This window comes from Cellulosimicrobium funkei (genome assembly GCF_900155925.1).
Taxonomy (GTDB): Bacteria; Actinomycetota; Actinomycetes; order Actinomycetales; family Cellulomonadaceae; genus Cellulosimicrobium; species Cellulosimicrobium funkei.
The window spans coordinates 1-114,548 of sequence record NZ_FTMI01000008.1 but is presented as its reverse complement, the minus strand read 5'-3'; the positions used below and the strand labels follow the sequence as shown (position 1 = coordinate 114,548).

Genomic DNA, 114,548 nt, shown 5'->3' with positions numbered 1-114,548 from the left:
AGCGCCGCGCGAGGTAGCCGTCGAGGCGGTCCGACGTGGCGGCGAGGACGAAGATGCCCGTCGCGACGAGGCGCCACGTGACGGACTCCCCGCCGTCGACGAGGAGCGCCCACGCGAAGAACGGGACGAGCAGGATCCTCGCCATGGTGACGAGGTTCGCGGAGTTCCACGGCGAGGGGACGGCGTTGACCACGTCACCAGCCTAGGGGGTCGTCCGGGGTGCGCCGACCGTCGGCGGCACCACCGGGTGCCCGGGTCACCGCCAGCCCGACTCCACGTCGGCGCCGTCGTGGTACTCCGTCGCGGCCGGGGGCATGTGCCCGTCGGTGCCCTCGCCGTAGTCGTGGCCGCCCCCTGCGGCCGACGGCGCGGGGGCCGCGGCGGGCGCCTGGCCGTCGAAGACGTCCTGCGCGGGCTCGCCCCGGATGAGGGCGAGCGCCGACGGCAGCTCCTCGGGCGTCACGAGCACCTCGCGGGCCTTGGACCCCTCGGACGGGCCGACGATCTCGCGCGACTCCAAGAGGTCCATGAGGCGACCCGCCTTGGCGAAGCCGACGCGCAGCTTGCGCTGAAGCATCGACGTCGAGCCGAACTGCGACGTCACGACGAGCTCGGCCGCCTGGAGCAGCAGGTCGAGGTCGTCGCCGATGTCCTCGTCGATCTGCTTCTTCGTGGCCGCCTGCGTGACGTCCTCGCGGTACACGGGCTTGAGCTGGCTCTTCACGTGCTCGACGACGGCGTGCACCTCGGACTCCGAGACCCACGCGCCCTGCACGCGCATGGGCTTGGCTGCGCCCATGGGCAGGAACAGGGCGTCGCCCTGGCCGATGAGCTTCTCCGCGCCCGGCTGGTCGAGCACGACGCGCGAGTCCGCGAGGGACGACGTCGCGAACGCGAGCCGCGACGGCACGTTCGCCTTGATGAGGCCCGTCACGACGTCGACCGACGGTCGCTGCGTCGCGAGCACCAGGTGGATGCCTGCCGCACGCGCGAGCTGCGTGATGCGCTGGATCGAGGCCTCGACGTCGCGCGGGGCGACCATCATGAGGTCGGCGAGCTCGTCGACGACGACCAGCAGGTACGGGTACGTCGCGATCTTGCGCTCGGAGCCGGGCAGCGGCTTGACCTTGCCGGCGCGGACGGCGGCGTTGAAGTCGTCGATGTGCTTGAACCCGAACGCGGCGAGGTCGTCGTAGCGGGCGTCCATCTCGCGGACGACCCAGTCGAGGGCCTCCGCGGCCTTCTTCGGGTTCGTGATGATGGGCGTGATGAGGTGCGGGATGCCCTCGTAGATCGTCAGCTCGACGCGCTTGGGGTCCACGAGCACGAGCCGCACCTGCTCCGGCGTCGAGCGCATGAGGATCGACGTGATCATGGAGTTGATGAAGCTCGACTTGCCCGCGCCCGTCGCGCCCGCGACGAGGATGTGCGGCATCTTCGCGAGGTTCGCGACGACGTAGCCGCCCTCGACGTCCTTGCCCACGCCCATGACCATGGGGTGCTCGGTGCGCCGCGCGGCCGACGACCGCAGGACGTCGCCGAGCACGACCGTCTCGCGGTCCGTGTTGGGGATCTCGATGCCGATGGCCGACTTGCCGGGGATCGGCGCGAGGATGCGCACGTCGGCGCTGGCCACCGCGTACGCGATGTTGTTGGACAGCGACGTGATGCGCTCGACCTTGACCTTGGGCCCGACCTCGACCTCGTAGCGCGTGACCGTCGGGCCGCGCGTGAACCCGGTGACCTTCGCGTCGACCTCGAACTGCTCGAACGTCTGCGTGAGCGCCTCGACCACGCGGTCGTTCGCGGCGGAGCGCACCTTGTGCGGCGCGCCCTTGACGAGCGCGTCCTCGTCCGGGAGCAGGTAGACCGTGTCGCCCTCGAGCATGGGCTGCACGCCCCGTGGCATCGGGCCGGGCGGGGGCGGCGGCACGCTGCCGACGCCGTCCTCCGGGGAGGGCGCGACCGCGCCCATCGCGGCCGCCGCCGTGTCCTGCGCGGCCCCCTGCCCGACGGCGGGGACCACCTCCGTGGCAGCGGTACCGGCGGCCGGCTCCTCCGCGCGACGCTTCTTCCCCCGACCGCGCGGCACGTCGTCCTCGTAGTCGAGGAACGCGGCCGTCTCGAAGGCCTCGTCGCCCGAGAAGCCGCCCTCGGGCTTCTCGATCTCGGCCGCCTCCGCCGCGCGCTGCGCCTTGGTGCGCCGCGGCTTGCGCGGTCGGCGACCCGTCGGCGGCTCGCTGCCGTCGTGGCGCGAGACGCCCTCCGCGAGCGGGAGCCCGTCCTCGTCGAGCGCGTCGTCCTCGGTGCGGTGGTTGCCGGTCAGCACGTCGTAGAGGCCGCGCAGCCGGCTCGGGATGCGGTGCACGGGCGTCGCGGTGACGACGAGCAGCCCGAAGAACCCGAGCAGCAGGAAGATCGGCACGGCGAACCACGGTGTCAGCCCGGCGGTCACGGGTGTCGCCGCCAGGTAGCCGACGATGCCCCCCGCGTCCTGCACCGCCGCGAAGCCGTCGCGCGGCGCGGGCAGGTCCTCCGAGATGTGCACGAGGGAGCACACGGACACGACGATGAGCGTGAGCCCGATCGCGACGCGCGAGTTCGCCTGGGCGCGCTCGGGGTGCCGCATGATGCGCACCGCGAGCCAGAGCAGCAGGACCGGGACCGCGACGCCGGCGAGACCGAACGTCCCCGCGACGACGCCGTGGACGACCTTGCCGAACGTGCCCTGGATGCCCCACCACTCGCGGGCCGCGACGACGACCGCGAGGGCGATGAGGGTGAACGCGACGCCGTCGCGCCGGTGTGCCGGGTCCAGCTCTCTTGCTCCTCTTCCGATGGTGCGCACGAGCGATCCCACGCCGTGCGCGGCGCCGAGCCAGACCCCCCGCACCGCCCGGACGGGCCACGGCGGCCCTGCCGCCGGGCGACGCGCCGGGCGGCGCGCGCTGGACGAGGAGGACCGTCCGCGACCGGTTCCGGCGCGCGACGTGCCGCGGGCCGTGGACGAACCGCCGCGCGCCGCGGTGCGGGGCGCTGGTGTGCGGTTGCTCGCGGTCCGACGTGCCTGCGGGGACGTGCGGGTCGCCATAGTGGTCCTAACCTACCTGCGGGGGACGACGGCGCCCGGGACCCCGGGGCGCGTGTCCCCGGCGGACCGGGGTTCGGGCACGGGCCCGCGACCCGGTCCCGCGAGGACGAGCGGAGGACCGATGGACGATCACGCGGGCGTGCGGCGCAGCACCGCCGACGCGACCACGGACGGCGAGCAGGCGCACGCGCGCGACCTCGTGGAGGTCCGCCCGGGGGTCTGGGTGGCCACCGCGACGATCTGGGCCACCACGTCGACGGTCGTGGTCGCGCCCGACGGCGCGGCGCTCGTCGTCGACCCCGCGGTCACGGTCGAGGAGGTCGAGGCGCTGGCAGCCGCCATCCACGGCCGCGGCTGGCGCGTGACGGCCGGGTTCGCGACCCATCCGCACTGGGACCACGTGCTGTGGTCCCGCTCCTTGGGCGACGCCCCACGCTACGCCACGGCCCGCGGCGCCGACGCCGTCCGGGCGCGGGGAGCGGACCTGGTCACCGCGACCGACGCCGCCGCGCCCGGCCACGACCCGACGCTCGTCGGCGCGCTCACGCCGCTCCCCCGCGGCGCACGACACCTGCCGTGGCCGACAGCACCGGACCCCGGGCAGGCCGAGGAGCGAGCCGACGCGCAGGCCGACGGGAAGACCGACGTCGTCGTGGTCGAGCACGACGCCCACGCGCCGGGCCACGCGGCGCTCGTCGTGCGGGGCGTGCTGCTCGCGGGCGACATGCTCTCGGACGTGGAGGTGCCGCTCGTCGACACCGGGTCGCGCGACCCGGTGCGCACGTACCGCGGGGCGCTCGACGCGCTCGAGCTCGCGGCGCGCGACGTCGACGCGCTCGTCCCGGGCCACGGGAGCCCGGCCGTCGGCCGTGCCGCCGTCGCCGCGCGCTTCGCGGCCGACCGCGCCTACCTCGACGCGCTGGAGCACGCGGTCGTGCACACGGACGCCGTGGTGGCCGACGACCGGCTCACCGGCTACGTCGCGACGTGGCACGACGAGCAGCTCGCCGCGCTGCGCGCGCGCTGAGGCCGCCCGAGCGGTCGTGCCCGGATCGCGGAGCGGCGTCCGACGACACGAGGCCTCCTGGACCCGCCGCGCTCCGCGCTCAGTCGTCGAGGCCGAGCTCGACCGACCGGGCGAGCGCGGCGTCGAGGGCCTGCTCGTCGGTGACGAGGCGGTGCAGGTGCCGCGCCGCGACGTGCAGGGCGTCAAGGTCGGAGCCGTAGACGCTCACCATGCCGCCCTCGGGGTCGAACCCGACGGCCCCCAGCACGTCCGGCTCGTGGTCGGTCAGCGTGGCCTGGAGCGCGCCGGAGAAGTCGTAGCCCGAGCCCTCGACGCCGTGCCGCTCGAGCGCACCCTGGTGGTGGTGCCACTCCGGCCCGCCGGGCGAGTAGACGATGCTCCACCCCTGGGCCAGCGTGACGAGACGGACGGGGTCGAGCGGGACGAAGTCCTCGGCGGTGGTCATGCCGGAACCGTAGCGGGCAGCACCCACGGCGCAGTCCCGCGGTCAGCCGAGGAAGAGGCCGACGGCGAGCGTCACGACGCCCGCCGCGAGGACGACGGCCCCCGCGGGCAGCAGTGCGACGGCCCGGTTCGGCGTCTCGCGACCGGGGCCGACGGCCGACAGGAAGAAGCCGGCCGGGAGCAGGATCGCCGCGACGAGCACGCCGGTCGCCGCGAGCCAGCGCCAGGGGCCGGCGAGGCCCGTGGCCTCCGTGAGGAGTAGGCACACCAGACCGAGGATGACGAGAACCCCCGCGTGCGCGTGCCCGGCGCGAAAGAACGACGTCTGGAACGCGGTGGCCGGGACCCGCCGTGTCACGACCCGGACGAGGAAGGCCCCGCCGGACTCGATGCCGACGACGGTGAGAAGGACGATGCCGGCGGTGAGGCGGGCGGCGTCGGTGAGCTCGAGCACGGGGACCTCCGAGGGAGCGGCGCGAGAGCTCGCGCACCGGTTTGCGAACACTGTTATAGAACATCGTTCGCGAACGCTCGTCAAGGCCCCTAGACTCGGCGCGTGGCACGACCCCGACTGCACGACGACGCCCTGCGCGACCGCCTCCTCGACGTGGCGTCGCGCGCCGTCTCCACGCACGGGGAGGCCGCGGTGACGGTCCGGTCGGTCGCGACCGAGGCCGGGACGAGCGCGTCGGCCGTCTACGCGCTCTTCGGCAGCCGCGACGAGCTCGTCGCCGCCGTCTCCGCGGAGGGCTTCCGGCGCTTCGCCGCACACCTCGCCACGGTCCCCCGCACCGACGACCCCGGTGCCGACCTGGCGGCCCTCGGTCGCGCGTACCGCGACTTCGCGCTGGCCGACCCGCACTTCTACGCCGTGATGTTCGCGCGCGGCGTCCGGCCGGGGCCGGACCGGCCCGAGGCGGTCGAGGAGCCCACGTTCCGCGTGCTGCGCGACGCCGTCGCGCGCCTCGTCCCCGAGGACGCGGGTGCCGCCGACGTCGCGCTCGGCCTCTGGGGGCTCGTGCACGGCCTGGTCTCGCTCGAGCTCGCGGGCCTCGTGCCCGGCGGTGACGACGCCCGTGCGGCCCGCTATGCCGCGACGCTCGCCGCCGTCGGTCCCGGGCTCGTGCGACGCGACGCCGACACCTAGGCCGGGAGCAGCAGGCCCGTCCGCCGGCCCACGGCGAGCGCACGCGCGGTCACCGGGCGTCGACTCCCGTGACGGCGCGCTGGCCCGCGGTGATCTCGCGGACCGTGCGCACCCACAGGACGAGCGCGAGGACGAGGCCCGCGGTGCCCACCGTCTCCGCGACGGGCAGCAGCGCGAAGGTCCCGGCCGCACCGGCCGAGGAGAGCGTCGTCAGCTGCGTGGCGACGTTCGTCGCGACGCTCCACAGGAGCCACCCGGCCCACCACCACCCGAGGCCGCGGCGCGGGGCGACGACGGTCGCGGCGCGCACGTCGCGCACGACCTGGTACGGGAACCACAACGCGACGACCGGCACGATCCACCCGAGCCAGACCCACACCCGGCTGCGCGCGTGCCCGTGCGCGGGCGACACGGCCTCGGCGAGCACGCGGCTCTGCCACAGCCACAGGCACGTCACGATCGCTGCGGCGAGCTGGACGGGAAGGAGCAGCAGGCCCACGGCGTCGTACCCGGTGAGGACCTCGGCGCTCGGGGTGCCGGCGCGGGCGGCGCGCTCGAACTCCTCGGCCGCGCCGAACGACGTGACCCAGGCCAGCACCTGCACGGCGGTGACCGCGACCGCGAGCGCGATCGTCCCCGTCGCGAGGCCCCCGGGGACGGGCGGTCGCGGGACGTAGCCGTACCCGCCGCCGTACGCGCCGTACGCCGGGGCCGTCGGCTGCCCGTACACGGGTGCCGAGGGCGGCGTCAGCGCGGAGGAGCCCGCGGGCGGGGGCGCCGCCCGCCCGTACGCGGGCACGGGCGCGGTGCCGTACGCGCCGTACTGCGGTACCGGCCGGCCGGACGCCGAAGGCTGACCGGGGACGGGGCCGCCGGACTGTCCGTAGGGCGGGACCCCGGAGGGGTCGTGATGCGTCAAAGGGTGCCTCCTGCGCTGGTCGGGGCGCCAGCATACTGGCGCCCCGACCTGGGCGGAGACCGGTCCGACGCGGGTCGCGGAGGCTACGCCTCGACGACGACCGGGACGATCATCGGACGACGGCGCAGGCGGTTGGAGACCCACCGGCCGATGACGCGGCGCATGACCTGCTGGAGCTGGTGCGTGTCCGTCGCGCCGCCGGCGATCGCGTCCTCGAGCGCCTTGACGACCTCGGGCTGGATGTCCTGGAACACCTTGTCGTCCTCGGCGAACCCGCGCGCGAGGATCTGCGGCCCCGCGAGGACCTTGCCCGTCGCGGAGTCGACGACGGCGAACACGGAGACGAAGCCCTCCTCGCCGAGGATGCGGCGGTCCTTGAGCTCGGCGTCCGTGATCTCGCCGACGCTCGACCCGTCGACGTACACGTACCCGCACGGCACGGCACCCACGACGGACGCGCGCCCGTCGACGAGGTCGACGACGACGCCGTCCTCGGCGAGCACGACGCGGTCGGCCGGCACGCCCGTGCGGACCGCGAGCGCCCCGTTGGCGACGAGGTGGCGGACCTCGCCGTGCACCGGCATGACGTTCTTGGGCTTGAGCACGTTGTAGCAGTAGAGGAGCTCGCCCGCGCTCGCGTGGCCGGACACGTGCACCTTGGCGTTGCCGCCGTGCACGACGCGCGCGCCGAGGCGCGTGAGGCCGTTGATGATGCGGAAGACGGCGTTCTCGTTGCCCGGGATGAGCGACGACGCGAGGATGACGGTGTCGCCGTGGCCGACCTGGACCTTGTGGTCGCCGTTCGCCATGCGCGACAGGGCGGCCATCGGCTCGCCCTGCGACCCCGTGCACATGAGCACGATCTCGTCGTCGCGCAGCGAGTCGACCTTCTTGAGGTCGATGAGCACGCCCTCGGGCACGTGGAGGTACCCGAGCTCGGACGCGATCGTCATGTTGCGGACCATCGAGCGCCCGACGAGCGCGACGCGGCGGCCGTGGTGGTGCGCGGCGTTGAGGACCTGCTGCACGCGGTGCACGTGCGACGAGAACGACGCGACGATGATGCGCTTCTCGGAGGCGGCGAAGACGTTGTCGAGCACCGGGCCGATCTCGACCTCGGGCGTGACGAACCCGGGCACCTCGGCGTTGGTCGAGTCGACCATGAACAGGTCGACGCCCTGCTCGCCCAGGCGCGCGAACGCCCGCAGGTCGGTGATGCGCCCGTCGAGCGGGAGCTGGTCCATCTTGAAGTCGCCCGTGTGCAGCACGGTCCCGGCGCCGGTCGTCACCGCGACCGCGAGCGCGTCGGGGATCGAGTGGTTCACGGCGACGAACTCGCAGCGGAACACGCCGAGCTGCTCGACCTGCCCCTCCTTGACCGCGAGGGTCACGGGCGAGATGCGGTGCTCCTTGAGCTTCGCCTCGACGAATGCGAGCGTGAGCTGCGACCCGACGAGCGGGATGTCGCGGCGCAGGCGCAGCAGGTACGGCACGGCGCCGATGTGGTCCTCGTGGCCGTGCGTGAGGACGATCGCCTCGATGTCGTCCAGCCGGTCCGCGATGTAGTCGAAGTCCGGGAGGATGAGGTCGACGCCGGGCTGGTTGTCCTCGGGGAAGAGGACGCCGCAGTCGATGACGAGCAGGCGCCCGTCGTACTCGAGGACGGCCATGTTGCGGCCGACCTCACCGAGACCGCCGAGGGCGACGATGCGCAGCCCTCCGGCGGGGAGCTCGGGAGGCAGGGAGAGTTCGGGGTGGGGATGGCTCACGGGGCCTCCTGTCGTGGCTGAGCCGGGGGTTTCGAGGGCTCCTGCCCTCGCTAGTTCGTGGGTGCGGCAGCGCCTGCCGCGGTGGTCGCGCCCGCGAGCACGCCCGCGGCGGCGAGGGCGTCGCGCACGAGCGCGACGTCGTCCTCGGTCGCCGCGACGTTCGGCAGGCGCAGGAGACGGTTGTCGGTGACGCCGAGCAGCTCGACGGCGGCCTTGGCCATGACGGCCTGGAAGCCGGCACCGTTGAGCGCGTCGATGACGGGCGTCGTGGTGAGGAAGACCTCGAGCGCGCCCGCCGGGTCGCCGGCGTCGAAGCGGCGCACGACCTCCGCGAACTGCGGCGCGACGGCGTGCGCCGACACGGAGACGATACCCGCGGCGCCGTGCGCGAGGAACGGGAGCAGCAGCCCGTCGTCGCCGCTGTAGAAGGCGAGGCCCGTCGATGCCGCGAGCTTCGCGGCGGCGTAGACGTCGCCCGTCGCGTCCTTGGTCGCCACGACCCGCTCGTGCGCCGCGAGGCGCGCGTACGTGTCGGGGGCGATGCGCACCCCGGTGCGGCCGGGGACGTCGTACAGCATGACGGGGAGGTCGGCCGCCTCGGCGATCGCGACGACGTGGCGGTAGACGCCCTCCTGGCCGGGGCGCGAGTAGTACGGGGTGACGACGAGGAGCCCGTCCGCCCCCGCCTCGGCGGCCTGCTCGGCCATGCGCAGCGCGTGGTCGGTGTCGTTGGACCCGGCGCCCGCGAGGACCGCCGCGCGGTCGCCGACCGCCTCGACGACGGCGCGCACGAGGTCCTGCTTCTCGGGGGCGTGGGTCGTGGGCGACTCGCCCGTCGTGCCGCTCAGCACGAGGCCGTCGTTCCCGTCGTCCACCAGGCGCTTCGCGAGCCGGGCCGCCGCCTCGAGGTCGACGGCGCCGTCGGGCGTCATCGGGGTGACCATGGCCGTGAGGACGGCACCGAACGGGCGCGCGGGGGTGGCGGGAAGGACCATGTGCACAAACTACCGTGCGGCGGGTCGTCGCACCGCGCCCGTCCGGCAGCGACAGGGCGGCGCCCGGGGCACGGGCACGGCGCCCCGCACCGCTCGCCCGGGTGCGTCCCCGCGACCCCCAGGGCGATACTCGGAGCATGTCCCGCCCCGCCTCGACGTCGAACCTCTCCCCCGCCCTCGTCGCCCACGTGCCCACCGGGCTGCTCGTGGACGGCCACTGGGGTCCTGCCGAGGGCGGGCGGACCTTCGAGGTCGAGGACCCGGCGACCGAGGAGTCGCTGTTCGACGTCGCGGACGCGAGCCCGACGGACGCGCTGCGCGCGCTCGACGCCGCGCACCGTGCGGCGCCCGCGTGGCGCGCGACGCCCCCGCGCGAGCGGGGCGAGGTGCTGCGCGCCGTCTACGACCGGGTCGTCGCGCGGGCCGACGACGTGGCCGCGCTCATCACGGCCGAGTGCGGCAAGCCGCTCGCCGAGGCGCGCGCCGAGGTGCTCTACGGCGCCGACTTCCTGCGCTGGTACGCGGAGCAGGCGGTCCGCGCCGACGGGCTCGCGCGGACCGCGCCCGCGGGCGGCAACCGCCAGCTCGTCTTCCGCCGGCCCGTGGGGCCCGCGCTGCTCGTCACGCCGTGGAACTTCCCGATCGCCATGGCGACGCGCAAGATCGGCCCGGCGCTGGCCGCCGGGTGCACGGTCGTCGTCAAGCCCGCGCGGCTCACCCCGCTCACGACGGCGCTCGTGGCCGAGGTGATCCGCTCCGAGCTCGCCGACCGCGGCCTGCCGACGGGCGTCGTCAACGTCGTCCCGTCGTCGCGCGCCGCCGACGTCACCGAGCCGCTCCTCGCGGACGAGCGCCTGCGCAAGCTGTCGTTCACCGGCTCGACGCCCGTCGGGCGCACGCTGCTCGAGAAGGCGTCCGCCCAGGTGCTCCGCACCTCGATGGAGCTCGGCGGCAACGCCCCGTTCCTCGTGTTCGCGGACGCCGACCTCGACGCGGCGGTCGAGGGCGCCGTGATCGCGAAGCTCCGCAACGCCGGGCAGTCGTGCGTGGCGGCGAACCGCTTCCTCGTGCACGACGCCGTCGCGCGCGAGTTCTCCCAGCGCCTCGCCGCCGCGTTCGCGGACCTGCGGGTCGGGCCGGGCGCCCAGGACGGGACGCAGGTCGGGCCGCTCATCGAGGCGAAGGCCGTCGACAAGGTCGCCGAGCTCGTCGGCGCGGCCGTCGACGGCGGGGCCCAGGTGCTCACCGGCGCGGAGCGGCCCCGCTCCCCCGGGTACTTCTACTCCCCCACCGTCCTGTCGGGCGTCGACCCGGACGCGCGCGTCGTCACCGAGGAGATCTTCGGCCCGGTGGCGCCCGTCGTCGCGTTCGGCGACGACGACGAGGGCATCGCGCTCGCGAACGCGACCGAGTACGGGCTCGCCGCCTACGCGTACACGACGTCGCTCGACCGGGCCGTACGCGTCTCCGAGGAGGTCGAGGCCGGCATGATCGGCGTCAACCGCGGCCTCGTGTCCGACGCGAGCGCCCCGTTCGGCGGGCTCAAGCAGTCCGGCCTCGGCCGCGAGGGCGGCGAGGCCGGCCTCGAGGAGTACCTGGAGACGGTCTACGTCGCCCTCTGACGTCGCCCCCCTTCTCTCTCTCCCCCCGCGGCCCCCCGCCGCCGCCGAGCACGGGGTCACGGACCGGGATCCGACGATCCCGGTCGCGGTCTCCGTGCTCGACGGGCGGCCGGGCCGTCCTCGTCTCCGGCAGCGCGGGCGGGCCTGCGGGGCCCTCACGCGGCGTTGGTACCCTGACGCCCCGGTGACGACCGGTGACCGGTGCCCCGCGCGCCGGACGGTCGTCGCCGTCCGCCGCCACCGACTCCCGGAGAGCCCACGCCCGTGCCCTCGACGCCCGCGTTGACCACCAGCCCGAACGTCCCCTCGCCCAGCGCCCGCGTCACCACCGTCGGGTACATGATCTTCGCGTCGCGCTGGCTCCAGGCGCCGCTGTACTTCGGCCTCATCGTGGCCCAGGTGGTCTACGTGTGGCAGTTCCTCAAGGAGCTGTGGCTGCTCGTCGTAGGCGGCTTCACGGGCCGCGCGACGGACCACGCGACGCACGAGGTGGTCAGCTTCGGCGCCGAGGAGATCATGCTCGCGGTGCTCGGGCTCGTTGACGTCGTCATGATCTCCAACCTGCTCATCATGGTCATCGTGGGCGGCTACGAGACGTTCGTCTCGCGCATCCGGCTCGAGGGCCACCCCGACCAGCCCGAGTGGCTGAGCCACGTCAACGCGAACGTGCTCAAGACGAAGCTCGCGATGTCCATCGTCGGCATCTCGTCGATCCACCTGCTGCGCACGTTCATCGACAGCAGCCGCTACACGCCGACGCAGCTCATGTGGCAGACGCTCATCCACCTCGCGTTCGTCCTCTCGGCGCTCGCCCTCGCGCTCATCGACCGCATGTCCCTCACCGCGCACCAGCGCGCGGCGAACGCCGCCGCCGCGGGCGAGGGCCCGGCCGACCCGCACGCATGAGCCGGCCCGACGACGTCCCCCGCCCCCGCGCCGACCCCGCGCCCGACGTGGCGCGGGCGGCCGCCGCGGACGTGCCGGACGTCGTCGGCGTGCCGGACGCCGAAGAGGTTCCGGACGTCGTCGAGCACGTGGCCGAGCGGGCCGTCGAGGACGAGGTCCGCGCCGCGGTCCGCCAGGCCGTGTCCGTCTCCGTCGCGACGGGCCTGTACGGCATCTCCTTCGGCGCCCTGTCGGTCGTCGCGGGCCTCGACGTCGCGCAGACCATGGCTCTGAGCCTGCTCATGTTCTCGGGCGGCTCGCAGTTCGCGCTCATCGGCGTGGTGGGCGCCGGGGGCGCGCCGGTCGCCGCGATCACCACGGCGGGCTTCCTCGGCGTCCGCAACGCGCTCTACGGCGCGCAGCTCGGCCCGCTGCTCGCGCTGCGCTCGTGGCACAAGGTCGTCGCGGCCCAGTTCACGATCGACGAGTCGACCGCCGTCGCGACCGCGCAACGGTCCCGGCGCGCCGTCCGGGCCGGTTTCTGGTGGACGGGCGTCGGCATCTTCGTCCTCTGGAACGCGATGACGCTCGTCGGGGCGCTCGCGGGCGACGCGCTGGGCGACCCGCGCGCGTGGGGGCTCGACGCCGCCGCGGCGGCCGCGTTCCTCGGCCTGCTGTGGCCGCGGCTCGCGACGCGCGCGATGCAGCTCACCGCGGCCGCGGCGGTGGTCGTCGCCGCGGCGCTCGTCCCGGTCGCACCGGGCGGCGTGCCGGTGCTCGCGGCGGCCGCGGTCGCCGTCGTCATCGGTCAGGTCGACGCGCGGCGCCGACGGGCCGCCGACCGTGCGGGGACCGCGGCCGGTCCCCGCGGAGAGGAGCCCTCGTGACCTCAGCGACCGTCTGGGTCGTCGTGCTCACCGCGTCCGCGGTGTGCTTCGCGCTCAAGCTCGCCGGCCACCTCGTGCCCGAGCACTGGCTCGCCGACGAGCGCGTCGCGCGCACCGCCGCGCTCGTCACCGCCGCGCTCCTCGCGGCGCTCGTCACGGTGCAGACCGTCGGCGACGGGCAGGCCCTCGTCGTCGACGCGCGCCTGCCCGCGCTGGGCGTCGCGGCCGTCGCGCTCGCGCTGCGAGCGCCGTTCATCGTCGTCGTGGTCCTCGCCGCGGTCACGGCCGCGGGCCTGCGCGCGCTCGGCTGGGGCTGAGGCCGTCCCGGCGCCCGGCCGGGTCTCGTAGGGTGAACCCGTGAGCCTCTTCCGCGAGACCGCCGACGTCTCCGTCCGCCCTGCCGTGCCCGGCGACGACGTCGCGATGACCGCGATCCAGGTCGGGGCGTGGCGCTCCTCGCACGCCGACGTGCTCGGTGACGACGTCCTCGACGCGCTCGACACCGTGCGGATGCGCGAGCAGTGGGCCGCCGCGATCTCCTCGCCGCCCGGTCCCGGCTTCGCGGTGCTCGTCGCGTGCGCGGGGGCGGACGTCGTGGGGTTCGCCGCGGTCGCGCCCGGTCAGGTCCTCGCGCTCGAGGTCGAACCGCGCCACCAGCGCGGCGGGCACGGGTCGCGCCTGCTGGCGGCGGCCGTCGACCGGCTGCGGCGCGACGGCGCGGACGAGGTCGTCACGTGGGTCCTCGACGGCGACGCCGCGCGCGAGGCGTTCCTCGCCGGGTCCGGGCTCGGTCCCGACGGGCGCACCCGGACGCTCGCGACCGGGCTCCGGGACGTCGTCGAGCGGCGCTGGACGGCCGAGATCTGACGACTGCGGGACCCCGCGTCACGCAGCCGTGACACGCCCGTGACCCGCTCGTCCCCGTGACCTGCGAGGATCGTCCGCCATGGGCATCCTCACCGACTACTTCGCCGCACCGGACGACGCACGGGCCGCGCTCGCCGCCCAGGCGGGACCGGCCTCCCCCGACCCGCTGACCACGCAGCCGGGCTTCGCGACCGTGGAGCTCAAGGGCATCGACCCGTTCGTCGTCCTCGGCACCCTGGCGAGCCTGCTCACCGACCGCCCGTACGCCGAGGTCACGGCGGACGCCCGCCACGGCTCGCTCGTCGCGACCGGAGGTGACGAGGGGCCGTGGGTGGTCTCCGTGACGGACGTGCTCGTCGGGGCGCTCGCCTCCGCGGCGCCCGCCGCGCTCGACGAGCTCGCCGTGCGGTGGGCGGCGACGGAGGAGCTCGAGGGGTCGGACCCCGCGGGCCTCGCCGACGCGCTGCACCGGCTCGCGGCGCTGTGCGTCCGCGCCGACGACGCGGGGCACCGGCTCTACTGCTGGACGAGCCTGTGACGCGCGTGCCCGGGCGCCGTCAGGCCCGGCGCCGCGCGCGGTAGAGCGCCGCGGCCTTGCGCAGCGCCTCCCGCGCGCGGCGGCGGTCGCGCGCCGCGTCGTAGGCGAACGCGAGGTGGTACCACGCCTCCCAGCTCGTCGGGTCGGCGTCGACCGCGTCCCGGTACGGGCCGAAGGCCGCGTCGGCGGCGTCGCGGTCGATCCGGCCGCCCGGCGAGCGCGGCAGGTCGTCGACGGGCAGGCGGCCGCGGTCCGCGAGGTCGTCGGCCATGCGCTGCACGGTCCCGGCGAGCAGGAACTCGCGCCCGACCAGGCCGACGACGAGCAGCGGCAGCACGAGCACGCCGGCCCCGATCGCCATGGCCACGGGCTCGCCCGTGCCGATGAGGGCCGCGGACCGTCCCGCGACCTGCCACACGTAGAGCGCGAGCAGGACCGTGACGAGGACCGCCCCGACGATCGCCTTCCACGGGCGCCCGGCGCGCGACCGGCCGCGCGAGCCGCCGTCCCCGGGCCCGGGGCCGTCCGGGCCGGTCGACCCGCCGGGCAGGCTCACGCGAGGTCCAGCACGTTCTCGAGGCCGACGGTCAGCCCGGGCCGGCCCACGACCTCGCGCACCGCGAGCAGGACGCCCGGCATGAACGAGACCCGGTCGAACGAGTCCTGCCGGATGACCAGCTGCTCGCCCGTGTTGCCGAACAGGATCTCCTCGTGCGCGACGAGGCCGCGCAGACGGACGGCGTGCACGCGCACGCCGTCGACGTCGGCGCCGCGCGCCTCCCAGCCCGTCTCGGTCGCGTCCGGGCCCGTCCCGAGACCGGCGTCGGCCCGTGCGGCGGCGATCGCCGCGGCGGTGTGCCGCGCGGTGCCGGACGGCGCGTCGACCTTGTCCGGGTGGTGGAGCTCGATCACCTCGGCCGACTCGAAGTACCGCGCGGCCTTGGCGGCGAACGTCATCGCGAGGACGGCGGACAGCCCGAAGTTGGGTGCGATGAGCACGCCGAGCCCCGGCGCGCCCGCCGCGGCAGCACGACCGAGGTGCGCGACGACGCGACCGCGGCTCTCCTCCGTCCAGCCCGTGGTCCCGACGACGGCGTGCACGCCCGCGTCGATCAGCGCGTGGACGTTCGCCTCGGTCGCGGCCGGGACCGTGAAGTCGACGGCGACGTCCGCGCCGCCGAGCGTCGCGGCGGCGACCTCGTCGCCCGCGTCGAGGCGCGCGACGAGCTCGAGGTCCGCCGCGCCCTCGACGGCGGCGCAGACGGTCGCGCCCATGCGTCCGGCGGCGCCCAGGACGGCGACCCGCAGCGGGCGACCGGGCTCCCTGCCGGGGGCGGTCGGTGCGGGATCGGGCGCGGGGGTGCTCTGCTCGCTCACGCCCGTCACCCTATCGCCGCAGCGCGCGTCGACCGGTGCCTCGTCCGCCGCACCGGGCAGTGGGTCTGCCCACAGCACGACGGCGGCCGCCCTCCGCGAGGAGGACGGCCGCCGCGAGACGCCGTGGAGGCGGGGTCAGTCGCCGAACGGCCCGACGCGCACCACGGAGCGCGGGCGCGACGCGAGGTCGTCGGCGAGCTTCTGCACGTCGTCGGCCGTGACGGATCGGATCGCGTCGAGCGACTCCTCGACGCTCAGGAGCTCGCCGTAGACGAGCTCGGCCTTGCCGAGCCGGCTCATGCGCGAGCCGGAGTCCTCGAGGCCGAGGACCATGCCGCCCGAGAGCTGGCCGATGCTGCGGTCGAGCTCCGCGCCGGTGATGCCGTCGGCCGCGAGGCGGTCGAGCTCGCTGTGCAGCAGCGCGGTCACCTCGTCCACCTTCGACGGCGCGCACCCGGCGTAGAGGCCGAACGTGCCGATGCCGCCGTGGCCGGACGCGAACGAGTAGGTCGAGTACGCGAGGCCGCGCCGCTCGCGGATCTCCTGGAAGAGCCGCGAGCTCATGCCACCGCCGAGGACGGCGCTGAGCACGGAGAGCGTGAAGCGGCGGTCGTCCGTCGCGGCGAGTCCGGTGCCGCCGATGACGACGTTCGCCTGCTCGACCGCACGGTGGACCGACAGCTCGACGCTCGCGGCCCCGACGCCCACCAGGGCGGGGTCCGCGGGGTCGCGCCGCGCGCGGGGTGCGCCGGACGCGTCGAGCGTCCAGCCGCCGTCGCGCAGCGCCGTGCCCACCTGGTCGACCAGCGTGTCGTGGTCGACGCCGCCCGCCGCCGCGACGACGAGCGTCTCGGGGCGGTAGTGCCAGCGGTAGTGCTCCCACACAGCGTCCCGGGGCACGGCGTTGATCGTGTCCGGGGTGCCGCCGATGGGCCGCCCGAGCGGATGTCCGCCGAGGACCGCCGCGGCGAACTCCTCGTGCACGACGTCCGAGGGGTCGTCGTCGTTCATCGCGAGCTCTTCGAGGATCACGCCGCGCTCGGTCTCGAGCTCGTCGGGGTCCAGGCGCGCTGAGGTCACCATGTCGGTGATGACGTCGACCGCCATGGGGAGGTCGGCGTCGAGCACGCGCGCGTAGTAGCACGTGTGCTCCTTGCCGGTCGCCGCGTTGGCCTCGCCGCCGACGGCGTCGAACGCCTCGGCGATGTCCATCGCGGAGCGGCGGGCCGTGCCCTTGAACAGCAGGTGCTCGAGGAAGTGCGTCGACCCGAAGTGGCCGTCGGTCTCGTCGCGCGAGCCGACGCCGACCCACGCGCCCACCGTCGCCGAGCGCAGGCCCGGCATCGACTCGGTGAGCACGCGGACCCCGCCGGGCAGGACGGAGCGACGGATCGTCGCGCCGTCCTGCCCGGCGGTCAGCTCGGCCCCGGCGTCACCCGCCGGGACGAGCGGAAGGTCCCACGGCACGTCAGGCGTCCGCGTCCTCGGTCGCGGGAGCGTCGGCCGGAGCCTCGTCCTCGACCACGGCGTGCAGCGAGAGCTTGCCGCGCGGGTCGATCTCGCCGATCTCGACCTGGACCTTCTGGCCGATGGACAGCACGTCCTCGACGTTCTCGACGCGCTTGCCGCCCACGAGCTTGCGGATCTGGCTGATGTGCAGCAGACCGTCCTTGCCCGGGGAGAGCGAGATGAACGCGCCGAACGACGTCGTCTTGACGACCGTGCCGACGAAGCGCTCGCCGATCTCCGGGACGTGCGGGTTGGCGATCGCGTTGATCGCCGCGCGGGCGGCCTCGGCCGACGGGCCGTCGACGGCGCCGATGTACACGGTGCCGTCGTCCTCGATGGAGATGTCCGCGCCCGTCTCCTCCTGGATCTGGTTGATCATCTTGCCCTTGGGGCCGATGACCTCGCCGATCTTGTCGACCGGCACCTTCACGGAGATGACGCGCGGGGCGTTCGGGGACATCTCGTCGGGCACGTCGATGGCCTCGGCGAGCACGTCGAGGATCGTCAGGCGCGCGTCGCGCGCCTGGGTCAGCGCACCGGCGAGCACCGAGGCGGGGATGCCGTCGAGCTTGGTGTCGAGCTGGATGGCCGTGACGAACTCACGCGTGCCGGCGACCTTGAAGTCCATGTCGCCGAACGCGTCCTCGGCACCGAGGATGTCGGTGAGCGCCGCGTAGCGGGTCTCACCGTCCACCGTGTCGGAGATGAGGCCCATCGCGATGCCCGCGACGGGGGCGCGCAGCGGCACGCCCGCGTTGAGGAGCGAGAGCGTCGAGGCGCACACGGAGCCCATGGACGTCGAGCCGTTGGAGCCGAGGGCCTCGGACACCTGGCGGATCGCGTAGGGGAACTCCTCGCGGCTCGGCAGCACCGGCACGAGCGCACGCTCGGCGAGCGCGCCGTGGCCGATCTCGCGGCGCTTCGGGCTGCCCACGCGGCCGGTCTCGCCGGTCGAGTAGGGCGGGAAGTTGTAGTTGTGCATGTAGCGCTTGCGCGTCTCCGGACCGAGCGAGTCGATCTGCTGCTCCATGCGGAGCATGTTCAGCGTGGTGACGCCCATGATCTGGGTCTCGCCACGCTCGAAGAGCGCGGAGCCGTGCACGCGCGGCAGCACCTCGACCTCGGCCGACAGGGTGCGGATGTCCGCGAGCCCACGACCGTCGATGCGCACGCCGTCGGTGAGCACGCGCTGGCGCACGAGCTTCTTCTGGAGCGCGCGGTACGCGGCGGAGAGCTCCTTCTCGCGGCCGTCGAACCCGGCCTGGAGCTTGCCCACCATCTCGTTCTTGATCTCGTCGAGACGGTTCTCGCGGTCCTGCTTGTCCGCGATGGCGAGCGCCTCGCGCAGGTCCGTCGCGACCTCGGCCTCGACCGCGGCGAACGCGTCGTCCTGGTAGTCCAGGAAGACCGGGTACTCCTTGACGGGCTTCGCGGCCTGCGCGGCGAGCGCCGACTGCGCGTCGCACAGCGCCTTGATGAACGGCTTGGCCGCCTCGATGCCCTCGGCGACGACCTCCTCGGTCGGCGCCGCCACGCCCTCGTCCTTGACGAGGCCCCAGGCGCCGTCGGTCGCCTCGGCCTCGATCATCGCGATCGCGACGTCGTCGCCGACGACGCGGCCGGCCACGACCATGTCGAAGACCGCGCGCTCCTTGTCGGAGTACTTGGGGAACGCGACCCACTGGCCGTCGACCAGCGCGATGCGGACCGCGCCGACCGGGCCGGAGAACGGCAGACCGGAGATCTGGGTCGACGCCGAGGCGGCGTTGATCGCGAGCGTGTCGTACGCGTCGTCCGGGTGGAGCGCGAGGACCGTGATGACGACCTGGACCTCGTTGCGCAGGCCCTTGACGAAGAGCGGGCGCAGCGGGCGGTCGATGAGGCGGCACGCGAGGATCGCGTCCGTCGAGGGACGGCCCTCGCGGCGGAAGAACGAGCCGGGGATGCGGCCCGCGGCGTACATGCGCTCCTCGACGTCCACCGTCAGCGGGAAGAAGTCGAACTGCTCCTTGGGGTGCTTGCCGGCCGTCGTGGCCGACAGGAGCATGGTCTCGTCGTCGAGGTACGCGGCGACGGAGCCTGCGGCCTGACGGGCGAGGCGCCCGGTCTCGAACCGGACGGTGCGGGTGCCGAAGCGACCGTTGTCGATCGTGGCCTCGGCGAACTGGATCTCGGGACCCTCCACGGGTGCCCTCCCTTTCTCGAAGCGCCGCCCGGGTAGCCCTGTCGAGGGTTCCGGTCCGCGCCCCGGCGCGTGGCGCAGGGGCTCCGGTCGCACTCGACGCTCGGCGGTCTTCGATCGAGGTCCACGGCAGTTCCCGCACCGCTCCGTCCGAGGACGGTGCCGTGGGGGTCCGTGAGCCACTACCGAGGACCGAACGAGAGGCCGGCGGCGCGGTGGGTGGTGTGCGGCTGGGTGGTGCTCAGCCGGGGTGTGACGGGTACATCACACCAGACCAGCCCGGTCCCCGCAGGGACCGGGCTGGCGGTGTCGTGTCAGCGACGCAGACCGAGGCGCTCGATGAGGCTCCGGTAGCGGTTGATGTCGACCTTCTGCAGGTAGCCGAGCAGGCGACGGCGCTGGCCGACGAGGAGGAGCAGACCACGACGGCTGTGGTGGTCGTGCTTGTGCTCCTTGAGGTGCTCGGTGAGGTCCTTGATGCGCTGCGTGAGGAGCGCGACCTGGACCTCGGGCGAACCGGTGTCGCCCTCGCTCGTCGCGTACTCGGTCATGATGCGCTGCTTCGTGGCAGTGTCGAGCGGCACGGTTCTCCTTCGGGTTCGTTGCGCGGTGCGCCGGGACGGATCTCCCGGGCTCTCTCTGTCCGCGGCCGGTCAGACGGCGCATCCACCCTACCAAACGGACGCGCCGTCGCCGGCCGCGGCCCCGCCCGCCCGGCCGGACCGCGCGTCGTGCCTCAGGGGGCGCCGTCGTGCCCGGCCGTGCCGTCACCGCGGAACCGGCCCGCGGCGTCGGGCAGCACCCCGGCGAACCGGAGGAGGTCCGGCAGCGTGAGGACGAGCGACCCGTCCTCGAAGTGCACGCCCTGCGCGGGCGTCCAGTGGTTGCTCGTGCGCACGTACGACGTGTCGTCCTGCCGCAGCAGGTACACGAACGTCTCCGCGAGCACGCGGCTGCCGACCTCGCCGAGGAAGCTGCCGTCGCCCTGGAGCTCGGCCTCCTTGAGGACGTAGTACCACAGCGGGGTGCCGCCGTGGTCGCCGTCCCGCAGGGCCGCGAGCGCCTGCTTCACGTCGTCCCCCGCCCGGTCCTCGAGCTGTCCCGGGGTGAGCGGGACGACGCCGAAGGCCGCCGCGACGGCCTCGCCCGTGGGCAGCGCGAGCATGTAGCCGCGCAGCAGGTTGCGCTGCGCGAGCTGCTTCTGGAGCGCGCTCGCGACGAGCTGGGCGGGCGTGTGCGCGGGAGGCTCGGGCGGCAGGTTCCCCTCCTTGACCATCGTGCCCAGGCTCGGCGCGAGGAACGTGTCGATCTTCTCGGCCGCCCGGAACGTCCGCGGGTCGCCCTTGTCGACGAACCGCGCCCACTCGATCGGCCAGTTGGACGGCAGGACCGGGGTGCCCTGCGGTCCCGGACGCAGGCTGCCGCCGTTCCCCGTGAACTGGAAGAGCTGCGTCAGGCTCGCGTTCGCGGGCGGCGGGCCCGTGAAGTTGACGTTGAAGTCGTAGGAGTCGCGGATCATCGAGTGCCCGAACCGGAACGCCGCGACCGCGAACTCGAGCGGCATGGAGATCGGGTACCGGGGCCGGAAGAACGACGTGTCGCGCAGGAGCGTCGCGTCGAGCACGCCCGGCTTGGTGAGGGTGCGCAGGTAGTCGTTGACCACGAGCCACTGGTAGTGCCACCGCACGAGCTGGCTCGCGCGCTCGAACACGCCGCGCTCCCCGCCCGTGAGCCGGGTCCAGGGCTCGACGTCGTCCACCCAGTCCACGACGGCGTTGTGGAACCGGATCATCGCGAGGTGGAGCTGGGCGACCACGAGGTTCTCGTCGTTGCGCCCGTCCGGGATCAGCGGCGCGCCGCCGTCGTCGCGCGGCAGGTCGCGCTGCGCGTCGTCGCCGGGCGCCACGAGCGAGAACGACGGACCGCCCGGGATGACGAGCGGCTCGGTGGAGATGCGGCCGAGCCGCAGCTTCGCCGAGCCCGGCACGTACGACGCCTCGCTGCGCGTCGTGCGGTACCCACGCTCGCCCTCGAACCGCGGCCCGCTGCCGTACAGGGAGTCGAGGTTGAGCGCCGGGTGGCGCCCGTTGTGGAGCGAGCGCACCACGACCCACGGCGCGAAGACCCGGAAGGGCACCGCGTCGACGTCGCCGAGCGCCTGGTCCCCGTCGCGGCCCGTCGTCGTGTCGGGGCCGTTGGTGTTGAGCGTGATGTCGTGGTCGATGAACTGGCCCCAGTACGTGTACACGGCCGGAACGTGCGAGTCGAGGCTGCGCGGCGGCTGCCCGGGCGGGGTGACGGGCCGGGCGACCATCGCCGCCCCGAGCGTCTTCAGCGCGGCGACGGTCGCGGCCGTCGCGCCGTTCCCGACCGGGAGGTGGAACCGCGGGAAGCGCTCCGCGAGCTGCGGGAACAGGTAGTCGAACGCGGTCGTGGAGTCGTACCGGTGGTGCTCGAGGTCCCGCGCCACCGCGGCCTCGGCCGCGGGCAGGAGCGGTGCGTCCGACTCCGCCGGGTCCACGTCCGCGTCGGTCGCGACCTCGTCGGGGACGACGGCCGACCCGTGCCCGACGCTGCGGACGGTCCGGCCGACCGGGGTGGACGCCTGGTCGACGGCGTCGGGTGCGACGTCGTCGACGACGGTCTCGGCGACGGGAGCCGCCGGTTGCTGCTGAGCCTCCATGGCTCTGCCCTCTCTGTCGGAGGTCTTCGTGCGGCCCGCGCGGCGGGCCGCCGGCGCCCCCGCGGGCGTGCGCGCGCGGGGACGGGTGCGACCGCCCCCGGGCCGCAGCCCGAGGACCGCGCGGCCGCCTGGGCGCCGTGCACGACGGCGCCGCTCACCCGGAGGGAGGGACCTGCGCCGGTGTCGTGACACGGCCGGGCAGCGCCCGCAGGACGGTGCGGTGACGGAGTCGAGGGCCGTCCTGGCGACGCCCGCACGACGTCTCGGGCGAGGACCCCGCGGACACGCCGCGACGGCCCGGCCGGGCTCAGCCCCGCAGGAGGCCGCGGCGCCGGGCCTCGGCGACGGCGGCCGTGCGCGACGGCGCGCCGAGCTTGTCGTAGACGTGCACGAGGTGCGTCTTCACGGTCGCGCGCGAGAGGAACAGCTCGTGCGCGATCTCGTCGTTCGTGCGCCCCTCGGCGACGAGCGCGAGCACCTCGAGCTCGCGCGCCGTGAGCGCCGTGCCCGGGCTGCGCAGCCGGCCGAGCAGCCGCCGCTGCACCGCCGGGCCGAGGGCGACCTCGCCCGCCGCGGCCGCGCGCACGGCGGCGACGAGCTCGTCGGTCGGCGCGTCCTTGAGCAGGTATCCGCGAGCGCCCGCCTCGACCGCGGCGAGGATGTCGGCGTCCGCGTCGTAGGTCGTGACGACGAGCACGGGCGGACCGTCCGTCGCGACGATCTCGCGGACCGCGTCCACGCCCCCGAGGCGGCCGGGGCCGAACTGCAGGTCGAGCAGCACGACGTCGGCCCGCAGCCCGCCGCGCAGCCGCGCGAGCAGCTCCTCGGCGGAGCCGACCTCGGCGACGACCCGCACGTCCGGCTCGGCCTCCAGCACGGCGCGCAGGCCGGTCCGCACGACGGGGTGGTCGTCCGCGAGGACGACGTCCACGGCGGTCCCGGTCATCGCTCCTCCTCGGTGCAGGCGTCGGTCTCGGTCCGGGTGTCGGCCGGGCGGTCGGCGGGGCGGTCGGCCGGGTCGTCGGCCGGGTCGTCGGCCCGGTGGTCGGCAGCCGCGCCCGACCGGGTCCCGGTGGTCGCCGCGAGCGGCACCCACGCGGCCACCGCCGTGCCCGCCCCCGGCGCGGACTCCACGGACAGCGTGCCCCCGAGGTCCGCGACCCGCGCGCGCATGGCGCCGAGGCCGAAGCCGCCGGGCCGGTCCGCCGCCGGCGCGGGGAGGGCGTCCGGGTCGAAGCCGCGCCCGTCGTCGACCACGTCGAGCGCGACCGCGTCGTCCCCCGGCCCGGTGCCCGCGAGGAAGCTCACGGTGACGGCGGCCCGCGTCGCACCGGCGTGCCGTTCGACGTTGGCGAGCGCGGACTGCGCCACGCGCAGCAGGGCGGCCTCGACCTCGGTCGGCAGCGGGACGGGCTCGCCGCTCACCCGCACGACGACGCGCGGCCCGCCCTCGGCGGCGCGTCCGGACGCCCGGTCCGCGACGCGGCGCAGGGCCCCGACGAGGTTCGACGACGCGAGGTCGGCCGGCGCCAGCGCGCGCACGACGCGGCGCGCCTCGGCGAGGTTGTGCCGGGCGACCTCGCGCGTCTGCTCGACGTACCCGCGCGCGGTCTCCGCGTCGCCGGCGTCGAGCGCGGTCCGGGCCGCGCGCAGGAGCAGCTCGGCGGACGAGAACCCCTGGGCGAGCGTGTCGTGGATCTCGCGCGCCAGGCGCTCGCGCTCGGCCGCCACCGCCCGCTCCCGCTCCGACGCCGCGAGCTCGTCGCGGGTGCGCACGAGCTCGTCGAGCGTGCGCTGGCGCTCCTGGGACTCCCGCACGACCGCTTCCAGCGCGAGGACGACGACGACCGCGACGGCCCCGCCGATGGCCGGCCCGAGCACGAACGGCAGCGCGACGCGCGCGGTCCACGCGGCCATGACGCCCACGACGAGCACGACGACCACCGCGACCGCGACCGGGCCCCGGCGCGGGCCGAGGACGTGCATCGCCACGAACATCAGGGGGAACGCGACCCAGACGGCGGTCGTCGTGACGAGCGACAGCCCGACCCAGAGGGCCACGAGACCGGTCACCCACGCGCCCGCGGGCCACCACGCACCGCGCGGCGCGCGCACGTCGACGGGCACGGGGACGCGACGACGGCCCACCACGTACAGCGCGAGCAGGGCCGCGCCGAGCAGCACGGCGCCCACGCCCCGCGCCGTCGACGTGACGAGCGCGCCCGCGACCGCGAGCGCGACCAGCCCGACGAGCAGCACGTCCAGGCCGCGCCGCAGCCACCGCGTCGCGGCCGGCACGACCGGCGCGACGCGACCGGCCGCCGACGTCGCACGGTCGACCGATGCACGGCCCGACGACGCACGGCCCGTCGGCGCAGCACGGCCCGCGAGCGCGGCAGGCTCGGCGGGCTCGGGTCCGGGCGGGGTCACGCCGTCACCCTAGCCACGGCGCCGCGGCCCGGCATCGTCCGAACGGTCGATCCCGGGCTCGTCCCTGCGGCGCCCCAGGACCGGTCGGACCGGTGATCCGCGGCGCGCCCTGACGCGGGACGGTGGACGGGACGTCGGGACGAGTCCTGCGACGCACGACCGCTCGTGCTCGCCGGAGCGCGTCCCCGCCCCCGCACTCTGTCCCACTCGCTGCCCTCGAACCCCGGAGGTCTCCCCCGTGTTCCTCGCCCTGCGCGACCTGCGCCACGCGCGCGGTCGCTTCGCGCTCATGACGGTCGTCGTCGCGCTCATCACGTTCCTCGTCGCGTTCCTCGCGGCGCTCACCGCGGGCCTCGGCCGCGCGAGCACCTCGGCGGTCACCGACCTGCCGGTCGACCGCGTCGTCTTCTCGCCCCCGGAGGAGGGTGCGTCCCCCTCCTTTACCGAGTCCGAGGTGACCGCCGCGCAGACGGACGCCTGGGCCGCCGTTCCCGGGGTCGACGCCGCGGAGCCGCTCGGCGTCGCGACCGTGCGCGCGTCCGGCGACGCGACGGCCGCCGTCACCGCGTTCGGCGTGCGGCCCGGTTCGGGGCTCGTGCCCGGCACCGACGACGGCGGCGCCGACGTCTCCCCCGGCGCCGTCGTGCTCTCCCGCGGCGCGGCCGACGCGCTCGGCGCCGACGTGGGCGACCCGGTGGACGCCGGACCGCTCGACCTGACGGTCTCCGCCGTCGCGGACGTCGAGGCGGACTACGCGCACACGCCGGTCGTCTGGGTGTCCCTCGACGACTGGCAGGCCGTCGGAGCGCGCGGCGGCGCCTCGTCCGACGACGCGGCAGCCGGGCAGGTGGCCACCGTCGTCACCCTGCGGTTCGGCGACGACCCGCCGACCGCGGACGTGCGCGCCGCCACGGACGCGCGCCTCGGCACCGTGACCGCGACGCCGCGCGAGGCGCGCTCGGCCATCTCGTCGTTCACCGCCGAGAACCTCTCCCTGACCCTCATGCAGGTCTTCCTCCTCGCGATCTCGGCGCTCGTCGTCGGCGCGTTCTTCACCGTCTGGACCATCCAGCGCGCGGGCGACGTCGCCGTGCTGCGCGCGCTCGGTGCCTCGACGCGCTACCTGCTGCGCGACGCGATCGGCCAGGCCGGCGTCGTGCTGGGCGTGGGCGTCGGCGTCGGCACGGCCCTCGCGGCCGGCGCGGGACTGCTCGCGTCCCAGGTCATGCCGGTCGTCGTCGACCTCTCGACGACCCTCGTGCCCGCCGTCGTGCTCGTCGTGCTCGGCGGACTCGGCGCGGTCCTCGCCGTGACGCGCGTCGCGCGCGTCGACCCGCACGCGGCGCTCGCGGCCCGCTGACCCTTCTCCCTCTCGTCCGTACCGACCCTCAGGAGCTCCCCGTGGACCTCGTCCTCGACCGTGTCCGTCTCACCTACCCCGACGGCGACGGCGTCCTCGTCGCCGTCGACGACGTCTCCCTCACCGTGCCCTCGGGCACCACGACAGCGCTGCTCGGCCCGTCCGGCGCCGGCAAGTCCAGCCTGCTCGCCGTCGCGGCGACGCTCACGCCGCCGACGTCGGGCGTCGTGCGGGTTGGTCCCGACGTCGTCAGCGCACCGCTCGACCCCGGCACCGAGCCCGGGGACGCGGCCGGACGGCGCGGCCGGCGGCGCGCGCGGCGCGCGGCGGACCGGGCGGCGGCGCTGCGCCGCGAGCGCATCGGGCTCGTGTTCCAGCAGCCGCAGCTCGTCGCGTCGCTCACCGTGCTCGAGCAGCTCGAGCTCATGAGCCACCTGCAGGGGCGCTCCCCCGCGTCGCGCCGCGCGCACGCCCTCGCGCTGCTCGACGCGGTCGGGCTCGCCGACCGCGCGGATCGCCGGCCCGAGCACCTCTCGGGCGGGCAGCGCCAGCGCGTCGCGATCGCCCGCGCGCTCATGAACGACCCCGAGGTGCTCCTCGTGGACGAGCCGACGTCGGCGCTCGACCACGAGCGAGGCGTGCAGGTGGTGGAGCTGGTCGTGCGGCTCGCGCGCGAGCTCGACGCGGCGACCCTCCTCGTCTCGCACGACGAGGCGACGCTCGACCCGGTCGACGCGCGGGTCCACCTCGCGGACGGCCGCCTCGTCCCGGCGCCCGCGGCGGCCTGAGGACGCGCTCGGGCCGCCGTCGGGTCAGCGGACCGCGCGCACGTGGGTCGCGACCGCGACCGCCACGACGGCGGCCAGCGCCTGGGCCACCACGACGCCCCACCCGGGCGTACCGACGAGCAGCGCGACCCCGAGCGGGACCGCGCCGAGCACCGCGACGTCGGGCCCCTTGCGCAGCACGGCCGCGGCGCCCGTCGGCAGGCCGCCCGAGGGTGTCGCGAGCAGCGGCCCGCCCCAGTCCGGCGGCTCGCGGTAGGCGCTGCGCACGGCGGCGGCGCCCTGGACGACCGCCGCGAGCACCGCGACCCCGAGCCAGCGTGCGTCCCCCGTCCCGAGCGCGAGCGGGGCCGCGCCCGCGACGAGGCAGGCCGTCGCGGTGAGCGTCGGGACGACGCCGCGCGCGAGCCGCGTCCAGCGCGCGCGGAGGGGCACGAGCGCGTCGACGACCGGGGCCATCTCGGCCGTGCGCGCCCCCTCCGCGCCGAGCACCGCCGCGCCGAGGCCCGCCACGACGAGCAGGGCGAAGAGACCGAAGCCGGAGCTCAGGCCGGGCACCTGCTGCGCGACGACCGTGAGGGCGGCGAGACCGACGAGCTGGGCGAGCGCCGACGGGCTGCGGCCCAGCAGCACGAGGTCGGCCGCGGCCACCGCGCCGACGGGACCGCGCACCGCGGCGAACCGGCGCGGCCGGCGGACCCGGACCCGGGCGGCGCCGGCACGGCGCAGGGCCCGGCCGAGGTCCCGCGTGTCGAAGGACAGCACGGCGCCACCCACCTGGTCCGCGACCGCGCTCTGCGCGCGCAGCACCGTCGCGCCGAGGGACTCCAGCCCGCGCCACCACCGCAGCACGAGCAGCGCCGAGACGGCGAGCAGACCGAGCACGACGACGAGCGGCGCACCGAGCGGCGGGAGACCCGGGCGCCCGGCGACGACGAGCGCGAGGCCCGCGACCGGCACGGCCGCGACCGCGACGTCGCACGTCCGCGCGAGCAGCCCGGCGGCGTGGGCCGACGGCTGGGCGAGTCCCGCGACCGCGACGAGGAGTAGGCCGAGGGCGCCGCCGGTCGCACCGGCCCGCAGCGCGGGCACCGCGTCCAGACCGGCCGCGACCGCGACGACGGCGCTCCCCAGCGCACCGAGCCCGGCACCCAGCACGACGGCGCGCGCGAAGGACGGCGACACGAGACCCCGCCGGTCGGCGGGCGTCGGCACCCACCACCGCACCCCGCCCCCGCCGGCGCCGACCGGGCCCAGGCGCACGGCGGTGCCCGTGAGGAACGCGAGCAGCGCCGTCGTGCCGAGCGCCTGGACGGCCCCCGGTCCCAGCACGGGCGGCCCGCCCGCCGGCGCGGCGGTCGCGAGCGTCGAGCGCAGCATCGAGGCGAGCCCGACGACCCAGCCCGTCGCGAGCGCGACGGACACCACGGCGTAGGCGACGTCGACGACGATCTCGCCCGGCCCGGCGTCGGCCCGCGCGGCCGCGGCACGGGCGGTGAGACGGCGCAGCTCGCGGCCCGTCAGCAGCTCGTCCGGGTCGGAGCGCAGCGCGCTCGCTCCGTGCGGCACGGTCAGCGCACCGCCAGGAGCGCCGCATGGACGTCGGCCGGTGCGAGCGGGACGCACCGGTCGTCGCCGACGAGCAGCCCTCGCGCGCCCGTGCGCGCCACGAGCTCGGGGTCGTGCGTGGCGAGGACCACGGCCACGCCGCTGCGCGCGTCCTCGACGAGCAGCGCGGCGAGGCGCTCGCGCATCCCCGGGTCGAGCCGCTGCTCGGGCTCGTCGAGGACGAGCAGCTCGCGGGGCCGCACGAAGCCCGAGGCGAGCAGGAAGCGTCGCCGCTGGCCGGAGGAGAGCGCCGACGGGAGCGACCGACCCTGTTCGGCGATCCCGAACCGGTCGAGCAGCTCGTCCACGACGGACCCGGCCCCCGGCACGCCGTGCCCCCGCGCGACGAGGACGAGGTGCTCGCGGACCGTGAGCGCCGGGAAGAACGCGTCGTCGTCGAGCACGCCCGCGACGCGCGCCCGGAAGTCGCGCTCGCGCTCGTCCACGTCGCGCCCGAACGCGCGCACGGCACCGCCGAGCGGCGCCTGGAGACCGAGCAGCGTGCGCAGGAGCGTCGACTTGCCGCTCCCGTTGGCGCCGATCACCACGACCAGCTCGCCCGGCGCCACGGCGAGGTCGACGGGCGCGCACACCGCGACGTCCGCGTAGCCGACGCGCAGCGCGCGCGCCTCGAGCACGGGTGCCGGGGCGGCCACGGTCAGGCGCCCGGCGTCGTCGCGGCCGGCTCCCCGCCCGGGGCGGCGAGGATCTGGCGGGCGCGCGCGACGTCGTCGTGCATCTGCGCCACGAGCGGCTCGATGCCGTCGAAGCGCAGCGTCGGGCGCAGCCGCTCGACCAGCTCGAGGACCACGTCCTCGTCGTACAGGTCGAGGTCCGCGCGGTCGAGGACGTACGCCTCGACCCGGCGCTCGACGCCGTCGAACGTCGGGTTGGTGCCGATCGAGATCGCCGCCGGCAGGCGCACGTCCGCGTGGCGGGGGTCGGCGCCCGCGAGCTGCGGTCGCTCGAGCCAGCCCGCGTAGACGCCGTCGGCGGGGACCATGCCGCTGATCGAGCCGAGGTTGGCCGTCGGGAAGCCGAGCTCGCGCCCCCGCGCGTCGCCGTGCACGACGGTGCCGCGCACGCGGTGGGACCGGCCGAGGATGCGGGCCGCCTCGCGCACGTCGCCCGCCGCGAGCAGCGCGCGCACGCCCGTCGAGGACCAGCGCACCTGCGAGTCGCCCGGCGTCTCCTCGTCGGTGACCGGCACGCCCTGGTGCTGGCCGACGTCGTCGATCGCCACCACGTCGAAGCCGTACCGCGCGCCGAGCGCGACCATCGTCTCCATGGTGCCCGCGTTGTCGCGGCCGAAGCGGACGTCGTGCCCGACGACGACCGCCCCCGCGTGCAGGCCGTCGACGAGGTAGGTGCGCACGAACTCCTCCGGCGTCTGCCGCGCGAACTCGAGCGTGTACTCCACGAGCAGGACCGCGTCCAGGCCCGTCGCGGCGAGCAGCTCGACCCGGTCCGCGATGCCCGAGATGAGCTCGGGCGCGCTCTGGGGGCGGTGCACGGCCGACGGGTGCGGGTGGAACGTCACGGCCACGGCGCGGGCGTCGCGCTCGCGCGCCAGGTCGACGATGCGCCCGAGCACCTGGGCGTGCCCGCGGTGGACGCCGTCGAAGTTGCCGATCGTCACGACCGACGGGCCGAAACCCGGGGGAACCTGGCTCAGGTCCGTCCACAGGTGCACGCGAGAACTCCTCAGGTGAGCAGGAAGGCCGCGGGTGCCGCCCGGGGCGGCCGCCCGTGCCGACGGGGGGCGGCGGACCGGACGGGGAGGCACCGGGACCGCGCTGGACAAGACTGCCACGCCCCGGGCACGACGCCGAACCGGACGCGTCAGGCGGGAGCGAGCACGAGGACCGGCCGAGCGAGGTCCTTGCCGCCGCGGCGGGTGTCCTCCACGAGCGCCACGAGCTCGCCCGCCGGGGACATCGCCGCCGTCGTGCCGGGCGTCCCGCTCGCGTCGACCCACTGCCCGTACGACAGCGCGGTCGCCTGCTCCGAGGTCAGCTCCCGCACGGGGAACGTCGCACGGGCCGCCTGCGCGAGCGGCAGGGTCGCGAGCACGCCGTCGCGGTCCGCCTGGGCCTCGAGCTCCTCGAGCGTCGAGGCGACGTCGAGCCCGTACCCGCCCACCCGGGTGCGCCGCAGCGCCGTGAGGTGGCCGCCGACGCCGAGCGCCGACCCGAGGTCGCGCGCGAGTGCGCGCACGTACGTCCCGGACGACACGGTCACGGTGACGTCGACGTCGAGCGCGGGCGGCGCATCGTCGGGGAGGCCCTGCTCCCCCGGCGCCACGGGCCGCACCGCGAGCACGTCGAAGCGCGAGACGACGACGGGCCGCGCCGCCAGCGCGACCTCCTCGCCCGCACGGGCGCGCGCGTACGCGCGCTGCCCGTCGACCTTGATCGCGCTCACCGTGCTCGGCACCTGGAGGATCTCGCCGGTGAGACCGGCGATCCCCGCGTCGAGGTCGGCCCGCACGACGGCGGACGCGTCCGCCCGCGAGAGCACCTCGCCCTCCGCGTCGTCGGTCGTGGTCGCCGCACCGAGGCGGATCGTCGCGTCGTAGTCCTTGTCGGCGCCGACGACGTACGTCAGCAGCTTCGTCGCGCGCCCGACGCCGAGCACGAGCACGCCCGTGGCCATGGGGTCGAGCGTGCCCGCGTGGCCGACCTTGCGCGTGCCGGCGAGGCGTCGGCCACGGCCGACGACGTCGTGGCTCGTCCAGCCCGCGGGCTTGTCGACGACGACGAGACCGTCGGGAGCGACGGGGCGTCGCTCCCGACGGTCGGTCGCGGACGGGCGTGCGCCCACGCGGTCAGGCCCGGTCGTCGTCGGCGACGGCGTCCGCGTCCTCCGACGTGCGGTACGGGTCGGCGTCCCCGGCGAAGGGCTTGCCCTCGCGCAGGGCGGCGAGCTCGGCGTCGCGCCGGCGGGCCTCGACGAGCGCGGCGTCGAGGTGCGCCGCCGTCTCGGGCACCGCGTCGAGGTGGAACTCGATCGCCGGCGTGAGGCGGATGCCGGTCTGCTTGCCGACCTCCGACCGGATGAGGCCCTTCGCGCTCTCCAGCGCGGCGGCCGTCCCGGCCCGCTCCTCGTCCGTCCCGTAGACGGTGTAGAACACCGAGGCGTTCTGCAGGTCGCCCGTGACACGGACGTCCGTCACGGTGACGAACCCGAGGCGCGGGTCCTTGATCCGCGTGTCGAGCATCTGCGCGACGATCTCCTTGATGCGGTCGGCGAGCTTCCTCGCCCGGGGGTGGTCGACCATGTCTTCTTCCTTTCGTGCCGAGCCTTCCGGCGACGGTCCCGACGACCGTACGTCGAACGGCGCCCACCGGCCGGGTGGGTGACCGCGGTGGGGTGCTGACTGACGACTGCGGGTGATGACGACCGCGGGGTGACGAACGCCCGGGGGCGGCCACGATGACCGTGACCGCCCCCGGGCGTGACGAGCGTCAGGAGCGCGGCTTCTCGCGCATCTCGAACGTCTCGATGGTGTCGCCGACCTGGAGGTCGTTGAACGAGCCCAGACCGATACCGCACTCGAAGCCCTCGCGGACCTCGGTGGCGTCGTCCTTGAACCGCTTGAGCGACTCGACCGTGAGGTTGTCCCCCACGACCTTGCCGTCGCGCAGGACGCGCGCCTTGGCGTTGCGGCGGATCTCGCCCGACCGGACGATCGAGCCGGCGATGTTGCCGAACTTGGAGGAGCGGAAGATCTCGCGGATCTCCGCCGTGCCCAGCTGGGCCTCCTCGTACTCCGGCTTGAGCATGCCCTTGAGCGCGGCCTCCACGTCCTCGATCGCCTGGTAGATGATCGAGTAGAAGCGGACGTCGACGCCCTCGCGCTCGGCCAGGTCCTCGACGCGCTCGCCGTACTTCACGTTGAAGCCGATGATGATCGCGTTGTCGACCGTCGCGAGGTTGACGTCGTTCTGCGTGATCGCACCGACACCGCGGTGGATGACGCGCAGCTCGACCTCGTCGCCCACGTCGATCTTGAGCAGCGCGTCCTCGAGGGCCTCGACGGCACCGGACACGTCGCCCTTGAGGACGAGGTTGAGGGTCTCGACCTTGCCCTGCTGGAGAGCCTGCGTGAAGTCCTCGAGGCTGATGCGCTTGCGGCGCTTGGCCAGGAGGGCGGCGCGCTCGGCGGCCTCGCGCTTCTCGGCGATCTGGCGGGCCGTGCGCTCGTCGGGCGCCACGAGGAACGTGTCGCCCGCGCTCGGCACGGACGCGAGACCCAGCACGAGGACCGGACGGGCGGGGCCCGCCTCGGTCACGGCGTTGCCGTGCTCGTCGAACATCGCGCGGACACGGCCGTGGGCCGTGCCGGCGACGATCGCGTCACCGACGTGCAGCGTGCCGGACTGGACGAGGACGGTCGCGACGGCGCCGCGGCCCTTGTCCAGGTTCGCCTCGATGGCGACGCCGCGCGCGTCCTTGTCGGGGTTCGCACGCAGGTCGAGCGAGGCGTCGGCCGTGAGCAGGACGGCCTCGAGGAGGTCGTCGATGCCCATGTTCTGCTTCGCGGACACGTCGACGAACATCGTGTCGCCGCCGTACTCCTCGGCCACCAGGTTGTACTCGGTGAGCTGCTGGCGGATCTTGGCCGGGTTCGCCGACTCCTTGTCCACCTTGTTCACCGCGACCACGATCGGCACGTTCGCCGCCTGGGCGTGGTTGAGCGCCTCGATGGTCTGCGGCATCACGCCGTCGTCCGCGGCCACGACGAGGATCGCGATGTCCGTCACCTGGGCACCACGGGCACGCATGGCGGTGAACGCCTCGTGACCCGGGGTGTCGATGAAGGTGATGGCGCGGTCGACGCCCTCGTGCTCGTGACGCACCTGGTACGCACCGATGTGCTGGGTGATGCCGCCGGCCTCGCCCGCGACGACGTCCGTCTGGCGGATGGCGTCGAGGAGCTTCGTCTTTCCGTGGTCGACGTGCCCCATGACGGTGACGACCGGCGGGCGGGCGGCGAGCTCGTCGTCGCCCTCGGCCTCGAGCTCCGCGTCCAGGTCGATGTCGAACGACCCGAGCAGCTCGCGGTCCTCCTCCTCGGCCGAGACCATCTCGATGACGTAGCCGAGCTCGGACGCGAGGGCACCGAACGTGTCCTCGTCGAGCGACTGCGTCGCCGTGGCCATCTCACCGAGGTGGAACAGCACGGTCACGAGGCTCGCGGGGTTCGCGTCGATCTTGTCGGCGAAGTCGTTGAGCGACGAGCCGTGACGCAGCCGCACGACGGTCGAGCCGTTCCCGCGGGGAACCTGCACGCCGCCGAGCGACGGCGCCTGCATCTGCTCGAACTCCTGGCGCTTCGCGCGCTTCGACTTCCGCCCACGGACCGGGCGACCGCCGGCGCGCCCGAAGGCGCCCTGCGTCGAGCCACGACCGGCGCCACCGCGGCCACCGCCACCGGGACGGCCGGCGAAGCCGCCGCCACCGCCGGGAGCGCCACCACCACCGGGACGACCGCCGAAGCCGCCGCCACGACCGCCGCCACCGCCACCGGGACGACCACCGGGAGCAGGACGCTCACCGGGACGGCCGATCGAGGTGCGGCCGGGCATCATGCCCGGGTTGGGGCGCGGGCCGCCGGGACGCGGCGCGGGACGCGGGCCGCCCGGGCGAGGACCGCCCGAGCGCTCGCCGGACGCCGCCGCCGCACCCTCGGTGCGCTCGGGGTGCGACCCGGGCCGGGGCATGCCCTGGCTCGGGGCGAACGGGTTGTTCCCCGGGCGCGGGGCGCCCGGACGCGGGCCGCCCTGCCGGGGCATGCCCTGGCTGGTCGCGAACGGGTTGTTCCCCGGACGCGGTGCGCCGGGACGCCCGCCCGAGCCACCGGGGCGCGGGGCGGACGCGTTCGTGCCGCCGCCCGGCTTGGGCGAAGCGGTGGGCTTCTGCGCGGGCGCGGGCGTCGGACGCTGCGCCGCGGGAGCCTGGGGTGCCGGAGCCTTCGGGGCCGGCGCCGCGGGCGCGGCGGGTGCCGGAGCCTTCGGGGCCGGCGCGGCCGGCTCGGCGGGGGCCGCGGCCTGCGGAGCCTGCGGAGCCGGCGCGGCCTTGACCTCCGGCTTCGGGGCCGGCTTCGGCGCGGCCGGACGCGCGGCGGGTGCCGCGGGCTTGCTCGCGCCGCCGCCTCCGGCGGGGAAGGCGTCGCGCAGCTTGCGGACCACCGGTGGCTCGATGGTCGAGGATGCCGAGCGGACGAACTCACCGAGCTCCGTCAGCTTGGTCATGATGGTCTTGCTTTCCACCCCGAGCTCCTTCGCGAGCTCGTAGACGCGGACCTTTGCCACAACTCTCCTGTCTCGGCCCGCCCCGGACAGGGAGGACCGTCGTTAGTGCTGGGTGCTCATCGCTGGGTACTCATCGGGTGCCCATCGGCTTCTAACCCGCTTCCTTGTCGACGTGTCGTGCTGGCGGCCCCGTACGGACGGGGCCGTGACGCATGGCTCAGAGGTGCTCTCCCGGACGGGCCTCGATCGCGGCGCGGACCGCGGCGAGGTCGAGGGGCCCGGCGACACGCAGGGCCCGCGGGACGGCCCGCCGGCGTTCCGCCGTCTCGAGGCACCGGGTCGACGCGTGGAGCCACGCACCGCGACCCGGCAGCGACCGCCCGGCGTCCACCACGAGCCGTGGCTCGTCGGTGCCCGCGCCGGACCGGTCGAGGACCAGACGGAGAAGAGCTGACCGCAGGTCGCGCTGCCTGCACCCGACGCACGTGCGGACCGGACCCGATCCCGTGGGAACGGGGTGGGTCGTGGAGTCCGGGGGCATGGTCGAGGTGCGGGCTCGCGGCCCGGTCGATGACAGTCTACCGCGCCGGTCCGTCATCCGTGACCGTCCCACGCCCCGCGGCTACCGGTCGGCAGCGCGAGGACCTGCGGGAGCGGCACCGTCCGACCCCTCCGCCGGGGCGCCGCCCTCGTCCGAACGGATGTCGATGCGCCACCCCGTGAGCTTCGCGGCCAGGCGGGCGTTCTGCCCCTCCTTGCCGATCGCGAGGGAGAGCTGGAAGTCCGGGACGACGACGCGCGCGGCGCGCGCCACCTCGTCGACCACCGTGACCGACGACACACGCGCCGGGGACAGCGCGTTGGCCACGAACTGGGCCGGGTCGTCGCTGTGGTCGACGATGTCGATCTTCTCGCCGTGGAGCTCCGCCATGACCGCGCGCACGCGCGAGCCCATGGGCCCGATGCACGCGCCCTTGGCTCCGAGACCAGGGACGCGCGAGCGGACGGCGACCTTGGTGCGGTGCCCCGCCTCGCGCGCGATGGCCGTGATCTCCACCGAGCCGTCGGCGACCTCGGGGACCTCGAGCTCGAAGAGCTTGCGGACGAGGTTCGGGTGCGTGCGGCTCAACGTGATCTGCGCGCCCTTCATTCCCCGGGCGACCTCGAGCACGTAGGCGCGCAGGCGCTCGCCGTGCACGTACTCCTCCGTCGGGACCTGCTCGTGCGGCGGGAGCACGGCCTCCGTGCCGCCCACGTCCACGAGCACGACGCGCGGGTCGCGGCCCTGCTGGATGACGCCCGCGAGGACCTCGCCCTCCTTGCCGCGGAACGTGCCGAGGATCTGGTCGTCCTCCGCGTCGCGCAGGCGCTGGACGATGACCTGGCGTGCGGTCGAGGTCGCGATGCGCCCGAAGTCGGCGGGCGTGTGATCGAACTCGGGGCCGTACTCGACGGGGCCGCGCGGGGCGTCCTCGTCGTCGGTCTCGGGAGCCGGCAGCTCCTCGCGCGCCCACACCGTCACGTGGCCCGTCTTGCGGTCGAGCTCGACGCGTGCACGGGTGTACGCGTCGGGGGTGCGGTGGTACGCCGAGAGCAGGGCCTGCTCGATCGCGGCGACGAGCACGTCGAGGCTGATGTCCCGCTCGCGCTCCAGCAGGCGCAGCGCGCTCATGTCCACGTCCATCGTCAGGCCTCCTCGTCGTGGTCGGTCGTCTCGTCGGCGGCGCCGTCGAGCTCGGGCAGGTCCGCCTCGAGGGCGCGCTTGAGCTCGACCTGCACCTCGCCGCGCACGACGTCGGCGAGCGGCACCACGCGCTCCGTCACCGCGCCGCGCGCGCCGGGGACGTCGAGGACCAGCTCGGTCTCGACCGCAGAACCGGAGCGCAGGCGCCCCTCGAGCGTGCCGCCGTCGGTCAGGACGAGCCGCACGAGACGGCCGCGGGCGCGCCGGAAGTGGCGCGGCTCGGTGAGCGGACGGTCCGTGCCCGGCGTCGAGACCTCGAGCGTGTACGCGCCGTGGAGCGGGTCCACCGTGTCCAGCGCCGCGGAGATCGGGCGCGTGGCCTCGGCCACCGCGTCCAGGTCGAGGCTGCCCTCGACGTCGTCGGGGAGGTCCAGCACGACGCGCACCACCGAACGGGCACCCGCGCGCGACACCGTGACGTCCTCGAGGTGGAGCCCGGCGTCGCGGACCGCGGGCTCGACCGCCTCGCGGACGCTCTCCCGGAGCGCGTGCGCCGCCGCGTCGCCTCCGGACCCTCTGCCGGACTGACCGCCCGCCTGCCCTGCCATGACTCAGCTCCTGTCCGTGTCCCACGCCGGGTACGCCAGACGACCGGTGTGTTGTTGTCTCGGGTGCTCCGACCCCCGCTCGCGGGACGTCGGAACGGGGACCAGCCTAACGACTCGCGGGCCCCGGACGTGACATCATCGCCCCCGATGACTCCCCACGCGACCGCGGCCGACGCCGCCCCCCGAGCCCGGCGGACCCGTCCCGCGGCCCGTGCCCGCCGTCTGCTCGCGGTGGTCACGGTGCTCGCGACGGGCGTCCTGGCGGCCGGGTGCGGCGTCCGGCTGGACACGCCGCCGCCCACGGAGCCCTCCCCCGACACGGTCGAGGTGCTCCGCTCCGGGGCCGTCGACGACGCGCTCGCGGTCGCCGCGCTGGTGGCGGACGTCACGCCCCGCGTGATCGACCCGACCGCGCTCGCGGTGCTCGGCGAGGCCGCCACGTTCGCCGAGCAGCACGTCGACGCGCTCGGCGGGGTCTACGACTCCGGCCTCGAGGACCCCGCGGAGCCGGAGGGCGACGTCGCGGGCGACGCCGAGACCGGCACCGCGGGGACCGACGCCCCGGGGACGGGCACGGACGCGGCGGGCACGCCCGCCCCCGGCACCGCGACGACGGACGACGTCGTCACCGCGCTCGTGGGCGCGGCCGAGCGCACGGGCGCGGCGGCGGACGCCTCGCCGGACGCGCGGCTCGCGCGGCTCCTCGCGTCGGTCGCCGCCTCGGAGCACGTCTCGGCGCAGCGGCTCGCCGCGGCCACGGGCTCGACGGCCGCGGCGGGCCTCGCCGAGCAGCCGCCCGTCGACGACGCGCCCGGCGGCGTCGGCGCCGCGGACCTCGCGACGCTCGTCGAGGCGGAGGACGCCGCCGGGTACGGCTACGAGGTGCGTGCCGCGCAGTCGGAGGGCGACGTGCGCACCGCCGCGGTCGCGCGCGCCGCCCAGCACCGCGCCCGCGCGCAGGGCTGGGCCCTCGCCGCGGGCACCGACGGGACGCCGCAGGACCCGCGTCGCGTCGCCTACGCGCTGCCCGACGGCACGGACGCGGCCGCGCTCGCGCGCCAGGTCGAGTCGGGGCTCGCGCAGACGTACGCGAGCCTCGTCGCCGCGGCGGCGCCGACGTCCCGGGCCGAGGCCGTCGCGCTCCTCGCGGACGCGTGGGCGAGCGCCGTCGCGTGGGGCGAGGCGCCCGTCGCGTTCCCGGGCCTGCCGGAGCAGACGGCAGGCTGAGCGCGCCCGGCTCGCACGCACGGGCGCGACGCCGACTCCCGCGGGCGGCCTGGTGCACCGACGACCCCGCGCAGCGCGCACCCGGAGCGCCACACCGCACGGCCGTGAGCGCAGCAGAGCGCCCCGGCCCGGAGGTCCGGACCGGGGCGCCCGAGGCTGCGCGGACGGTCAGCCGAGGAGCTCGGCGACCCGGCCCGCGACGTGCTCGACGGCGTCCTCGACGGTGACCTGCGCCGCCTCGCCCGCGCGCGGGCGGACCTCGACGACGCCGTCGGCCAGGCCGCGGCCCACGACGAGCAGGAGCGGCACGCCGAGGAGCTCGGCGTCCTTGAACTTCACGCCGGGCGAGACCTTGGGCCGGTCGTCGTAGATCACCTCGACGCCTCGACCTGAGAGCTCGGTCGCGAGGCGCTCGGCCTCCTCGAACACGCTCGCGTCCTTGCCCGTCGCGACGACGTGCACCTGCGCGGGCGCGACGTGCGCGGGCCACGCGAGCCCGGCGTCGTCGTGGTTCGCCTCCGCGAGCGCCGCGAGGACGCGCGTGACGCCGATCCCGTAGGAGCCCATCGTCACGACGACCTGCTTGCCGTTCTCGTCGAGCACCGTGAGGCCGAGGGCCTGAGCGTACTTGCGGCCGAGCGCGAAGATGTGGCCGATCTCGATGCCGCGCGCGAGCTCGAGCGGGCCCGAGCCGTCGGGCGCGAGGTCGCCCGCGCGCACCTCCGCGGCCTCGACCGTGCCGTCGGCGGCGAAGTCGCGCTCGGCGACGAGGTCGAACACGTGGCGGCCGGGCGCGTTCGCGCCGGTGATCCAGCGCGTGCCGGCGACGACGCGCGGGTCGAGGAGGTAGCGCACCGAGTGCCGCTCGGGGGTCTCCCCCGCCGGCGCGTCGGACGCGCCGTCCGCGGGCGCCTCGCGGCGCGCGTTCGGGCCGAGCACCTGCGGGCCGATGTAGCCCTTGACGAGCTCGGGGTGGGCGGCGAAGTCGGCGTCCGTGGCCGGCTCGACCTCGGCGGGCTCGAACGCCGCGCCGACGCGCTTGAGGTCGACCTCGCGGTCGCCCGGCAGCCCGACGACGACGACCTCGCGGCGGCCGTCCGGGTGCGTCAGCGCGAGCACGACGTTCTTCAGCGTGTCGGCCGCCGTCCACGCGCGGTCCTCGCGGGGGTAGCGCGCGTTCGCGAGCTCGACGAGCGAGGCGATGGTCGGGGTGTCGGGCGTGTCCTCGACGTGCGCGGCCGGGGCGTCGGCGTAGTCGACCGCCTCGGGCACCGGCGTGACCACGGCCTCGACGTTCGCGGCGTAGCCCCCGGGCGAGCGCACGAACGTGTCCTCGCCGATCGCGGTCGGGGTGAGGAACTCCTCGGAGCGCGATCCGCCCATCGCGCCGGACGTGGCGGCGACGATGACGTACTCGAGCCCGAGCCGGTCGAAGATGCGCCGGTACGCCGCGCGCTGCGCCTCGTACGAGCGCTCGAGGCCCTCGTCCGTCGTGTCGAACGAGTACGCGTCCTTCATGACGAACTCGCGCCCGCGGATGAGGCCCGCGCGGGGACGCGCCTCGTCGCGGTACTTCGTCTGGATCTGGTAGATCGTCAGCGGCAGGTCCTTGTACGACGAGTACAGGTCCTTGACGAGGAGCGTGAACATCTCCTCGTGGGTGGGCGCGAGGAGGTAGTCGCCGTCCTTGCGGTCCTTGAGGCGGAAGATGTTCGGCCCGTACTCCGTCCAGCGGCCCGTCGCCTCGTACGGCTCCTTGGGCAGCAGCGCCGGGAAGTGCACCTCCTGCGCGCCCGCGGCCGCCATCTCCTCGCGGACCACGTCCTCGACCTTGCGCAGCACGCGCAGGCCGAGCGGGAGCCAGGTGTAGATGCCGGGGGCGGCGCGACGGATGTAGCCCGCCCGCACGAGGAGCCGGTGGCTCGCGACCTCGGCGTCGGCCGGGTCCTCGCGCAGCGTCCGGACGAACAGGGTGGACAGGCGCAGGAGGTCGGCGCCCCGGACGCGGGTGGAGGCCGCGGCGGGCGCGCCGGACGTGACGGAAGACATGCGCCCCACCCTACCGGCGGGGAGGATGTCCCCATGCCCGAGCTGCCCGAGGTCGAGGCCCTCGTCCGGTTCCTCGACGACCGCGCGACCGGCCGAACGGTCGTGGCCGCGGACGTCGCGCAGATCGCCGCGCTCAAGACGTTCGACCCGCCGATCTCGGCCCTGGTGGGGCGGGTCGTCACGGGCGCCCGACGGCACGGCAAGTGGCTCGACCTCGTGCTCGCCGAGGCCGCCGACGGGACCGGTGCGCCCGGGCCCGACGCCGAGGTCCACCTCGTGTTCCACCTCGCCCGGGGCGGGTGGCTGCGCTGGTCCGAGAAGGCCCCGACGACGCCCGTCCGCCCGCGCCTCGGCGGCAGCGGCGGCGGGAAGGCCGCGGTGCTCGCGCTGCGCGTGCGGTTCGACGACGGCTCCGGGTTCGACCTCACGGAGGCCGGGACGCGCAAACGGCTCGCGGTGCACGTCGTGCGGCACCCGGAGGAGGTCCGGGCGATCGACACGCTGGGCGTGGAGCCGCTCGACCCGGCCTTCACGCCCGAGGCGCTCGGGGCGCTCATGGCGGCGCGCAACCAGCAGGTGAAGGGGCTGCTGCGCGACCAGTCGTCGATCGCCGGGATCGGGAACGCCTACTCCGACGACATCCTGCACGCGGCGCGCACGAGCCCGTTCAAGCTCACGCGCTCGTTCACGCCCGACGAGGTCGCGCGCGTGCACGCCGCCGTGGGCGAGGTGCTCGCCGAGGCCGTGGCGGCGGCGTCGGGCAAGCCGGCCGCCGAGCTCAAGGACGCGAAGCGCGCGGGGATGCGCGTGCACGGGCGTACGGGCCTGCCCTGCCCCGTGTGCGGCGACACCGTGCGCGAGGTGAGCTTCGCCGACCGCAGCCTCCAGTACTGCCCGACGTGCCAGACCGGGGGCCAGGTCCTCGCCGACCGGCGGATGTCGCGCCTGCTCAAGTGAGGACCCGCCGGGCGGGGCACGCGCTCCGGGGCGGGCGTCGTCAGAACAGCACGGTCGCGTAGGTCCCGACCTGCTCGAACCCGACCCGGCGGTACGTCGCGAGCGCGGCCGCGTTGTAGTCGTTGACGTACAGCGACACCACGGGAGGCGCCGCACCGCGCGCCGCGTCCGCGGGCCCGGGCTCGCGCGCGAGACGCACGACGGCGGCCATCCCCGGAGCGGCGATCCCCTGCCCGCGGTACCGCGGGTCGACCCACACGCCCTGCACCTGCGCGACGCGCGGAGTGACCGCGCCGAGCTCCGCCTTGAAGACCACGTGCGGCGAGCGGCCGGGCTCCGCGGCCATGCGGACGAAGGACCGGCCCGCGAGCACGAGCGAACGGACGCGCTCCTCGTACGCGCGGCCCCCTCCCTCGACCGGCGAGTAACCGACCTCCTCGGTGAACATGCGCACGCACGCGGGCAGCACCACGGGGACCTCCGCCGGGACGGAGCGGCGCACGTGCGGGTCGGGCTCGACGTCCGGGTCGCGGTCGATCGCGAGCGACGGCTGGTTGGCCCGGATCTCGCGCGGCGCCGGCCAGTGCGGGGCGAGCAGGTCCCACAGGGCCAGGACGGCGTCGCGCTCGCCCACGACCGACGACGACCGCCGCCCCGCGTGCCGTGCGAGCGCGGCGAACGCGGCGACCGCCGTGCGGGCGCGGTCGGCATCGAGCGACGCCGGGACGACCGGCACGAGGTTCGCCCCGGCCCAGCACACCGCCTCGAGCGGACCGACGGCGGGGAAGCCCCAGGCCTGGCCGCCCGCGGCGTGCAGGCCGGCGTGCTGCGCGACGGCGAGCCGCGCCGCCGCGAGCGTCGACGCGACCGGGTCGCCCGCGCACACCGCGAGCGCCTCGGGGACGTCCGCGTCGGAGAGCACGCGGGCCCGCTCGGCCGCGTCGTCGCCCGACCCGGCGCGCGCCCGTGGCCGCAGTGCCGGGACGGACGGGCGCCAGCGGCTCACGAGGGCGTCAGCCGACCGTGACGACCGGCGGACCGGCCTGCGCGTCGTTCTCCGGCGTCATGGTCTCCGCGATGCGCAGCGCCTCCTCGATGAGGGTCTCGACGATGAGCGACTCGGGGACCGTCTTGACGACCTCGCCCTTGACGAAGATCTGCCCCTTGCCGTTGCCCGACGCGACGCCGAGGTCCGCCTCGCGCGCCTCGCCCGGGCCGTTGACGACGCAGCCCATGACGGCGACGCGCAGGGGCACCTCCATGCCCTCGAGCCCGGCCGTGACCTTCTCCGCGAGCGTGTACACGTCCACCTGGGCGCGGCCGCACGACGGGCAGGAGACGATCTCGAGCTTGCGGGGGCGCAGGTTGAGCGCCTGGAGGATCTGGTTGCCGACCTTGACCTCCTCGACCGGGGGCGCGGACAGCGAGACGCGGATCGTGTCGCCGATGCCCTTGCTCAGCAGCGCGCCGAACGCCGTGGCCGACTTGATCGTGCCCTGGAACGCGGGGCCGGCCTCGGTCACGCCGAGGTGCAGCGGCCAGTCCCCCGCCTCCGCGAGCAGCTCGTACGCGCGCACCATGACGACCGGGTCGTTGTGCTTCACCGAGATCTTGAAGTCGTGGAAGCCGTGCTCCTCGAACAGCGACGCCTCCCACACGGCCGACTCGACCAGCGCCTCGGGCGTCGCCTTGCCGTACTTCGCGAGCAGGCGCGGGTCGAGGGAGCCGGCGTTCACGCCGATGCGCAGGGACACGCCCGCGTCGGACGCCGCCTTCGCGATCTCCTTGACCTGGTCGTCGAACTTGCGGATGTTGCCCGGGTTCACGCGCACCGCGGCGCAGCCCGCGTCGATCGCGGCGAACACGTACTTGGGCTGGAAGTGGATGTCGGCGATCACCGGGATCTGCGACTTCTTCGCGATCGCCGGCAGCGCGAGCGCGTCGTCCGCGCTCGGCACCGCGACGCGCACGATGTCGCAGCCCGACGCCGTGAGCTCCGCGATCTGCTGGAGGGTGGCGTTGATGTCCGTCGTCGGCGTCGTCGTCATGGACTGGACGCTGATCGGCGCGTCGCCGCCGACGTCCACCTTGCCGACCTTGATCTTGCGGCTCTTGCGGCGCGGCGCGAGGACCGGCGGCGGCGCGGCAGGCATTCCGAGACTGATGGGTACGCTCACGCCCCTAGTATCCCCCGACGACCGTCCGACGCCGCACGTCGGACCTGTCCGGGTCGTCACCTTCCCGCTCGGTCCAGCACATCTTCGCGGCCCCTCCACGCGCGCCACGCCGAGGTAGGGCCAGCGGTCGCGAGAGAGAGCCCGCCGCACGCTACGTCGCGACCGGGGATTCCCCCTCTCGGACGGCTCGCGGACTACGTCAGGCGGACGGGGTCGACGATGTCGGCGAGGATGAGGAGAGCGCCGACGCCGACGAGGACGACGAACATGACGTACGCGACGGGCATCATGCGCGCGAGGTCCGCCGGGCCGGGGCGCGGGAGCCCGCGGACGCGCGCCACCGTGCGCTTGGCCCCCTCGTAGAGGGCGTTGACGACGTGACCGCCGTCGAGCGGCAGGAGCGGGATGAGGTTGAAGACGAACAGCGCGACGTTGAGCGCCCCGAGCAGGAGCAGCATCTGGACGAGGCGGTCAAGGACCGGGTTGTCCGCGCCCGCGACGTCGACCGCGACACGCCCGACGCCGACGACGCTCATGACCGAGTCCTGCTCGCGCGGGGCGTCGGTGAACGCGGCCTCCGCGGCCTCGTAGACCTTGACGGGCAGGGTCGCGATGATCCCCACCGTGCCGCTGACCTGCTGCCACGTGGCATCGAGAGCGTTCCCCACGGTGCCTCGCGCGCGCTCCTGCACGGGGACGAAGCCGACGGCCCCCGCCGGCTCGGTCACCGGCCGGCCCTCGTCGTCGACCACGGGGGCGCCGTCGTCGCCGATGACCTGGCGCTGCACCTCGGCGGGCGTGATCGTCAGATCGACACGCTCACCGTCGCGCTCGACGACCATCGGGACCGTCTCGTCGGCCGACCCACGGATGAGGCCTGAGAGCTGCTCCCACGAGGTCACGTCCTGGCCGTCGTATGCGACGACCGTGTCGCCGGCCTCGAGCCCGGCGGCGAGCGCGGGGGACGCGTCCGCGCCCTCGGCGCACTGCGTCTCCTCGGTGGTGATGCTCGTGGCGAGGCAGGGGTTGACGCTCGCGACCGTCGTCGTGACGGCGCCGCCGGGCAGGCCGATGCCGACGAACACGACGAGGAAGAGCACGGCCGCGATGACGAGGTTCATGAAGGGGCCGCCGAGCATGACGACGACCTTCTTGGGCGCGGAGAGGTTGTAGAACGCGCGGTGCTCCTCGCCCGGCCGGATCTCCTCCGTGCTGGCGTCCCGCGCGTCGGCCACGACCTGGGAGAAGAACCCGCTGCCGCGGGGGCGGGCGCCCGCGGGCGCGGGCGGGTACATGCCCACGAGGCGCACGTAGCCGCCGAGCGGGATCGCCTTGAGGCCGTACTCGGTCTCGCCCTTGGTGCGCGACCACAGGGTCGGACCGAAGCCGACCATGTACTGGCTCACGCGGACGCCGAACTTCTTCGCGGGCACCATGTGCCCGACCTCGTGCAGCGCGATCGAGACGACGATCCCGACCACGATCACCAGGATGCCGATCAGCGTGGCCATCGTTCCCTCTGCTCCCTCTCGACGTCAAGGGCGGTCGTCCCGCCCCGACGGTTGCTCGTCACCGGCGGTCCAGCAGCTCGTGGGCTCGCGCGCGCGCCCAGGTCTCCGCCTCCGCCAGGTGCTCCAACGTCAGCGCGTCCGCGGGGGTTCCGTCGTGCGCCGCGAGCACGCGCTCGACCGTCGCCACGATGTCACCGAAACCTGCGCGTCCGCTGAGGAACGCCGCGACGGCCTCCTCGTTCGCCGCGTTGTACACCGCCGGGTGCGTGGCGCTCGCCGCCACGGCCGCGCGCGCGAGCCTCACCGCGGGGAACGCCGCGTCGTCGAGCGGCTCGAACGTCCACGACGTCGCGGCGGACCAGTCGCACGGCGGCGTCACGGGGTCGAGCCGGTCGGGCCACGACAGCCCGAGCGCGATGGGCAGGCGCATGTCCGGCGGCGACGCCTGCGCGATCGTCGAGCCGTCGACGAACTCGACCATGGAGTGCACGACGGACTGCGGGTGCACGACGACCGTGATGTCGTCGGCCGGGACGTCGAAGAGCAGGTGCGCCTCGATGAGCTCGAGACCCTTGTTCATGAGGCTCGCGGAGTTCACGGTGACGACCGGACCCATGGCCCAGGTGGGGTGCGCGAGCGCCTGGTCGACGGTCGCGGCCTTGACCGCGTCGGCCGCCCAGCCGCGGAACGGGCCGCCCGAGGCGGTGAGGATCAGCCGGCGCACCTCCGGTCGCGTCCCGGACCGCAGGCACTGGGCGATGGCCGAGTGCTCGGAGTCCACCGGGACGATCTGGTCCGGGCGCTGCTGGGCCGCGTGGACGAGCGCTCCCCCGGCGACGAGCGACTCCTTGTTCGCGAGGGCGAGCGTCGACCCGGCGCGCAGCGCGGCGAGCGTCGGGCCGAGGCCCACCGACCCCGTGACCCCGTTGAGGACGACGTCGCTCCCCCGCGCCGCGAGCTCGGCCGCGGCGTCGGGTCCGGCGAGCACCTCGGGGACGTCCGCACGGCCGGCGCAGGCCGCCGACAGCGCCTCGGCCAGGTCCGCCGCGCGGGTCGCGTCCGCCACGCCGACCGCGCGCACGCCCAGGTCGGCGGCCTGGCGCGCCAGCAGGTCCACGTCGCTCCCGCCTGCCGAGAGCGCCTCGACCCGGAACCGGTCGGGGTGGGCCCGGACGACGTCGATCGCCTGCGTGCCGATCGACCCGGTCGAGCCGAGGATCGTCACGGTGCGCGGGGTGGGTGCAGGTCCGTCGGGCATGGTTCCCATCCTTCCAGGCCGCGGGCGGTGCACCGCACCGGGACGTCGTGCGGTCAGCGCGGCGCCGTCCACTCGAGCGTGCACCGGAAGAACAGCCGACGGCGCACGCGCGCGCCCGGCAGCAGCGCCCGGGCCGCGCGGGCGACCTCGTCCACGGTGTGCCGCGGGTCCCGGACGGGCATGCCCGGCGCGTCGGGCCCGGGGTCGTCGGGTCGGGCGCGGCGCGGGTGCTTCACGAGGCCCACGAGCGGGTTGAGGAGCGCGGACGCGACGTCGACGGCGAGGTCCCGGGGCGTGGCGACGCGGGCGAGCCCCACGACCAGCAGACAGCCGCCCGGCGCGAGGAGGTCCCGCGCGTGCCGGAGCGCCTCGTCGAGCTCGAGATGGTGCAGCACCGCGACCATCGTCACCGCGTCGTACCCGCGGTGCTCCGGGGAACCGGTCCCCGGCCCGGGCGTCCCGCCCGGCGAGCGGACGTCGTCGGGCGAGCGGACGTCGCCGAACCGGAGCCGGCGCACCGTCACGGCGGGGTCGGCAGCGTGCAGCGCCCGGGCCTGCGCGACCATGCCCGCGTCGGCGTCGATCCCGTGCACCTCGGCGGCCCGGGCCCGCAGCCGGCCCAGGAGCACGCCGGCGCCGCAGCCGACGTCGAGCACGACGCGGGCGTCGTGCGGCACGCGCCGCACGACCCAGCCGTGGAAGTGCTCGTTGTGGTTCCAGGGGTGGCGGGCGTTGAACGTCGCGAGCGACGCGACCGCGCGCCGCAGCGGACGGATCGGCGTCGCCCGGGGGTCGAGGCTCACGCGCGGCGGGGCGTCGTCACTCGACGCCGAGCAGCACCTCGATGGCGCGCGCGAAGAACGCGTCGACCGGACCCTCCGCGTAGCCGTCGCGCCCGCGCGCCCGGCCGAACGTCGCGGACCGGATCTCGGCCGCCGTGATCGGGACCTGGCGGTCGAAGTAGGCGACGAGCCGGTCGCACAGGTCGTCGACGTCGTCGATGTCGTAGGCCGGCTTGCCGCGCTCCGCGAGCGCGAACTTCTCGCCGTCGGGACGACCGAGGCGCCCGTAGAGCGTCCGCGCGCGCTCGGCGAGCGCGTTCATCCACGCCTGCTGCCCGTGCGCCGCGACGTACTCGGCCCGCTGGCGCGCGATGAACGCGCCCTCGAGCCGGTCGAGGGCGGCGTCGACCTCGTGCGTGTCGTAGCCGCCACGGACCAGGTCGAAGACCGACGCCTGGATCTCGGTGCTCGTGAGCCGCTCCGACACCCGGCCCTCGTAGACGTCACGAGCGTGCTCGAAGAAGTCGTCGACCTCCTCGGGGTCGTACCCGTTCCGGGTCTTCGACACCGTGGTGAACAGCGAACTCACTCGTCCTCCTCTGCAGCGAGCTGCCCGCAGGCGCCGTCGATGTCGCTGCCGCGGGTGTCACGGATCGTCGTCGGGATCCCGTGACCGCGCAATCGTGCCACGAACTCCGCCTCGACGGCAGGGTCGCTGGCCGTCCAGATCGATCCGGGCGTCGGGTTGAGCGGGATCGGGTTGACGTGGACCCAGCCGCGGCCGCGCGCGTTGAGCTTCTCGCCCAGGAGGTCGGCGCGCCACGCGTGGTCGTTCATGTCCTTGATGAGCGCGTACTCGATGCTCACGCGGCGGCCCGTAACCTCGAAGTAGTGCCGGGCCGCGTCGAGCGTCTCGTCGACGCTCCACCGGGTGTTGATCGGCACGAGCTCGCTGCGCAGGTCGTCGTCCGGGGCGTGCAGCGACAGCGCGAGGGTCACCGGGATCCCCTCGTCGGCGAGCTTGCGCATCGCGGGCACGAGCCCGACCGTCGACACCGTGATGTTGCGAGCGGACATCCCGAGCCCGTCGGGCGCGGGGGCGACCAGACGGCGCACCGTGCCCATGACGGCCTTGTAGTTCGCGAGCGGCTCGCCCATGCCCATGAACACGAGGTTGTTGAGGCGCGCCGGGCCGCCCGGGATCTCGCCGTCCGCGAGCGACCGGGCCGCGGAGCGCACCTGCTCGACGATCTCCGCGACCGAGAGGTTGCGCGTCAGGCCGAGCTGCCCCGTCGCGCAGAACGGGCACGCCATGCCGCAGCCCGCCTGGCTCGACACGCACAGGGTCGAGCGCTGCGGGTAGCGCATGAGGACCGACTCGACCTTCGCGCCGTCGAAGAGGTGCCACAGCGTCTTCACGGTCGTGCCGCCGTCGGCCTCCATGCGCCGCGCCGCCGTGAGCAGCGGCGGGAAGAGCGCCTCGGCGAGCACGTCGCGGGTCGCCTTCGGCAGGTCCGTCATCGCCTCGGGGTCGCGCGTGAGGTGCGCGTAGTAGTGCGTCGCGAGCTGCTTGGCGCGGAACGGCTTCTCGCCGAGCTCGACGACGACGTCCCGCACCTCCTCGGGCGCGAGGTCGGCGAAGTGGCGCGGCGGCTTGCCGCGGCGCGGGGCCGACATGACCAGCGGCAGCGGCTTCGACTCCGCGGACGGGCGGACGGAACGGACGGTCATGAGGAGGTCCAAGCGTGGGGGGCGGTGCGGACGGGTGCGCCGCGCCGTGAGCCGGGCCGTCAGGCGGCCAGGGCGAGCAGCACGTACACGAACGGGGCGGTGAGGAGCATGGAGTCGAGCCGGTCGAGGATGCCTCCGTGGCCGGGCAGGAGCGACCCCATGTCCTTCAATTCTAGGTCCCGCTTGATCATGGACTCGGCGAGGTCGCCGATCGTCGCCGTGAGCGGCGCCAGGACGCCCAGCGCGACGCCGAGCAGCGGGCTCGCGCCGAGCCCCACCACCGCGCCGACGACCCCGACGGCGGTCGCCAGCACGAACGACCCGGCGAGCCCCTCCCACGACTTCTTGGGGCTGACGGACGGGGCGAGCGGGTGCCGTCCGAACAGGACGCCCGCGACGTACCCGCCGACGTCGTTCGCCACCGCCAGCAGGATGAAGAGCAGGACCCGCACGCGCCCGTCCGGTGCGGCGAGCATGAGCATGACGAATCCCGCCATGAACGGCAGGTACGCCGCCGCGAAGGTCGCGGCGGCGGCGTCGCGCACGGCGGCCGTGCCCGACCCGTCGATCACGCGCCAGACCACCGCCCCCGCCACGGTGAGCATGAAAGAGACGAGCAGCGCCTCGGGCCCCGAGTAGTACGAGGAGACGAGGATGCCGACCGTGCCCACGAGGAGCGGGAGCAGCGGGAGGTGCAGGTCGCGGCGCCGGAACGCCTGGGCGAGCTCCCACAGCGCCGCGCCCACCGCGACGGTCGCGAGCAGCACGAAGAGCTCGGGCCGGAAGGCGAGGCTGACCGCGACGAGCGCGAGCAGGCCGAGGCCCACCGCGATCGCCACGGGGAGGTTGCGGCCCGCCTTGGGTGCGCGCGCCGCGGTCGTGCCTTCGCCTGCGGACGTCGAGGAGGTGTCGGTCATCGGTGCGTGGAGGAGCTCGCCGGACGAGGTGCTCAGACCTCGAGCAGCTCGCTCTCCTTGCCCGCGAGCAGCGCGTCGACCTGGTCGACGTGCGCCTTCGTGAGGACCTCGAGCTCCTTCTCGGCGCGCGCGACCTCGTCCTCGCCGGCCTCGCCGTCGCGCGCGATACGGTCCAGCTCCTCCTTCGCCCGACGGCGGACGTTGCGGATCGCGACGCGTGAGTCCTCCGCCTTCGACTTCGCGAGCTTCACGAAGTCACGACGACGCTCCTCCGTGAGGGCGGGCAGGACGACCCGGACGACGTTGCCGTCGTTCGAGGGGTTCACCCCGAGGTCGGAGTCGCGCAGCGCCTTCTCGACCGCGGTCATCGAGCTCTTGTCGAACGGCGAGACGAGGATCGTGCGCGCCTCGGTCACCGTGAACGACGCGAGCTGCTGCAGCGGGGTCGGGGCGCCGTAGTAGTCGACCGTGATCTTGTTGAACATCGCGGCGTTCGCACGGCCCGTGCGGATCGCGGCGAAGTCCTCCTTGGCCACCTCGACGGCCTTGTCCATCTTCTCCTCGGCCTCGAGGAGGGTCTCGTCGATCACCAGTGCTCCTTCGTCGTTCGTCGTGGGTCGGTCCGTGCGGTCGTGGCCGGGGTCACCGGCCTGGTCGCACCGGTGTCAGTCGGTCGTGACCAGTGTGCCAATATTCTCGCCGACCAGGGCGCGCGTGACGTTCCCCGGCTCGCTCATGCCGAACACGCGCATGCGCACGTCGTTGTCCCGGCACAGGCTCAGCGCCGTCGCGTCCATGACCCCGAGGTCGTTGACGAGCGCGTCGGTGTACGTGAGGTGGTCGAGCTTGGTGGCCGACGGGTCCGTGCGCGGGTCCGCCGTGTAGACGCCGTCCACGCCGTTCTTGCCCATGAGGACCTCCTGGCAGTGCGTCTCGAGGGCGCGCTGCACGGAGACCGTGTCGGTCGAGAAGTACGGCATCCCGGCGCCGGCGCCGAAGATGACGACGCGGCCCTTCTCGAGGTGCCGGATCGCGCGCAGCGGGATGTACGGCTCGGCGACCTGGCCCATCGCGATGGCGGTCTGCACGCGCGTCTTCACCCCGGCCTGCTCGAGGAAGTCCTGGAGCGCGAGGCAGTTCATGACCGTGCCCAGCATGCCCATGTAGTCGGCACGCGCGCGGTCGAGCCCGCGCTGGGAGAGCTCCGCCCCGCGGAAGAAGTTGCCGCCACCGACCACGATGGCGACCTGGACGCCCTGCTCGACCGCGGCCGCGATCTCCTGGGAGACGCGCTGGACGACGTCGGGCGCGAGGCCGATCTGCCCGCCGCCGAACGTCTCGCCCGACAGCTTGAGGAGCACCCGCCGGTGCTCGGTCCCCGTCCGGGGCTCGGTCTGCTCGCCTGCCGTCACTGTCGACACCTGTCCTTCGTCCTGGCCCGGTGGGGCGGGGTGGTCCTGCTCCGCCGTCGTCCACCTGATGGTGCGGCACGTCGGCGGTCGTCGCGCGCCCGGGCCTGGCCCGGGTGCGCGGTCGGCCCGGACCCGCCGTCCACGAGACGACGGGGCCGGGCCGACGGGGGCGTCAGGCGCCGACGCGGTAGCGCACGAACTCCGTGATGGTGCCGCCGGCCTCGGAGACGACCTGGCCGACCGTCTTCTTCGGGTCCTTCGCGAGCGGCTGGTCGACGAGGACGACGTCCTTGAAGAAGCCGTTGAGGCGACCCTCGACGATCTTCGGCAGCGCGGCCTCGGGCTTGCCCTCGTTGCGCGAGGTCTCCTCGGCGATGCGGCGCTCGTTCTCGACCGTCTCGGCCGGGACCTCGTCGCGCGAGAGGTACGTCGGGGACATCGCGGCGACGTGCTGCGCGACGTCCTTCGCGACGGCCTCGCCCGCGGCGTCCGTGGCGACGACGACGCCGATCGACGGCGGCAGGTCGCGCGCGGTGCGGTGGAGGTACGCGGTGACGCGCTCGCCCGCGACGCGGGTCACGCGGCGCAGGACGATCTTCTCGCCGAGCGTCGCGGCCTGGTTGTCGATGACCTGCTGGACGGTCTCGCCGTCCGCGTCCGCGGCGAGCGCCGCGTCCGCGTCGCGCGCACCGGCCTCGGCCGCGGCCTTGAGCACGCGGTCCGCGAGGGAGATGAACGTGTCGTTCTTCGCGACGAAGTCCGTCTCGGAGTTGAGCTCGATGAGCGTCGCGACCTGGCCACCCTCGGTGTCGCGGATGTCGACGGCGACGAGGCCCTCGGAGGTCGAGCGGCCCTCGCGCTTGGCGACGCCCTTCAGACCCTTCACACGGATGATCTCGAGCGCCTTGTCCGCGTCGCCGCCCGCCTCGTCGAGAGCCTTCTTGACGTCGAGCATGCCGGCGCCGGTGCGCTCGCGCAGGGCCTTGATGTCAGCGGCGGTGTAGTTCGCCATGGTGGTTCCTCACTCGTGGTTCGTCACGGGTACTTCGTCACAAGCGACGTGCTGGCGGCACCGCGTGGGTGCCCGGTACGCCGGTGGTACGGCACGGGGTGCGCGACGGTCGCCCGTCGCGCACCCCGGGACGTCACTTGGTCTCGTCGGCCTCGGCGTCGGCGACCACGGCCTCGGCGTCCGCGACGACGGCAGCCTCGGCGGCGGCCTCCTCGACGACCTCGGCGGTGGCGTCACCCGGCTCCTCGGCGGCGACCTCGGCGGCAGCCTCGGCCACGCCCTCGGCCGCGGCGGCCTCGACGTTCGCCTCGGCGGCCTTCTCGTCCGCCTCGAGCTGCTGCTCGGCGCCGGCGAGGAGCTCGCGCTCCCACTCGGCCAGCGGCTCGGCGGAGGCGCCCGCCTCGGCCTCGGCGCCCGAACGGCCCGAGTGACGCTGGAGCAGACCCTCGGCGACGGCGTCCGCGATGACCCGCGTGAGCAGCGTCACGGAGCGGATCGCGTCGTCGTTGCCCGGGATCTTGTAGTCCACGACGTCCGGGTCGCAGTTCGTGTCGAGGATCGCGACGATCGGGATGTGGAGCTTGCGCGCCTCGTCGACCGCGAGGTGCTCCTTGTTCGTGTCGACGATCCACACGGCGGAGGGGACCTTCGCCATGTCGCGGATGCCGCCGAGCGTGCGGGCGAGCTTGTCCTTCTCGCGACGCAGGACGAGGAGCTCCTTCTTCGTGAGCGCCGAGCCGGCGACGTCGTCGAAGTCGATCTCCTCGAGCTCCTTGAGGCGCTGGAGACGCTTGTGCACCGTGGTGAAGTTGGTGAGCATGCCGCCGAGCCAGCGGTGGTTCACGTAGGGCATCCCGACGCGCGCGGCCTGCTCGGCCACGGGCTCCTGGGCCTGCTTCTTGGTGCCGACGAAGAGGATGGAGCCGCCGTGCGCGACGGTCTCCTTGACGAACTCGTACGCGCGGTCGATGTACGACAGCGACTGCTGGAGGTCGACGATGTAGATGCCGTTGCGCTCGGTGAAGATGAAGCGCTTCATCTTCGGGTTCCAACGGCGGGTCTGGTGCCCGAAGTGGACACCGCTCTCGAGGAGCTGGCGCATGGTCACGACGGCCATGACACGTCCTTTCGCCGTGCGGCCCGGGATCCACCCGGTGCGCGCACGCTTCTGGCGGTCCCTCCCGTGGGACGGACCGCGGTGCGGTTGTCGGTGACGACCCTGGTGGTCGCACCCCTGGCGCCACCCGTGCCGACGCCTGCGACGCACCGTGGACGGTGCGAGCAGGACCGACGCCGGACGCGGCCCCACCCCGACCCGGACGAACCGGGAGACGAGGGCGAGGACGTGACGCGCGAAGTCGACCGGCTCCGTCCTCGGCCGAGGTGGTCCCTCGGGCCGGGCACGGCGAACGCGCCGGTCGCAGCGGCAAGTCTACCCGACGGCAGGGCCGACCACAGCCGCCGTCGTGCGCCGTCGCGCGGGCCGCTCGTCCACAGCCGAGCCCGACGCGTCCGCGCCCGTCGGCGTGACTCCGGCACCCTGACCCCGTGACCCTCGACCGCGCTCGACTCCCGTCCGCTCACCCGCCCGCCCGCCGTGCGGTCCGTCTCGCCGACGGGCCGTCCGGCCGCACGACCGATCACCTGCCCGGGCACCCGGCCGTCGGGCAGTCTGGCGGCACGACCACGCGTCCTGCCCGGTTCCGCGGAGCCGTCCTCGTGCTCGGCGCGCTCGTGGTCCTCGCCGCACCCGTGGCAGGAGCGGCGTCGACTCCCGGGCCTGGGCAGGGAGCCGCGTCGCGCGGGTGGGTTCCCCCGCTCGACCGGGAGGTCGCCGACCTGGACGTGCTCGCGCCGTTCGACCCGCCGGAGCACGACTGGCTGCCGGGGCACCGGGGCGTCGACCTCGCGGCCGCCCCCGCGGAGACCGTCCGCTCCCCCGCCCCTGGCGTGGTCTCGTTCACCGGGCCCGTCGCGGGGCGCGACGTGGTCGTCGTCCTGCACGACGACGGGCTGCGCACCTCCCTCGAGCCCGTGACGGCGTCGGTCGGGCGCGGCGAGCGCGTGACGTCCGGGTCTGTGCTCGGCACGGTGCAGGCCGCGGAGAGCGCCGCGGGAAGCCACTGCGCCGCCACGTGCGTGCACTGGGGCGTGCGACGCGGCGAGCGCTACCTCGACCCGCTGGCTCTCCTCGGCGACCGGCCGCCGATCGTGCTGCTTCCCCTCGGGGAGGGCTGACCGCGCGGGCCGCGGCGGGTCACGGCGGATCACGGCGGACCACGGCGGACCACGGCGGACCACGGCGGACCACGGCGGACCACGGCCAGCGTCAGGCGCGCGGGAACGCCTGCTCGAACGAGGTGCGCAGCCGCTCCGCGGTCACGTGCGTGTAGCGCTGCGTCGTCGCGAGCGAGGAGTGCCCGAGGATCTCCTGCACGCTGCGCAGGTCCGAGCCCCCGGCGAGGAGGTGCGTCGCGGCGCTGTGCCGCAGGTCGTGAGGGGCGACGTCGTCGACGCCCGCCGCCGCGGCGAGGCGGTGCACCGCCTCGCGGACCTGCCGCTGCCCCCAGCGTCCCCCGCGGTCGCCTAGCAGGAGCGCGGGGCCCGAGCGCGCGGTGACGAGGGCGGGCCGGCCCACGTCGAGCCAGCGGGTCACCGCCCGCGCCGCCGGCACGCCGAACGGCACGACGCGCTCCTTGTCGCCCTTCCCGAGCACGCGCACCACGCGCTGCGCGAGGTCCACGTCGTCGACGTCGACCCCCGCGAGCTCGCCGACTCGGATCCCTGCCCCGTAGAGGAGCTCGACGGCGGCCCACTCGCGCAACCGGGCCGGCTCACCCTCGACGGCGGCCTCGCGCGCGTCGTCGAGCAGGCGCGCCGCCGCGTCGACCGCGAGGACGGTCGGCAGGGTGCGGGGCACGCGCGGGCTCGCGAGCCGCGCCGCCGGGTCGGAGTCGACACGCCCCGTACGCCGCGCCCAGTCGAAGAACGCCCGCGCCGCCGCGCCGCGCCGGGCGAGGGTCGCCCGGGCCAGCCCGCGCTCCGACTGCGTGGTGAGCCACGCACGCAGCGCGGCGAGGTCGACGTCGCGCGGTGCCGCCGCGCCGTGGCGGACGGCGTGCCGCAGCAACGACTCGACGTCGCCGGTGTAGGCGCGGACCGTGTGCGCCGACGTCCCCTGCGCCACCTCGAGGTGCACCGCGAAGTCCGCGAGCGCCGCACGCATCGCCTCGGGCAGCGCGACGGCGGGTTCCGCGACGCGCTCGTCCGCGGGGTGCTCCTCGGAGGTGTCTGCTCGTGTCACGCCCCCAGTCTCGCGCGCGGCGAGCCCTGGCCCGGGGAGGCGCTCCGCTCTGCTCGCCGCTCAGGGCCCACGCACGCTCAGCGCACCTCGCACGGCCCATGACTCATGGCTCACGCACGCGCCGCCAGCCGACGGGCGACCGCTCGGCGAGCCCCCGGGCCTCGAGCCTCCCCAGCGCACCGACCACGTCCGCCACGGCAAGACCCGCGGCGCGGGCCATCGCCTCGGTCGAGGCTCCCGCACGCAGCGGGAGCGCGTCCCACGTGCGCGTCTCGACGGGGTCCAGGTCGTCGTACGGGGCGTCGTGGGGTGCTCGCCACGAGGTCGCGGCGGGAGCGGCGGGCGCCGCGTCGCGCGCGAGGTCGCCCGCGAGCTCGACGACCTCGTCCGCGTCGGTGACGCACACCGCCACGCCGTCGCGCAGGAGCCGGTGGCACCCGGTCGACGCCATCGACGTCACGGGGCCCGGCACGGCACCGACCGGCCGGGAGAGCTCCGCGGCGCGCGACGCCGTGCTCAGCGAGCCCGAGCGCCAGGCCGCCTCGACGACGACCGTCGCCCGCGCGAACGCCGCGATGAGCCGGTTGCGCAACAGGAACCGCACCCGGCTCGGGACGGACCCGGGCGGGACCTCCGAGACGACCGCGCCGCCCGACTCGACGACCGAGCGGAGCAGCTCGACGTTCCCGGCCGGGTAGAACCGGTCCACGCCCCCCGCGAGGAACGCGACCGTCGGTCCGCCCGAGAGGATCGCCGCCCGGTGCGCCGCCGCGTCGATCCCGTACGCGCCTCCGGACACGACGGTGAACCCTCGCGCCGCGAGGCCCGCTGCGATCTCGCCCGTCACGCGGCGGCCGTAGTCGGTGCAGGCGCGGGCGCCGACCACCGCGACCGAGCGCGCCGCGAGGTCCTGCACCGCTGCGCTCCCCCGCACCCACAACGCGAGCGGGCGGACGGGCCCGAGGTCGTCGAGGCCGGACGGCCACCGGTCGTCGCCCGGCACGACGAGCGTGCCGCCGAGGCGCTCGAGCACGCGCAGCTCACGGCGCGGGTCCAGCCCGTCGAGGCGGGGAGCCCAGCGCCCGACGGCCCGCAGGAGCCGCGCCACCGACCGGGCGCGCGGGTCGTGGTCCGTCACGCGTGCGTCGGTCGCCCGTCCCACCGCGTCGCGCTCGGCCGCGCGCCGGCCGGTGGACCGTGCCGCCGGGTCGGGCTCGTCCTCGCGTGTGCCAGAAGAGCGACCGACCACGGGAACGCTCGTCGGACCTTCCCGCGCCGGAGGGGCACCGCCCGGCGCGCCGTCGTCGGCGAGACGGACCAGCGCGCGGCGCGCACCGGCCGGGTCACGCGCCGCCTCGTGGAGCCACTCGAGCGCCGGACCGGCGCCGAGCTGGTCGACGAGCGCGACCGCGACCTGGTCCCCCGGTTCCGCGACGCGCGACCACGCCGCGCGCGCGAGGCGTTCGTCGAGGACGTCGAACACGGGGCGCCCGTCCCCGGACCCGCGCTCAGGCACGGTAGCCCCGCGTGCGCAGCGCGAGCCCGGTCCCGACGTCCGCCCTCGTGGGCGCGGCGCGCCCGGCGAGGTCGGCGACGGTCCAGGCGAGGCGCAGGACGCGGTCCGCGCCGCGCAGGCTGAGCGTGCCGCGGTCGAGCGCGCGGTCCACGTCGGCCAGGAGGCCCGCGTCGGGGCCGAGCCGCTCGCGCAGCCACGTGCCGGGCACCTCGCCGTTCGTGCGCCACGGCGTGCCGGCGAGCCGGGACGCGGCCGCCTCCCGGGCCGCGGCGACCCGGGCCGCGACGACCGCGCTCGGCTCCGGGGCGGCGGCCCTCGCGCGCTCGACCCGCGTCACCGGCCGGACCTCGACCTGCACGTCCACCCGGTCGAGGAGCGGGCCGGAGAGCCGACCGAAGTACCGTCGCTGCGCCACCGACGAGCACGAGCACTCGAGCCCCTTGCCGACGCCCTGGCCGCACGGGCACGGGTTGGCGGCGAGCACGAGCTGGAACCGGGCGGGGTAGCGCGCCGTCCCGCCCGCCCGGTGGATGACGAGCTCGCCGTGCTCGAGCGGCTGGCGCAGCGTCTGGAGCACGCGCGCGCCGAACTCGGGCGCCTCGTCGAGGAAGAGCACGCCCCGGTGCGCCCGCGACGCGGCCCCGGGCCGGGGCAGGCCGCTGCCCCCGCCGACGATGGCGGCGGGCGTCGCGGTGTGGTGCGGGTCCTCGTAGGGCGGGCGGTGGACCAGTCCCGCGCCCGGGTCGAACACCCCGGCCACGGAGTGGACGGCGGTGACCTCGACCGCCTCGCTCTCCGTGAGGTCCGGCAGGATCCCGGGGAGCCGTGAGGCGAGCATCGTCTTGCCCGCGCCCGGAGCCCCGACGAGGAGCAGGTGGTGGCCGCCCGCGGCGGCCACCTCGAGCGCGTGCCGCGCCTCGTCCTGCCCGACGACCTCCGCGAGGTCCCCGGGGCGGGCCACGGGCACGACGGGGCGCGGGACCACGACCGGCGCGGCCGCCTCGTCAGCGCCCTCGAGCGACGCGCCGTGGAGCCGCGCGACGTCCGCGAGGCTCGCCGCCCCGACCACCCGGGCCCCGGGCACGAGGCGCGCCTCCGCCACGTCGGCCGCCGGCACCACGACGTCCGGGAACCCCGCCGCGACCGCGGCCGCCACGGCCGGCAGGACGCCGCGCACGGGCTGGAGCCGACCGTCGAGGCCCAGCTCGCCGAGGTGCACGACGCCGTCCGCCGCGCCCGCGGGCAGCACCTGGGCACCGGCGAGCAGCGCGACGGCGATCGCGACGTCGAAACCCGTCCCGGACTTGGGCAGCGCCGCCGGCGAGAGGTTGATCGTGACCTTGCGCTGGGGCCACGCGATGCCCGACGACGTCACGGCCGCGCGCACACGGTCGCGCGACTCGCTGAGCGCGGTGTCCGGCAGCCCGACGAGGACGAAGCCCGGGACGGACGCCGCGAGGTGGGCCTGCACCTCGACGACGTGACCGGAGAGCCCGACGAGCGCGACGGCGCGCGTGGTCCCGAGCCCCATCAGGCGCTCACCCCGACGAGATGCTCGACCCGTGCCGCACCGGCGCGCGCCACGAGGACCGCGACGACGTCGATGCGGACCGACCGGGCGCGGACGTCGTGCGTCGCGAGCCACTCCCCCGTGAGCCGGCGCAGACGGCCGAGCTTCGCGGGCGTGACGGCCTGCGCCGGGTGCCCGAACCCCGTGCCGCGCCGGGTCTTGACCTCGACGGCCACGAGCACGTCGCCGTCGAGCGCGACGACGTCGAGCTCGCCGCGCGTCCCGCGCCAGTTGCGGTCGAGGAGCGTCCAGCCCGCCTCGACCAGGTGGGCCGCGGCCACCCTCTCCCCGTACCGCCCGACGGCGTCGTTCGCTCCCATGGGCTCACCTCCGCGGCCCACCGTGGGGCACGGCGCGGGAGCGGCACCAGGGGCGCCGGGCGGCCTGTGGGACCGCCGTCAGGCAGCGGTCCTGTGCACGGCCACGAAGGGCGTCAGAGCTGGAGCTCGGCCTTCGCGAGCTCCTCGACGTTGACGTCCTTGAACGTCACGACGCGCACCGACTTCACGAACCGCGCGGAGCGGTACACGTCCCAGACCCACGCGTCGGCGAGCCGCAGCTCGAAGTAGACCTCACCGGCGGCGGAACGCACCTGGAGGTCGACCTGGTTCGCCAGGTAGAAGCGGCGTTCGGTCTCGACGACGTACGAGAACAGGCCCACCACGTCGCGGTACTCGCGGTACAGCGCGAGCTCCATCTCGGTCTCGTAGTTCTCCAGGTCTTCGGCGCTCACGGCTCCATCATGGACCATCGGCGGCCGCCGGACCGGACGGAGGACCCCGGTCAGCTCGTCGGCAGCCCGGCCTCGGGGTCGAGCTCGAGCACGTCGACCGGGTCGCCGTACGCCGGGACGCCGATGCCCTCGTCACCGCGCTCGGGCAGTCGCCAGGACCGCCGGTGCTGCGGCGTCGGGCCGTGCTCGCGCAGGGCCTCGACGTGCGCCGCCGCCCCGTAGCCCTTGTTCTGGTCCCACCCGAAGGCGGGGTACTGGCGCGCCAGGCTCGTCATGAGGCCGTCGCGCTCCGTCTTCGCGAGCACGCTCGCGGCGGCGACCGACGCGCACTGCAGGTCCGCCTTGACGAGCGTGCGCACGCGCGGGTCGACGAGACGGACGTCGTCGTGCGGGTCCAGGTCGAACGCCTCGAAGAGATCCACCGCCGAGGGGCGGCTCAGCCAGTCGTGCTTGCCGTCGAGCAGGACCGCGTCGACGTCGCCGACCGTCCGGCGCACCTGGGCGAGCGCACGGCGGCCCGCGAGCCGCAGCGCGCCCACGATCCCGTGCGCGTCGATCTCGGCCGGGCCGGCGTGGCCCACCGCCCACGCGACGCACCACGAGCGCGCGAGGGGCACGAGCGCCTCGCGCGCCGCCGCGGTGAGGAGCTTGGAGTCCGTGAGCCCGGGCGGGCACGGCTTCGTCGCGAGGTCGACGACCACGACCCCGACCGAGACCGGCCCGGCGAGCGCGCCGCGACCGACCTCGTCCATCCCGGCGACGAGGCGGGCGCCGTCGCGCAGCATGGCGCGCTCCTGGCGCAGGTCGGGCCGCCGACGCGCGGGTGCCCGGCGCGCCGGTGCCCGCGCGGGCTCCGGACGCGCGACGGCGTCGAGCGTCACGGCTCCACCTCGGGGACGTCGGCGAACACGTCGCCGGGGTTGCGCAGCAGACCGACGTGCGACAGCGGCCACACCTTGACGAACGCCGTCCCCACGACGTTGCTCATCGGCACGAACCCGCCTCCGGGCTTGCCCTGGTTGTAGCGAGAGTCCGCGGAGTTCTGCCGGTTGTCGCCCATGACGAACAGCATGTCGGCGGGGACCGTGCGGTCGAACGCGTCCTGGCTGGGGATCGACCCCGGCTTGATGTACGTCTCGTCGATCGGCACGCCGTTGACGCTCACGCGGCCCTCCGCGTCGCAGCACACGACGTGGTCGCCCGGCACGCCGATGACGCGCTTGATGAGGTGCTCCCCCGTGTCCTGCGGCAGCAGGCCGACGAACGTCAGCGCCGCACGGACCGCCTCGGACACCGGGCTCTCGTCCTGGGGCTCCTGCGGCGGCAGCCAGCCGCCCGGGTCCTTGAACACGACGATGTCGCCCCGGTGCACGTCGAACGCGCCGGGCACGAGACGGGACACCATCACGCGGTCGCCTTCGACGAGCGTGTCCTCCATCGAGGCGCTCGGGATGAAGAACGCCTGGACGAGGAACGTCTTGATGAGCAGGGACAGCACGAGCGCGCTGACCACGATGATCGCGGTCTCGCGCAGCAGCGACGACCTGCGCGGGCGCTCGCGCGGGGCGACCTCGTCCCCTTCGGCCGCGAGGTGCTGGCCGTGCGGGGGGCGCCCGTCGTCCTCGGGGCCGAGCGCCGCGCGCTCGGTGCCGGCGTCGGGGTGCGGGCCGCGGGGCGGGGCGCTGTCGGTCACGCGTTCACAATGCCACCTCGGGAGGCGATCCGGGAAACGGAACCGGCCCGCGGACAGCGGCCCCGGGTACGCCGACGGCGGCCGCCCCGGGAGGGACGGCCGCCGTCGGAACGAGCGGAGCGGCGGTGTCGCCGACAGCCGATCAGCGGTTGGGCGCGGTCTCGCGCTTCTCCTTGATCTTCGCCTTCTTGCCGCGCAGCGCGCGCAGGTAGTACAGCTTGGCGCGACGCACGTCACCGCGCGTCACGACCTCGACGGACTCGATGGACGGCGAGTGCACGGGGAACGTGCGCTCGACACCCACGCCGAAGCTGATCTTGCGGACCGTGAACGTCTCGCGGACGCCGCTGCCCTGACGGGCGATGACGACACCCTGGAACGCCTGGACGCGGGAGCGGGTGCCCTCGACGACCTTGACGTTGACCTTGAGCGTGTCACCGGGGCGGAACTCCGGGACGTCGCTGCGCAGCGATGCTGCGTCGACGCTGTCCAGCGTGTGCATGGTGCTTCTCCTCGCCCGCCACAGGTCGGACGCGTGCTCGTGGCCCGGGCAGACCGGGCCGTCGTCGTATCGGTGGGGTGTGCCGTGCTGGGCGTGGACGGTCGTCGACCTCGCGGTCGTCGGGTCCGTCGTGCCAGTCCGCCCGAGGATCGGGCGCGGGCTCCCCTGTGGCAGAGATCCGGGGCGGCACACACCGATCGACCATTCTGCCACACCCGTCGACCCCGGCGGCAGCCCTCGCGGGTCACGGGCGCGCGCCGGGAGGGTCCCCGCTCAGCCGTCGGCAGGCTCGGTGCGCTCCAGGTGGCCGTCGACGACGCCCCAGCCGGCCCCCGCGAGGACCTCCAGGTCGTGCCGGTCGAGGGCGGCGACGTCGAGCGCGCGCACCATGTCCGGGCGGCGGCGGGCGGTACGACGCAGGGCCTGGTCCCGGCGCCAGCGCCGGATCCGGGCGTGGTGCCCGGACAGCAGGACGTCGGGCACCTCGAGGTCGCCCCACACGGGCGGCTTCGTGTAGACCGGGTACTCCAGGAGCCCCGCGGCCCCGTGCGACTCCTCGACGAGCGACTCCGGGTTGCCCACGACGCCCGGCAGCAGGCGCCCGACAGCCTCGATCATCACGAGCGCCGCGACCTCGCCGCCGTTGAGCACGTAGTCGCCGATCGAGAGCTCGCTGACGCGCATCCCGGCGGCACGGTAGTGCTCCGCCACGCGCGCGTCGATGCCCTCGTAGCGTCCGCAGGCGACGACGAGGTGCTCCTCCGTCGCGAGCTCCTCGGCGGTGCGCTGGGTGAAGGTCGCGCCCGACGGCGTCGGCACGACCAGGTGCACCGCGCTCGCCTCTCCCGCGACCGCGTCGGTCGACAGGCCGGACACGTCGTCGATCGCCCGCCCCCACACGTCGGGGCGCATGACCATGCCCGCGCCGCCGCCGAACGGCGTGTCGTCGACCGTGCGGTGCCGGTCCGTCGTCCAGTCGCGCAGGTCGTGGACGCGCAGGTCGAGGATCCCGGCCGTGCGGGCCTTGCCGACGAGCGACAGGTCGAGCGCGGCGAGGTAGTCGGGGAAGATCGTGACGACGTCGATCCGCACGTCAGGCCTCGCCGTCGGCGGAGGCGTCCTGCGACCCGGGCTCGGCCGCCGCGTCGCCGGCGCTCGGCGCCGCGACCTCCAGGTGCTCCGCGTCCGACGCGAGCAGCCCGCCGGGCGGGTCGAGCACGACCCGGCCGCCGGCCACGTCGACGACCGGCACGATCTGCCGGACGAAGGGCACGAGCGTGCGGGCGCCGTCCGGCTCGCGCAGCACGAGGACGTCGTGCGCGGGCAGGTGCTCGAGGCCCTCGACGCGGCCCAGCACGCGACCGTCCGTGCCCTCGGCGCGCAGCCCGGCGAGCTCGTGCGGGTACCACGCGTCCTCCTCGTCGGACGCCTCGGCCTCGACGACGAGCTCGACGCCGCGCAGCGCCTCGGCGCCCGTGCGGTCGCGCACGCCCTCGAACCCGACGAGCCAGCGGCCCTGGTGGACGCGCACGGTGGCGACGGTCAGGGGGCCGGCGTCGGCGGGCCGCGTCTCCAGACGCTCGCCCACCGCGAGGCGTTCCTCGGGGTCGTCGGTGCGCAGGTCGAGGGCGACCTCGCCCCGCAGCCCGTGCGCCTTGCCGACGCGCGCGACGGTCAGCTCCATCGTCGTGACTCCTCGTGTGGTGCTGGATGGGACGGTGCGCGCCGGTCCTCCGGCGACGGACGCAGGAAGGCCCGGCCCGCCGGTGGCGGGCCGGGCCTTGCCCGTCGCCCCTCGCGGGGCGTCGTCGTGCGGGCCTCAGCGGCGGTCGACGTCCACGACGTCGACACGGACCGGCCCGTCGGTCGCGAGCGCGCCGATGACCGTGCGCAGGGCACGGGCGGTGCGCCCGCCGCGACCGATGACGCGGCCGAGGTCCTCCGGGTGCACCCGGACCTCGAGCAGGTCACCGCGACGCAGCGTCTTCGTGGCCACGCGGACGTCGTCCGGGTTGTCCACGATGCCGCGCACGAGGTGCTCGAGGGCCTCGGCGATCATCAGGCCTGCTCGTCGGCAGCGGCCTCGTCGGCCGCGTCGGCGGTCTCCTCGGCCGGAGCCTCGGTCTTATTCTCGGCAGCCTTGGCCTTGACCTTCTCGGCGTCCGCGGCGGCGGCCTCGATAGCGGCGGTCGGGTCGACCTTCTCGCCCTTGACCTTGAGCGTGCCCTCGGCGCCGGGCAGGCCCTTGAACTTCTGCCAGTCGCCGGTGACCTTGAGGAGCGCGAGCACCTGCTCCGTCGGCTGCGCGCCGACGCCGAGCCAGTACTGGGCGCGGTCCGAGGTGATCTCGATGAACGAGGGCTCCTCGGTGGGGTGGTACTTGCCGATCTCCTCGATCACACGACCGTCGCGCTTGGTGCGCGAGTCGGCGACGACGACACGGTAGTACGGCGCACGGATCTTGCCGAGACGCTTCAGACGAATCTTGACGGCCACAGTGGTGGTCTCTCCTGGTTCTGTTTCGGGCGAACCCGCGATCGTCCCGTGGGGACAGGACGAGGAAGGGGTTCAGGACACGGCACGCGCCGGAGAGAGGGGCCGGGGCACGCCGAGTACCGGGACATTGTGCCAGACCCTCCGGGCGCTGACCAACATCGCCCGCTCCCGCACGTCCGACCACGGTGTAGAGTCCCGCCTCACGTGGCCACCGCCGCGGGGCGCCGGGGCCGGTCCCGGACCGTCAGAAGGAACCGCATGGCCGAGCCCCACGGCGCACCGCAGCGCCCGTACCACCGTACCGTCGTCGACGGTGTCCCCGTCCTCTGGGCGGACCTCGCCACGGACCCGACCGTGACCCTCCTCTTCGGGGTCGGCCTCCAGGACATGGACCCCCGGACGGTGGGCATCACCCACCTCGTGGAGCACCTCGTCATGCGCCGCGTGGGTCGCGTCGACATCCCCCACAACGCGGAGTCGACCCTGCGTTCCACCTCGTTCTACGCGACCGGCCGGCCTGACCAGCTCGTCGACTTCGTCGACCGCGTGTGCCGCGCGGTCCGAGAGCTCAGCACGGTGACGCCGGAGGAGGTCGACCTCGAACGGCGGACCGTGCTCGCCGAGGTCGGGCGCGAGAGCCTGTATGCGGCGCACGACGCGTTCACGGTCCGCTACGGACCCTCCGGCACCGGGGTCGCCGCGCTCTCGCACACGCGGCTCATGGACTGGACGATCGACGAGGTGCGGGAGGCCGCCGCACGGTGGTTCCACCGGGACAACGCCGTGCTCGTGAGCACCGCCCCCCTGCCGGCGGGCCTGCGCCTGGACCTTCCCTCGGGGCCGCCGGTCGCCCGGCTCCCGCACCCTCCGTCGGTGCTCCCGGGCCCCTCGTGGGCCGAGCACAGCAGCGACGAGCTCGTGCTGTCCGGCGAGTGCTCGACGGAGCACGACGACGCCACCCGCATCCTCGCGACCGCCGTGCTCACCGAGGCCCTCAACGCGACGCTGCGGACGGCTCAGGGAGACGTCTACACGGTCCAGTCGATGGCGGTCCAGGTCGACGACGCGCGCGAGGTCCTGACGGTCGCGGCCGACCCCGGACCCGAGCGGGTGTGCGACGTCCTCGTGGCCACCCTGGACGTCCTCGAACGTCTCGCGGTCTCCGGGCCAGGTCCCGACGAGCTGGAGCGCGCCCGGGCCGTGCTCGCGAACGAGCTCGGCCTCGTGGCCTCCCACGCCTGGTGGCTCGACCTCGCGGCGTCCTACGAGCTGCGCGGATTCACGGCCTCCTCGCCGGCCGAGGTGAGCGCCCGGCTGCCCGAGGTGTCCGGCCAGGCCGTCGCCGCCGTGCTCACGGAGCTCCGCAGCACCCTCCTCGTCTGCTTCCCCGCGGGGCACGTCCCGCACGACGAGGCGCTGGCGCGGCTGGCGAAGGACCGCCTCGGCGCGGTGTCGCTCCTCGACGACACGTCGCCGGTCCCGCGCCGCGGGGGCTCCCGCCACAAGGCGCGGTTCTTCTCGCCCGCCCGGGGATCCAGCGTCCGGCTCCTCGAGGACCGGTTCGTCCTGACCGACCCCGGTGCGACGTACACGATCCGCCACCAGGAGGTCCTCCTCGCCGGGGTCGACGAGGACGGCGACGTCGAGCTGGTCACGGCACGCGGCGCCAGCGTCGTCCTCGTGCCGGCCCTCTTCCGGAACCTCGCCGCCCCGCTCGCCCGCACGGTCGACCGGCTCGGGCCCACGGTGCGCTACGTCAAGTCCACCGCCGCGGGGACGACGGGCGACCCGGCACCGGTCCCCGCCCGCTGACCTCTCGTCGCGCGGTCAGCCTGCAGGCGCCACGATCTCGCCGCGCAGCACGACGGCGGTCGGGGCGCGCAGGACCCCGACGTCCTGGCGCGGGTCCTGCGGGTAGACGACGAAGTCGGCCGACGCGCCCTCGACGAGCGACGTGTAGCCGAGGTACTCGCGACCCTGCCAGCTCGCGGCCGCGACGACGGCGGCGTCGGGGATGCCCGCGGCGACGAGCTCGGCGCACTCGTCGGCGAGGCGGCCGTGCCCGATCGTCCCGCCCGCGTCCGTGCCGACGAGGATCTGGATGCCGGACTCGTACAGCGCCCGGGCCTGCTCGTACCGGCGCTCGTGCAGGCGCCGCATGCGCGCCGCGAACACCGGGTACCGGGCGTCCGCCTGGCGCGCGATGTTCTCGAACTGCCCGATCTGGAGCAGCGTCGGGGTGACCGCGACGCCGCGCTCGGAGATCTCGTACATGAGGTCGGGGTGGATCCCCGTCCCGTGCTCGATGCCGTCGACGCCCGCGGCGAGGAGCGACGGGATCACCTCGTCGGAGAACGCGTGAACGGTCACACGGGCGGCCTCGGCGTGCGCGGCCGCGACCGCCTCGGCGAGGACGTCGTCGGGCCACAGCGGCCGCAGGTCGCCCTGGGCACCGAGGTCACGGTCGATCCAGTCCCCCACGATCTTGACCCACCCGTCGCCCTGGCGCGCCTCGCGGCGCACGGCCTCGGGGAGCTGGGCGACGTCGTCGAGCTCGAGCCCGTAGTGGCGCAGGTAGCGCTTGGGCCGGGCGAGGTGGCGCCCCGCCCGCACGAGGCGCGGCAGGTCGCGACGGCCGTGCACCCACCGGGTGTCGAGCGGGGAGCCGGCGTCGCGCACCAGGAGCACCCCGCTGTCCCGGTCCGTCAGCGCCTGCTCCTGCGCGGTCGTCGCGTCGACGGCGCCCTGGGCGCCCAGCCCGACGTGGCAGTGCACGTCGACGAGGCCCGGCAGGGCCCAGCCCTCGAGCTCGACCATGTTGGTGCCCTGCGCCGACGGCCGGGTGAGGCTGATCCGCCCGTCCTTGACCCACAGGTCGCCCACCTCGCGGTCGTCGCCGACGATGACGTGGCCGCGGACGTGCAGCGTGGGGCCTTCCAGCGCGGACATGCGGCTCCTGGGTGGGGACGGACGGGACGGGGAGACGGCCCGGTCGGGGGCGCGGTGCGGCACCGGGCGGTGCCACGGACATAACCTAGCGCCCGGGCGGCTGCGGGTCGCACCCGGGCTCGAGGACGGCCGTCCGGGACGGCCGCTGCTCAGCGGCCGCCGAGCAGCTTCTCGAAGCCGGGCGGGAGCTGGAGGTCGTCCGGCGTCGGGGAGGACGGCGCGTCCGTGCCCCGCACGCCGAACGCGGAGCCCGACGGCGCCGCGGGACCGGTGAGCTCGCCCGCCGCGCGCGCGGCGGCCGCGCGCTCCTGCGCGGCCCGCTTCGCCGGGTTGCCCGACTTGCCCTTGACCTTGCGCTGCGGCGCCTGGCGGCCCCGCGCCTTCTTGCCGCCCATGCCCGGGAGGCTGCCCATCCCCGGCATCCCCGGCATGCCGCCGCCACGGCTCATCTGCCGCATCATCTTCTGCGCGCCCGCGAAGCGCTCGAGGAGCTGGTTCACGTCGCTCGTCGTCACGCCGGAGCCGCGGGCGATGCGCGCGCGCCGCGAGCCGTTGATGATCTTCGGGTTGTCCCGCTCCGCGGGCGTCATCGACCGGATGATGGCCTCGATGCGGTCGACCTCGCGCTCGTCGAAGTTCTCGATGGCCTCGCGCATCTGGCCCATGCCCGGCAGCATGCCGAGCATCTTCTTCATCGAGCCCATGTTCTTCATCTGCTGCATCTGCACCAGGAAGTCCGCGAGCGTGAAGTCCTGCCCCGTGGCGACCTTCTCGGCCATCCTCGCGGCCTGCTCGGCGTCGAACGCCTTCTCGGCCTGCTCGATGAGCGTGAGGACGTCACCCATGTCGAGGATGCGCGACGCCATCCGGTCCGGGTGGAACGCCTCGAAGTCGGTGAGCTTCTCGCCCGTGGACGCGAAGAGGATCGGGCGACCGGTGACCCCGCGGACCGAGAGCGCGGCACCGCCGCGCGCGTCGCCGTCGAGCTTCGTGAGCACGACGCCCGTGAAGTCGACACCCTCCTCGAAGGCCTTCGCGGTCGCGACGGCGTCCTGACCGATCATCGCGTCGATGACGAACAGGACCTCGTCGGGCTGCACGGCGTCGCGGATGTCCGACGCCTGCTGCATGAGGACGGCGTCCAGGCCGAGGCGGCCCGCGGTGTCGACGATGACGACGTCGTGCTGGCGCTGCCGCGCCGTCTCGACGCCCTCGCGTGCGACGGCGACCGGGTCGCCGATCACGTCGTCGACCTCGACGCCGCTCTGGTTGCCGGGGTGCGGCGCGAACACGGGGACGCCGGCCCGCTCGGCGACGACCGAGAGCTGGGTGACGGCGTTCGGGCGCTGCAGGTCGGCGGCGACGAGGAGCGGCGTGTGCCCCTGCTCGCGCAGGTGCAGCGCGAGCTTGCCCGCGAGCGTCGTCTTGCCCGCGCCCTGGAGGCCCGCGAGCATGATGACGGTCGGGGGCGTCTTGGAGAAGCGCAGCCCGCGGCTCTCGCCGCCGAGGATGCCGACGAGCTCCTCGTTGACGATCTTGACGACCTGCTGCGCCGGGTTGAGCGCCCCCGAGACCTCGGCCGAGAGCGCGCGCTCGCGCACGGTCGCGCTGAACTCGCGCACGACGGGCACCGCGACGTCGGCGTCGAGCAGCGCACGCCGGATCTCCCGGATCGTCGCGTCGATGTCCGCCTCGGACAGCCGGCCCTTCGCACGCAGGTTCTTGAAGGTCGAAGTCAGTCGGTCCGACAGCGTGTTGAACACCGCGTCATCCTCACCAGTCGTCGGAAGTCTCGTGCGCGTCGGCCCTCCGTCGTCCTCGCTCCCCGGCAGACGTGGAGCGGGCACGGGACGGGCCGTCCGCGAGGGTCCAGCCTACCCGGCGGCGCCCGGTCCCCCCGGCACGGCGCCCAGCGCACGGAGCGTCTCGCCCACGAGGTCGTCCACGAGGCGCGCGCGCCACGCCGTCCACGCGCTCGGGCCGAGCGACGACGCGTCCGCCTCCGTGAGCGCGCGGAGCACCACGAGCAGGTCGGCGCGGTGGTCGACGGCGTCCGCGAGCTCCGCGACCGTCGCCGGGTCGTCGGGGTCCTCGCTCACGGCGAGGCGCGAGAGGGTGAGGTGGTGGCGCACGAGGCGCTCGACGTCGGCCACGACGTCCGGCTCGAAGCCCATGCGGCCGAGGATCGCGGGCACGAGCCGTGCGCCCTCGACGGAGTGGTCGGTGGCGCCGGCCCGCTTGCCGATGTCGTGCAGCACCGCGGAGAGCAGCAGCAGGTCGCTGCGCTCGACCTCCTTGCGGGCGCGCGCGGCGCGCGCCACGACCTCGACGAGGTGCCGGTCGACGGTGTGCCGGTGCACGGCCGCGCGCTGCGGCCGGTTGCGCACGCCCGCCCACTCGGGGATCCACGTCGTGACGACGCCCGCGAGGTCGAGCGCCTCCCACACCGCGACCTGCGCCTGGCCGGACCCGAGCAGGGCGAGGAACGCGGCCCGCGCGGCGCGCGGCCACGGCTCCGGCAGGGCGGGGCAGCGCGCGAGGCTGGCGACGGACACGGGCGAGAGCGTCAGGCCCGTGCGCGCCGCGGTCGCCGCGGCGCGCAACGACAGGAGCGGGTCGGACTCGGGGTGGGCGTCCACGGCGAGCACGAGCTCGCCGTCGTGCTCGACGAGGCCGTCGCCGACCGGCCGCAGCCGTGGCGCCGCGCGGCGTCCCCGCACGAGCACCGGGCGCCGGGCGACCGACGGCCGCTGGAGCGCCTGGCGGGCCCGGCGGACCGTGGTGTCGAGCGCGTAGGAGATCTCCCGGCCCGCCGCGGCGAGGCTCGCGAGGAGCTCGTCGGGGTCGTCGTACCCGGACAGCGCGGCGACCTCGTCGAGGTCGGCGAGCAGGAGGCGGCTCGTGTGCCGGCCCGTGACGACCTGGAGCGTGTCGCGGACGTCGAGCAGGTGGGCGTGCGCGCGGTCGACCGACCCGTGCGGGCGGTCGGTGAGCCACGTCGCCGCGAGCGCCGAGAGCACGACCGCGTCCCGGATGCCGCCGCGCGACTCCTTGAGGTCGGGCTCGATGAGGTAGGCGAGCTCGCCGGACCGCTCGGCGCGCTCGCGCGTCGAGGAGAGCAGGTCGGGCAGGCGGCGGCGCGACGCGGAGCGCCAGTCGGTGAGCACCGCGGACGAGGCGCGGTGCACGACGAGCGCGTCCCCCGCGACCGCCCGCACGTCGAGCCACCCGACGGCGGCGGGGACGTCCTTCGACGCCACCTGGCGGCACTGCGAGAGGGAGCGCACCGCGTGGTCGAGGTCGACGCCCGCGTCCCACAGCGGGTACCAGAGCCGCTCGGCGACGCGCGCGACGTCGTCGGCGGTGTGGGTGCGGCCGTCGTGGACGAGGACGAGGTCGAGGTCGCTCGCGGGGCCCATGTCGCCCCGCCCGAGGCTGCCGACCGCGGCGAGCGCGAGCCCCTCGGGCGCGACGCCGTCGGTCGCGTCGAGCCAGAGGCCCGCGAGCGAGGAGGTAACCAGGTCGACGACGGCGGCGCGGCGCGCGACCCCGCTGCGGCCCGGTCCGCTCATGGACCGTGCGACGTCGAGCATCCGCGCACGCAGGTCCCGCACCCCTTCGGGGTGCGGGACCTGCGTGCCGTGCTCTCCCGGCCCTGCCGGGCGCCCCGCCGATCCCCCTGCGACCCCGCCCGTGGTCGGGGTGTCGGCGTGGTGGGTCATCCGAGGGTCCGTCTCCTCACAGGGCGCCGGGGCCGTGCTCGCCCGTGCGCACCCGGGCGACGTCGTCCACGGTCACCGTCCAGACCTTGCCGTCGCCGATCTTGCCGGTCTGCGCCGCCTTGACGATCACCTCGGTGACCGCGGTGGCGTCGGCGTCGTCGACGAGGACCTCGATGCGGACCTTGGGGACCAGGTCCACCGTGTACTCGGCGCCGCGGTAGACCTCGGTGTGGCCCTTCTGGCGGCCGTACCCGCTGGCCTCGCTGACCGTCATGCCCCGCACGCCCGCGGCCTCGAGCGCCGACTTCACGTCGTCGAGCCGGTGCGGCTGGATGATTCCCGTGACGAGCTTCATGCCCGCACCTCCCTGATGACGCTGCCCTGCTGGATGGACTCGTACGCCGTCTCGCCGTGGACCGCGAGGTCGATGCCGCCGACCTCCGCGTCCTCGCTCACGCGCCAGCCCATCGTGACCTTGAGGATCAGGCCGATGACCGTCGTCGTGATCGCGGTGAAGACGATCGCGACCAGCGCGATGAGCACCTGGACGACGAGCTGCTGCGCGCCGCCCCCGAAGAAGAGGCCCGTGTCGGTCGCGAGGAAGCCGATCGCGACGGTACCCCAGAGGCCGGAGACGAGGTGGACGCCGACGACGTCGAGCGAGTCGTCGTAGCCGAAGCGGTACTTCAGGCCGACCGCGAGCGCGGAGAGCGCGCCGGCGACGAGGCCCAGGACGATCGACGTGACCGGGTTGAGCGCGCCGGCGGCGGGCGTGATCGCCACGAGGCCCGCGACGACGCCGGACGCGGCACCGAGCGACGTGGCGTGACCGTCGCGGATCTTCTCCGTCACGAGCCAGCCGATGATGCCGGCCGCCGTGGCGCTCGTGGTGTTGATCCAGGCGAGGCCGGCCGTCTCGTTCGCGCCGAACGCGGAGCCCGCGTTGAAGCCGAACCAGCCGAACCACAGCAGCGCCGCGCCCAGCATGACGAACGGCAGGTTGTGCGGGCGCATCGGCTCGGTGCCGAAGCCCTTGCGCTTGCCGATGAGGAGCGCGAGCACGAGCGCCGCGACACCGGCGTTGATGTGGACGACGGTGCCGCCCGCGAAGTCGATCGGCGCGACCGTGGCGGCGCCGTCGGTCACCCCGAACACCTTCGCGGCGAGACCGTTCTCGTTGGCCGAGAGGAAGCCGCCGCCCCACACCATGTGGGCGAGCGGGAAGTACGTGACCGTGACCCAGATCGCCGTGAACGCCAGCCACGTGCCGAACTTGACGCGGTCGGCGAGCGCACCCGAGATGAGCGCGACCGTGATGATCGCGAACGTCACCTGGAACGCGATGTCGACCACGTTCGGGTAGTTGCCGAGCGTGCTCGCGACGGCGCTGCCGTCGGCGTCCGTGATCGCCCCCGAGAGACCGAACTGCGCGAACGGGTTGGCGAACAGGCCACCCGTCCCGGCCTCGCCGTAGGACATCGACCAGCCCCACAGCACGTAGACGACGCCCACGACGGCCATCGCGCCGAAGGACATCATCATCATGTTCAGCACGGACTTGGCGCGGACCATGCCGCCGTAGAAGAACGCCAGTCCGGGCGTCATCAGGAGCACGAGGGATGCTGAGGTCAGCATCCACGCGGTCGCCCCGGTGTCCCACTCCATCGGATCATCTCCCCTCGCCGGCCGGGCGGCCGGTCGGGGACTACGGTGGTGCGGGCGGGTTTCCCCGGCGGTGTCGCCGCGTTACGCCGGCGTGACAAGGGCGGCCCGGACGTAAACGTTCGGTTTCGCCGCACCGCGCGGGCGCCCGGAGCCCGGCGCAGCGACCGGGCCGTGATCGCGCCGTGACACGACCGTGACCCGCCGGGCGACCCGGACCGGCACCCGGCCGGGCACCCTGCCGGGCACTGCGGCCGGGCGTCGCACCCGGCCGCGCCCGTGCCTCAGGCGCCGAGGAGCCCGTCGACGAACTGCTCGGGGTCGAACGGGGCGAGGTCGTCGGGCCCCTCCCCCAGGCCGACGAGCTTGACGGGCACGCCCAGCTCGCGCTGGACCGCGACGACGATGCCGCCGCGCGCGGTGCCGTCGAGCTTCGTCAGGACGATGCCCGTGACGCCCGCGACCTCGCCGAAGACGCGTGCCTGGTTGAGGCCGTTCTGCCCCGTCGTCGCGTCGAGCACGAGGAGCACCTCCGACAGCGGGGCCTCCTTGGTGATGACGCGCCGGATCTTGCCCAGCTCGTCCATGAGGCCCTGCTTGTTCTGCAGGCGCCCGGCGGTGTCGACGAGCACGACGTCCGCGCCCTCGGTGCGGCCGCGGCGCACCGCGTCGAACGCGACCGCCGCCGGGTCGGCGCCGTCGCGGTCGGACCGCACGGTCGGGACCCCGACGCGCGAGCCCCAGGTCTCGAGCTGGTCGGCGGCCGCGGCGCGGAACGTGTCGGCCGCGCCCAGCACGACGCTGCGGTCCTCGGCGACGAGCACGCGCGCGAGCTTGCCGACGGTCGTCGTCTTGCCGGTGCCGTTCACGCCGACGACCAGTACGACGGCGGGCACCGTGGACCCGTCCTCGGCGGTGCGCGGGGACGTCGCGAGCGAGCGGTCGAGCGTCGGGTCGACGAGCGCGACGAGCTCGGTGCGCAGGAGGTCGCGCACGCTCGCGGCGTCGCGCACCCCGAGGACGCGGACCTTGGTGCGCAGCGCGTCGATGAGCTCGCCGGCCGGCCCGGCGCCGACGTCCGCGAGGAGGAGGGTCTCCTCGAGCTCGTCCCAGTCGTCCTCGGTGAGGTGGTCCCGCGAGAGGACGGACAGCAGGCGGGCGCCGAGCGGCGACCCGGAGCGCGCGAGGCGCTCCCGCAGCCGGACGAGCCGACCACCGACCGGCTCCGGGCGCTCGAGCGCGGGCGGGGCGGCGACGTCGGGCTCCGGCGGTGCCTCCACGGTCGCCGTGCCGGGCGGCGCCTCCACGACGTCCGGCGCGGTCGCGGGGGGCGCGGCAGTGGCCGAGGGCGGAGGTTCGACGCGGTCGCGGCGACCGCGGCGACGGGCCGACACGGTCCCGGCGGTGACGAGGCCGACGACCAGGAGGACGCCGAGGACGATCCAGAGCGGGAGGAGGTCGTTCACCCCGGAAGTCTCTCAGACCGACGCGGTGCTCACGCCTCGGGAGGGCGCTCCCCCGGGTGCAGCGGGCGCACGCGCTCGCGCGCGCGGTGCAGGACGTCGGTGAGCTCCTCGGCGTCGACGTACGCGTTGGACGACACCTGCGTGGCCGTGAAGAAGTCGTCGATGCTCGTGTCCACCGGCCGCGGCATGCGCACGGTCGCGACGTGCTGGCCCGGGTTGTCGCCGCGGCGGCGACGCCGCCGCAGCCCCGAGCGGAAGTCCCGCCAGAAGGCGCGCATCCCCTGCTCGCCGTCCCGTCGGTCACCCGCCGCACCGGTCGACTGCGCCTCGGCGCGCGCGACGACGCTCGCGAACAGGAACACGACGGCGGCGACGCCGAGCGTGAGCCCCAGCCACACGAACATCCAGACCATGCCCTCCAGTATCCGGGCGCCCGTACGCGTCGCGACCGCAGCCACGCCGGGGCTCGGCGATCAGCACCACATCTTCACAAGGCCCGGAATTGCAACGATCCTGGAGGTTCCGCCCAGGTGCGGACGAGGCGGACGGACCGCCCCGCGCGGCTTACGCGGGGACCTCCTCGCGCGCCTCGGACATGCGCTGGCTGATGACCGTCGTGACGCCGTCGCCGCGCATCGTCACGCCGTAGAGCGCGTCGGCGATCTCCATGGTGCGCTTCTGGTGCGTGATGACGATGAGCTGCGAGTCCTCCTGGAGCTCGCGGAAGATCTCGAGCAGGCGGCCGAGGTTCACGTCGTCCAGGGCGGCCTCGACCTCGTCCATGACGTAGAACGGCGAGGGCCGCGCCTTGAAGATCGCGACGAGGAGCGCGACCGCCGTGAGCGAGCGCTCGCCGCCGGACAGCAGGGACAGGCGCTTGACCTTCTTCCCCGCGGGGCGGGCCTCGACCTCGATGCCCGTGGTCAGCATGTCGTCCGGGTCGGTGAGGACCAGGCGCCCCTCGCCGCCCGGGAACATGCGCGCGAACACGCGCTCGAACTGCTCGGCGGTGTCGCGGTACGCGTCCGAGAACACCCGCTCGACGCGCTCGTCGATCTCCTTGACGATCTCCAGCAGGTCGGCGCGCGACTTCTTGAGGTCGGCCAGCTGGTCGGCGAGGAACTTGTGCCGCTCCTCGAGCGCGGCGAACTCCTCGAGCGCGAGCGGGTTCACCTTGCCGAGGCGGCCCAGGTCGCGCTCCGCGGCGCGCAGCCGCTTCTCCTGCTGGGCGCGGTCGTACGGGACCGTGCGGGGCTCGCCGTCGTCGGAGGGGACGGGGACCTCGCGGTGCGGGCCGAGCTCCTCGACCAGGACGGCCGGGTCGAGCCCGAGCTCGTCGACGCTGCGCGCCTGGAGCTGCTCGATGCGCAGCTGCTGCTGCGCGCGCGCCACCTCGTCGCGGTGCGCGACGTCGGTCAGCTCGCGCAGGCGCGCCGCCAGGTCGTCGACCTCGCGGCGCGCAGCGGTCACCGCGGTGTCGCGCTCGGCCCGCGCCGCCTCCGCGGCGTCCCGCTCCGCGCCCGCCCGGGCCAGCGACCGGTCGATCGCGGCGAGGGCGAGCGTCGCGCCGTCGCGCACCGCGGACGCGCGGCCCGCCTGCCGCACCCGCGCCGCCTCGCGCCGCGCGGCCCGCTCGCGCGCGTCGCGCTCCGCGGCGGCAGCCCGGGCCAGCGACTGGGCCCGGCCCGCGACCGCCCGCGACCGCTCCTCGCTCGTGCGCAGGGCGAGCCGTGCCTCGGTCTCGGCCGTGCGCGCCGCCGAGGCACGTGCGAGGAGGCGGTCGCGCTCGGCGCTCGCCTCCGCCACCGCGTCCTCGGACTGCTCCGGCGCCGCCTCCGCGACCTCGAGCCGCTCGACGAGCCCGGCGAGCGTCTCGCGTGCGTCGTCGAGACCCTGGGACGCCCGCTCCAGCGACGCGCGCACGCGCTCGGCCTCCGCGGCGGCCGAGCGCGCGGTCGCCCCCAGGTGCCCGAGCTGCTCCGCGACCGCGGCGAGCTGCGCGTCGGACTCGTTGAGCCGGTCTAGCGTGTCCTCGTACCGGGCGCGCGCCTCCTGCGCCGCCTCGCCCGCGCCCACGAGGGCGAACCGGGCGCGCTCGGCGCGGGCCGTCGCGTCGGCGTGCGCCGTGCGCGCCTCGTCGAGCGCCGACTGCAGGTGCAGCACGCTCGGCGCCGACGCCGACCCGCCCCACGCGCGCGTCGTCGCCAGGAGGTCCCCGCCCCGCGTCACGACGGCGACGTCCGGGTGCCGCGCCACGAGCGCTCGCGCCTGGCCCAGGTCGTCGACGACGGCCACGCCCGCGAGCAGGGACCGCACCGCCTCGCCGACGCCGCCGGCGGCGGTGACGACGTCGACGGCCCAGCGTGCGCCGTCGGGCAGGTCGACGGCGGCGGGGCCCGGGCCGGGCTCCGCGGTCGCCACGACGAGGCCCGCGCGCCCGGCGTCCTCCGTGCGCAGGTACCGCAGCGCGTCGACCGCGGCGTCGACCGACTCGACCGCGACCGCGTCGGCGGCCGGGCCCAGCGCTGCGGCGACCGCGTCCTCGTATCCCGCCTCGACGCCGAGCAGGGCCGCGAGCGACCCCACGACGCCGACGCCGTCCGCCGCGAGGAGCGCGCCCGCGCCGTCCTTGCGGTCGAGGCTCAGCTCGAGCGCCTCGATGCGCGCGCTCCACGTCGCGCGCTCCTGGTCCGCGGCGGACGCGTCCGCCTCCAGGCCCGTCACGGCGGCGGTCGTGCGCTCGACCGCGTCCGCCGCGGCCTCGTGCTCGGCGTCGAGGCCCTCCTCCCCCTCCTCGGCACCGACCACCTGGGTCTCGAGCACCGCGAACTCGGTGCGCGCCTGCGTGCCCCGGTGCTCGGCCTCCGCGAGCGACTCGCGCAGCCGTCCGATCTCGGCCTCCGCCGCCTCGACGCGCGTGCGCTGCGCCGCGACCTGCCCGGCGAGCCGCGCGAGACCCTCGCGGCGGTCCGCGGCACCGCGCAGCAGCGTCGCGACGGCCCGCTCCGCCTCCCCCGCGGTCTGCTCGGCGTCCTCCCGGTCGGTGACCGCGGCAGCGAGCACGTCGCGCGCGCGGGCGACCTCCGCCTCGAGCTCCGCCTCGGTCGCGCGCACGCGCTCGGCCTGCGCCTCGAGCTCGTCCGGGTCCTGCCCGCGGGGCGCCGCCTCGGGGCGCCCGAGGAGACGCACGCGCTCCTCGGCGAGCGTGCGCGTGCCGCGCAGCCGCTCGCGCAGCGACGAGAGCCGGAACCAGACGTCGGTCGCGGCCCCGAGGGCGGGCGCGGCCTCCGCGGCCTCGCGCTCGAGCCGGCCGAGCGTGTCGCGCGCCGTCGCGAGCGCGCGCTCGACCTCCGCCTGCTGCGTGCGCAGGGCCGCCTCGTCGGCCATCTCCTGCTCGAGCGTCGCGGTGAGCTGGGCGAGGTCGTCGGCGAGGAGGCGGGCCCGCGCGTCGCGCAGGTCGGCCTGGATCGTGGCGGCCTTGCGCGCGATCTCCGCCTGCCGCCCCAGCGGGCCGAGCTGGCGCCGGATCTCCGTCGTGAGGTCCGCGAGCCGCGTGAGGTTGGCCTGCATCGCGTCGAGCTTGCGGAGCGCCTTCTCCTTGCGCTTGCGGTGCTTGAGGACGCCCGCGGCCTCCTCGACGAAGCCGCGGCGGTCCTCGGGCGTCGCGCGCAGGACGGCGTCGAGCTGTCCCTGGCCGACGATCACGTGCATCTCCCGGCCGAGGCCCGAGTCGGAGAGGAGGTCCTGGATGTCGAGCAGGCGGCACGCGCTGCCGTTGATCGCGTACTCGGACCCGCCGCTGCGGAACAGCGTGCGGGAGATCGTCACCTCGGTGTAGTCGATCGGCAGGGCGCCGTCGGTGTTGTCGATCGTCAGGGACACCTCGGCGCGCCCGAGCGGGGGCCGGCCGGAGGTGCCGGCGAAGATGACGTCCTCCATCTTGCCGCCGCGCAGGGTCTTGGCGCCCTGCTCCCCCATCACCCACGCGAGCGCGTCGACGACGTTCGACTTGCCCGAGCCGTTCGGCCCGACGACGCACGTCACGCCGGGCTCGAAGCTCAGCGTCGTCGCGGACGCGAACGACTTGAAGCCGCGCAGCGTCAGGGTCTTGAGGTGCACGGACCCGAGCCTAGTGCGGCGCTCCCACGATCCTGCGGACGTCCGCGACCGGCCGTGGCGGACCGCGCACACCGCGGCGGGCACGCGAACGCCCCGCCCCGGAGGCCCGGGACGGGGCGGACGTGCGCGTGCGGGTCAGCCGAGCTCGGGGAACCAGAGCGCGATCTCGCGCGCGGCGGACTCGAGCGAGTCCGACCCGTGCACGAGGTTCTGCTGGACCTTGAGGCCCCAGTCGCGGCCGAGGTCGCCGCGGATCGTGCCGGGCAGCGCCTCGGTCGGGTTGGTCGCGCCGGCGAGCGAGCGGAAGCCGGGGACGACGCCCTGGCCCTCGGCCACGACCGCGAGGATCTTGCCCGAGAGCATGAAGTCGACGAGCGGCTGGAAGAACGGCTTGCCCTCGTGCTCGGCGTAGTGGGCGGCGAGCAGCTCGGGCGTCGCGTCGAGCAGGCGCACGGCGGCGAGCGTGTAGCCCTTGGCCTCGACGCGCCGGAGGATCTCGCCGGACAGGCCGCGGCGGACGCCGTCGGGCTTGACGAGGATGAGGGTGCGCTCGATGGTCTCGGTCAGTGCGGGTGCGACGTCGGTCATGGTCGCCGAGCCTACCGGCCGTCGGACCGTGCGCCGCGCCCCGCGGGTGGCCGCCCGGCCGCGTGCGCGCCGTGCCGTCAGCCGGCGTTGGGCGCGGTCTCGGGGTGCTCGGCGTCGTAGGCCGCGCGCTCGCGGTCGATGCGCCCGCCGAGGCGGATCGAGACGATCCACAGGACGACGAAGAGGCCGCCCACGAGGAACATCATGGGCACGACCAGCCCGAGCGCGAGCACGGGCACCTGCACCACGGACCCGGCGACGTACCCGCCGGGCGTGCCCACCATGCGCGACAGCACGACGAGCACGACGGCGAGCACCCCGCCCACGACCCAGATCGACGTCGCGGACGGCAGCTCGAGCGGGCCGCGCGAGTACGGCACGTCGCGCAGGCCGTAGGCCACGAGCGTCGCGAACACGACGAGGAACGCCTCGAGCAGGAGCGTGGTCGACGCGAACTGGACCTTCGCGGGCTTCTTGGGCTTGATGCGGTCGCCCGGGGACGGGCGCACCGGGCCCGCCGCGCGGCCGTGGCGGGACGGCTGCGCGGCGGGCTGCGACGGCGAGATGCTCACCCGGTCAGGATACCGGCGCGCCGTCGCGCTCCCGGCTCCCGGGGCGCTCGTCGTCCGGTCCACCGCCGCCCGCGGGCACGACGACCGCGGCACCGTCGACCTGGCCCGTCACGGGGGCGTCCTCGCGCAGGTCGCCGTGGTCCGCGACGGCCTCGCCGCGCGCGACCATCCCGGCGACGTCGGACAGCTTGACCTCGCGCAGGAACAGCGCGAGCACGAACCCGACGAGGACGAGCGGGACCAGGTACCAGAACGCGGGGGCGAGCGCATCGGTGAACGCGTCGACGACGCCCGTGTGGATCGGCTCCGGGAGCTGCTGCACCAGCTCGGGCGTGAGCGAGGAGCCCTCCGCGCCGGCGGGGGCCGCACCGCCCGGCACGCCCGCGAAGACGCCCTCGAGGTTGTCGGCGAGCCGCGACGTGAAGATGGTGCTGAACAGCGCCGTCCCGACGGCCGCGCCGATCTCGCGGAAGAAGTTGTTCGCGCTCGTGGCGGTCCCGATCTCGTGCGGGTCGACCGAGTTCTGCACGGCGAGCACGATCGTCTGCATGACGAGGCCCATCCCGGCGCCCATGACGAAGATCATCGCGCCGAAGAGCCACATCGACATGTCGCCCGTGATGCGCGTGAGCCAGACCATCCCGGCCGCGGTGATCGCGAGCCCCACCACCGGGTAGATCTTGTACCGCCCGGTCTTGGTGATGGCGATACCGGACCCGATGGCCGTGATCATGACGCCGACCATCATCGGGAGCATGAGGAACCCGGACTCGGTGACCCCGGCGCCCGTGGACATCTGCAGGAACGTCGGGAGGAACGCGAGCGCCGAGAACATGCCCATGCCGAGCACGAGGCCGATGAGCGTCGCGATGGTGAAGGTCCGGTTCTTGAAGAGGTGCAGCGGGAGCAGCGGCTCCTCGGCGCGGTTCTCGACGAGGACGAACGCGACGACCGACACCACGACGGCCGCGACGAGGCCGAGCAGCCACGGGTCGGACCAGTCGTAGCCCGACGACGTCGTCAGGGACTCCCAGCTCGTCACCAGGACGATGCCGGACGTCGCGACGACGAGGAAGAAGATGCCCGCGACGTCGATCTTGCGGCCCGCGCGGTGCGAGGGGAGCTTGAGCGCGACCCACGCCACGACGAACGCGGCGACGCCGATGGGCACGTTGATCCAGAACGCCCAGCGCCAGCCCGGGCCCTCGGTGAACCAGCCGCCGAGGAGCGGCCCGATGACCGCGGCGATGCCGAAGAGCGCGCCCATGGGCCCCATGTACTTGCCGCGGTCCTTGGCGGGGACGATGTCGGCGATGATCGCCTGCGACAGGATCATCAGGCCGCCGCCGCCGAGGCCCTGGACGCCGCGCCAGGCGACGAGCTCGGGGAACGACTGCGCGAACCCGGCGCCGGCCGACGCGACCGTGAAGAGGCCGATCGCGACGAGGAACGGCCAGCGGCGGCCCCAGAGGTCGCCGAACTTGCCGTAGAGCGGCATGACGATGGCGATCGCCAGGATGTAGGCCGTGATGACCCAGCCCTGGTGCTCGACGCCGTGGAGCTCGCCGACGATCGTCGGCATCGCGGTGCCGACGATCGACTGGTCGAGCGAGGACAGGAACATCGACGCCATGAGCGCGCCGAAGATCACCCACACGGTGCGCGGGGTGAGCACGACGAGCGGCTTGCCGCCGTCGACGGGTGGTGCTGCGGTGGAGGAGGCCATGAGGATCCGGTTCGGTCGGGACGGACGGGCGCACGCCGACGGGCGCGGCCCGTCGTCGGGTGGGGGCTGGTGAGGTGCGGGAGGTCGGGTGGGAGACCCGAGCGGTGGTGTCCTCGCGCGGGGCGAGGGGCTGCGGTCAGGGGGCCGCGGGATCAGGGGCGCGCGTGTCGCGGAGCAGCGCGCGGAGCTGGTCGACGACGCCCGGCAGGTGGTCCACCGGCTCGCCCTCGCGGCCCCGCTGCTGCCACTCGACCGTGCTCGCCCGCAGGAGGCTCATGACGACGAGCGCCAGGAGCTCGGGGTCCGGGACGAACGGCCGGACCGCGCGACGTGCGACGAGCATCTCGACGAGCTCCGCGCGGTGGCCCTCGACCCACGCGACGTGACGCGCGACGAGGTGCGGCTCGCGCTGCACGAGCTCGAGCGTGCGCGCCATGCGCTCGGGGGCGACGACCTCGTGCGCGAGCACGTCGGCCACCACGACCTCGAGGTCGTCGAGGAGCGCGCCCGTCGGACCGCCGGAGACGAAGGCCGCGACGACGTCCGGTCGGACCGAGAACTCCTCGAGGCCGAGCACGGCGTCGTCCTTCGCGGGGAAGTAGTTGAAGAACGTGCGGGGCGAGACGCCGACGGCCGCGCAGATGTCCTCGACCGTCACGGCGTCGAGGCCGCGGTCGAGGACGAGGGTCTGCGCGGCGTCGACGAGGGCCTCGCGGCGCGCGCGCTTCTTGCGCTCCCGCAGCCCGCCGGGCGACGGCACGAGGCATGCCGCGGCCCGCTCGGCCACGGAGGGGCGAGCGGGCACGTCAGGCGGAGTCGTCGGCACGAGGAGCATTCTTGCATCCTCTGCAATTTTGCATCAACTGCAATATCGAGTGACGGAGGTCACACCTCCGCGGCGTCAGACCTCGCCGAACCCGCCCTCCACCGCCTCGACCACCGCGCGCACGGCGTCCGCGGCCTGCGGGCCCTCCCCCGTGACCGTGAGCTCCTGCCCGCCGGTCGCGCCGAGCTTCATGAGCTCGAGGACGCTCGCCCCGTTGACGCCGTCGATCGCGACGCTCGCGTCGAACCCGGCGACCAGGCGGGCGAGCACGGCGGCGGGCCGGGCGTGCAGGCCGAGCGGGTTGCGCAACGTCACGACGGCGCGGGCCTCCCCCGCCGGCGGGGCGCCGTCCGCAGGGTTCTCCTCCCCCGCCTCCGGTGCCGCAGCGGGGACGGCGAACGTGCCGCCCGCGTGCTCCGCGGACGCGAGGACCTCGGCCACGTCGCCGCCGCCGTGCGCGGTGACGGCCGCCGCGACGGCGCCCTCGACGAACGGCGCGTCCGCGAGCAGCACGCGCCCGTCGAAGCCGTCCTCCAGGTCCAGCACCGACTCGACCGTCATCACGGCCGAGCCCAGGTCCGCGAGCACGACGACGCCGTCCGCGACGCGCAGCGCCTCGTCGATCGCGCCGGAGACGCGGTCGTAGCTCGTGCCGAGGCCGCCGTCGTCCGTCCCGCCCGCCGCGAGCAGCAGGACGCCGGGCGCCATCTGCGCGGACAGCTCGACGGCCCCCTGCGCGAGGCGCTGCGAGTGGGACACGAGGACGAGCGCGACCCGGGCCCGCGTGCCGACCGGTCCGGCCACGCCGCTCACGCCGCCGCCGCGTCGCGCGCGGCCTCGAGCAGGATCGCGGTCGACGTCGCGCCCGGGTCCTGGTGGCCCGCGCTGCGCTCGCCGAGGTAGCTCGCCCGGCCCTTCGTCGCCACGAGCGGCGCGGTCGCCTCGGCGCCCTCGCGCGCGGCCCGGGCGGCGGCCGCGAGGACGTCGGCCGTCGAGCCGCCCGCGTCGGCCGCGGCCTCCGCCGCGTCGACCGCGGGCTGCCAGGCGTCGACCATCGTCTTCTCGCCGACCTGCGCCTTGCCGCGCGCGGAGATGCCCTCGAGCGCTCCCTCGAGCAGCGCGACGACGCCGTGCGCGTCGAGCTCCGCGAGGCCGGTCACCTTCGCGGCGCGCAGGTAGGCGGTCCCGTAGAGCGGGCCCGAGGCGCCGCCGACGGACGACATGAGCGTCGTGGCCACGAGCTTGAGCACGTCGCCGATCTGGCCCGGCGGCTGCTCGCCGTCGGCCGCCCCGTCGAGCTTGGCGACCACCGCGCGGAAACCCCGGTCGAGGTTCTCGCCGTGGTCGCCGTCACCGATCTGGCGGTCCAGCTCCGTCAGCTCGTCCCGCGCCGCCGCGATCCGCTCCGCGCTCAGCCGGGTCCATCGCTCGGCCCAGGCCACGTCCAGCGTCATGCCCCACCTCTCCTCGCCGTCGAGCCGGCGGTGCGCCGGCTCCAGGAGACTGCACGAAAGGGCACCCGCTCACCAGCGCAGCGCGGCCGTGTGGACGGGAGCGTCCCACAGGGCGGTGAGCTCGTCGTCCAGGCGCAGCACGGTGACCGACGCACCCTGCATCTCCAGCGACGTGACGTAGTTGCCGACGAGCGAGCGCGTCACGCGTACGCCGCGCCCTTCGAGCAGCCTCCTCGCCTGACGATAGACGACGTACAGCTCGGACAGCGGGGTACCGCCCATTCCGTTAACGAACAGCAACACGTCCTCGCCGTCGGCGAGGCCCAGGTCGTCGGCCACGGGATCGACCAGCCGCTGCGTGATCTCGTCCGCCGACGCGAGCGGGATCCGGTGCCGCCCGGGCTCGCCGTGGATCCCGATGCCGATCTCGACCTCGTCGTCGCCGAGGTCGAAGCTCGGCCTGCCCACGTGCGGCACGGTGCACGCCGTGAGGGCGACGCCCATCGAGCGCACGTTCGCCACGACGCGCCCGGCGATCTCCGTCACGGTGCCGAGGTCGTCGCCGCGCTCGGCCGCCGCGCCCGCGATCTTCTCGACCGCGACCGTCCCCGCGACGCCGCGCCGACCCGCGGTGTAGAGCGAGTCCTCGACCGCGACGTCGTCGTTGACGAGGATGCTCGTGACCTCGGTGCCCTCGGCCTCGACGAGCTCGACCGCCGTCTCGAAGTTCAGCACGTCGCCCGTGTAGTTCTTGACGATCGCGAGCACGCCGGCGCCCGAGTCGGCGCCGAGGATCGCCGGGACGATCTGGTCGGGCGTCGGCGAGGTGAACACCGCGCCCGGCACCGCGGCGTCGAGCATCCCCGGCCCGACGAAGCCCGCGTGCAGCGGCTCGTGGCCCGAGCCGCCGCCCGAGACCAGCCCGACCTTGCCGGCCACCGCGCCGCCGGCGCGCGACACGTACGGGGGCGCGAGGTGCACCTGCACGAGGTCGGCGTGCGCCTGGCCGAAGCCCTCGAGGGACTCCGTCACCGCGTCCTGGGGATCGTTGAGCAGCTTCTTCACCGGTCATCCCTCCATCGGTCCGTGCGCCCGGTGCTCCGGGCGCCGACAGCCCCCGCGACGTCGGCAGGCCGCGCCCGGCGTGCCCGCCGCCGTCGTCGCCTCCATCAAACACCCGGCCGCCGCGCGCCGCGCGGCGTCCGGGCGTCAGCCGCGACCGAGCAGGACGCGCGCGTCGGCCACCGTCACGACCGAGCCCGTGACCAGGACGCCCGTGCCCGTGCCGACGCCCACGGCGTCGTCGCGCTCGACGAGGTCGACCGCCACCTGGAGCGCCTCGTCGAGGCGCTCGGTGCTGTGCACGCGGTCCTCGCCGAAGACGTCGGCCGCGAGCTCGGCGAGCTCCGTCGGGTCGGCCGAGCGCTCCGAGCTGTTGCGCGTCACGACGATCTCCGCGAGCACCGGCTCGAGCGCCGCGAGGAGCGGCTCGGCGTCCTTGTCGGCCATGATCGCGACGACGCCGACGAGGTGGCGCAGGTCGAACGCCTCGCCGAGCGCCGTCGCGAGCGCCTCGGCCCCTGCGGCGTTGTGCGCCGCGTCAACGAGGACGGTCGGGCTGGACCGCACGACCTCGAGCCGTCCCGGCGACGTGACGTCCGCGAAAGCCGCCTCGACGAGCGTGCCGTCGAGCGCCCGGCCGCCGAGGAACGCCTCCACCGCGCCGAGCGCGAGCAGCGCGTTGTGCGCCTGGTGCTCGCCGTGCAGCGGGAGGAACACCTCGGTGTAGAGCGCAGCGGGCGTGCGCAGGTCGAGGAGCTGGCCGCCGACCGCGACCTGGCGCGCGGCGACGTCGAGGTCGACGCCCTCGCGCAGCAGGCGCGCCCCGACGCGCTCCGCCCGGGCCCGCAGCACCTCCTCGACCTCGGGGCGCTGCGCCGCCGAGACGACGGTCGCGCCCTCCTTCACGATGCCCGACTTGACCGTCGCGATCTCCTCGAGCGTGCTCCCGAGCCACCGCTCGTGGTCGAGCGCGACGGGCGTCACGACGGCGACCTCCGCGTCGACCACGTTGGTCGAGTCCCACTCGCCGCCCATGCCGACCTCGACGATCGCGACGTCGACGGGCGTGTCCGCGAACGCGGCGAACGCCACGCCCGTGAGGACCTCGAAGAAGCTGAGCTGTGACTGCCCGCTCTCCGCGAGCTCCGCGTCGACGACCTGCACGTAGGGGTAGACGTCCTCCCACACCTCGACGAACCGGCGCGCCGAGAGCGGCTCGCCGTCGACGACGATCCGCTCGGTGACGCTCGTCAGGTGCGGGCTCGTGAACAGGCCGGTGCGCAGGCCGTGCTCACGCACGAGACGCTCCGCGACGCGCGCGGTGCTCGTCTTGCCGTTGGTCCCGGTGAGATGGATCGTCCGGAACGCGTGCTGCGGGTCGCCGAGCAGCTCGAACAGGCGCCGCACCCGGTCGATCGTCGGGTCGAAGTCGTGCTCGGGAGTACGGGACACGATGTGCTGGTAGACGCGCTCGAGGTCCGCCTGCGCGGCGGCGTCCTCCGCCGCCGCGCGGGCGTCCTTCGCGCTCTGCCGTCGTGCGGCGCCGGAGTCCTTGCGTGCGGCGCTCACAGGTTCGCCTCCTCGACGGTGCCAGCGTCCGGGACGGTGCCGTCGGCCTTCTCGACGCGCACGGAGCGCACGTCGGTCGGCGACGTCTCGACGACGACGTCGACCGCGAGCGTCTCGCGCGCGACGAGGTCGCGGTGCTCCTCGACGGCCGCGAGCCACTCGCCCGGCACGTCGAGCGAGAGCCGGATGCGGTCGGCGACGTCGAGCCCGGCGGCCTTGCGCGCGTCCTGCACGTCGCGGATCACGTCGCGCGCGTAGCCCTCGGCGAGCAGCGCGTCGTCGAGCGCGAGGTCGAGGACGGCGAACCCGCCGCTCGCGAGCACCGCGGCGGCGATGCTCGGCGCCTCCCCCTCGGCGACGCCGCGGTCGGCGACCACCGTCGTCAGCTCGTACTCCGCGGGCAGGAGCGCGACGTCGCCGTCGTCCGTCGTCACGACGACCTCCCCGGCGTCGTCCACGCGCCACGCACCGGCCTTGGCGGCCTTGATGACGGCCTGGACCCCGCGGCCCAGGCGCGGGCCCGCGGCGCGGGCGTTGACCGCGAGGCGCTGCGTGATGCCGAAGCGCTCCGCGGCGTCCGAGTCGGTGGACTCGAGCTCGACGGCCTTGACGTTGAGCTCGCGCGCCAGCAGGTCCGTGTACGGCGCGAGCGCCCCCGGGTCGTCCACGACGACCGTGAGCCGCGCGAGCGGCTGGCGCACCCGGAGCTGGTGCGCCTTGCGCAGGCCGAGCGCGGCCGACGCGACGGCGCGGACCTCGTCCATCGCGGCGACGAGCGCCGGGTCGGCGACGAGGGACGCGTCCGGGACGTGACGCACGGCCACCGCGGACGAGCCGTCCTCGCCGACGAACCGCTCGCCGACCTCCTCGGTGGACGCCGGCCAGTCGGTGAGGTGGACCGAGCGCCCGCCGGTCAGGCCGCGCCACACCTCCTCCGCGAGCAGCGGGGCGAGCGGCGCCATGACGCGCGTGAGCGTCTCGAGCGCCGTGTACAGCGTGTCGAACGCGTCGGCGTCCTCCGCCCAGAACCGGTCGCGCTGGGTGCGCACGTACCAGTTGGTCAGGACGTCGAGGTGCTCGCGCACGGTCTCGCACGCGCCCGCGATGTCGTACGCGTCGAGCTGCCCGGTCACTCGCACCACGAGGTCGTGGGTGCGCGCGAGCAGGTAGCGGTCGAGCGCCGGGAGCCCGGCCACGCGCTCGGGCGCGACCTTCTGCGCGACGTACCCGGCGGGCTCGACGGGCTCGCCCGCCCGCGCCTGCGCCTTCGACGTGTTCGCGTACAGGGTGAAGAAGTAGTACGTGCTCCACAGCGGGAGCAGCACCTGGCGCACCGCGTCGCGGATCCCGTCCTCGGTGACGACGAGGTTGCCGCCGCGCAGGATGGGCGAGCTCATGAGGAACCAGCGCATCGCGTCGGAGCCGTCGCGGTCGAAGACCTCGTTGACGTCCGGGTAGTTGCGCAGCGACTTGCTCATCTTGCGGCCGTCGGAGCCCAGCACGATGCCGTGCGAGACGGCCGAGCGGAACGCCGGGCGGTCGAACAGCGCGGTCGCGAGCACGTGCAGCGTGTAGAACCAGCCGCGCGTCTGGCCGATGTACTCGACGATGAAGTCGCCGGGGTTGTGGTGCTCGAACCAGTCGGTGTTCTCGAACGGGTAGTGCACCTGCGCGTAGGGCATGGACCCCGAGTCGAACCAGACGTCCATGACGTCCTCGACGCGGCGCATGGTCGAGCGGCCCGTCGGGTCGTCCGGGTTGGGGCGCGTGAGGCGGTCGACGAACGGCCGGTGCAGGTCCGGCTCGCCCTTCTCGTTGCGCGGGAGGGTGCCGAAGTCCCGCTCGATCTCGGCGAACGAGCCGTACACGTCGACGCGCGGGTGCTGCGGGTCGTCCGAGCGCCACACCGGCACCGGGCTGCCCCAGAACCGGTTGCGCGTGATCGACCAGTCGCGCGCGTTCTCCAGCCACTTGCCGAACTGGCCGTGCTGGATGTGGTCGGGCGTCCAGGAGATCTGCTCGTTGAGCTCGACCATGCGGTCCTTGAACTTCGACACCGCGACGAACCACGACGAGACGCCCATGTAGATGAGCGGCTTGCGGCAGCGCCAGCAGTGCGGGTAGGAGTGCGCGTACGACTCGCGGCGCAGCAGCACCGTGCCGGGGCTCGTGGCGCCGAGCGGGAGGTCCGGCGTCTCCTCCCCCTGCGCGGCCGCGGCGTCGTGGCGCGTGCGGCCCTTGAGGTGGTCGATGATGAGCGCGTTCGCGTCGAAGACCTGGAGGCTCTCGTAGTCGACGACGGGGAAGACGAACTTGCCGTCGGACGCGACCGGGAGCACCGGCTCGACGCCCTCGCGGTCGGAGACGACCTTGTCCTCCTCGCCGAACGCGCCGGCGTTGTGCACGAGCCCGGTGCCGTCCGTGGTCGTGACGAAGTCGGCCTCGACGACCCGGTGCGCACCGGCGTGCCCGGCGAAGTAGGAGAACGGCGGCGTGTACGACCGCCCGACGAGGTCGGCGCCCGTGAGCCGCTCGACGACCTGCGTCGTCACGTCCTCGACGCCCTCGTCGGCGAGCTCGCGCGCGTACGCCTCGAGACGCTCCGCGGCGATCACGTAGCGCTCCTTGACGCCCGTGCACGACGACTCCACGACGACGTACTCGACGTCGGGGCCGACCATGACGAACAGGTTCGACGGCAGCGTCCAGGGCGTCGTCGTCCAGATGAGCGCGAGCTCGCCCGTCTCGAGCCGGAAGCCGACGGTGACCGCCGGGTCCTGGCGGACCTGGTACACGTCCTCGTCCATGCGCAGCTCGTGGTTCGACAGCGGCGTCTGGTCGTTCCAGCAGTAGGGCAGCACGCGGAAGCCCTCGTAGACGAGGCCCTTGTCGTAGAGCTGCTTGAACGCCCACAGGACCGACTCCATGAACGTCGGGTCGAGCGTCTTGTAGTCGTGCTCGAAGTCGACCCAGCGCGCCTGGCGGGTCACGTAGTCCTGCCACTCGCTCGTGTACTTGAGCACCGACGCGCGGCACGCGTCGTTGAACCGCTCGATCCCCAGCTCGAGGATCTCCTCCTTGGTCTTGATCCCCAGCTGGTCCATCGCCTCGAGCTCGGCGGGCAGGCCGTGCGTGTCCCAGCCGAAGCGACGCTCGACGTGCTTGCCGCGCATCGTCTGGTACCGCGGCACGACGTCCTTCGCGTAGCCCGTGAGCAGGTGCCCGTAGTGGGGCAGGCCGTTGGCGAACGGGGGGCCGTCGTAGAAGACGAACTCGTTGCTGCCGTTCTCCCCGGCGGGGTTGCGCTCGACCGAGGCGCGGAACGTGTCGTCCGCCTCCCAGTAGGCGAGGACCTCGCGCTCGATCGCGGGCAGGTCCGGGGAGGCGGGGACGCCGAACGCGGCTCCGGGGTGCGCGTCGGCGGCGGACGAGGGTGCGCGGTGCAGCGGGTAGGCCATGGTCTCGAGGACTCCGGTGAGGTAGCGGTCGGCGGGGTGTCCGCCGTGGTGGTACGGGTCGGTCGTGCTCTCCTGCGAGGACGACTCCCCCACCTGGGGCGGGCTCGCCGCGGTACCACCTCGCTTGCCGGCGCCCGTCCCCGCAGGTGCCCGACGTCGTCGGGCACCACGGGCGGTCGCCGACCGCTCGTCGCAGGCTGTGACGGGCCCACCCGTCCGGGTCTAGTGAGGACCTGCCGCGGGCCGTCAGGCCTGCCCCGCGGCGGGGTTCCCGTTCTTCCGGAGGCTCGCCGGTGATGGCCGGGTCGACGCCTGTGCCTCCATGGTAGCCGCCGCCCGGCGGCGCGCGGTGTAGGCGTCGATGTCGCGAGCGACGAGCCACTCGAGCGTGAGCGGGGGCCCGGCGGCAGCCGACGCGGTGAGGGCGGGGAGGGCGGGTGCCGACGACGGCACGGTGGTCGGGCGGTAGCGGGGGAAGTGCGGGGGAACGTACATGGTGGTCTCGCGTCCTGTGCTCGGCTGGCGTCCGTGGGTGCAGACCCGGTCGTGGCGTCGGACTCATCGCTGAGCCGTGGCGCGGGACCGGCGACCGTCACGCCCCGTCGCAGGGAGGGAGGGGCGGGAGGCTGCTCGCGGACACCAGGTCGAGGCTGCGCAGGGCGCCGCGAGCCCTCAACAACAGGTGGCGGGGAGGACCCGCGGGCGCGCCAGGACGAGCGTGCTGCTCGTGGGGCGCGCGGAGGTCACCCGCACATGGTGCCAGCACGCCCGTCGCGGGACAACCTCCGGTCCAGGACCCGGGCCACTCGCCTGGCCCCTCGTCAGGCCGGTCACCGGACGCGGACGGCGACCTCGTGCCAGCCCGAGGCGCCGTCGGGCGCGGGCGGGGCGACGTCGGCCGTCTGGGTGCGCCCGTCCGCGTCGGTCGCGCGGACCGTCAGCCGGTGCTCCCCCGGCGTCGCGTCCCACGCGTACGACCACTGCCGCCACGTGTCCGGGCCGACCGTGGCGGCGAGCGTCGCGGCGCGCCACGGGCCGTCGTCCACGCGCACCTCGACGCCGTCGACGCCCGTGTGCTGGGCCCACGCCACGCCCGCGACGACGACCTCCCCCGCGTCCACGGCCGCGCCGTCGCGCGGGGTGTCGACGCGCGACGCGAGCTTGATCGGTCCCCGCTCCGACCACCCGCGCGTAGACCAATAGGCGACGTCGTCGGCGAACGTCGTGACCTTGAGCTCGGTGACCCACTTCGTTGCGGACACGTAGCCGTACAGCCCGGGCACGACGAGCCGGGCGGGGAAGCCGTGCTCGGCCGGGAGCGCCTCGCCGTTCATCCCGACGGCGAGCAGGCTCGCCCGGTCGGGGTCGGTGAGGGCGTCGAGCGGCGTGCTCGCCGTCCACCCGTCGGCGCTCGTGGAGAGCACCATGTCGGCGCCGTCCTGCACTCCCGCGCGCGCGAGCAGCTCGCGCACCGGGTACCCGAGCCACCGCGCGTTGCCCACGAGGTCCCCGCCGACCTCGTTGGACACGCACGTGAGCGTGAGGTGGTGCTCGACGAGCGGGAGCGCGAGCAGCTCGTCGAGCGTGATCTCGAACGGGTCGTCGACGAGCCCCGAGACGCGCAGCGTCCACGACGCCGGGTCGACCTGCGGCACGCGCAGCGCCGTGTCGATGCGGTAGAAGTCCGCGTTCGGGGTGACGTACGGCGCGAGCCCGGGGACGCGCAGGTCCGCCCCGGCGGGCACGGCGGGGGCCGGGGTCGCGGGGGCGGGCAGCCGCAGCGCGTCGCGCGCGGCCGTCACGGCTCGCGAGCCGGCGGACACCGCGCGCGACGTCGCGAGCGCGACGACGCCCGCCGCCGCGGCGAGTCCCGTGACGAGGAGGAAGCGGCGGCGGTCGAGGCCGCCGGGCGTCGTCGCCGCGTCGTCGGAGCCGGAGGGCGCGGCCGGGCCGCGCAGCGTCCGGAGCGTCGCGCGCAGCAGCAGCACGGCGACACCCACGCCGACCAGGCTCGGCAGCGCCCAGGCCACGTCCCCGCCCGGCCGGGAGGCGGCGACGACCGCGCCGACCGCCCCGACGGCGGCGAGGAGCAGCGCGCCGGACGGCGGGCGGCGGAGCTCGAGCCAGCCGCTGAGGGCCGCGCCCGCGGCGAGCACGACGCCCATGACCCCGAGCAGCACCGCCTTGTCCGCGGTGCCGAAGGTCGCGACGGCCCAGTCCTTGAGGGGCCCCGGCACCGCGTCGACGACCCCCGCCCCGGCGGCGAACAGCGGGCTCGACCCGGGCGCGACGACGGCCGCGGCGAGCTCGGCCACGGCGAACCCGACGGCCGCCGCGACGACGCCCGCGAGCGCCGCCCGTCCGCCCGCCTGCCCGGCTGCCTGCCGCTGCCCCGTCATGCGCGTCCTCCCGTGGTCCAGTAGACGCCGGGCCGGCCCCGGGCGCCATCGTCGGTTCGGAGCGGCTCCGCTCCCGGACGGGTCGGGGTCAGCGGGCGGACGCGTCGGCGTCGGGCGTGGGCTCCACGCCCTTCGGGACGAGCGGCGCGCGCCACAGGGAGTAGGTGGAGGCCTGCGCGACGGGCCGCAGGATCAGCGAGTCGATGTTCACGTGGTGCGGGCGCGTGACGGCGAACGTCACGACGTCGGCGACGTCGTCGGCGGTGAGCGGGTCCACGACGCCCGCGTAGACGGCGTCGGCCCCGGCCTGGTCCCCGTGGTAGCGGTTGAGCGAGAACTCGGGCGTGTGCACGAGGCCCGGCGCGATCTCGATGACGCGGATCGGCTCGCCCACGAGCTCGAGGCGGAGCGTCTTCGCGACGCCGAGCAGCGCGTGCTTGGACGCGACGTAGCCGGAGCCGCCGACGTACGTGTCGTGGCCCGCGGTCGACGTCATGAGCACGATGTCGCCGCGGCGCGACGTGCGCAGGAGCGGCAGGAAGGCCTGGGTCACGCGCACGGTGCCGAGCACGTTCGTCTCGTACATCGCGCGCCACTCGTCGATCTTCGCCTCGTCGACGGGGTCGACGCCGAGGCCGAAGCCCGCGATGTTGAGCAGCGCGTGCACGGGCCCGCGGGCGCCCGCCTCGGCGACGAGGCGCGCGACGTCGTCGTCGGAGGTCACGTCGCCCACCACGGGGTGGGCGCCCGTGCGCTCCGCGACCTCGGCGAGCCGGTCCGCGCGGCGCGCGAACGCCACGACGTCCCAGCCCCGGGCGCGCAGGAACCGCACGCACGCCTCCCCGATGCCCGACGACGCGCCGGTCACCACGGCGCGCAGGGGCGAGGTCGCAGGGGCGGGGGCGGGCGCGTTCGAGGGCTCGGTCACGACGCACACTCTGTCACGGTCGCGTGTGTAGGCTGGACGACGGACCGCGAACCCCTCGATCGTTCGCCGGAGCGACCTCGTCCTTGGGTCGCGGGTCCGCCCGACGCGAGATGGCGCGTCCGACCCTGGAGAGCCCGCGTCCCCGCCCGGGGACCGCCGTCCGGCTCTCTCCCCGCCTCGCACCCGGAGCAGCTCCGTGCCCTCGCGCCTCACGCCGTCCCTCGTCTCCCGCCGACCCGTCCGCGCCGCCGTCGGCGCGTCGGCGCTCGCCCTCGTGCTCGCCGCCTGCTCGTCCGGCACGACGCCCGGGGGCGACCCGACCTCTGCGGGCGGCGCGACGTCGTCGAGCACGCCCGGGAGCACCGCGTACCCGCTCACGCTCGACGACTGCGGGTTCGAGGTGACGTTCGACGCCGCGCCCGAGCGCGTCGTGACGATCAAGTCGAGCACCACGGAGATGCTCCTGGCCCTCGGGCTCGGCGACCGGATCGTCGCGAGCGCGTTCGCCGACGGGCCGGTGCCCGAGTCGCTGGCCGACGCCGCGGCGGACGTCCCCGCGGTCGTGGAGCCGCTCTCGGACCAGGTCCCGGGTGCCGAAGCGGTCCTGGAGACCGAGCCCGACCTCGTGTACGCGGGCTGGGAGTCCAACCTCACGGCCGACGGCGCCGGCGACCGCGAGACCCTCGCGCAGCTCGGCGTCGCGACCTACGTCTCCCCCGCCGCGTGCAAGGCGCCGGAGTACATGCCCGACCCGCTGACGTTCGACGACGTGTTCGCCGAGATCACCGAGGTGGGCACGATCTTCGACGCCCAGGACGCCGCGGCGGACCTCGTCGCGGAGCAGCGCGCGACGCTCGACGGCGTCGACCGCGACGACCGCGGCCTGACCGCCCTGTGGTACTCGTCGGGCGACGACATCCCGTACGTCGGGGCGGGCATCGGCGCGCCGCAGATGATCATGGACGCCGTCGGGCTCGAGAACGTCGCGGGCGACGTGCACGACACCTGGACGTCGTACGCGTGGGAGGAGGCGGTCGCCGCCGACCCGGACGTGCTCGTCCTCGTCGACGCCGCCTGGAACACCGCCGAGGCGAAGATCGAGCGGCTCGAGTCCAACCCGGCCACGGCCGAGATGACGGCCGTCCGCGAGGGCCGCTACCTGACGATCCCGTTCCCGGCGACCGAGGCGGGCGTGCGCAACGTCGACGCCGTCGTCGACCTCGCCGCGCAGCTGGAGGCGCTCGACCTGTGACGACCCTGCGCACCCGCCCCGCGCCCGCCGCGGCCGACCGTCGCCCGGACGGTCGCGCGCGGCGCGGCGCGGCCTGGTGGGTGCCGGCCGGCGTCGTCGCGCTCGTCGCGACGGTGCTCGTCACGGTGACGATCGGGCCGGCCGACCTCGCCGTCGGCGAGGTGTGGCGCTCGGTCGCGACGCACCTCGGGCTCGGCGGGCTGCTGGGCCTGGAGCCGCTCGGTGCCCTGCAGGACGGCATGGTGTGGCAGCTGCGGCTCCCCCGCGTGCTCACGGCGGCGGCGGTGGGCGCCGGGCTCGCCGTGTGCGGCGTCGTCATGCAGTCGCTCACGCGCAACCCGCTCGCCGACCCCTACCTGCTCGGCCTGTCGTCCGGCGCGTCGCTCGGCGCGGTGCTCGTCCTGGTCGCGGGCTGGACGGTCCTGCTCCCCGTCGCGGCCTTCGGCGGCGCGGTGCTCGCGCTCGTCGCCGCGCTCGGCCTCGCGGGCGCGCTCGGCGCGCTCACGCCCACGCGGACCGTGCTCGCCGGGCTCGCGGTGAGCCAGCTCGCGGCGGCCGCGACGAGCTTCGTCATCTTCTGGTCCGCGACCGGCGACTCGTACCGCGAGATCCTGTCGTGGCTCATGGGGTCCGTCGCGGGCGCGACGTGGACCTCCGTCGCGGTCGCGGGCGGCGCGACGCTCGTGCTCGGGACGTTGCTCGCGTCGACCGGCTCGGTGCTCGACACCTTCACCTTCGGCGACACGGCGGCCTCCGCGCTCGGGGTCGACGTCGCGCGCGTGCGCTGGACGCTCCTCGTGGGCGTCGCGCTGCTCACCGGCGCGCTCGTGTCCCAGTCGGGGTCCATCGGGTTCGTCGGCCTGATCCTGCCGCACGCGGTCCGGCTCCTCACCGGCGCGCGGCACCGGCTGCTCCTCCCGCTCTCCGCGCTGTTCGGCGCGACGTTCCTCGTCTGGGCCGACACGCTCGCGCGCACGGTCTTCGCGCCGCGCGAGCTGCCCGTCGGCATCGTCACCGCCGCGATCGGCGCCCCGGTGTTCGCCCTGCTGCTGTGGCGCGGACGGAGGACCGCGTGAGCGCCCCCGCCGTCGTGGGCACGACCGGGCTCGACGCGGAGCGCGTGTCGTGGTCGGTCGACGGTCGCCTCGTCCTCGACGGCGTCGACTGCACCGCGCCCCCGGGTGCGGTGAGCGGGCTGCTCGGCCCGAACGGCTCCGGGAAGTCCACGCTCCTGCGTGTGCTCGCCGGCGTCCGGGCGCCGTCGGCGGGCCCGGGCCGGGACGGCGCCCGCGTGCGGTTCGACGGCGCCGACCTGCTCGCGCTGCCGCGCCGCCAGCGGGCGCGGGTGCTCGCGCTCGTCGAGCAGGACGCGACGACCGACCTCCCGCTCTCCGTGCTCGACGCCGTGCTGCTCGGCCGCATCCCGCACCGCTCGCTCCTCGCGGGCGACTCCGCGACCGACCGCGACCTCGCCCGGGCGGCGCTCGCCCGCGTCGGGATGGCGGGGTTCGCGGACCGTGAGGTCGCGACGCTCTCCGGCGGCGAGCGCCAGCGCGTGCACCTCGCGCGCGCCCTCGCGCAGGAGCCCGCGCTCCTGCTGCTCGACGAGCCGACCAACCACCTCGACATCGCCGCGCAGCTCGACACGATGCGCGTCCTGCGCGACCTCGCGGACGACGGCGTCACCGTGCTCGCCGCGCTCCACGACCTCAACCTCGCGGCCCAGACGTGCGACCACGTCGTCGTGCTGGCGGACGGCCGCGTCGTCGCGGCGGGCGACGTCCACGACGTGCTCGTGCCCGACGTGCTGGACCCCGTCTACGGCGTGCGGTGCGAGGTCCTCACGCACCCGCGCACCGGCAGGCCGGTGCTGACGTTCGAGCCCCCGGCCTGAGGAACCCTCAGAAGCCGCGCAGCCGTTCGAGGCGCACGCGCAGCGTCACGGCGTAGTCGTCGTGGAAGCCGTCGGGCGTCGTGCCGAGGCCGCGGATGCCGTCGTCGTACTTCGCGTCGTACGCCGCGCGCTCCGCGGCCGAGAGACCGTCGTCGTCGACCGACGCCGTGCCGGTGAGCACGACGACGTCGCCGCCCGACGGGGTGCTGTTGAGGTGCACCGCGACGCGGGGGTTCGCGCGGACGTTGCGCAGCTTGGCCGTGCGCGGCTGGGACTTCACGACGATCTCGTCGGCACCGTCCCAGCGGAACCAGACCGGCGTCGGCTGCGGCGTGCCGTGCGGGTCCACCGTGACGAGCCACACGACCTGCTCGTCGGCGAGCCGCGCCGCAGCGCGTGAGCCGAGGCGCGTCGTGGTGTCGACCGCGGGCACGGTCAGGCCTCCTCGGTCGCGGCGAGGCGCGGCAGCTCGATCGCGGGGCAGCGGTCCATGACCATGTCGAGGCCCGCGTCGCGCACGCGCCGCGCGGCGTCCTCGTCGATCACGTCGAGCTGGAACCACACCGCCTTCGCGCCGATCGCGATCGCCTGGTCGGCCACGTCGCCCGCGAGCTCGGACCGCACGAACACGTCGACGACGTCGACGGGGAACGGGACGTCCGCGAGGCTCGCGTACCCCTGCTCGCCGTGGACGGTCTCCGCCGACGGGTGCACGGGCACGACCCGCTTGCCGTGCTGCTGCAGCACGCGCGCGACCCCGTACGCGGCGCGCGCGGTGTTGTTCGACAGGCCGACGACGGCCCAGGTCTCGGTGCCCTCCAGGACCCGACGGACGGTGTCCTGCTCGTCGGCCGGCACGGCCGCTGTGACGTCGCTCATGTCGTGCGCAACCGGGTCCCGGCCGCGGCTATTCCGCGGCGGGACCCGGTGCGGGCACCCGCGCACCTCAGACCAGCGCGAGGGCGAGCAGCGCGCTCGACGCCGCACCGGCCACCGTCCGCACGTGGTTCCACGCGAGCCAGCGCGGGAGGAACGCCGCCCACGCCGCCGCCAGGTCGCCCTCGCGGGCCGCGGCGTCGAGCCGCTCGTTGAGCGGGACGTTGCCCACGGCCGTCACGCCGAGCACCCCGACGACCGCGACGACTGCGCCCGCGAGCGCCCACCCCGCCCCGGCTGTGCCGGCGACGAGCCCGACGACGGCCGCCGCCGCGGGGAGCAGGACGCTCGCGGCGAGCAGGAGCATCAGCGGCGGCCGGAGCGCGTCGCGGTTGATCGCGACCATCGCGGCTCCGCCCTCGCCCGGCGGGAGGCGGCGCAGCCCGCCCATCACGAACGTCGAGAACGCGAAGAGCACGCCGCCCGCGAGCCCCGTCGCGACGGCGGCCGCGACGACGAGCGCCGCGAACGCGGTCACGGCGCGGTCTCCACCGTGCGGGTGGCCGCGCCGGTGCCTGCGGCCCACGCGCCCGCCTCGCGCGCCGCGTACTCGTGGAAGTCCCGCGGCTCGCGGCCGAGCGCGGCGCGGACGCCGTCGGCCACGGGGGTCCCGCGCCCGTCGAGCACCTCGGTGAAGAGGTACCGCATGAGGTCGACGACGTCGTCGGGCAGCCCGGCCGCGGCGAGGCCCGCGACGAACGCCTCCATGGGGACGGGCTCGTAGCGGACGTCGCGCCCGCTCGCGGCGGCGATCTCCGCGACCGCTTCGTGGAACGTCAGCGCACGCGGCCCGGTGAGCTCGAGGACGCGTCCCGCGAGGGCATCGTCCGTGAGGGCCGCGACCGCGACGTCGGCCACGTCCTCGAGGTCGACGAACGGCTCCGCGACGTCGTCGACCGGGAGCGCGAGGACGCCGTCGAGCACGGGCCCGAGGAGGAAGCTCTCGCTGAAGTTCTGGTCGAAGAACGCGCACCGCACGACCGTGCGCGCCGGGAACGCCGCGCCGACGAGCTCCTCCGCGCGCTGCGCCTCCTCCTCGCCGCGCCCGGAGAGCAGCACGAGGCGGCGGACGCCGGCGTCGTGCGCGCGGGCCGCGAGGCGGGCCACGGTCTCCGGGGCGCCGGGGACCGCGAGGTCGGGCGCGTACGCGACGTACACGGCCGCGGCGCCCGCGAGCGCGGGCTCCCACGTCGTGTCGTCGTCCCAGTCGAAGCGCACGTCGCCGGAGCGCGACGCCCGGCGCACGGGGACGCCGGCCGCGTCGAGCCGGTCCGCGACGCGGCGGCCGGTCTTGCCGGTCGCGCCGAGCACGAGGACGGTGCCGGGCGCAGGTGCCGGTGCGGCGGTCGGCGCCGTCGTGCGGGCGGGCGCCGCCGACGGGGCGGCGGTGGGCGGGGTCGAGGCAGGCATGGTGTCTCCCGAGGTGCGAGTGGTGGAGCGGTACGGGTCCCACCCAACCGCCGCGCCGCGAGACGTTCCATGGCCGACCGGCTCGCGCGCATACGCGATCGTCTCGCCGCGCCCCGGCGTACGCTGGCGCGATGGACGTCGTCGCCGGGCTGCTCGACGGGCCGCGCGCCCGCGGGGCCTTCCTCCTGCGGAGCCACCTGCGCGCGCCGTGGGGCATGCGCATCGAGGACGAGGCGCCGCTGACGATCGTGCCCGTCCTGCGCGGGTCCGGGTGGGTCGGCCCCGGGGCCGGGGGCACGTCGTCCGACCCGGGCGAGCACGTCGCCGCGGGCGACGTCGTGCTCCTGCGCGGCCCGGACCACTACGTCGTCGCCGACGCGCCGACCACCGCGCCCCAGGTCGTCGTCGGCCCGGCGTCCGACATGTGCCGGGCGGTCGACGGCGGCCCCTCCCCCATGACCGTGCTCGGCGTGCGGTCGTGGGGCAACGACCCGGACGGCGAGACCGTCATCGTCACAGGCACGTACCCGCTCGACGGCGAGGTCGGGCGCCGGGTGCTGCGCGTGCTGCCCCAGCGCGTGGTCCTGCGCCGCGGGGACGTGGACGGGACGCTCGTGGAGATGCTCGCCCGGGAGGTCGTGCAGGACCTCCCGGGGCAGGAGGCGGTGCTCGACCGCCTCCTCGACCTCCTCCTCATCTCGTGCCTGCGCACCTGGCTCTCGCGCGACGACGCGCCGGGCTGGTACCGCGCCGACGCGGACCCCGTCGTCGGGGCCGCGCTGCGGCTCATCCACCACGACCCGGCGCGCGCCTGGACCCTCGACGCGCTCGCGCGGGAGGTGGGGCTGTCGCGCGCCGCGTTCTCGCGCCGCTTCACGGCGCTCGTCGGCGAGCCGCCGATGGGCTACCTCACCGGCTGGCGGCTCGACCTGGCCGCCGACCTCCTCCTCGAGCCGGACGCGACGCTCGCCGCGGTCGCGCGCGCCGTCGGGTACGCGACGCCGTTCGCGCTGAGCGCCGCGTTCAAGCGCGTGCGCGGCGTGAGCCCGGCGGTGCACCGGGCGCGCGCCGGCGCGGCGTGAGGTCGGTCAGCGCGCGACGGGCACGAGCTCGACGTCCCGCAGCGCGCCGTCGTCGACGACGGCCGTGAGGAACGTCCCGACCGGCTGCCGACGGCGGTCCGTCGGCGATCCGGGGTTGAGCAGGCGCAGGCCGCCCGGCGACGTGGTGTCCCAGGGGATGTGGCTGTGCCCGAACACGAGCACGTCCACGTCGGGGAACGCGGCGTCGGCGCGACGCTCGCGCCCGTCCTTCCCGCCCGTCTCGTGCACGACGGCGAGCCGCAGCCCCTCGACCGTGGTGCGCGCCACCTCGGGCAGGCGCGCGTGCAGGTCGGGGCCGTCGTTGTTGCCCGCCACCCCGACGAGGCGCGACGCGCGCGCCTCCAGCGCGTCGAGCAGGTCGACGCTCACCCAGTCGCCCGCGTGCACGACGACGTCCGCGTCGTCGACCGCGCGCCACACCTGGTCGGGCAGCGCCCGGGCGCGGACCGGGACGTGCGTGTCGCTGAGCAGGAGGAGTCGGGTGGGCACGCCGCCACGATAGGTCGCGGTCCGGGGGCACGCCGGGTGACGATGGGCCCATGCCGATCCCGAGCTGGGTGACCCGCAGCAACAGGCGCTTCCTCAACCCCGTCATGCTTCGCGTCGCGACGGGCGTCGGGCCGATGGCCGTCGTCCGCCACGTCGGGCGGCGCAGCGGGCGGGAGTACCGCACCCCGGTCTTCGCGTTCGCCTACCGCGACGACCCGACCGGTCCGGTCCGCGTCGCGTTCGCCCTCACGTACGGCCCCGACGTGGACTGGGTCCGCAACGTCGAGGCGGCCGGGGAGTTCGTCCTCGAGCGGCGCGGCGTGGAGTACGTCGTCGACGACGTGCGTCGCGTGACCGGCGCGGACGGCCTGCGGCTCCTGCCCGGCTGGACGAGCGCGATCCTCCGGCGCGCGGGCGTCGACGAGTTCCGGACCGGACGGCCGCGCCGGGCACCCGGCGGCCGGCTGCCATGATGGGGGCATGACCGACCAGCTCTGGATCACCGGCGACCCCGACGCGGACGCGCTGCTCAGCGACGACGCGTTCGCGCTCCTCGTGGGGATGCTGCTCGACCAGCAGTACCCGATGGAGCACGCGTTCGCCGGGCCCCGCAAGATCCGCGACCGCCTCGGCTCGATCGACCCGCGCACCGTCGCGGACACCGACCCCGACGCGTTCGTCACGCTCGCCACGACGCCGCCCGCGATCCACCGCTACGGGCGGTCGATGGCGGGCCGGGTGCAGGAGCTCGCGCGCGTCGTCGTCGACGAGTACGACGGCGACGCGACCCGGATCTGGACCGCGCCGGGCGCGGACGGCGAGCCGACGGGCGAGGAGGTGCTCGCGCGCCTGCGGGCGCTGCCCGGGTTCGGCGACCAGAAGGCGCGCATCTTCCTCGCGCTCCTGGGCAAGCAGCGGGGCGTGCGGCCCGCGGGGTGGCGCGAGGCCGCCGGCCACTACGGGGACGAGGGCTCCCGCCGGTCCATCGCCGACGTCACGAGCCCCGAGTCGCTCGCCGAGGTGCGCACGTTCAAGAAGGCCCAGAAGGCCGCCGCCAAGGCCGCGAAGGGCTGACCCGCCGCGCCGCGCGCGGACGCCCGGGTGCGCGACGCACCCCGGCGGTTATCGTCGGCGCGTGACCACGACGACGCCTCCCGCCCCGGGGCTCCCTCCCGCCACGCGCACGCTCCTGGCCCTCGCCGCCGGCGTCGTCGTCCTCGCCGGGGTCCACGCCGCCCGCGAGGTCCTCGCCCCGATGTTCCTCGCGGCAGTCATCGTCATCATCTGCCACCCCGTGCGCTACCCCCTGGAGCGTCGGGGCTGGCCGCGGTGGGCCGCGACGTCCGCCGTCGTCACGGTCGCGTACCTCATCCTCGCGGCGCTCGTCGCGATGCTCGCGTTCGCGGGCGTCCGGTTCGTGGATCTCGTCCGCGAGTATCTCCCCGCCCTCGTGCGCGCGGTCGACGACGTGGTGGACCAGCTCGCCGCGGTCGGCATCGACACGGACATCGCCGAGGCGGCCACGTCGTGGCTCGACCCGGGACGCGTCGTCAGCCTCGCGGGCAACGTGTCCGGCATGGCCCTGGGCATCGCGACCGCGTTCTTCTTCGTGCTCGCCTACGCGATCTTCATGGCCGCCGACGCCGCGCGGTACTCCACCGCCGGCTCGGTGTTCGGCGCCGAGCGCGCCGCGACGGTCGACCGGGCGACCCGGTTCAGCGGCGGGGTGCGGCGCTACTTCGTGGTCAACGCGTCGTTCGGCGCGGTCGTCGCCGTGATCGACGGCGTCGCCCTGTGGCTCCTGTCGGTCCCGGCCCCGACCGTGTGGGCGATCCTCGCGTTCGTCACGAACTTCATCCCGAACATCGGCTTCGTCCTGGGGCTCGTGCCGCCCGTCGTCATGGCGTTCGTGGTCGGGGGCTGGCAGCTCGCGCTCGCCGTCGTCGCGGTCTACTGCGTGGTGAACGTCGTGCTCCAGGTGCTCGTCCAGCCGAAGTTCGTCGCCGACGCGGTGAACCTCAGCCTCACGTTGAGCTTCGTGTCCGTCGTCTTCTGGACGTTCGTCATCGGGCCGCTCGGGGCGATCCTCGCGATCCCGCTCACGCTGCTCGTCCGGGCGCTCGTGCTGGAGCCCGACCCGGGCTCGGGCTGGCTGCGGTGGCTCTCCGGCGACGACGCGCCGCGGCCCGCCGAGGACCCGCGGGGCACGGGCTCCCCTCCCGCCGCCGACGCCGTGCCGGACGGGGACGACGCCGCTCCGTCGGAGCCCGCGGACCCCGAGGCCGACCCTCAGGTGGAGCCTGAGGGTTCCGCCGTCGAGCGCTCCCCGGCGCCGGACGAGCGCTGACCCCGGTCGCACGGTCCGGCCGGGCCCTGGTGCGCGCGGCACCGCCGTCCCTAGGCTGGTGCTCGGCGGGTGTCCGCCCGTCACCGGCACGGGGAGGAACCATGGCGCACGGAGACATCACGCACATCGACATCCCGGTGAGCGACAACGGCAGGGCCACGCAGTTCTACGGCGAGCTCTTCGGCTGGCAGATCGCGGAGGTTCCCGGCTTCGAGGGCTACCCCATGTGGCAGGCCCCGAACAAGATCAGCGGCGGCGGCCTCGCCCCACGCTCCGAGGGCTTCACGAGCCCGCGCAGCTACGTCGAGGTCGACTCCATCGAGGAGACGCTCGCCAAGGTCCGTGAGCTCGGCGGGCGCGTCGTGCTGGAGAAGTCGCAGATCAGCCCCACCTCGTGGTGGGCCGCGTTCGAGGACGCCGACGGGAACCAGATCGGCCTCTACGAAGGCACGACGGACGGGGGCTGACCGCGCGCGGCGCTCAGCCGCACGGCCGTCAGGGTCGGGACGACAGGACGCGGCCGTCCGGGTCGTCGGGCCGGCGCGGTCGCAGCGTGGGCGGGGGCGGCCACGGGAGGTCGTAGCGCTCGACGGGGACGTCGATCGCCCCGAAGTCGTCCGTCTGCACGACGACGCCGTCCGGCGTGACCTCGACGAGCCGGACCCGCAGCGGCGGCGCGTCGTCCTGCTCGAGCATCCAGACGTCGGCGAGCCACGCGAGGCTGCTCGCGTCGAGCGCCTCCTCGGCCTCGAGCCAGTCGACCGGTCCGGTGAGCTCGTGCCCGAGCAGCGACACGGCCACCCAGGCGTCGCCCTCGGGGCGGATCCAGCCCACGTGCTCGCGGTCGTCGGGGCGGCGGTGCGCGATCCAGTCGGAGGGGAGCATCCGGGCAGGCTAGCGGCGACGCCGGGGCGCACGCCAGGGGTTTCGCCGCCGCGGGGCGCACCCCGCCTCAGTCTGCGACCGGCTCGTTCCCGGAGCCCTCGCGGTACCCCTCGGCGAACCCGGCGCGGTAGCCGTCGGCGTACGCGGCCTCCCGCGCGGCGTCGCCCTCCTGGTCGCGGCGGGCGTCGGCCTGCCCGCGGGCGTACGCCTCGGCGCTGCCCTCGCGGAACAGGTCGTCGCCCGAGCCGCGCACGAGCACGCGGGCGCCCGGACCGTCCTCGCTCCCGACGTACCGGCCGAGCCCGCGCACCACGGCGACGGGCCGCCCCGCCGCCTTGCCGCGCACGAGCTCGCTCGCGGCCGCCACCTCGTCGACGACGGCGGTCACGGTCACCGACAGCGGCCGCCCGTGGGCGTCCACGCCGCCGCGCAGGTCCTCCGCGACGACGACCCCCGCGGCCCCGATGCCGATGTCGACGAGGCCGTCGCGCCACGCCCGGCCGGAGGTGTCCGTCACGACGACGCCCAGCCGGTCGAGGCCGAACCGCTCGCGGAGCGCGCCGCGCAGCGCCCGCGCGGAGGCGTCGGGGTCGAGCGGGAGCAGCAGGACCGTGCCCTCCGGGGTGTTCGACGCGTCGACGCCCCCCGCGGCCATGACGAGGCCGAGCCGGTTCTCGACGATGCGCAGCGGCGGCTGGCCGGGACGCTCGCGCGTCGCGACCACGCGCACCGTCTCGTCCGTGATCGCCTGCTCGCGGTCCGCTGCCGCGACGACGCGACCCTCGGCCTTCGAGACGACCTTGCTCGTCACGACGACGACGTCGCCCTCCGCGAGCGCCTCGCTCGCGAGCAGGTCGCCCACGAGCGCGGCGAGGTCGTCGCCCGGACGGACCTCGCCGAGGCCCTCGGGCGCCCACACCGTGAGGCGCGCGGACCGGTCGGGGCCCGCGCCGCCGTCGGGCCCGCCGGGTGCGGCGTCGTGCTCGCTCATCGCGCGAGCTTCGGGAGCACCTCGCGGCCGAAGACCTCGATCCACTCGCGCTGGTTGCGGCCCACGTTGTGCAGATAGATGCGGTCGAAGCCGAGGTCGACGAACTTCTGGATGTACGCGCGGTGCTCGTCCGGGTCGGCGGAGATGACCATGCGACCCTCGAAGTCCTCCGGGCGCACGAGCTTGGCCATCTGCTCGAAGTCGTGCGGCGAGCGGATGTCCGCCTTGGGGAACTTCATGCCGCCGTTCGGCCACTCGGTCATCGCGTTCGCGAGCGCCTCCTCGTCGGTCGCGGCCCAGGAGAGGTGGAGCTGGAGCACCTTGGGCATCGCCTCGGGGTCGCGGCCGGACTCGCGCACGCCGTCGTCGAACTTGCCGAACAGCATGGAGATCTTCTCGAGCGGCGCCCCCACGGTGATGAGGCCGTCGGCGTGGCGGCCCGCGCGCTTCGCGGTCACGGGGCCGGCGGTCGCGACGAGGATCTCGGGCGCGACCTCGGGCATGGTCCACAGCCGCGTGGACTCCATCTTGTAGAACTGCCCGGAGTGCTTGACGTCCTTGTTGTCGAGCCCGGACTGGAACAGCTTCTTGATGACGTCGATCGCCTCGAACATGCGGTTGATGCGCTCGGGCGCCTCGGGCCAGTAGCCCGCGACGACGTGCTCGTTGAGCGCCTCGCCCGAGCCGAGCCCGAGCCAGTGCCGGCCGGGGTACATCGCGGCGAGCGTCGCGGACGCCTGGGCGACCATCGCGGGGTGCCAGCGGAACGTCGGCGCGGTGACGCCGGGGCCCAGGTCGCCCCGGGTCCGCTCGCCGAGCGCCGTGAGCACGTTCCACACGAACGACGACTCGCCCTGCGCCGGGACCCACGGCTGGAAGTGGTCGGCCGCCATGGTCCCGGAGAAGCCGTGCTCCTCCGCGTAGGCCGAGAGCGCGACGGCCTCGGTCGGGTGGAACTGCTCGAGCATGGCGGCGTAGCCGACGGTGAGGCCGGACCGGGAGGAGGACGACATGGACCGAGCCTAGGCCTCCGGGCACGGCGGTGGCAGCCGCGGCGACCCGGCTGGGCGCGATGGCGGAAGAACACCACCACTGGACAGCGCGAGCGTGACAGTTCTAGTGTGAAATCACGCAGGATCGCTCACGAACATCGATTCGTGAGCAGGGCGCCGGCACGCCCCTTCGCAGAGCACGGACAACGACGTTCCGCCAGCGAGAGGACCCACCCGTGACCCGACACCATCGTCCGCCCCGCCGCTTCGCACGCCTCGGCACGGCCGCGGCGCTCGCCCTTCTCTCGGCGGTCGGAGCAGGAACGCTCCTGGCCGCCGCCGCTGCGGCCACGGCCGCGGCGCCCTGGGCGCCGACCGGGACGGCGGCGGCCGCCGCCGTCCCCGAGGACCCGGGCCCGCTCGGCTTCTACGACACACGCGCCGACGGGTCGCCCCGCCCGGTGCGCAACGACCTCACAGGCGCACTCGGCGCCATGGTGCAGCTCGCCCAGAGCCACACGATCGACCCCGCGGGCAACACCGCGCGCAACATGCCGACGCTCGTGGCCGAGCGCGCGGCGCTGCTCCTGGTCACCCCCACCTCCACGGTGTCGTCGCTCACGGTCGCGGTGTCCGTGGACGGGCGGCCTCGCACGACGCTGCCCCTCGCACCCCCGAGTGCCGTCCCACGCGACGACGTGACCGACACCGAGGGTCGTCGCGACGTCGTCTACAGCAACCGGGCGTGGACCGTCGAGCTGCCCTGGGACGCGGTGGTCCCGGGCCTGTCGCTCGCGTTCACCGCGGACGGTGGACGGACGGGGACGCTCCCGGCCGCGTCGATCCAGGTCGCCGCGCCGACGGAGCTGGTCGTCAACGGCACCGAGCTGGGCATGCTGACCGACCCCCCGACGGGCAGCGGCCACGTCATGCTCGACGACACCGTGCGAGCGGCCACGGACTACTTCCAGACCATCCCCGTGTCCCGGCTCGTCGTCGCACGCTACGAACCGGTGCGCCTCGACCGCGTGATGGTGGCCTCCGGCACGATCTACACCTCCCCCGGCACCAGCGCGACGACAGGGGACGTCTACTCGGGCGACCTGCGGGAGAACGTGGGCAAGGCCCAGTTCTCCACCGGGGTCAACCTCGCGGGCTTCGGCATCCCCAGCGCCCCGATGACGCAGAACCAGCCCGGCACGTTCAACCAGCGCGTCTACCACCACTCGGCCGGGGCCTACATAAACGGCCGGGTCGTGCACGGGCTCAGCGGCGGCAACGGCATGGCGACCCTCTACGACTCCGTCGGCAACGAGTGGAGCCACGAGATCGGGCACTCGTTCGGGCTCGGTCACTACCCCGGCGTGGACGACACCAAGACCGGCGACGAGCGCGTGATCAACGCGACGCACCACAGCGAGAGCGGGTGGGGCTACATCGCCTACCGCGACCGGATGCGGTCCAACCTCGTCAACAACCAGGCTTTCGTGCCCGGGGGCATCGACGTCGCCGGCACCCCGTTCCGGCAGAGCTTCGCCGGGCTGTACAACTACCAGCGCGACGCGATGTCCGGGGGCTTCCCCACCAGCGACCTGTCGCGCTACACGCACCACACCGGGTACAGCGCGACGCGCATCCAGCAGTCGTTGCGCACCGTGGTGCCCGACCCGGCGTACCCCAGCGGCTACCGCGACTGGGACCCGGCGACCGGTGACCGCGTGGACGCCCGGGTGCGCGACGCGTCGTTCACCGCGGCGAAGCCGCGCAAGGTCGGCGTCCCCGTCATGACGGTGCTCGGGGCCTACGACCCGGCGAACCCCGCCCGCACCGCCCTCTTCCCCGCGATGCGGTCGAACTACGGCAACGTCTTCAGCCTGCCCGCCCCGGACACCGGGGCGACCGGGCCGGCACGCCAGTGCTGGGTCGAGGTCACCTACGTGGGCGGCCGCGTCGAGAACGTGTCGATCGACGCCTCCGACGGTGTGAAGCAGGTGAACCTCAATCTCGAGGAGGCCGCCGACCCGTCGCGCGCGCGCATCCTGTGCCGCGTGAACGGCACCACCACGGCGCACGGCGCCGTCTCGCTCCCCACGGACCTCGCCCCTCTGGCGCCCGCGGTGGTCGTCGGGCAGGAGGCCGGCTACGAGGCGCTCCGCGCGGTGGAGGTGCGGGAGCTGGACGCCGCGCTCGCGCCGCTCGCGGGCCAGACCGCGCCCGTGCTGGACGCGCGCACCCGCCTCCTGCTCACGAGCTGGGCCGACGACCTGTCCGGGCTCGGCACGACGGCGCGTCAGGTCGCGGACCGTGCACTCGCCGTGCAGGCCGGGGTCACGCGGGTCGAGAGCTATGTCGCGGAGCGGCGGGCGGCGCTCCTGGGCGGAGATGCCGCCGCGAAGGACGGGCTCGCCGCGCTGGTGCGCTCGACGGGGCTCGCGGAGTCCGCCACCGCGCTGCTCCCGACCCCTGCCCGCGTCACCGTGGACGGGGGCCGGTGCCTCGACGTCGACCTCGCGGCAACCGCGCCGCGGGTGCTCGTGACAGCGGCTCCGGCGGACTGCGACACCAGCGCGGAGCAGACCTGGTTCCTCGACGCGCGCGGCGCGATCCACAGCGGCGCACGGCCCGACCTGTGCCTGGTGGCCCGCACGCCCGCGACCCTGGCGCCGTGCGAGCGCGACGCCGTCCGCCAGGAGTGGACGTACGAGGCGGACGGGCACCTCGCGAGCCGTGGTCAGCCCGGGCAGTACCTCGACCACTACCGCGCTCAGGGCACGCCCGGCCTCTGGGGACGCGCCGCCGCGGCGAACCAGCTGTGGGCCGGTCTGCCGCGGAGCACGAGCGCCGGGGTCGCGCTGCTCTCCCCCGGCACCCTCGCCACGGTGTTCGCCGCGCAGCAGCTCCACGGCGTCTCCTCCCTGCCCCTGCAGCGCGCGGACAACGGCTGGGGGCCCGTCGAGCGCGACCGGAGCAACGGCGAGGCCGCCGCGGGCGACGGCGGCGTCCTCACGGTCGCGGGCGCGACGAGCCCGGTCGGGCTCGGGGTGCACGCGGCGAGCGAGGTCGAGGTCCGCGTCGGTGGCGCCTGCACGCGCCTGACGGGCTCGGTCGGGGTCGACGCCGAGTCCGGGACCCGCGGCAGCGTCGTCGCGACGGTCCTCGCGGACGGCGTGGCCCGCTGGACGAGCCCGACGCTCCGCGGCGGCGCTGCGGCGTCGTCGTTCGACGTCGACGTCACGGGTGCGACGGTCGTGACGCTGCGGGCCGGCACGGCGGGCGACGGCGACGCCTGGGACCACGCCGACTGGCTCGCGCCGACCCTGCGCTGCGCGACGGCGCCCCGCTAGGTCGCGGCGCGGACGGCCCGGCACGCGCGTGCCGGGCCGTCCGTCACCCGGGCGAGGGCAGGACCGGGTCCGCGGATCTGGGAAGATGGTGGACCATGAGTGACTTCCCGCAGGGCGAGGCCGCCGCGACACCCTCGTCGCCCGGACCGACCGCCCCCACCGCATCCCCCGACAACGCCTCCGCGCCCGCCACGGCCGCCGACGTCGTCCGCGCGGTGGTAGCGGGCGTACCCGACCGGGTGAGCCTCGACGGGCTCGAGGACACCTACGACGCGCGCTGGGCCGAGCAGGGGACGTACGCGTTCGACCGTTCGAAGACCCGCGAGCAGGTCTTCTCCATCGACACCCCGCCGCCGACCGTCTCGGGCTCGCTGCACGTGGGCCACGTGTTCTCCTACACGCACACCGACGTCGTCGCGCGGTTCCAGCGCATGCGCGGCCTCGAGGTGTTCTACCCCATGGGCTGGGACGACAACGGCCTGCCCACCGAGCGGCGCGTCCAGAACTACTACGGCGTCCGCTGCGACCCCACGCTCCCCTACGTCGAGGGCTTCGAGCCCCCGCACGAGGGCGGCGAGGGCAAGTCCGTCAAGGCCGCCGACCAGGTGCCGGTGAGCCGCCGCAACTTCATCGAGCTGTGCGAGCGGCTCACGGCCGAGGACGAGAAGCAGTTCGAGGCGCTGTGGCGCCGGCTCGGGCTCTCGGTCGACTGGGCGCAGCACTACCAGACGATCGACGCGCGGTCCCGCACCGCGGCGCAGCGTGCGTTCCTGCGCAACCTCGCGCGCGGCGAGGCGTACCAGGCCGAGGCCCCCGGCCTGTGGGACGTGACGTTCCAGACCGCCGTCGCGCAGGCCGAGCTCGAGGCGCGCGACTACCCGGGCCACTTCCACAAGGTCGCGTTCCACCGCGTCGCGCCGGGCACCCCGGACGACGGCGCACCCGTCCTCATCGAGACCACGCGCCCCGAGCTGCTCGCGGCGTGCGTGGCGCTCGTCGCGCACCCCGACGACGAGCGGTACCAGCACCTGTTCGGCACCTCGGTGCGCTCGCCGCTGTTCGACGTCGAGCTGCCCGTCCTCGCCCACCCCGCCGCCGAGCGCGACAAGGGCGCGGGCATCGCGATGTGCTGCACGTTCGGCGACCTCACCGACGTGCAGTGGTGGCGCGAGCTGCAGCTCCCGACGCGCTCGATCATCACGCGCGACGGCCGGATCGTGCGCGAGACGCCGGACTGGATCACCTCGCACGCCGGCCAGGGCGTGTTCGCCGAGCTCGCGGGCAAGACGACGTTCTCGGCGCGCCAGGTCGTCGTCGACGCGCTGCGCGACGCGGGCGACCTCGACGGCGAGCCCGTGCCGACCCAGCGCAAGGCGAACTTCTTCGAGAAGGGCGACAAGCCCCTCGAGATCGTCACGTCGCGCCAGTGGTACATCCGCAACGGCGGCCGCGACTGGACGACGGCCGACGGCACGACGCGCGACCTGCGCCAGGAGCTGCTGAACCGCGGCAAGGAGCTCGCGTTCCACCCCGACTTCATGCGCGTGCGCTACGAGAACTGGGTCGGCGGCCTCAACGGCGACTGGCTCATCTCGCGCCAGCGCTTCTTCGGCGTCGCGATCCCGCTGTGGTACCCCGTGCTCGAGTCGGGCGAGATCGACCACGACCACCCGATCGTGCCGTCCGAGGACGCGCTGCCCGTCGACCCGTCGTCCGACGTGCCGGCCGGGTACACCGAGGACCAGCGCGGCGTGCCGGGCGGGTTCGTGGGCGAGAACGACATCATGGACACGTGGGCGACGTCGTCGCTCACGCCGCAGATCGCGGGCGGCTGGGAGGTCGACCCCGACCTGTTCGAGCGCGTCTTCCCCATGGACCTGCGCCCGCAGGGCCAGGACATCATCCGCACGTGGCTCTTCTCCACGGTCGTGCGATCGCACCTCGAGTTCGGCTCGCTGCCGTGGAAGAACGCCGCGATCTCCGGCTGGATCCTCGACCCCGACCGCAAGAAGATGTCGAAGTCCAAGGGCAACGTCGTCACGCCCATGGGCCTGCTCGAGGAGCACGGGTCGGACGCCGTGCGGTACTGGGCGGCGTCGGCCCGCCTCGGCACGGACGCGGCGTTCGAGGTCGGCCAGATGAAGATCGGCCGTCGCCTCGCGATCAAGATCCTCAACGCGTCGAAGTTCGCGCTGTCGTTCGGGGTCGACGCCGAGACCGGGACGGGCGAGATCGTCCTCGACCCGGCGCTCGTCACCGAGACGCTCGACCGTGCGATGCTCGCGGGCCTCGCGACCGTCGTCGAGAAGGCGACCGAGGCGTTCGAGGCGTACGACCACACGCGCGCGCTCGAGGTCACCGAGACGTTCTTCTGGACGTTCTGCGACGACTACCTCGAGCTCGTCAAGGACCGCGCGTACGGTGCCGGGGCCGCGGCCTCCGACGTCTCCGCCGAGACCCGGTCCGCGCGCGTCGCGCTCGCGATCGCGCTCGACACGCTCCTGCGCCTGTTCGCGCCGTTCGTGCCGTTCGCGACGGAAGAGGTGTGGTCCTGGTGGCGCGCCTCGGAGGGCTCGATCCACCGCGCGCCGTGGCCCACGCCCGACGTCGCGCGCTCGGCCGCGGGCGACGCCGACCCGGCCGTCCTCACCGCGGCGGGCCACGCGCTCGCGGCGCTGCGCAAGGTCAAGTCGGAGGCGAAGGTGTCGATGCGCACCCCGATCCTCGCGGCGCAGGTCGCGGTGCCGGCGGCGTCGCTCCCCGGCGTCGAGGCGTCGGTCGTGGACGTCCGCAACGGCGGGCGCGTCACCGGCACGCTCGACCTCGTCGCGGCGGCCGAGGGCCAGGGCGACCCGGCCGTCCAGGGCGGGATCGTCGTCGTCTCCTCCGAGCTCGGCGAGCCCGAGGCCCGCAAGAAGGGCTGACCCCGCACGACGACAGCACGACGACGCCCTCCCCGGCCGCGGCCGGGAAGGGCGTCGTCGTCGGTGGCGGCGGGCCTAGATGATCTCGCCGCGCAGCCGCGAGTCGTCGCCGGACATCGTCGCGGCGACCTCGCGCGGCGTCCCCTCGTCCGCCCAGCGGAGCGTGGCGCCCACGCCCTCGATGAGCTCGACGCTGCCCTCGGGCGCGAACGTCAGCCCGGCGTCCTGCCCGACGGCGGCCCGCACGAGCGCGACCGTGGCGGGCAGCTTCTCCAGGCCGTCGGTCACGCCGAGGGACTCGATCTCCTCGCGAGTCGCCGCGATGTGCAGGGGGCTGGGCCCGATCCACAGCGAGCGGCCGTCGAGCGCGCCGTCCTGCCCGTACTCGTCGGCCAGCACGAGCTCCTTGACCTGGCCGCGCGCGAGCACCGCGACGACGTCCTCCACGGACGTCACCGCCCCGGACTCCCGGCCCTGCTCCTGGCGGAACTCGGCGAGGACCTTCTCGCGGCGACGCTCCCGGTAGCTGTCGAGCGCGTCGGCCACGTTCGCCTCGAACGAGGCCTCGTTGATGCCGGCGCCCCGGCCGCCGCCCGGGACCTCGACCACGAGCTCGGAGATCGCGTGCCCGAGCGCGCCCCGCACGAGCGGCACGGCACGCACGTCACCGGTGAGCAGCACGAGCTCGGGCCGGTACTCGGCCGCCTGGCGCTCCAGCTCCGCGGCGACCGCCTCGGCGTTGCGCTCCCAGGAGTCCTCCGCGCGGGACTCGATGCGCTTGTGCGACAGCCCTCCGGTGCGGACCTTGTTGATGACGTCGTGGCCGCCCTCGACCGTCTCCGGCTCCGCGTAGGGCAGGTGGCCGCCCGCGACGGACCACGTGAGGTCCGCGCCCTGCCGGTCGACGACGACGCGCACGTAGTCGACCGACTCGTCCGCCGCGCGCGCCGCCTGCAGCAGCGCGGGCACAGGTCCCCAGGAGCCCTTCGTGAGCGCCGGCGGGTCCTTGACGACCCGGTCGACGAGCACGCCCGTGTCGTCGGCGATCAGCACGCGCCCGTGGGTGCCGCCCACCCGCGTCGGCCGCAGCACCACCTCCTCGAGGTCGTCGAGGACCGCGTCCGGCGCGCCCTCCTGGTGCAGCTGGCGCCGCACTCCCTTCCAGCGGTTCTCGACCTCGCGGTCCCCGGCCTCGTTGGCGCGCGTCGCGTCGATGTACACCGTCGCGAAGGGGCCAGGATGGCCGAGGAGGGGCTTGAGCCAATCGATCTTCATGCGAACACCTCATGACGTCCGTCGGCGTGGCGGGAGGGCCGCCCGACGCGGCGGTGCCGACGCCCGGGGCCCGCCCTGGGTCCCCACCAGGGTCCGTCAGATCGACGGGGGTCGCCACCGCGCGTCGGGCCCGGGGGGCACCTCGCGCCGGCCTTTCGACCCTCGCCCGGCCCGCTCCCGGGCCGTCAGGAATAGGTGTCGAGGACCGGGGTCCCCTCGCCCGCGGCCGCGTGCTCGGCGGCGATGCGCTCGTGGTGGCGGATGACCTCGTGGACGATGAACGCGCGGAACTGCTCGGCGAACTCCGGGTCGAGACCGGCCGAGCTCGCGATGCCCGTGAGCCGGGCGATCTGCTGGCGGTCCCGGTCCGGGTCCGCGGGCGGGAGCCCGCCCTGCGCCTTGAGCTCGCCCACGCGGCGCGTGAACTTGAACCGCTCCGCGAGCAGGTGCATGAGCGCCGCGTCGATGTTGTCGATGCTGTCGCGCAGGCGGAGGATCTCGTCGGGGACGGCAGGCTGCCCGGGGTCGTTCGTCACCCACCGATCCTAGGGGTGCCCGTCGGGCGTCGAGGAACTCGATACTCGGAGTACGGAGTAAAGTGGCTCGCCGTCCCTCCCTACCGTCCCACTCAGCGGAGAGTTTCATGACGGAACACACGTCGCCGAGCCTCGTCGAGGTCTCCCCCACGGCGACCATCAGCACCCTCCTCACCGACCGTGTCGCGCGCGACCCCCGGGCGACGCTCGTCGAGCGCCGCACCACCGCCGACGGTCCGTGGGAGCGCGTCACCGCGCAGGAGTTCGAGGACGACGTCGTCGCGGTCGCCCGCGGCCTCCTCGCGCGCGGCATCGAGCCCGGCGACCACGTCGCGATCATGTCGCGCACCCGCTACGAGTGGACCCTCCTCGACTTCGCCGCCTGGGCCGTGGGTGCTGTGCCCGTCCCCGTCTACGAGACGTCGTCCGCCGAGCAGGTGCACTGGATCCTGTCGGACGCCGGCGTCCGGCTCGCCGTCGTCGAGACGGCGGCCCACGCGGCCGAGGTCGCGACCGTGCGCGACCGCCTGCCCGGCCTGGAGGACGTCCTCGTCGTCGAGGACGGCGCCGTCGACGCCCTGCGCGCCGCCGGGGCCGACGTCCCGGCCGCGGACGTCGAGCGTCGTCGGGCCGCGCAGCGCGTCGACGACCTCGCGACGGTCATCTACACGTCCGGGTCGACCGGGCGCCCCAAGGGCGTCGAGCTCACCCACCGCAACTTCGTGCACCTCGCGCTCAACGGCCGGGCCGGCCTCGCCGAGATCCTCGACGCCGACGGCGCACGCACCCTGCTGTTCCTGCCGCTCGCGCACGTGTTCGCCCGGTTCATCCAGGTCGTCGTCGTCGCGTCGAACGCGGTCCTCGCGCACTCCTGGGACACGAAGAACCTCGTCGCGGACCTCGGCTCGTTCCACCCGACGTTCCTGCTCGCCGTGCCGCGCGTGTTCGAGAAGGTCTACAACACCGCCGAGCAGAAGACCGGGACCGGCGCCAAGCGCAAGATCTTCCACTGGGCGGCCAAGGTCGCCATCACCTGGTCCCGGGCGCTCGACACGCCGGGCGGCCCCGCGCTCGGGCTGCGCCTCCAGCACGCCGTCGCGGACCGGCTCGTCTACTCGACGCTGCGCGCCGCCATGGGCGGCCGGCTCACGTACTCCATCTCCGGCGGCGCGCCGCTCGGCGAGCGGCTGGGCCACTTCTACCGCGGGGTCGGGCTGCGCATCCTCGAGGGCTACGGTCTCACCGAGACCACGGCCCCCACGGCCGTGAACCTGCCCGGCCTGACGAAGATCGGGACGGTCGGGCCCGCGTTCCCCGGCACGTCCCTGCGCATCGACGCGGACGGCGAGCTCCTCGTCAAGGGCGACCACATCTTCCGCGGCTACCGCAACCAGCCCGAGCTCACCGCCGAGGCGCTCCAGGACGGCTGGTTCCGCACCGGCGACCTCGGCGCGTTCGACGACGACGGCTACCTGCGCATCACCGGCCGCAAGAAGGAGATCATCGTGACCGCCGGCGGCAAGAACGTCGCGCCGGCCGTGCTCGAGGACCGGCTGCGCGCGCACCCGCTCGTGAGCCAGGTCGTCGTCGTGGGCGACCAGCGCCCCTTCATCGGCGCCCTCGTCACGCTCGACGCCGAGATGCTGCCGGGCTGGCTCGCGACGCACGGCCTGCGTCCGATGGACGTCGAGACGGCCGCGCACGACGCCGACGTGCTCGCCGCGCTCGACCGCGCCGTCGCGCACGCCAACGAGGCCGTCTCCCGGGCCGAGTCGATCCGCAAGATCACCGTGCTCACGACGGACTTCACCGAGCAGAACGGCTACCTCACGCCGTCGCTCAAGGTGAAGCGCCGCCTGGTCATCGACGACTTCGCCGACACGATCGACACGCTCTACGGCTCGAAGGTCGGCGCCGACGCCTGACGACCCACCGTATGCCCCCGGCCCCCGGTCACGGTCACGGGCCGAGCAGGTGGTCCTGGCGCGTCCGGGTGACCGGACGGACCAGGACCACCTGCTCGGCCGAGCTACATCGCCTGGTCGACGGTCGTCGGGGTCAGGCGGACTTCTCGCGCGGGGTGCGGGCGCGCGCGGTCGTGGTGCGCGGCACGATCGTGGGATTGACGTTGTCCAGCACGACCTCGCGC

Annotated in this window: 104 protein-coding genes (1 of these 104 running past the window's edge); 25 read left to right on the top strand and 79 right to left on the bottom strand. The window is 75.0% G+C overall.

Going from position 1 to position 114,548, the window contains the following annotated elements; translation table 11 throughout:
• Together pgsA and BXA05_RS17785 are read right to left on the bottom strand one after the other, a co-directional pair.
• Nucleotides 1–193, bottom strand: the start of a protein-coding gene (gene pgsA / locus BXA05_RS17790; protein ID WP_076406501.1) for a CDP-diacylglycerol--glycerol-3-phosphate 3-phosphatidyltransferase. It extends 437 nt beyond the left edge of the window; only the first 193 of its 630 coding nucleotides appear in the window; its start codon is at nt 191–193; its stop codon lies beyond the left edge, outside the window.
• A gap of 63 nt (nt 194–256) precedes the next feature.
• Nucleotides 257–3,091, bottom strand: coding sequence for an FtsK/SpoIIIE family DNA translocase (locus tag BXA05_RS17785; protein WP_206154329.1), 2,835 nt, complete (start codon nt 3,089–3,091; stop codon nt 257–259).
• A gap of 121 nt (nt 3,092–3,212) precedes the next feature.
• Here BXA05_RS17785 and BXA05_RS17780 point away from each other — a divergent pair, with 121 nt between their 5' ends.
• On the top strand, nt 3,213–4,118 hold the full coding sequence (locus tag BXA05_RS17780; RefSeq protein ID WP_143311200.1) for an MBL fold metallo-hydrolase: 906 nt from the start codon (nt 3,213–3,215) through the stop codon (nt 4,116–4,118).
• A 79-nt stretch (nt 4,119–4,197) separates the two neighbouring features.
• Here BXA05_RS17780 and BXA05_RS17775 read toward each other — a convergent pair whose 3' ends face one another.
• Entirely contained in the window at nt 4,198–4,563 is a 366-nt protein-coding gene (locus BXA05_RS17775) for an Imm51 family immunity protein (RefSeq protein WP_076406498.1), read from the bottom strand.
• A 42-nt stretch (nt 4,564–4,605) separates the two neighbouring features.
• Entirely contained in the window at nt 4,606–5,016 is a 411-nt protein-coding gene (locus BXA05_RS17770; RefSeq protein ID WP_061267555.1) for a hypothetical protein, read from the bottom strand.
• Nucleotides 5,017–5,118: 102 nt separating this feature from the next.
• Here BXA05_RS17770 and BXA05_RS17765 point away from each other — a divergent pair, with 102 nt between their 5' ends.
• Complete coding sequence (locus tag BXA05_RS17765) at nt 5,119–5,709, top strand: TetR/AcrR family transcriptional regulator (RefSeq protein WP_076406496.1); 591 nt, start codon at nt 5,119–5,121, stop codon at nt 5,707–5,709.
• 49 nt (nt 5,710–5,758) lie between these two features.
• Here BXA05_RS17765 and BXA05_RS17760 read toward each other — a convergent pair whose 3' ends face one another.
• The 3 genes from BXA05_RS17760 to dapA all read right to left on the bottom strand — a co-directional run bounded on the left by BXA05_RS17760 (nt 5,759) and on the right by dapA (nt 9,392).
• On the bottom strand, nt 5,759–6,628 hold the full coding sequence (locus BXA05_RS17760; RefSeq protein ID WP_170963198.1) for a DUF4328 domain-containing protein: 870 nt from the start codon (nt 6,626–6,628) through the stop codon (nt 5,759–5,761).
• Nucleotides 6,629–6,711: 83 nt separating this feature from the next.
• Nucleotides 6,712–8,397, bottom strand: a complete 1,686-nt coding sequence (locus BXA05_RS17755) for a ribonuclease J (protein WP_034655491.1) — start codon at nt 8,395–8,397, stop codon at nt 6,712–6,714.
• 50 nt (nt 8,398–8,447) lie between these two features.
• Complete coding sequence (gene dapA, locus BXA05_RS17750) at nt 8,448–9,392, bottom strand: 4-hydroxy-tetrahydrodipicolinate synthase (protein ID WP_076406492.1); 945 nt, start codon at nt 9,390–9,392, stop codon at nt 8,448–8,450.
• 137 nt (nt 9,393–9,529) lie between these two features.
• On the opposite strand from dapA, the gene BXA05_RS17745 reads away from it, so the two are divergent.
• The 6 genes from BXA05_RS17745 to BXA05_RS17720 all read left to right on the top strand — a co-directional run bounded on the left by BXA05_RS17745 (nt 9,530) and on the right by BXA05_RS17720 (nt 14,191).
• Nucleotides 9,530–11,014 carry an NAD-dependent succinate-semialdehyde dehydrogenase gene (locus BXA05_RS17745; RefSeq protein WP_076406490.1) on the top strand — a complete coding sequence of 495 codons (1,485 nt, stop codon included), beginning with the start codon at nt 9,530–9,532 and terminating at the stop codon, nt 11,012–11,014.
• Between the two features lie 282 nt (nt 11,015–11,296).
• A complete protein-coding gene (locus tag BXA05_RS17740; RefSeq protein ID WP_051028262.1) occupies nt 11,297–11,920 on the top strand; it encodes a TIGR00645 family protein in 624 nt (207 codons plus the stop codon).
• On the top strand, nt 11,917–12,786 hold the full coding sequence (locus BXA05_RS17735; protein WP_076406488.1) for an AzlC family ABC transporter permease: 870 nt from the start codon (nt 11,917–11,919) through the stop codon (nt 12,784–12,786). Before BXA05_RS17740 ends, BXA05_RS17735 begins: the two co-directional genes overlap by 4 nt.
• Nucleotides 12,783–13,103, top strand: a complete 321-nt coding sequence (locus tag BXA05_RS19435) for an AzlD domain-containing protein (RefSeq protein ID WP_043658086.1) — start codon at nt 12,783–12,785, stop codon at nt 13,101–13,103. The genes BXA05_RS17735 and BXA05_RS19435 overlap by 4 nt, the downstream gene beginning before the upstream one ends.
• A 40-nt stretch (nt 13,104–13,143) precedes the next feature.
• Nucleotides 13,144–13,653 (top strand): GNAT family N-acetyltransferase, encoded by a 510-nt coding sequence (locus tag BXA05_RS17725; RefSeq protein ID WP_043658083.1) that lies wholly within the window; start codon nt 13,144–13,146, stop codon nt 13,651–13,653.
• A 79-nt stretch (nt 13,654–13,732) separates the two neighbouring features.
• Nucleotides 13,733–14,191, top strand: coding sequence for a hypothetical protein (locus BXA05_RS17720; protein WP_076406483.1), 459 nt, complete (start codon nt 13,733–13,735; stop codon nt 14,189–14,191).
• Between the two features lie 19 nt (nt 14,192–14,210).
• Here BXA05_RS17720 and BXA05_RS17715 read toward each other — a convergent pair whose 3' ends face one another.
• The 8 genes from BXA05_RS17715 to BXA05_RS17680 form a co-directional block, all read right to left on the bottom strand.
• Nucleotides 14,211–14,651 (bottom strand): hypothetical protein, encoded by a 441-nt coding sequence (locus BXA05_RS17715; protein ID WP_076406606.1) that lies wholly within the window; start codon nt 14,649–14,651, stop codon nt 14,211–14,213.
• Nucleotides 14,652–14,743: 92 nt separating this feature from the next.
• Nucleotides 14,744–15,499: a 4-hydroxy-tetrahydrodipicolinate reductase gene (gene dapB / locus BXA05_RS17710; RefSeq protein WP_034656111.1), complete on the bottom strand. Its 756-nt coding sequence runs from the start codon at nt 15,497–15,499 to the stop codon at nt 14,744–14,746.
• Between the two features lie 204 nt (nt 15,500–15,703).
• Complete coding sequence (locus tag BXA05_RS17705; protein ID WP_076406481.1) at nt 15,704–17,035, bottom strand: M16 family metallopeptidase; 1,332 nt, start codon at nt 17,033–17,035, stop codon at nt 15,704–15,706.
• 1 nt (nt 17,036) lies between these two features.
• Nucleotides 17,037–19,262 (bottom strand): polyribonucleotide nucleotidyltransferase, encoded by a 2,226-nt coding sequence (locus BXA05_RS17700; RefSeq protein ID WP_021479898.1) that lies wholly within the window; start codon nt 19,260–19,262, stop codon nt 17,037–17,039.
• Between the two features lie 311 nt (nt 19,263–19,573).
• Entirely contained in the window at nt 19,574–19,843 is a 270-nt protein-coding gene (rpsO, locus tag BXA05_RS17695) for a 30S ribosomal protein S15 (RefSeq protein ID WP_021479897.1), read from the bottom strand.
• A gap of 152 nt (nt 19,844–19,995) precedes the next feature.
• On the bottom strand, nt 19,996–21,942 hold the full coding sequence (locus BXA05_RS17690) for a peroxidase family protein (RefSeq protein ID WP_076406478.1): 1,947 nt from the start codon (nt 21,940–21,942) through the stop codon (nt 19,996–19,998).
• 307 nt (nt 21,943–22,249) lie between these two features.
• Nucleotides 22,250–22,888 (bottom strand): response regulator transcription factor, encoded by a 639-nt coding sequence (locus tag BXA05_RS17685; protein ID WP_076406475.1) that lies wholly within the window; start codon nt 22,886–22,888, stop codon nt 22,250–22,252.
• On the bottom strand, nt 22,885–24,372 hold the full coding sequence (locus tag BXA05_RS17680; RefSeq protein ID WP_076406473.1) for a sensor histidine kinase: 1,488 nt from the start codon (nt 24,370–24,372) through the stop codon (nt 22,885–22,887). Before BXA05_RS17680 ends, BXA05_RS17685 begins: the two co-directional genes overlap by 4 nt.
• 238 nt (nt 24,373–24,610) lie before the next feature.
• Here BXA05_RS17680 and BXA05_RS17675 point away from each other — a divergent pair, with 238 nt between their 5' ends.
• Nucleotides 24,611–25,732: an ABC transporter permease gene (locus BXA05_RS17675; protein ID WP_076406471.1), complete on the top strand. Its 1,122-nt coding sequence runs from the start codon at nt 24,611–24,613 to the stop codon at nt 25,730–25,732.
• Between the two features lie 41 nt (nt 25,733–25,773).
• Nucleotides 25,774–26,520: an ABC transporter ATP-binding protein gene (locus BXA05_RS17670; RefSeq protein WP_076406469.1), complete on the top strand. Its 747-nt coding sequence runs from the start codon at nt 25,774–25,776 to the stop codon at nt 26,518–26,520.
• 24 nt (nt 26,521–26,544) lie between these two features.
• Here the strand turns inward: BXA05_RS17670 and BXA05_RS17665 are convergent, their stop codons facing one another.
• The 9 genes from BXA05_RS17665 to rimP all read right to left on the bottom strand — a co-directional run bounded on the left by BXA05_RS17665 (nt 26,545) and on the right by rimP (nt 36,674).
• Nucleotides 26,545–28,086, bottom strand: a complete 1,542-nt coding sequence (locus BXA05_RS17665; RefSeq protein ID WP_076406467.1) for a DUF6297 family protein — start codon at nt 28,084–28,086, stop codon at nt 26,545–26,547.
• 2 nt (nt 28,087–28,088) lie between these two features.
• Complete coding sequence (locus tag BXA05_RS17660; protein WP_083712007.1) at nt 28,089–28,781, bottom strand: ABC transporter ATP-binding protein; 693 nt, start codon at nt 28,779–28,781, stop codon at nt 28,089–28,091.
• Between the two features lie 2 nt (nt 28,782–28,783).
• A complete protein-coding gene (locus BXA05_RS17655) occupies nt 28,784–29,818 on the bottom strand; it encodes a bifunctional riboflavin kinase/FAD synthetase (protein ID WP_076406465.1) in 1,035 nt (344 codons plus the stop codon).
• A 149-nt stretch (nt 29,819–29,967) separates the two neighbouring features.
• Nucleotides 29,968–30,948: a tRNA pseudouridine(55) synthase TruB gene (truB, locus tag BXA05_RS17650; RefSeq protein WP_076406463.1), complete on the bottom strand. Its 981-nt coding sequence runs from the start codon at nt 30,946–30,948 to the stop codon at nt 29,968–29,970.
• Nucleotides 30,949–30,952: 4 nt separating this feature from the next.
• Nucleotides 30,953–31,405 (bottom strand): 30S ribosome-binding factor RbfA, encoded by a 453-nt coding sequence (gene rbfA, locus BXA05_RS17645; protein ID WP_043659091.1) that lies wholly within the window; start codon nt 31,403–31,405, stop codon nt 30,953–30,955.
• Nucleotides 31,406–31,592: 187 nt separating this feature from the next.
• Nucleotides 31,593–34,442, bottom strand: coding sequence for a translation initiation factor IF-2 (gene infB / locus BXA05_RS17640; protein ID WP_076406461.1), 2,850 nt, complete (start codon nt 34,440–34,442; stop codon nt 31,593–31,595).
• A 157-nt stretch (nt 34,443–34,599) separates the two neighbouring features.
• Nucleotides 34,600–34,923 (bottom strand): YlxR family protein, encoded by a 324-nt coding sequence (locus BXA05_RS17635; RefSeq protein ID WP_076406459.1) that lies wholly within the window; start codon nt 34,921–34,923, stop codon nt 34,600–34,602.
• 81 nt (nt 34,924–35,004) lie between these two features.
• Nucleotides 35,005–36,066, bottom strand: coding sequence for a transcription termination factor NusA (nusA, locus tag BXA05_RS17630; protein ID WP_021482697.1), 1,062 nt, complete (start codon nt 36,064–36,066; stop codon nt 35,005–35,007).
• Nucleotides 36,067–36,068: 2 nt separating this feature from the next.
• Entirely contained in the window at nt 36,069–36,674 is a 606-nt protein-coding gene (gene rimP, locus BXA05_RS17625; protein WP_076406457.1) for a ribosome maturation factor RimP, read from the bottom strand.
• 147 nt (nt 36,675–36,821) lie between these two features.
• Here rimP and BXA05_RS17620 point away from each other — a divergent pair, with 147 nt between their 5' ends.
• Entirely contained in the window at nt 36,822–37,901 is a 1,080-nt protein-coding gene (locus BXA05_RS17620; protein WP_143311199.1) for a DUF4439 domain-containing protein, read from the top strand.
• A gap of 168 nt (nt 37,902–38,069) precedes the next feature.
• Here BXA05_RS17620 and BXA05_RS17615 read toward each other — a convergent pair whose 3' ends face one another.
• Nucleotides 38,070–39,950, bottom strand: coding sequence for a proline--tRNA ligase (locus BXA05_RS17615; RefSeq protein ID WP_076406453.1), 1,881 nt, complete (start codon nt 39,948–39,950; stop codon nt 38,070–38,072).
• 33 nt (nt 39,951–39,983) lie between these two features.
• Between BXA05_RS17615 and BXA05_RS17610 the strand changes: the two genes are divergently transcribed.
• Nucleotides 39,984–40,907 (top strand): Fpg/Nei family DNA glycosylase, encoded by a 924-nt coding sequence (locus tag BXA05_RS17610; protein WP_076406451.1) that lies wholly within the window; start codon nt 39,984–39,986, stop codon nt 40,905–40,907.
• A 40-nt stretch (nt 40,908–40,947) separates the two neighbouring features.
• Here the strand turns inward: BXA05_RS17610 and BXA05_RS17605 are convergent, their stop codons facing one another.
• The 12 genes from BXA05_RS17605 to rpsB all read right to left on the bottom strand — a co-directional run bounded on the left by BXA05_RS17605 (nt 40,948) and on the right by rpsB (nt 52,824).
• Nucleotides 40,948–41,913, bottom strand: coding sequence for a GNAT family N-acetyltransferase (locus BXA05_RS17605; RefSeq protein ID WP_083712006.1), 966 nt, complete (start codon nt 41,911–41,913; stop codon nt 40,948–40,950).
• A gap of 7 nt (nt 41,914–41,920) precedes the next feature.
• Complete coding sequence (gene ispG / locus BXA05_RS17600; protein WP_021482273.1) at nt 41,921–43,060, bottom strand: flavodoxin-dependent (E)-4-hydroxy-3-methylbut-2-enyl-diphosphate synthase; 1,140 nt, start codon at nt 43,058–43,060, stop codon at nt 41,921–41,923.
• A gap of 218 nt (nt 43,061–43,278) precedes the next feature.
• Nucleotides 43,279–44,595, bottom strand: coding sequence for a M50 family metallopeptidase (locus BXA05_RS17595; RefSeq protein WP_076406449.1), 1,317 nt, complete (start codon nt 44,593–44,595; stop codon nt 43,279–43,281).
• Nucleotides 44,596–44,653: 58 nt separating this feature from the next.
• Nucleotides 44,654–45,853 (bottom strand): 1-deoxy-D-xylulose-5-phosphate reductoisomerase, encoded by a 1,200-nt coding sequence (dxr, locus tag BXA05_RS17590; RefSeq protein WP_076406447.1) that lies wholly within the window; start codon nt 45,851–45,853, stop codon nt 44,654–44,656.
• 53 nt (nt 45,854–45,906) lie between these two features.
• A complete protein-coding gene (locus BXA05_RS17585; RefSeq protein WP_211435875.1) occupies nt 45,907–46,656 on the bottom strand; it encodes a class I SAM-dependent methyltransferase in 750 nt (249 codons plus the stop codon).
• 16 nt (nt 46,657–46,672) lie between these two features.
• On the bottom strand, nt 46,673–47,224 hold the full coding sequence (locus tag BXA05_RS17580) for a DivIVA domain-containing protein (RefSeq protein WP_021482018.1): 552 nt from the start codon (nt 47,222–47,224) through the stop codon (nt 46,673–46,675).
• Nucleotides 47,221–48,366, bottom strand: a complete 1,146-nt coding sequence (gene rlmN, locus BXA05_RS17575) for a dual-specificity RNA methyltransferase RlmN (protein WP_061268935.1) — start codon at nt 48,364–48,366, stop codon at nt 47,221–47,223. Before rlmN ends, BXA05_RS17580 begins: the two co-directional genes overlap by 4 nt.
• Before the next feature lie 59 nt (nt 48,367–48,425).
• Nucleotides 48,426–49,283, bottom strand: a complete 858-nt coding sequence (locus BXA05_RS17570; protein WP_076406445.1) for a phosphatidate cytidylyltransferase — start codon at nt 49,281–49,283, stop codon at nt 48,426–48,428.
• Nucleotides 49,284–49,315: 32 nt separating this feature from the next.
• On the bottom strand, nt 49,316–49,873 hold the full coding sequence (gene frr / locus BXA05_RS17565) for a ribosome recycling factor (RefSeq protein WP_021482015.1): 558 nt from the start codon (nt 49,871–49,873) through the stop codon (nt 49,316–49,318).
• 75 nt (nt 49,874–49,948) lie between these two features.
• On the bottom strand, nt 49,949–50,704 hold the full coding sequence (pyrH, locus tag BXA05_RS17560) for a UMP kinase (protein WP_061268933.1): 756 nt from the start codon (nt 50,702–50,704) through the stop codon (nt 49,949–49,951).
• 163 nt (nt 50,705–50,867) lie between these two features.
• A complete protein-coding gene (gene tsf / locus BXA05_RS17555; protein ID WP_034652463.1) occupies nt 50,868–51,707 on the bottom strand; it encodes a translation elongation factor Ts in 840 nt (279 codons plus the stop codon).
• A gap of 133 nt (nt 51,708–51,840) precedes the next feature.
• A complete protein-coding gene (gene rpsB / locus BXA05_RS17550; RefSeq protein ID WP_034652460.1) occupies nt 51,841–52,824 on the bottom strand; it encodes a 30S ribosomal protein S2 in 984 nt (327 codons plus the stop codon).
• A gap of 431 nt (nt 52,825–53,255) precedes the next feature.
• On the opposite strand from rpsB, the gene BXA05_RS17545 reads away from it, so the two are divergent.
• A complete protein-coding gene (locus BXA05_RS17545) occupies nt 53,256–53,945 on the top strand; it encodes a murein hydrolase activator EnvC family protein (protein ID WP_244550508.1) in 690 nt (229 codons plus the stop codon).
• 91 nt (nt 53,946–54,036) lie between these two features.
• Here BXA05_RS17545 and BXA05_RS17540 read toward each other — a convergent pair whose 3' ends face one another.
• The 12 genes from BXA05_RS17540 to rpsP all read right to left on the bottom strand — a co-directional run bounded on the left by BXA05_RS17540 (nt 54,037) and on the right by rpsP (nt 63,521).
• Entirely contained in the window at nt 54,037–54,933 is an 897-nt protein-coding gene (locus BXA05_RS17540; RefSeq protein ID WP_061268943.1) for a tyrosine recombinase XerC, read from the bottom strand.
• 181 nt (nt 54,934–55,114) lie between these two features.
• On the bottom strand, nt 55,115–56,494 hold the full coding sequence (gene dprA / locus BXA05_RS17535) for a DNA-processing protein DprA (protein WP_083712022.1): 1,380 nt from the start codon (nt 56,492–56,494) through the stop codon (nt 55,115–55,117).
• Nucleotides 56,495–56,519: 25 nt separating this feature from the next.
• Entirely contained in the window at nt 56,520–58,058 is a 1,539-nt protein-coding gene (locus tag BXA05_RS17530) for a YifB family Mg chelatase-like AAA ATPase (protein WP_061268931.1), read from the bottom strand.
• Nucleotides 58,058–58,417, bottom strand: a complete 360-nt coding sequence (locus BXA05_RS17525) for a YraN family protein (protein ID WP_061268930.1) — start codon at nt 58,415–58,417, stop codon at nt 58,058–58,060. Before BXA05_RS17525 ends, BXA05_RS17530 begins: the two co-directional genes overlap by 1 nt.
• A gap of 113 nt (nt 58,418–58,530) precedes the next feature.
• Nucleotides 58,531–58,830 carry a DUF2469 domain-containing protein gene (locus BXA05_RS17520; RefSeq protein ID WP_024840525.1) on the bottom strand — a complete coding sequence of 100 codons (300 nt, stop codon included), beginning with the start codon at nt 58,828–58,830 and terminating at the stop codon, nt 58,531–58,533.
• A gap of 50 nt (nt 58,831–58,880) precedes the next feature.
• Nucleotides 58,881–59,711, bottom strand: coding sequence for a ribonuclease HII (locus BXA05_RS17515; protein WP_369824901.1), 831 nt, complete (start codon nt 59,709–59,711; stop codon nt 58,881–58,883).
• A complete protein-coding gene (lepB, locus tag BXA05_RS17510) occupies nt 59,708–60,523 on the bottom strand; it encodes a signal peptidase I (protein WP_114553592.1) in 816 nt (271 codons plus the stop codon). The genes BXA05_RS17515 and lepB overlap by 4 nt, the downstream gene beginning before the upstream one ends.
• A gap of 142 nt (nt 60,524–60,665) precedes the next feature.
• Nucleotides 60,666–61,025 carry a 50S ribosomal protein L19 gene (gene rplS / locus BXA05_RS17505; RefSeq protein ID WP_021483307.1) on the bottom strand — a complete coding sequence of 120 codons (360 nt, stop codon included), beginning with the start codon at nt 61,023–61,025 and terminating at the stop codon, nt 60,666–60,668.
• Nucleotides 61,026–61,298: 273 nt separating this feature from the next.
• Nucleotides 61,299–62,117 carry a tRNA (guanosine(37)-N1)-methyltransferase TrmD gene (gene trmD / locus BXA05_RS17500; protein ID WP_076406439.1) on the bottom strand — a complete coding sequence of 273 codons (819 nt, stop codon included), beginning with the start codon at nt 62,115–62,117 and terminating at the stop codon, nt 61,299–61,301.
• Nucleotide 62,118: 1 nt separating this feature from the next.
• The gene (gene rimM / locus BXA05_RS17495) at nt 62,119–62,709 is read right to left on the bottom strand and encodes a ribosome maturation factor RimM (protein WP_076406437.1); all 591 of its coding nucleotides are present in this window, start codon (nt 62,707–62,709) and stop codon (nt 62,119–62,121) included.
• Between the two features lie 135 nt (nt 62,710–62,844).
• A complete protein-coding gene (locus BXA05_RS17490) occupies nt 62,845–63,084 on the bottom strand; it encodes an RNA-binding protein (protein WP_061268928.1) in 240 nt (79 codons plus the stop codon).
• A complete protein-coding gene (gene rpsP, locus BXA05_RS17485) occupies nt 63,084–63,521 on the bottom strand; it encodes a 30S ribosomal protein S16 (RefSeq protein ID WP_076406434.1) in 438 nt (145 codons plus the stop codon). Before rpsP ends, BXA05_RS17490 begins: the two co-directional genes overlap by 1 nt.
• A gap of 258 nt (nt 63,522–63,779) precedes the next feature.
• On the opposite strand from rpsP, the gene BXA05_RS17480 reads away from it, so the two are divergent.
• Nucleotides 63,780–65,333, top strand: a complete 1,554-nt coding sequence (locus tag BXA05_RS17480) for a M16 family metallopeptidase (RefSeq protein ID WP_076406432.1) — start codon at nt 63,780–63,782, stop codon at nt 65,331–65,333.
• A 15-nt stretch (nt 65,334–65,348) separates the two neighbouring features.
• Here BXA05_RS17480 and BXA05_RS17475 read toward each other — a convergent pair whose 3' ends face one another.
• The 20 genes from BXA05_RS17475 to BXA05_RS17380 form a co-directional block, all read right to left on the bottom strand.
• A complete protein-coding gene (locus BXA05_RS17475) occupies nt 65,349–66,470 on the bottom strand; it encodes an amidohydrolase family protein (protein WP_061268926.1) in 1,122 nt (373 codons plus the stop codon).
• A 149-nt stretch (nt 66,471–66,619) separates the two neighbouring features.
• Entirely contained in the window at nt 66,620–68,233 is a 1,614-nt protein-coding gene (gene ffh / locus BXA05_RS17470) for a signal recognition particle protein (RefSeq protein WP_061268925.1), read from the bottom strand.
• 111 nt (nt 68,234–68,344) lie between these two features.
• Nucleotides 68,345–70,192 carry a [protein-PII] uridylyltransferase gene (locus tag BXA05_RS17465; RefSeq protein WP_076406430.1) on the bottom strand — a complete coding sequence of 616 codons (1,848 nt, stop codon included), beginning with the start codon at nt 70,190–70,192 and terminating at the stop codon, nt 68,345–68,347.
• A 16-nt stretch (nt 70,193–70,208) separates the two neighbouring features.
• Nucleotides 70,209–70,547, bottom strand: coding sequence for a P-II family nitrogen regulator (locus tag BXA05_RS17460; protein WP_021483028.1), 339 nt, complete (start codon nt 70,545–70,547; stop codon nt 70,209–70,211).
• Nucleotides 70,544–71,857, bottom strand: a complete 1,314-nt coding sequence (locus BXA05_RS17455) for an ammonium transporter (RefSeq protein ID WP_021483029.1) — start codon at nt 71,855–71,857, stop codon at nt 70,544–70,546. Before BXA05_RS17455 ends, BXA05_RS17460 begins: the two co-directional genes overlap by 4 nt.
• A 281-nt stretch (nt 71,858–72,138) precedes the next feature.
• Nucleotides 72,139–73,320 (bottom strand): signal recognition particle-docking protein FtsY, encoded by a 1,182-nt coding sequence (gene ftsY / locus BXA05_RS17450; RefSeq protein WP_076406428.1) that lies wholly within the window; start codon nt 73,318–73,320, stop codon nt 72,139–72,141.
• A 29-nt stretch (nt 73,321–73,349) separates the two neighbouring features.
• Complete coding sequence (locus BXA05_RS17445) at nt 73,350–73,733, bottom strand: hypothetical protein (protein ID WP_055725692.1); 384 nt, start codon at nt 73,731–73,733, stop codon at nt 73,350–73,352.
• Nucleotides 73,734–73,884: 151 nt separating this feature from the next.
• Nucleotides 73,885–77,439 carry a chromosome segregation protein SMC gene (gene smc, locus BXA05_RS17440; protein ID WP_170963197.1) on the bottom strand — a complete coding sequence of 1,185 codons (3,555 nt, stop codon included), beginning with the start codon at nt 77,437–77,439 and terminating at the stop codon, nt 73,885–73,887.
• A 135-nt stretch (nt 77,440–77,574) separates the two neighbouring features.
• On the bottom strand, nt 77,575–78,027 hold the full coding sequence (ndk, locus tag BXA05_RS17435) for a nucleoside-diphosphate kinase (RefSeq protein WP_076406426.1): 453 nt from the start codon (nt 78,025–78,027) through the stop codon (nt 77,575–77,577).
• Nucleotides 78,028–78,104: 77 nt separating this feature from the next.
• Entirely contained in the window at nt 78,105–78,599 is a 495-nt protein-coding gene (locus BXA05_RS17430) for a DUF4233 domain-containing protein (protein WP_342065201.1), read from the bottom strand.
• A 4-nt stretch (nt 78,600–78,603) separates the two neighbouring features.
• Nucleotides 78,604–80,325: an MDR family MFS transporter gene (locus BXA05_RS17425; protein WP_076406424.1), complete on the bottom strand. Its 1,722-nt coding sequence runs from the start codon at nt 80,323–80,325 to the stop codon at nt 78,604–78,606.
• A 136-nt stretch (nt 80,326–80,461) separates the two neighbouring features.
• A complete protein-coding gene (locus BXA05_RS17420; protein ID WP_021482601.1) occupies nt 80,462–81,160 on the bottom strand; it encodes a TetR/AcrR family transcriptional regulator in 699 nt (232 codons plus the stop codon).
• A 66-nt stretch (nt 81,161–81,226) separates the two neighbouring features.
• Nucleotides 81,227–81,964, bottom strand: a complete 738-nt coding sequence (gene dhaM, locus BXA05_RS17415) for a dihydroxyacetone kinase phosphoryl donor subunit DhaM (RefSeq protein WP_076406422.1) — start codon at nt 81,962–81,964, stop codon at nt 81,227–81,229.
• Nucleotides 81,961–82,605 (bottom strand): dihydroxyacetone kinase subunit DhaL, encoded by a 645-nt coding sequence (gene dhaL / locus BXA05_RS17410; RefSeq protein ID WP_076406420.1) that lies wholly within the window; start codon nt 82,603–82,605, stop codon nt 81,961–81,963. The genes dhaM and dhaL overlap by 4 nt, the downstream gene beginning before the upstream one ends.
• Before the next feature lie 69 nt (nt 82,606–82,674).
• The gene (gene dhaK / locus BXA05_RS17405; protein ID WP_076406418.1) at nt 82,675–83,670 is read right to left on the bottom strand and encodes a dihydroxyacetone kinase subunit DhaK; all 996 of its coding nucleotides are present in this window, start codon (nt 83,668–83,670) and stop codon (nt 82,675–82,677) included.
• A gap of 144 nt (nt 83,671–83,814) precedes the next feature.
• Nucleotides 83,815–85,236, bottom strand: coding sequence for a bifunctional folylpolyglutamate synthase/dihydrofolate synthase (locus BXA05_RS17400; RefSeq protein WP_076406416.1), 1,422 nt, complete (start codon nt 85,234–85,236; stop codon nt 83,815–83,817).
• Nucleotides 85,233–88,694: an isoleucine--tRNA ligase gene (ileS, locus tag BXA05_RS17395; protein WP_076406595.1), complete on the bottom strand. Its 3,462-nt coding sequence runs from the start codon at nt 88,692–88,694 to the stop codon at nt 85,233–85,235. The genes BXA05_RS17400 and ileS overlap by 4 nt, the downstream gene beginning before the upstream one ends.
• A gap of 246 nt (nt 88,695–88,940) precedes the next feature.
• Complete coding sequence (locus tag BXA05_RS17390) at nt 88,941–89,189, bottom strand: hypothetical protein (protein ID WP_043658411.1); 249 nt, start codon at nt 89,187–89,189, stop codon at nt 88,941–88,943.
• 335 nt (nt 89,190–89,524) lie between these two features.
• Nucleotides 89,525–91,093, bottom strand: a complete 1,569-nt coding sequence (locus BXA05_RS17385; protein ID WP_076406414.1) for a molybdopterin-dependent oxidoreductase — start codon at nt 91,091–91,093, stop codon at nt 89,525–89,527.
• Nucleotides 91,094–91,181: 88 nt separating this feature from the next.
• Nucleotides 91,182–92,021 (bottom strand): SDR family oxidoreductase, encoded by an 840-nt coding sequence (locus BXA05_RS17380; protein ID WP_083712021.1) that lies wholly within the window; start codon nt 92,019–92,021, stop codon nt 91,182–91,184.
• 196 nt (nt 92,022–92,217) lie between these two features.
• Between BXA05_RS17380 and BXA05_RS17375 the strand changes: the two genes are divergently transcribed.
• From BXA05_RS17375 to BXA05_RS17365, 3 genes are read left to right on the top strand one after another with little or no spacing between them, the layout of a single operon-like run.
• Nucleotides 92,218–93,273, top strand: coding sequence for a putative F420-0 ABC transporter substrate-binding protein (locus BXA05_RS17375; RefSeq protein ID WP_076406411.1), 1,056 nt, complete (start codon nt 92,218–92,220; stop codon nt 93,271–93,273).
• Nucleotides 93,270–94,349 (top strand): putative F420-0 ABC transporter permease subunit, encoded by a 1,080-nt coding sequence (locus BXA05_RS17370; RefSeq protein ID WP_170963196.1) that lies wholly within the window; start codon nt 93,270–93,272, stop codon nt 94,347–94,349. The genes BXA05_RS17375 and BXA05_RS17370 overlap by 4 nt, the downstream gene beginning before the upstream one ends.
• On the top strand, nt 94,325–95,167 hold the full coding sequence (locus BXA05_RS17365) for a putative F420-0 ABC transporter ATP-binding protein (protein WP_452105416.1): 843 nt from the start codon (nt 94,325–94,327) through the stop codon (nt 95,165–95,167). Before BXA05_RS17370 ends, BXA05_RS17365 begins: the two co-directional genes overlap by 25 nt.
• 7 nt (nt 95,168–95,174) lie before the next feature.
• Here the strand turns inward: BXA05_RS17365 and BXA05_RS17360 are convergent, their stop codons facing one another.
• The 4 genes from BXA05_RS17360 to BXA05_RS20150 all read right to left on the bottom strand — a co-directional run bounded on the left by BXA05_RS17360 (nt 95,175) and on the right by BXA05_RS20150 (nt 97,513).
• Nucleotides 95,175–95,600 (bottom strand): TIGR03667 family PPOX class F420-dependent oxidoreductase, encoded by a 426-nt coding sequence (locus tag BXA05_RS17360; protein WP_076406409.1) that lies wholly within the window; start codon nt 95,598–95,600, stop codon nt 95,175–95,177.
• Nucleotides 95,601–95,602: 2 nt separating this feature from the next.
• A complete protein-coding gene (locus BXA05_RS17355; protein WP_076406407.1) occupies nt 95,603–96,046 on the bottom strand; it encodes a CoA-binding protein in 444 nt (147 codons plus the stop codon).
• Between the two features lie 67 nt (nt 96,047–96,113).
• The gene (locus BXA05_RS17350) at nt 96,114–96,581 is read right to left on the bottom strand and encodes an anthrone oxygenase family protein (RefSeq protein ID WP_076406405.1); all 468 of its coding nucleotides are present in this window, start codon (nt 96,579–96,581) and stop codon (nt 96,114–96,116) included.
• Nucleotides 96,578–97,513, bottom strand: coding sequence for an NmrA family NAD(P)-binding protein (locus tag BXA05_RS20150; RefSeq protein ID WP_244550507.1), 936 nt, complete (start codon nt 97,511–97,513; stop codon nt 96,578–96,580). The genes BXA05_RS17350 and BXA05_RS20150 overlap by 4 nt, the downstream gene beginning before the upstream one ends.
• A 131-nt stretch (nt 97,514–97,644) precedes the next feature.
• Here BXA05_RS20150 and BXA05_RS17340 point away from each other — a divergent pair, with 131 nt between their 5' ends.
• On the top strand, nt 97,645–98,595 hold the full coding sequence (locus BXA05_RS17340) for an AraC family transcriptional regulator (RefSeq protein ID WP_076406403.1): 951 nt from the start codon (nt 97,645–97,647) through the stop codon (nt 98,593–98,595).
• A 6-nt stretch (nt 98,596–98,601) separates the two neighbouring features.
• Here the strand turns inward: BXA05_RS17340 and BXA05_RS17335 are convergent, their stop codons facing one another.
• Nucleotides 98,602–99,105 carry a metallophosphoesterase family protein gene (locus BXA05_RS17335; RefSeq protein WP_076406401.1) on the bottom strand — a complete coding sequence of 168 codons (504 nt, stop codon included), beginning with the start codon at nt 99,103–99,105 and terminating at the stop codon, nt 98,602–98,604.
• A gap of 50 nt (nt 99,106–99,155) precedes the next feature.
• On the opposite strand from BXA05_RS17335, the gene BXA05_RS17330 reads away from it, so the two are divergent.
• The 4 genes from BXA05_RS17330 (at nt 99,156) to BXA05_RS17315 (ending at nt 101,919) form a co-directional block, all read left to right on the top strand.
• On the top strand, nt 99,156–99,578 hold the full coding sequence (locus BXA05_RS17330) for a PNPOx family protein (protein ID WP_076406399.1): 423 nt from the start codon (nt 99,156–99,158) through the stop codon (nt 99,576–99,578).
• Between the two features lie 7 nt (nt 99,579–99,585).
• On the top strand, nt 99,586–100,179 hold the full coding sequence (locus tag BXA05_RS17325; protein WP_076406397.1) for an HhH-GPD-type base excision DNA repair protein: 594 nt from the start codon (nt 99,586–99,588) through the stop codon (nt 100,177–100,179).
• A 61-nt stretch (nt 100,180–100,240) separates the two neighbouring features.
• Nucleotides 100,241–101,452 carry an AI-2E family transporter gene (locus tag BXA05_RS17320; protein WP_076406395.1) on the top strand — a complete coding sequence of 404 codons (1,212 nt, stop codon included), beginning with the start codon at nt 100,241–100,243 and terminating at the stop codon, nt 101,450–101,452.
• 101 nt (nt 101,453–101,553) lie between these two features.
• The gene (locus BXA05_RS17315) at nt 101,554–101,919 is read left to right on the top strand and encodes a VOC family protein (RefSeq protein WP_076406393.1); all 366 of its coding nucleotides are present in this window, start codon (nt 101,554–101,556) and stop codon (nt 101,917–101,919) included.
• Between the two features lie 28 nt (nt 101,920–101,947).
• Here the strand turns inward: BXA05_RS17315 and BXA05_RS17310 are convergent, their stop codons facing one another.
• The 3 genes from BXA05_RS17310 to BXA05_RS17300 form a co-directional block, all read right to left on the bottom strand.
• Complete coding sequence (locus BXA05_RS17310; RefSeq protein ID WP_043654766.1) at nt 101,948–102,337, bottom strand: hypothetical protein; 390 nt, start codon at nt 102,335–102,337, stop codon at nt 101,948–101,950.
• A gap of 67 nt (nt 102,338–102,404) precedes the next feature.
• Complete coding sequence (cofE, locus tag BXA05_RS17305) at nt 102,405–103,328, bottom strand: coenzyme F420-0:L-glutamate ligase (protein WP_076406391.1); 924 nt, start codon at nt 103,326–103,328, stop codon at nt 102,405–102,407.
• Complete coding sequence (locus tag BXA05_RS17300) at nt 103,325–104,341, bottom strand: TIGR03557 family F420-dependent LLM class oxidoreductase (protein WP_076406389.1); 1,017 nt, start codon at nt 104,339–104,341, stop codon at nt 103,325–103,327. Before BXA05_RS17300 ends, cofE begins: the two co-directional genes overlap by 4 nt.
• 215 nt (nt 104,342–104,556) lie before the next feature.
• On the opposite strand from BXA05_RS17300, the gene BXA05_RS17295 reads away from it, so the two are divergent.
• Together BXA05_RS17295 and valS are read left to right on the top strand one after the other, a co-directional pair.
• Nucleotides 104,557–107,664, top strand: coding sequence for a M66 family metalloprotease (locus BXA05_RS17295; RefSeq protein ID WP_076406387.1), 3,108 nt, complete (start codon nt 104,557–104,559; stop codon nt 107,662–107,664).
• A gap of 95 nt (nt 107,665–107,759) precedes the next feature.
• Complete coding sequence (gene valS / locus BXA05_RS17290) at nt 107,760–110,588, top strand: valine--tRNA ligase (RefSeq protein ID WP_083712005.1); 2,829 nt, start codon at nt 107,760–107,762, stop codon at nt 110,586–110,588.
• Between the two features lie 75 nt (nt 110,589–110,663).
• On the opposite strand, the gene BXA05_RS17285 is transcribed toward valS, so the two are convergent.
• Together BXA05_RS17285 and BXA05_RS17280 are read right to left on the bottom strand one after the other, a co-directional pair.
• Nucleotides 110,664–111,863 (bottom strand): baeRF2 domain-containing protein, encoded by a 1,200-nt coding sequence (locus BXA05_RS17285; RefSeq protein WP_021482740.1) that lies wholly within the window; start codon nt 111,861–111,863, stop codon nt 110,664–110,666.
• Between the two features lie 185 nt (nt 111,864–112,048).
• Complete coding sequence (locus BXA05_RS17280) at nt 112,049–112,399, bottom strand: chorismate mutase (RefSeq protein WP_043654759.1); 351 nt, start codon at nt 112,397–112,399, stop codon at nt 112,049–112,051.
• A gap of 107 nt (nt 112,400–112,506) precedes the next feature.
• Between BXA05_RS17280 and BXA05_RS17275 the strand changes: the two genes are divergently transcribed.
• The gene (locus tag BXA05_RS17275) at nt 112,507–114,324 is read left to right on the top strand and encodes an AMP-dependent synthetase/ligase (protein ID WP_076406385.1); all 1,818 of its coding nucleotides are present in this window, start codon (nt 112,507–112,509) and stop codon (nt 114,322–114,324) included.
• Nucleotides 114,325–114,548 lie beyond the last annotated feature (224 nt).

What these genes read in the sequence shown, in the direction of transcription:
- BXA05_RS17785 (WP_206154329.1), bottom strand. Translation starts at nt 3,091, where the DNA reads ATGGCGACCCGCACGTCCCCGCAGGCACGTCGGACCGCGAGCAACCGC.
- BXA05_RS17780 (WP_143311200.1), top strand. Translation starts at nt 3,213, where the DNA reads ATGGACGATCACGCGGGCGTGCGGCGCAGCACCGCCGACGCGACCACG.
- BXA05_RS17775 (WP_076406498.1), bottom strand. Translation starts at nt 4,563, where the DNA reads ATGACCACCGCCGAGGACTTCGTCCCGCTCGACCCCGTCCGTCTCGTC.
- dapA (WP_076406492.1), bottom strand. Translation starts at nt 9,392, where the DNA reads ATGGTCCTTCCCGCCACCCCCGCGCGCCCGTTCGGTGCCGTCCTCACG.
- BXA05_RS17745 (WP_076406490.1), top strand. Translation starts at nt 9,530, where the DNA reads ATGTCCCGCCCCGCCTCGACGTCGAACCTCTCCCCCGCCCTCGTCGCC.
- BXA05_RS17735 (WP_076406488.1), top strand. Translation starts at nt 11,917, where the DNA reads ATGAGCCGGCCCGACGACGTCCCCCGCCCCCGCGCCGACCCCGCGCCC.
- BXA05_RS17720 (WP_076406483.1), top strand. Translation starts at nt 13,733, where the DNA reads ATGGGCATCCTCACCGACTACTTCGCCGCACCGGACGACGCACGGGCC.
- BXA05_RS17690 (WP_076406478.1), bottom strand. Translation starts at nt 21,942, where the DNA reads ATGGAGGCTCAGCAGCAACCGGCGGCTCCCGTCGCCGAGACCGTCGTC.
- BXA05_RS17685 (WP_076406475.1), bottom strand. Translation starts at nt 22,888, where the DNA reads ATGACCGGGACCGCCGTGGACGTCGTCCTCGCGGACGACCACCCCGTC.
- rbfA (WP_043659091.1), bottom strand. Translation starts at nt 31,405, where the DNA reads ATGGTCGACCACCCCCGGGCGAGGAAGCTCGCCGACCGCATCAAGGAG.
- BXA05_RS17635 (WP_076406459.1), bottom strand. Translation starts at nt 34,923, where the DNA reads ATGCCCCCGGACTCCACGACCCACCCCGTTCCCACGGGATCGGGTCCG.
- nusA (WP_021482697.1), bottom strand. Translation starts at nt 36,066, where the DNA reads ATGGACGTGGACATGAGCGCGCTGCGCCTGCTGGAGCGCGAGCGGGAC.
- rimP (WP_076406457.1), bottom strand. Translation starts at nt 36,674, where the DNA reads ATGGCAGGGCAGGCGGGCGGTCAGTCCGGCAGAGGGTCCGGAGGCGAC.
- BXA05_RS17620 (WP_143311199.1), top strand. Translation starts at nt 36,822, where the DNA reads ATGACTCCCCACGCGACCGCGGCCGACGCCGCCCCCCGAGCCCGGCGG.
- BXA05_RS17615 (WP_076406453.1), bottom strand. Translation starts at nt 39,950, where the DNA reads ATGTCTTCCGTCACGTCCGGCGCGCCCGCCGCGGCCTCCACCCGCGTC.
- BXA05_RS17610 (WP_076406451.1), top strand. Translation starts at nt 39,984, where the DNA reads ATGCCCGAGCTGCCCGAGGTCGAGGCCCTCGTCCGGTTCCTCGACGAC.
- ispG (WP_021482273.1), bottom strand. Translation starts at nt 43,060, where the DNA reads ATGCCTGCCGCGCCGCCGCCGGTCCTCGCGCCGCGCCGCAAGAGCCGC.
- BXA05_RS17595 (WP_076406449.1), bottom strand. Translation starts at nt 44,595, where the DNA reads ATGGCCACGCTGATCGGCATCCTGGTGATCGTGGTCGGGATCGTCGTC.
- dxr (WP_076406447.1), bottom strand. Translation starts at nt 45,853, where the DNA reads ATGCCCGACGGACCTGCACCCACCCCGCGCACCGTGACGATCCTCGGC.
- rlmN (WP_061268935.1), bottom strand. Translation starts at nt 48,366, where the DNA reads ATGACCGTCCGTTCCGTCCGCCCGTCCGCGGAGTCGAAGCCGCTGCCG.
- BXA05_RS17570 (WP_076406445.1), bottom strand. Translation starts at nt 49,283, where the DNA reads ATGACCGACACCTCCTCGACGTCCGCAGGCGAAGGCACGACCGCGGCG.
- tsf (WP_034652463.1), bottom strand. Translation starts at nt 51,707, where the DNA reads ATGGCGAACTACACCGCCGCTGACATCAAGGCCCTGCGCGAGCGCACC.
- rpsB (WP_034652460.1), bottom strand. Translation starts at nt 52,824, where the DNA reads ATGGCCGTCGTGACCATGCGCCAGCTCCTCGAGAGCGGTGTCCACTTC.
- BXA05_RS17540 (WP_061268943.1), bottom strand. Translation starts at nt 54,933, where the DNA reads ATGCGTGCGGCGCTCGCGGACTTCGCGGTGCACCTCGAGGTGGCGCAG.
- BXA05_RS17530 (WP_061268931.1), bottom strand. Translation starts at nt 58,058, where the DNA reads ATGGGGCTCGGGACCACGCGCGCCGTCGCGCTCGTCGGGCTCTCCGGT.
- BXA05_RS17525 (WP_061268930.1), bottom strand. Translation starts at nt 58,417, where the DNA reads ATGGGAGCGAACGACGCCGTCGGGCGGTACGGGGAGAGGGTGGCCGCG.
- rplS (WP_021483307.1), bottom strand. Translation starts at nt 61,025, where the DNA reads ATGCACACGCTGGACAGCGTCGACGCAGCATCGCTGCGCAGCGACGTC.
- rimM (WP_076406437.1), bottom strand. Translation starts at nt 62,709, where the DNA reads ATGGAGCTGACCGTCGCGCGCGTCGGCAAGGCGCACGGGCTGCGGGGC.
- BXA05_RS17490 (WP_061268928.1), bottom strand. Translation starts at nt 63,084, where the DNA reads ATGATCGCCGAGGCCCTCGAGCACCTCGTGCGCGGCATCGTGGACAAC.
- BXA05_RS17480 (WP_076406432.1), top strand. Translation starts at nt 63,780, where the DNA reads ATGGCCGAGCCCCACGGCGCACCGCAGCGCCCGTACCACCGTACCGTC.
- BXA05_RS17475 (WP_061268926.1), bottom strand. Translation starts at nt 66,470, where the DNA reads ATGTCCGCGCTGGAAGGCCCCACGCTGCACGTCCGCGGCCACGTCATC.
- BXA05_RS17465 (WP_076406430.1), bottom strand. Translation starts at nt 70,192, where the DNA reads ATGACCCACCACGCCGACACCCCGACCACGGGCGGGGTCGCAGGGGGA.
- BXA05_RS17460 (WP_021483028.1), bottom strand. Translation starts at nt 70,547, where the DNA reads ATGAAGCTCGTCACGGGAATCATCCAGCCGCACCGGCTCGACGACGTG.
- BXA05_RS17455 (WP_021483029.1), bottom strand. Translation starts at nt 71,857, where the DNA reads ATGGAGTGGGACACCGGGGCGACCGCGTGGATGCTGACCTCAGCATCC.
- BXA05_RS17445 (WP_055725692.1), bottom strand. Translation starts at nt 73,733, where the DNA reads ATGGTCTGGATGTTCGTGTGGCTGGGGCTCACGCTCGGCGTCGCCGCC.
- ndk (WP_076406426.1), bottom strand. Translation starts at nt 78,027, where the DNA reads ATGACCGACGTCGCACCCGCACTGACCGAGACCATCGAGCGCACCCTC.
- BXA05_RS17425 (WP_076406424.1), bottom strand. Translation starts at nt 80,325, where the DNA reads ATGGCCTCCTCCACCGCAGCACCACCCGTCGACGGCGGCAAGCCGCTC.
- BXA05_RS17420 (WP_021482601.1), bottom strand. Translation starts at nt 81,160, where the DNA reads ATGCTCCTCGTGCCGACGACTCCGCCTGACGTGCCCGCTCGCCCCTCC.
- dhaL (WP_076406420.1), bottom strand. Translation starts at nt 82,605, where the DNA reads ATGACGCTGGACGTGGCCTGGGCCGAGCGATGGACCCGGCTGAGCGCG.
- ileS (WP_076406595.1), bottom strand. Translation starts at nt 88,694, where the DNA reads ATGGCCTACCCGCTGCACCGCGCACCCTCGTCCGCCGCCGACGCGCAC.
- BXA05_RS17390 (WP_043658411.1), bottom strand. Translation starts at nt 89,189, where the DNA reads ATGTACGTTCCCCCGCACTTCCCCCGCTACCGCCCGACCACCGTGCCG.
- BXA05_RS17385 (WP_076406414.1), bottom strand. Translation starts at nt 91,093, where the DNA reads ATGACGGGGCAGCGGCAGGCAGCCGGGCAGGCGGGCGGACGGGCGGCG.
- BXA05_RS17355 (WP_076406407.1), bottom strand. Translation starts at nt 96,046, where the DNA reads ATGAGCGACGTCACAGCGGCCGTGCCGGCCGACGAGCAGGACACCGTC.
- BXA05_RS20150 (WP_244550507.1), bottom strand. Translation starts at nt 97,513, where the DNA reads ATGCCTGCCTCGACCCCGCCCACCGCCGCCCCGTCGGCGGCGCCCGCC.
- BXA05_RS17340 (WP_076406403.1), top strand. Translation starts at nt 97,645, where the DNA reads ATGGACGTCGTCGCCGGGCTGCTCGACGGGCCGCGCGCCCGCGGGGCC.
- BXA05_RS17330 (WP_076406399.1), top strand. Translation starts at nt 99,156, where the DNA reads ATGCCGATCCCGAGCTGGGTGACCCGCAGCAACAGGCGCTTCCTCAAC.
- BXA05_RS17325 (WP_076406397.1), top strand. Translation starts at nt 99,586, where the DNA reads ATGACCGACCAGCTCTGGATCACCGGCGACCCCGACGCGGACGCGCTG.
- BXA05_RS17315 (WP_076406393.1), top strand. Translation starts at nt 101,554, where the DNA reads ATGGCGCACGGAGACATCACGCACATCGACATCCCGGTGAGCGACAAC.
- BXA05_RS17310 (WP_043654766.1), bottom strand. Translation starts at nt 102,337, where the DNA reads ATGCTCCCCTCCGACTGGATCGCGCACCGCCGCCCCGACGACCGCGAG.
- cofE (WP_076406391.1), bottom strand. Translation starts at nt 103,328, where the DNA reads ATGAGCGAGCACGACGCCGCACCCGGCGGGCCCGACGGCGGCGCGGGC.
- BXA05_RS17300 (WP_076406389.1), bottom strand. Translation starts at nt 104,341, where the DNA reads ATGTCGTCCTCCTCCCGGTCCGGCCTCACCGTCGGCTACGCCGCCATG.
- valS (WP_083712005.1), top strand. Translation starts at nt 107,760, where the DNA reads ATGAGTGACTTCCCGCAGGGCGAGGCCGCCGCGACACCCTCGTCGCCC.
- BXA05_RS17285 (WP_021482740.1), bottom strand. Translation starts at nt 111,863, where the DNA reads ATGAAGATCGATTGGCTCAAGCCCCTCCTCGGCCATCCTGGCCCCTTC.
- BXA05_RS17275 (WP_076406385.1), top strand. Translation starts at nt 112,507, where the DNA reads ATGACGGAACACACGTCGCCGAGCCTCGTCGAGGTCTCCCCCACGGCG.